Source organism: Paenibacillus baekrokdamisoli, assembly GCF_003945345.1.
GTDB classification, from domain to species: domain Bacteria; phylum Bacillota; class Bacilli; order Paenibacillales; family Paenibacillaceae; genus Paenibacillus_Z; species Paenibacillus_Z baekrokdamisoli.
Window position 1 is genome coordinate 3806317 of sequence record NZ_AP019308.1, and the last position, 115343, is coordinate 3921659.

At 46.6% G+C, this 115343-nt stretch carries 78 protein-coding genes (1 of these 78 running past the window's edge); 15 read left to right on the forward strand and 63 right to left on the reverse strand.

What is annotated here, in order from left to right; genetic code table 11:
- The 10 genes from EKN16_RS17030 to EKN16_RS17075 all read right to left on the reverse strand — a co-directional run.
- On the reverse strand, positions 1-910 hold the 5' portion of the coding sequence (locus tag EKN16_RS17030; protein WP_125659668.1) for an ABC transporter substrate-binding protein. 476 nt of this gene lie to the left of the window's left edge; 910 of the gene's 1386 nt are visible here — the first part of the coding sequence; the start codon lies at positions 908-910; its stop codon lies off the left edge, out of view.
- Between the two features lie 109 nt (positions 911-1019).
- Positions 1020-2564, reverse strand: coding sequence for a response regulator transcription factor (locus tag EKN16_RS17035; RefSeq protein ID WP_125659670.1), 1545 nt, complete (start codon positions 2562-2564; stop codon positions 1020-1022).
- Entirely contained in the window at positions 2561-4291 is a 1731-nt protein-coding gene (locus EKN16_RS17040; RefSeq protein WP_125659673.1) for a sensor histidine kinase, read from the reverse strand. The genes EKN16_RS17035 and EKN16_RS17040 overlap by 4 nt, the downstream gene beginning before the upstream one ends.
- 261 nt (positions 4292-4552) lie before the next feature.
- A complete protein-coding gene (locus EKN16_RS17045) occupies positions 4553-5701 on the reverse strand; it encodes a glycosyltransferase WbsX family protein (RefSeq protein ID WP_164522838.1) in 1149 nt (382 codons plus the stop codon).
- 85 nt (positions 5702-5786) lie between these two features.
- A complete protein-coding gene (locus EKN16_RS17050; protein ID WP_125659679.1) occupies positions 5787-6743 on the reverse strand; it encodes an AraC family transcriptional regulator in 957 nt (318 codons plus the stop codon).
- A gap of 520 nt (positions 6744-7263) precedes the next feature.
- Entirely contained in the window at positions 7264-12378 is a 5115-nt protein-coding gene (locus EKN16_RS17055) for an S-layer homology domain-containing protein (RefSeq protein ID WP_125659682.1), read from the reverse strand.
- Between the two features lie 287 nt (positions 12379-12665).
- Positions 12666-15149 carry a glycoside hydrolase family 38 N-terminal domain-containing protein gene (locus EKN16_RS17060; protein ID WP_197719093.1) on the reverse strand — a complete coding sequence of 828 codons (2484 nt, stop codon included), beginning with the start codon at positions 15147-15149 and terminating at the stop codon, positions 12666-12668.
- Positions 15150-15189: 40 nt separating this feature from the next.
- Entirely contained in the window at positions 15190-15975 is a 786-nt protein-coding gene (locus EKN16_RS17065) for a carbohydrate ABC transporter permease (RefSeq protein ID WP_232015816.1), read from the reverse strand.
- A 38-nt stretch (positions 15976-16013) separates the two neighbouring features.
- Positions 16014-16883, reverse strand: coding sequence for a carbohydrate ABC transporter permease (locus EKN16_RS17070; RefSeq protein WP_125659691.1), 870 nt, complete (start codon positions 16881-16883; stop codon positions 16014-16016).
- A gap of 98 nt (positions 16884-16981) precedes the next feature.
- On the reverse strand, positions 16982-18361 hold the full coding sequence (locus EKN16_RS17075; protein WP_164522839.1) for an ABC transporter substrate-binding protein: 1380 nt from the start codon (positions 18359-18361) through the stop codon (positions 16982-16984).
- A 156-nt stretch (positions 18362-18517) separates the two neighbouring features.
- On the opposite strand from EKN16_RS17075, the gene EKN16_RS17080 reads away from it, so the two are divergent.
- Positions 18518-20335, forward strand: coding sequence for a sensor histidine kinase (locus tag EKN16_RS17080; RefSeq protein WP_125659695.1), 1818 nt, complete (start codon positions 18518-18520; stop codon positions 20333-20335).
- Between the two features lie 42 nt (positions 20336-20377).
- Positions 20378-21937 (forward strand): response regulator, encoded by a 1560-nt coding sequence (locus EKN16_RS17085; protein ID WP_125659698.1) that lies wholly within the window; start codon positions 20378-20380, stop codon positions 21935-21937.
- 114 nt (positions 21938-22051) lie between these two features.
- Here the strand turns inward: EKN16_RS17085 and EKN16_RS17090 are convergent, their stop codons facing one another.
- Positions 22052-24964 carry a family 78 glycoside hydrolase catalytic domain gene (locus EKN16_RS17090; RefSeq protein WP_232015817.1) on the reverse strand — a complete coding sequence of 971 codons (2913 nt, stop codon included), beginning with the start codon at positions 24962-24964 and terminating at the stop codon, positions 22052-22054.
- Between the two features lie 134 nt (positions 24965-25098).
- On the opposite strand from EKN16_RS17090, the gene EKN16_RS17095 reads away from it, so the two are divergent.
- Positions 25099-26016, forward strand: a complete 918-nt coding sequence (locus EKN16_RS17095; protein ID WP_125659701.1) for an AraC family transcriptional regulator — start codon at positions 25099-25101, stop codon at positions 26014-26016.
- A 91-nt stretch (positions 26017-26107) separates the two neighbouring features.
- On the opposite strand, the gene EKN16_RS17100 is transcribed toward EKN16_RS17095, so the two are convergent.
- The 5 genes from EKN16_RS17100 to EKN16_RS17120 all read right to left on the reverse strand — a co-directional run bounded on the left by EKN16_RS17100 (position 26108) and on the right by EKN16_RS17120 (position 30960).
- A complete protein-coding gene (locus EKN16_RS17100; RefSeq protein ID WP_125659704.1) occupies positions 26108-27124 on the reverse strand; it encodes an ROK family protein in 1017 nt (338 codons plus the stop codon).
- Complete coding sequence (locus EKN16_RS17105) at positions 27121-27756, reverse strand: D-sedoheptulose-7-phosphate isomerase (protein WP_125659707.1); 636 nt, start codon at positions 27754-27756, stop codon at positions 27121-27123. The genes EKN16_RS17100 and EKN16_RS17105 overlap by 4 nt, the downstream gene beginning before the upstream one ends.
- A 28-nt stretch (positions 27757-27784) precedes the next feature.
- On the reverse strand, positions 27785-29185 hold the full coding sequence (locus EKN16_RS17110; protein ID WP_125659710.1) for a sialate O-acetylesterase: 1401 nt from the start codon (positions 29183-29185) through the stop codon (positions 27785-27787).
- 74 nt (positions 29186-29259) lie between these two features.
- Positions 29260-29970 (reverse strand): SGNH/GDSL hydrolase family protein, encoded by a 711-nt coding sequence (locus EKN16_RS17115; protein ID WP_125659713.1) that lies wholly within the window; start codon positions 29968-29970, stop codon positions 29260-29262.
- Positions 29971-30066: 96 nt separating this feature from the next.
- Positions 30067-30960, reverse strand: coding sequence for an AraC family transcriptional regulator (locus EKN16_RS17120; RefSeq protein ID WP_125659716.1), 894 nt, complete (start codon positions 30958-30960; stop codon positions 30067-30069).
- A gap of 215 nt (positions 30961-31175) precedes the next feature.
- On the opposite strand from EKN16_RS17120, the gene EKN16_RS17125 reads away from it, so the two are divergent.
- Together EKN16_RS17125 and EKN16_RS17130 are read left to right on the forward strand one after the other, a co-directional pair.
- Positions 31176-32156, forward strand: a complete 981-nt coding sequence (locus EKN16_RS17125) for a zinc-dependent alcohol dehydrogenase (RefSeq protein WP_125659719.1) — start codon at positions 31176-31178, stop codon at positions 32154-32156.
- Positions 32153-33142 (forward strand): zinc-binding dehydrogenase, encoded by a 990-nt coding sequence (locus EKN16_RS17130; RefSeq protein ID WP_125659721.1) that lies wholly within the window; start codon positions 32153-32155, stop codon positions 33140-33142. The genes EKN16_RS17125 and EKN16_RS17130 overlap by 4 nt, the downstream gene beginning before the upstream one ends.
- A 111-nt stretch (positions 33143-33253) precedes the next feature.
- On the opposite strand, the gene EKN16_RS33495 is transcribed toward EKN16_RS17130, so the two are convergent.
- Both EKN16_RS33495 and EKN16_RS17135 read right to left on the reverse strand, forming a co-directional pair.
- Positions 33254-33376, reverse strand: a complete 123-nt coding sequence (locus EKN16_RS33495; RefSeq protein ID WP_260182892.1) for a hypothetical protein — start codon at positions 33374-33376, stop codon at positions 33254-33256.
- Positions 33377-33401: 25 nt separating this feature from the next.
- The gene (locus EKN16_RS17135; RefSeq protein WP_125659724.1) at positions 33402-37127 is read right to left on the reverse strand and encodes an S-layer homology domain-containing protein; all 3726 of its coding nucleotides are present in this window, start codon (positions 37125-37127) and stop codon (positions 33402-33404) included.
- A gap of 311 nt (positions 37128-37438) precedes the next feature.
- On the opposite strand from EKN16_RS17135, the gene EKN16_RS32655 reads away from it, so the two are divergent.
- Entirely contained in the window at positions 37439-38791 is a 1353-nt protein-coding gene (locus tag EKN16_RS32655) for an SEC-C metal-binding domain-containing protein (protein WP_125659727.1), read from the forward strand.
- 221 nt (positions 38792-39012) lie between these two features.
- On the opposite strand, the gene EKN16_RS17145 is transcribed toward EKN16_RS32655, so the two are convergent.
- From EKN16_RS17145 to EKN16_RS17200, 12 genes are all read right to left on the reverse strand, one after another.
- The gene (locus tag EKN16_RS17145) at positions 39013-40149 is read right to left on the reverse strand and encodes a GntR family transcriptional regulator (RefSeq protein WP_125659730.1); all 1137 of its coding nucleotides are present in this window, start codon (positions 40147-40149) and stop codon (positions 39013-39015) included.
- A 63-nt stretch (positions 40150-40212) separates the two neighbouring features.
- Positions 40213-41418 (reverse strand): L-rhamnose isomerase, encoded by a 1206-nt coding sequence (gene rhaI / locus EKN16_RS17150; RefSeq protein WP_125659733.1) that lies wholly within the window; start codon positions 41416-41418, stop codon positions 40213-40215.
- A 12-nt stretch (positions 41419-41430) separates the two neighbouring features.
- On the reverse strand, positions 41431-42096 hold the full coding sequence (gene rpe, locus EKN16_RS17155) for a ribulose-phosphate 3-epimerase (RefSeq protein ID WP_125659736.1): 666 nt from the start codon (positions 42094-42096) through the stop codon (positions 41431-41433).
- A gap of 26 nt (positions 42097-42122) precedes the next feature.
- A complete protein-coding gene (locus tag EKN16_RS17160; RefSeq protein WP_197719094.1) occupies positions 42123-43163 on the reverse strand; it encodes a zinc-dependent dehydrogenase in 1041 nt (346 codons plus the stop codon).
- Positions 43160-44230, reverse strand: a complete 1071-nt coding sequence (locus EKN16_RS17165; RefSeq protein WP_125659739.1) for a galactitol-1-phosphate 5-dehydrogenase — start codon at positions 44228-44230, stop codon at positions 43160-43162. Before EKN16_RS17165 ends, EKN16_RS17160 begins: the two co-directional genes overlap by 4 nt.
- Positions 44231-44261: 31 nt before the next feature.
- Entirely contained in the window at positions 44262-45161 is a 900-nt protein-coding gene (locus EKN16_RS17170) for a sugar phosphate isomerase/epimerase family protein (protein WP_125659742.1), read from the reverse strand.
- Positions 45162-45414: 253 nt separating this feature from the next.
- Positions 45415-48327, reverse strand: coding sequence for a family 78 glycoside hydrolase catalytic domain (locus tag EKN16_RS17175; protein WP_232015818.1), 2913 nt, complete (start codon positions 48325-48327; stop codon positions 45415-45417).
- Positions 48328-48396: 69 nt separating this feature from the next.
- Complete coding sequence (locus tag EKN16_RS17180) at positions 48397-50553, reverse strand: beta-galactosidase (RefSeq protein ID WP_125659745.1); 2157 nt, start codon at positions 50551-50553, stop codon at positions 48397-48399.
- 114 nt (positions 50554-50667) lie between these two features.
- Complete coding sequence (locus EKN16_RS17185) at positions 50668-56784, reverse strand: S-layer homology domain-containing protein (RefSeq protein WP_232015820.1); 6117 nt, start codon at positions 56782-56784, stop codon at positions 50668-50670.
- 60 nt (positions 56785-56844) lie between these two features.
- The gene (locus EKN16_RS17190; protein ID WP_125659751.1) at positions 56845-57663 is read right to left on the reverse strand and encodes a carbohydrate ABC transporter permease; all 819 of its coding nucleotides are present in this window, start codon (positions 57661-57663) and stop codon (positions 56845-56847) included.
- Positions 57664-57667: 4 nt separating this feature from the next.
- On the reverse strand, positions 57668-58537 hold the full coding sequence (locus tag EKN16_RS17195) for a carbohydrate ABC transporter permease (protein WP_125659754.1): 870 nt from the start codon (positions 58535-58537) through the stop codon (positions 57668-57670).
- Positions 58538-58598: 61 nt separating this feature from the next.
- Entirely contained in the window at positions 58599-59966 is a 1368-nt protein-coding gene (locus EKN16_RS17200; protein WP_164522840.1) for an ABC transporter substrate-binding protein, read from the reverse strand.
- A 270-nt stretch (positions 59967-60236) separates the two neighbouring features.
- Here EKN16_RS17200 and EKN16_RS17205 point away from each other — a divergent pair, with 270 nt between their 5' ends.
- Both EKN16_RS17205 and EKN16_RS17210 read left to right on the forward strand, forming a co-directional pair.
- Complete coding sequence (locus EKN16_RS17205) at positions 60237-61928, forward strand: sensor histidine kinase (protein WP_164522841.1); 1692 nt, start codon at positions 60237-60239, stop codon at positions 61926-61928.
- A 14-nt stretch (positions 61929-61942) separates the two neighbouring features.
- Positions 61943-63487, forward strand: coding sequence for a response regulator (locus tag EKN16_RS17210; RefSeq protein WP_125659764.1), 1545 nt, complete (start codon positions 61943-61945; stop codon positions 63485-63487).
- A 430-nt stretch (positions 63488-63917) separates the two neighbouring features.
- Here EKN16_RS17210 and EKN16_RS17215 read toward each other — a convergent pair whose 3' ends face one another.
- From EKN16_RS17215 to EKN16_RS17310, 20 genes are all read right to left on the reverse strand, one after another.
- Positions 63918-64949: a mannonate dehydratase gene (locus EKN16_RS17215; RefSeq protein ID WP_125659766.1), complete on the reverse strand. Its 1032-nt coding sequence runs from the start codon at positions 64947-64949 to the stop codon at positions 63918-63920.
- 26 nt (positions 64950-64975) lie between these two features.
- A complete protein-coding gene (locus EKN16_RS33500) occupies positions 64976-66823 on the reverse strand; it encodes an alpha/beta hydrolase family protein (protein WP_164522842.1) in 1848 nt (615 codons plus the stop codon).
- Between the two features lies 1 nt (position 66824).
- Positions 66825-67103, reverse strand: a complete 279-nt coding sequence (locus EKN16_RS17225; protein WP_125659771.1) for a hypothetical protein — start codon at positions 67101-67103, stop codon at positions 66825-66827.
- Positions 67104-67124: 21 nt separating this feature from the next.
- Positions 67125-69158 carry a right-handed parallel beta-helix repeat-containing protein gene (locus EKN16_RS32305; RefSeq protein ID WP_164522843.1) on the reverse strand — a complete coding sequence of 678 codons (2034 nt, stop codon included), beginning with the start codon at positions 69156-69158 and terminating at the stop codon, positions 67125-67127.
- Between the two features lie 27 nt (positions 69159-69185).
- Positions 69186-70244: an aldose 1-epimerase family protein gene (locus EKN16_RS17235; protein WP_125659774.1), complete on the reverse strand. Its 1059-nt coding sequence runs from the start codon at positions 70242-70244 to the stop codon at positions 69186-69188.
- A gap of 25 nt (positions 70245-70269) precedes the next feature.
- On the reverse strand, positions 70270-72873 hold the full coding sequence (locus tag EKN16_RS17240; protein ID WP_125659777.1) for a hypothetical protein: 2604 nt from the start codon (positions 72871-72873) through the stop codon (positions 70270-70272).
- Between the two features lie 6 nt (positions 72874-72879).
- Positions 72880-74463 carry a hypothetical protein gene (locus tag EKN16_RS17245; protein WP_232015822.1) on the reverse strand — a complete coding sequence of 528 codons (1584 nt, stop codon included), beginning with the start codon at positions 74461-74463 and terminating at the stop codon, positions 72880-72882.
- A gap of 1 nt (position 74464) precedes the next feature.
- Complete coding sequence (locus EKN16_RS17250) at positions 74465-77659, reverse strand: hypothetical protein (RefSeq protein WP_164522844.1); 3195 nt, start codon at positions 77657-77659, stop codon at positions 74465-74467.
- Between the two features lie 15 nt (positions 77660-77674).
- A complete protein-coding gene (locus EKN16_RS17255; RefSeq protein ID WP_164522845.1) occupies positions 77675-78691 on the reverse strand; it encodes a mannonate dehydratase in 1017 nt (338 codons plus the stop codon).
- 44 nt (positions 78692-78735) lie between these two features.
- Positions 78736-79602 (reverse strand): NAD-dependent epimerase/dehydratase family protein, encoded by an 867-nt coding sequence (locus EKN16_RS17260; RefSeq protein ID WP_125659787.1) that lies wholly within the window; start codon positions 79600-79602, stop codon positions 78736-78738.
- Positions 79603-79668: 66 nt separating this feature from the next.
- Positions 79669-81051, reverse strand: a complete 1383-nt coding sequence (locus EKN16_RS17265) for an ABC transporter substrate-binding protein (RefSeq protein ID WP_125659791.1) — start codon at positions 81049-81051, stop codon at positions 79669-79671.
- Positions 81052-81176: 125 nt separating this feature from the next.
- Positions 81177-82157: a carbohydrate ABC transporter permease gene (locus EKN16_RS17270; protein WP_125659794.1), complete on the reverse strand. Its 981-nt coding sequence runs from the start codon at positions 82155-82157 to the stop codon at positions 81177-81179.
- On the reverse strand, positions 82154-83050 hold the full coding sequence (locus tag EKN16_RS17275) for a carbohydrate ABC transporter permease (protein WP_125659798.1): 897 nt from the start codon (positions 83048-83050) through the stop codon (positions 82154-82156). Before EKN16_RS17275 ends, EKN16_RS17270 begins: the two co-directional genes overlap by 4 nt.
- Positions 83043-85262: a DUF5696 domain-containing protein gene (locus tag EKN16_RS17280; protein ID WP_125659802.1), complete on the reverse strand. Its 2220-nt coding sequence runs from the start codon at positions 85260-85262 to the stop codon at positions 83043-83045. Before EKN16_RS17280 ends, EKN16_RS17275 begins: the two co-directional genes overlap by 8 nt.
- Positions 85255-87267: a YIP1 family protein gene (locus EKN16_RS17285; RefSeq protein ID WP_125659805.1), complete on the reverse strand. Its 2013-nt coding sequence runs from the start codon at positions 87265-87267 to the stop codon at positions 85255-85257. The genes EKN16_RS17280 and EKN16_RS17285 overlap by 8 nt, the downstream gene beginning before the upstream one ends.
- Before the next feature lie 42 nt (positions 87268-87309).
- Complete coding sequence (locus EKN16_RS17290) at positions 87310-88170, reverse strand: carbohydrate ABC transporter permease (RefSeq protein WP_232015823.1); 861 nt, start codon at positions 88168-88170, stop codon at positions 87310-87312.
- On the reverse strand, positions 88167-89099 hold the full coding sequence (locus EKN16_RS17295) for a carbohydrate ABC transporter permease (protein ID WP_125659808.1): 933 nt from the start codon (positions 89097-89099) through the stop codon (positions 88167-88169). Before EKN16_RS17295 ends, EKN16_RS17290 begins: the two co-directional genes overlap by 4 nt.
- Positions 89092-92061, reverse strand: a complete 2970-nt coding sequence (locus EKN16_RS17300) for an extracellular solute-binding protein (protein WP_125659811.1) — start codon at positions 92059-92061, stop codon at positions 89092-89094. Before EKN16_RS17300 ends, EKN16_RS17295 begins: the two co-directional genes overlap by 8 nt.
- Entirely contained in the window at positions 92058-93194 is a 1137-nt protein-coding gene (locus EKN16_RS17305) for an ABC transporter ATP-binding protein (protein WP_125659814.1), read from the reverse strand. Before EKN16_RS17305 ends, EKN16_RS17300 begins: the two co-directional genes overlap by 4 nt.
- A 25-nt stretch (positions 93195-93219) precedes the next feature.
- Entirely contained in the window at positions 93220-94647 is a 1428-nt protein-coding gene (locus tag EKN16_RS17310) for an ABC transporter substrate-binding protein (RefSeq protein WP_125659817.1), read from the reverse strand.
- A gap of 230 nt (positions 94648-94877) precedes the next feature.
- Here EKN16_RS17310 and EKN16_RS17315 point away from each other — a divergent pair, with 230 nt between their 5' ends.
- From EKN16_RS17315 to EKN16_RS17325, 3 genes are read left to right on the forward strand one after another with little or no spacing between them, the layout of a single operon-like run.
- Positions 94878-96632: a sensor histidine kinase gene (locus EKN16_RS17315; RefSeq protein WP_232016550.1), complete on the forward strand. Its 1755-nt coding sequence runs from the start codon at positions 94878-94880 to the stop codon at positions 96630-96632.
- A gap of 18 nt (positions 96633-96650) precedes the next feature.
- Positions 96651-97877: a response regulator transcription factor gene (locus EKN16_RS17320; protein WP_125659823.1), complete on the forward strand. Its 1227-nt coding sequence runs from the start codon at positions 96651-96653 to the stop codon at positions 97875-97877.
- 60 nt (positions 97878-97937) lie between these two features.
- Positions 97938-99626 carry an extracellular solute-binding protein gene (locus EKN16_RS17325; RefSeq protein ID WP_164522846.1) on the forward strand — a complete coding sequence of 563 codons (1689 nt, stop codon included), beginning with the start codon at positions 97938-97940 and terminating at the stop codon, positions 99624-99626.
- Positions 99627-99807: 181 nt separating this feature from the next.
- Here the strand turns inward: EKN16_RS17325 and EKN16_RS17330 are convergent, their stop codons facing one another.
- The 12 genes from EKN16_RS17330 to coxB form a co-directional block, all read right to left on the reverse strand.
- Positions 99808-101142, reverse strand: a complete 1335-nt coding sequence (locus EKN16_RS17330) for an ABC transporter permease (RefSeq protein ID WP_125659829.1) — start codon at positions 101140-101142, stop codon at positions 99808-99810.
- Positions 101135-102037 (reverse strand): ABC transporter ATP-binding protein, encoded by a 903-nt coding sequence (locus tag EKN16_RS17335; protein ID WP_125666375.1) that lies wholly within the window; start codon positions 102035-102037, stop codon positions 101135-101137. The genes EKN16_RS17330 and EKN16_RS17335 overlap by 8 nt, the downstream gene beginning before the upstream one ends.
- Positions 102038-102045: 8 nt before the next feature.
- Positions 102046-102948 carry an ABC transporter ATP-binding protein gene (locus tag EKN16_RS17340; RefSeq protein WP_232015824.1) on the reverse strand — a complete coding sequence of 301 codons (903 nt, stop codon included), beginning with the start codon at positions 102946-102948 and terminating at the stop codon, positions 102046-102048.
- A gap of 22 nt (positions 102949-102970) precedes the next feature.
- Positions 102971-103372 carry a GntR family transcriptional regulator gene (locus EKN16_RS17345; protein ID WP_125666378.1) on the reverse strand — a complete coding sequence of 134 codons (402 nt, stop codon included), beginning with the start codon at positions 103370-103372 and terminating at the stop codon, positions 102971-102973.
- A gap of 42 nt (positions 103373-103414) precedes the next feature.
- The gene (locus tag EKN16_RS17350) at positions 103415-104140 is read right to left on the reverse strand and encodes a hypothetical protein (RefSeq protein WP_125659831.1); all 726 of its coding nucleotides are present in this window, start codon (positions 104138-104140) and stop codon (positions 103415-103417) included.
- Between the two features lie 210 nt (positions 104141-104350).
- Complete coding sequence (locus EKN16_RS17355; RefSeq protein ID WP_125659834.1) at positions 104351-104653, reverse strand: hypothetical protein; 303 nt, start codon at positions 104651-104653, stop codon at positions 104351-104353.
- A 39-nt stretch (positions 104654-104692) separates the two neighbouring features.
- Positions 104693-105148 (reverse strand): DUF420 domain-containing protein, encoded by a 456-nt coding sequence (locus EKN16_RS17360; protein ID WP_375782075.1) that lies wholly within the window; start codon positions 105146-105148, stop codon positions 104693-104695.
- A gap of 48 nt (positions 105149-105196) precedes the next feature.
- A complete protein-coding gene (ctaG, locus tag EKN16_RS17365) occupies positions 105197-106120 on the reverse strand; it encodes a cytochrome c oxidase assembly factor CtaG (protein WP_125659840.1) in 924 nt (307 codons plus the stop codon).
- A gap of 85 nt (positions 106121-106205) precedes the next feature.
- Complete coding sequence (locus tag EKN16_RS17370) at positions 106206-106523, reverse strand: cytochrome C oxidase subunit IV family protein (RefSeq protein WP_125659843.1); 318 nt, start codon at positions 106521-106523, stop codon at positions 106206-106208.
- 3 nt (positions 106524-106526) lie between these two features.
- Positions 106527-107147 carry a cytochrome (ubi)quinol oxidase subunit III gene (locus EKN16_RS17375; protein WP_125659846.1) on the reverse strand — a complete coding sequence of 207 codons (621 nt, stop codon included), beginning with the start codon at positions 107145-107147 and terminating at the stop codon, positions 106527-106529.
- Positions 107144-108994, reverse strand: coding sequence for a cytochrome c oxidase subunit I (gene ctaD, locus EKN16_RS17380; protein WP_179955630.1), 1851 nt, complete (start codon positions 108992-108994; stop codon positions 107144-107146). Before ctaD ends, EKN16_RS17375 begins: the two co-directional genes overlap by 4 nt.
- A gap of 69 nt (positions 108995-109063) precedes the next feature.
- Positions 109064-110119 carry a cytochrome c oxidase subunit II gene (gene coxB, locus EKN16_RS17385; protein ID WP_125659852.1) on the reverse strand — a complete coding sequence of 352 codons (1056 nt, stop codon included), beginning with the start codon at positions 110117-110119 and terminating at the stop codon, positions 109064-109066.
- 351 nt (positions 110120-110470) lie between these two features.
- On the opposite strand from coxB, the gene EKN16_RS17390 reads away from it, so the two are divergent.
- On the forward strand, positions 110471-111217 hold the full coding sequence (locus EKN16_RS17390; RefSeq protein ID WP_125659855.1) for a hypothetical protein: 747 nt from the start codon (positions 110471-110473) through the stop codon (positions 111215-111217).
- 186 nt (positions 111218-111403) lie between these two features.
- Here the strand turns inward: EKN16_RS17390 and rbsK are convergent, their stop codons facing one another.
- Positions 111404-112330: a ribokinase gene (gene rbsK, locus EKN16_RS17395; RefSeq protein ID WP_125659856.1), complete on the reverse strand. Its 927-nt coding sequence runs from the start codon at positions 112328-112330 to the stop codon at positions 111404-111406.
- A gap of 215 nt (positions 112331-112545) precedes the next feature.
- On the opposite strand from rbsK, the gene EKN16_RS17400 reads away from it, so the two are divergent.
- The 3 genes from EKN16_RS17400 to EKN16_RS17410 are packed head-to-tail and all read left to right on the forward strand — an operon-like array spanning position 112546 to position 115133.
- Complete coding sequence (locus EKN16_RS17400; protein WP_125659859.1) at positions 112546-113322, forward strand: ABC transporter permease; 777 nt, start codon at positions 112546-112548, stop codon at positions 113320-113322.
- On the forward strand, positions 113319-114110 hold the full coding sequence (locus EKN16_RS17405; RefSeq protein WP_125659862.1) for an ABC transporter permease: 792 nt from the start codon (positions 113319-113321) through the stop codon (positions 114108-114110). Before EKN16_RS17400 ends, EKN16_RS17405 begins: the two co-directional genes overlap by 4 nt.
- 48 nt (positions 114111-114158) lie before the next feature.
- Positions 114159-115133, forward strand: coding sequence for an ABC transporter ATP-binding protein (locus EKN16_RS17410; RefSeq protein ID WP_125659865.1), 975 nt, complete (start codon positions 114159-114161; stop codon positions 115131-115133).
- Positions 115134-115343 lie beyond the last annotated feature (210 nt).

Here is a 115343-nt window from a genome sequence, read left to right on the forward strand (position 1 = left end):
ATGGACCTTGAACGATCATCGCTGCATCGCCGGAAGCGAACAGCTGCGCCGATTGAGGCCAATCGATGCTCAGCGCATTTTTGTTGAAATAGCCCTTGCTTTTCATAGCCTCCACGTTCTGATAGACCTTCTGGATGACCGCATCGTCGAATTTGACGGTCCCGTCATACAGCTTCTTACCGTAGTCCGCATCATTCGGGAATGAATACGATTGCAGCCAGGACATCAGAAACATATTAGCAGTCCACAAATCCTTGAATCCGAGCGCGATCGGTGTTTTGCCAGCCGTCTTGATTTTTTCGCAGGCGTCGAGAAATTCCTGCACCGTCTTGGGCACCTGAATGCCCAGCTTGTTGAACAGATCCTGGTTATACCAAATGCCGCCGCCTACGTTGCCAGAGCCCGGCGCTCCATAGAGCTTTCCTTCGTAGGACAAGGTGGGATCTTTCATCGCCGCGTCGGTCATCCTGGAAACCCATGGTTCATTCGACAGATCCATCAAGTTGCCTGCTTTGGCAAAATCGAGCGACTGATAGAAAGTTACATCCGGTGCCGTATCCGAGGCGAATTGCGCTTTCAGCTTATCGAAGTAAGTTGCCCCCAGCGTAATGTCCCATTGAATCGTGGCGTTCGGATACAGCTTCCTGTAGCCGTCCTCGACCGCTTTCTTGAACGCCACTTGATGCGCCCGTTCATCGATGAACCAGGCACCGGCACGAATTGTAAACTTACTCTCTTTGGAAACGCTTGCACTTTGTTCCGTTCCGGAATCCGTTGCATTGCCGCCCGTACTCACTCCAGACTCGGAGCTGCCCGAGCTCCCACCCGAATTTTTGGAATTGCTGCAGCCCGTAAACACGGTAGCTACGAACAGCATCAGAGCACAAAGGATCATCGCCCTCTTTTTCATACCTATACCTTCTCTCAACGAATGATAGCTTACATTCCAAAGTATAATTGCTTTACTCCAAAGCTTGGATGCTTGTATTCGTGTTTATCATCGCTCTATTTTACTTCTGTCAAAAACGCTGTATGGATTCATGAAGCTTGTATGCGCTTGGCGATACGCCGACGACTTTTTTAAAGAGCATGCTGAAATGGGCGTAGCTTTTGAACCCGACCGCAAAAGCAACCTCGTAAGCTCGCAGATCTTCGCTTAGCAGCTTAGCCTTCGCAGCCTCGATGCGTGTCAGCCAAAGCAGATCGGAGAAATTTTTGCCGGTTTCTTTTTTGATTACGCGGCTTAAGTAGGAATAATTAACCCTAAGCTGATTGGCGATGACCTGCAAAGTCAGTTCTCCTTCATAAGCTTGCTCGATCATCTGCCTCGTTTCGGCTACCAACCGCTTGGGCGAGTGCTCAACCAGTGCGCTAATCCGGGCGGCGCAGCTCTGTACGTGCTTCTCCACCTCGCGCATCATATCGGTCAGGATTACGCTGGACAGTACCTTCTCCCGGATGAGAATCTTCGTCTGCGAGTCGGATTCGATGCCGAAGTCCTCCATGACGTTCTCCGCGCGTTCTGCCAGACGAATGCAAAAATGCTGAATCTCCTGCTTGCCGGCTCCCACGGTCAGCATCGTTCGATAAGCCTCTAGAAGCGCATCGGAAATGCCGTCATGATCTCCTATCCGCAGCAAATCCGAGATCAGGTTGGTTGAAATGACAAGATGCCGCTCCTTCTCGTTCTGAATCGATTTGATCGCATCGTAGGCGATAACGGATTTCTTCCCAAGCAGCATCCGGTATTCCATACAAACTGCAATTTGTCGGATCGCCTCCGGCATACGGAGCAGCGACTGCTCCTGCTGGCTGATGCCGACGGACAGGCAAACCTCTTCCGCGACGCCACCCAGCTCCACCATATGGTTGGCAAGCTCAAGTGCCTCTTCCTGCAGCACTTCGTAAGCAAGCGTACCCGCACGCATCAGAATGTAGAGCCCGGAATTCGTACCTAGTGTCCAGTAAGGGATGGTGCATCGCTCCAGCGCCGGAATTACCGTGCCCAAAGTGAATCGTTCGCGGAACGGACTCCTCTCATCAGACATCCCCGCAATGGAATCCAGCTCCGCATATAACAGGATGAACGGTTCATCCGGCAGATTGCGGTCTCGGAGCCACCCGCGCTTCTCCTCATCGTGTTCCTCTGGCAAGCCAAACAAGGAGAAGAATGCCTCCTGATGCTTCCATTCCAATTGCTGCTGCTGTTGAACCTGCTGAACGGCGTATATCAAATCCGCAGCTACGAAAGGCTTCGTGATAAAGTCCACTGCACCCAAGCGGATCGCTTTCTTCGCATAGTCGAATTCATTGTACGCGGATAGAAAAATGATCGGTAGATCCGGCTGCTCCTTGCGGATCGTCTCGGCGAGCGTGATGCCGTCCATGACTGGCATACGGATGTCCGTGAGAAGGACATCCGGCCGCTCCCTCCGCGCAATTTCCAGCGCTTCCGCTCCGTTGGCAGCGACAGCCGCAACGCTGCAGTGAATAGCCGCCCATTCCGGCATACCAGCAATGTAATCGCGTATTTCCTGCTCATCGTCCACTATGAGTACTCTCATCTCAATTGCTCCTCCTGCCAGATTTGCATAGGTATCGTGACCTTGACTGTTACGTTTCCGTCATGGTATGTCAGCTTCAAGCCATAACCGCTGCCGAAATGATGCCGGATACGGTCTTTCACATTGTCCACCCCTGATCCGAGTCCGAGCCTGGCTCCTCCTCCCCGAAACGAAGGTCGATTAACCTCCGCATCAGCCGTCAGAGGCGAAGGGTTACGGATTTCGATGACCATATGATATTGTTCCTGCCTTACCTCGATATCGATTGCTCCCCCTTCGGAAAGGAGATCGATTCCGTGTATGATGCAGTTCTCGACCAGCGGCTGCAACAGCAATCTAGGAATAGCTGCGGAACGGAACATGGCAGGCAAGCGGATGGAGTACTGCAGCCTGGCTCCGAATCGGTATTGATGGATTTGCAAATACTTCTCCACAAAGCCCAGCTCCGTCTCGAGCGGAACGAAGATGTCACCCGGAGTTATGGAGTATCGGAAGATGCCCGACAGCTTCTGAACGACATCCGGGACGTGCCTCGCCTTCTCTGGCGTTTGCGAAATAATGCTTATATATTCCAGAATGTTGTACAGAAAATGTGGATTGATATACATCCGGATCGCTTTCAGCTCCGCTTCGCGCACCTTCAACTCGTTCTTATAGTTCGTCACGATCATTTCTTCTGTCCGAAGCACCAGCTGATTGTAGCCGAGGCAGAGTTTGGCAATTTCATCCCGCCCTTTAACCTTATCGTAGACCTGGTATTCCTCCAGCTCTGCTTTGCGCATCAGCCGGTAGAGCCGCTGGATCGGATTGGTGATACGCTTGAGAATCTCATAGGTCGCAATGAACACGGCTACCCAGGCTACCAGCGTAACGGCCAGGGCGAACAGAGCCTGCTTCTTCACAAGCGTGCTTGCCCCTACCTTAGCCAATCGGATATATTGAAAATCGGCCGACTGGGATTTCTGCTTTACGACGAGAGAGTCCTCCTTTTCGACTGAGCTAAGGAGATTTCCAATTTCCGACAGGTCTGTCGAAGACAGAATAATATTCTCTGAATTTGAAATATACAACGTCCGTTCCTCGTAAGAGGCGTACAATGAAGAGACCTTGACCGGATCGAGTGTCAGGATGAGCAGTCCGATCTCCGTATCTGTCCCCATCGCGGCGCCTTCAGCATACAGTTTCAAATCACAGGCCATTCTTTTGTAGTCGGTGAAGAACGCCCACTGCGGAACATTCTTGAATTCGAACGGAAGAAGACGGAAGGCGGAGATAAATTGTAAGCGTTCTCTTGCATCCGTTGCATAAATATGACCGGTCTTGCTTATCAGATAGATATTGTCGATAATGTCGCCGACATGATTGCGGGCTTGCTCCAGCTCTGACTGCATCAAATCGATTGCAGCGGACTCCAGGCGTTTGCGGTCCTCTTCCGGTGTTCCTGAATCCGTACGGGCGTCCCTTGCCAGCAGCGAACGGATTGACTCCTGCTGGCCTAGCTCGGACAGCCGCTTGCGAATCTCGAGCAGCCGAAGATCGATTCTGCCTGCGGTCTCGCTCAAGTCCTGCTGAACCGCCTCCGTCTCATTCTTCTCCAACAGGTGATCGAATCGGACGTAGAAGGTGGTGCTGACAATGACGAGAGGCAGGAGCGTCAGTATGGAATAGACGATCAGCATTTTGTACAGTAGACGGGAACGAATCGTCTGGATCAAGCGGGTTAACATACGAATATCCACCTCCCATAGCTTCCGGCCTTGCTTGCTTTCATTTCAGCCCAGCTCCCTTCTTAATCGGACTTTTGCAACGAACAAGAAGAAACAGCTAATGCCGTCCTTGGCGGCGAAGCAAGTTTCTTCCCTCTGAAATATAAGCAAAGTATGGAGAAAACTTATACTTTCTTATATTTTCAATAAGGGACCGTTTCCCGGATGTACAGCTCGTCCGGAAAACAGTCCTTATGCCTTTATTGATTCATGCTTAACGCTCTACTTTCCTGCCGCTCCCGGCCCGCCGAACACGTCGCGAATAGCTTCCAAATAACCCATTCCATTGACCGTATCCGGCTCCAGGTAACTGCCTTCCGTCCACTCGTTCCAGGAATTCACTGTGAACATCGGCGTCGGTAGGCTGCTGCGGTCCAGATAGTCTTTCACGGCCAGCAGCGCTTTCTTGAACTCCTCCGGCGTGTTGTCCACTAGAACGGGAGTGTAGGGGTAGCCGATATTGGCATGCGTATCCGACTGTACCGTCCGCGGCGTCGAATCCCATCCCATCGACACGTTCGGATAATACGGCAGGCTGTGCTCGCTTTGCAGCGTATCCCAATACTTGAACGACTTCTGCGCGTATTCCGGATAGGAGACCGTCGGATAGCCATCAAGCTCGATATGATGAATCCATACGTAGGAAGTAGCGGTATCAAACCCAAGCTCCTCCACCATCTTCTTCGGCTCCAGCAACTTGACCTCCGTCGGCAGAATTTGCAATCCCCATACGATAACATTGAGGTTCAGCTCGCCAAGGCCCGCCTGACGCACCCGGTCCCGGAAATCGTCCAAAGCGGCCCTCGTGCTCTTCACATCGCCCAATCCCGAAATCAAACTGCCCAAGTCATAGATTGAAAAATAGAGCTTGCCGTCGAGACGCCAGTAGGAAGGATGGCTGAAATACTTCTCGATCATATAATCCGTCGCTTTGACGAACGACTCCAGCGGTGTCGGACCCGGGGTCAGCAATGTAATATCGGTCGCTCTCTTGAGCGGAAAAATATTGACCCAATCGTGGTTTGCCCACATCAGGGAAAATTTCAGGCGGTCGTTGTTGGCAGCGTTCAGGAAGCCTTCCTCGAGTCCGCGCTGCAGGAACGGCTTCCCTTCATACCAATACCAATCGTAGATGAAGGCGGTAATTCCGTTATCGGCCGCGGCCGCAATTTGCTGTTCGGACACCCGCGGATCCGCTTCGTCCTGGTATCCCCACAGCGGAACCTTCGGCTGCTGATGGCCGGGAAAACGTGGAGTCGCAGCTTTGACCAGATTCCATTCTGTCCAGCCTTCGCCGTGCCACTCTTCATTACGGGGCTCAAGATGATAGTTAGGAAAATAATAGACAGCCACTTCATAAGGCTTACTCATAAATGACTCCTCCTTGGATGTTACAGTAGTGTGTCGCGAGTACAAATTCCATTGTCCGTCAGGTCTTAAGGTGCCCTCCCCTTCCTTAGTCTCCGCCATCGGAATTCGGCAGCGAGATTAGGTATTTTCTTGGTGGTAGCCCCTCGGCCTTCTTGAACACTTTGCTGAAATGATGTCGGTCCTGATAACCGACCATGCCGGAAATCTCATTAATTGTATATTTGCCTTCAACCATGAGCAGCTTTGCTCTGTCGATCCGCAGCATCGTCAAATATTCCAGGGGTGTTTTCCCCGTTGCCTGCTTGAACAAGGTTCGAAAATAATTCGGAGACAGAAACACGGATTGTGCAATATCATTAATTTCGATATCCTCATGCATATGGCCGTACATGTACTGGATCGCTTCGATCGCCTTCTCGCCTTGGGGATGGCTCTTTTTGACCCCTTCTTTGGTGGACATATCTTTGACCATCTGGTGCAGAATGCGCAGCATAATCGCCCTCATTATAAGATGGCCGCCGTAAGGCTTCGTCTGGAATACCGTCAGCAGCTCTCGATAAAGCGGCAAGTAAAATTGCGGCTCCGATGAATGGATGACATACGGGAAATCAATTTCCGCAAGCTCAATGACCGGCCTTTCCACCAGCTTTTCGTTAACCGGCACATGGTCAATATGGGAGTAGTCCACATCCGTATAGACGCCCGGGTCGAAATCCAGCGGCTCCCCCATGTAGGCAAGGTCGAAATGAACGGCGTAGTACTGAAATGTATTTCCGTCCGGGTCATAGCAGTGGTGCTTGACGTGCGGTCGCATGAAGTGCAGATCGCCCGGTCTAAGCAAGTACTCTACGCCTTCGATGTTGTACAAGCAGCCCCCTTTGGTCACATAAATGAGCTCATAATCGTAGATTACTCTGGGAGGCACGCGGTACCCTGGGCTTGGCCGTCCGTTGCTCTCCGCCTGCGAATTGTGCTCGTGTATATAGCGTACATAAGGCGCCAGGTTCATGAAATCGATTTTTTTGACCCGTTGTTCGTTCATGGATCGTACCTCCGGTAGGTGTCGCCGCTGGCGACTACAATTATCATAAACTTTTATTCACGGAAAATAGTTGGTCAAAACGGCGGTCTTGGGGGCTTTTTCACGCTTTCGGGTAGCAGGGATGGGTTATTCGTCTATAACGCAAAACAATCTCCTCCTCGATATGCGACTTTTTTGTACATCGTAGATGCGTGGATCGCTAATTATCTTGATTGCAGCAGAGATGTTCGCGCTTTCAATTGGATAATCTTTATTTTAATCTTCTAAAGGTAAAATTCAAATGCATTCCAACAAGATATTTTGAACGACAAAAAACCTTGATGACCAAGAATCTGGCCATCAAGGTTCTCTATTTTTTTATTCAAATGCGCGTTACCAATCATATGAAGCTGGAGATCTTAATTCATTGCTGATTGTCACTCCATTATATGCATGCACCGCGCGCAGCTTCAACGCGTGTCTTGGCAGTCAACCTACACCAAAGACGGTTATAAATGATTCATCGCAATGTATACTTTTTTCACTCATTCTTAGTTATATAATTAATCATACCAAGAATGAACGTTGCCGCTTCAGCTCTAGTAGCATTAGCCTGCGGATCGAATAGATTGTTCCCTGTTCCCTGAATGAGGGCCGCTTTCTTTAGTGCTGCCACAGAAGGCATCGCCCATACAGGTATGTTTTTGGAATCGATAAAGTCGACATTGTTGCTTGTATCCGTCTTCAGTCCGAGTGCTCTTGCGACTAGAACAGTCATCTCCGCACGCGTGATGGGAGCATTCGGAGCAAAAAGATCAGCACTAACACCGGAAACAATGCCAGCCTTTACAGCCGCTTGCACACTTCCTGCATACCAGGCATCCGAATTCACGTCCTTAAACATCTGCGCATCCTCAGATGCTTCAAGCTTTAAGGCGCAAACCAAGAGGGATACAAATTCCGCACGTGTCGTAACACCTGCAGGTTGGAACAATTTATCACTCACACCGTTCACAATATGCTTTGCCGACAGTACTTGCACAGTTCTTGAAGCCCAATGAGCAGCCGGCATATCGCTAAATGCCTTCTTATATTCTAATACTGCATATTTACTCAAGTGCTGAAGTTTGACAGTCAGTGTTTTCGCACTACTGTTCACCTTCCCACCTACAAACTCCCATTGCTTTGTCATTTCGTTATAGTAGTAAATACCGAGAAGCTCTTCATCAACACCATTGGCAGCATAAGGTAAAGTAATTTCTACGCCACCTTTTACCTGTTTAATCTCAACTGTGCTACCGTCTGCTTTTATTAGCTTCACGCTAACTTCATACACCTGGCCTGCAATTTTGAGGAGAGATGATGCTCCTTGAGTGGAAGCATTCGTACCCCCGGTCTCAATCACTTGCTTAATCTGCACTTCAATTTTAGTACCTGCTTCATTACTTACCTGTTTTCTCAACGCAGTTAGCAGCACCTGATCCATATTAACGATTACTGGGCCTGCCTGCACTTGGAAGGGAAGGTCACCAATTCGGGTTAAAAGTACAGATATGATGGATTGGCTGCTCTCCAACTTCACAACGGCTTTACCATTTTCCACAACTATCGCATTTTCATTAGCATTTCCGTTATTTCCGTTGTTTCCGTTATTTCCGTTGTTTCCGCCATTATTACCACCGCTGCCCGCTGTAGTAAAGTCTAATTCATCTAAATATTTAATTTTCCCTTTGGGTTCATTTCCGTTAAAGCTTTGAATCCAGTTAGGGTCCGTAATAATCCAAAGCTTGCCGTCTCTAATTCCCCAAGCCTTGCCATCCGTTGTATGGTAAAGCACCTGCGCTGTGCTCGTCGCATTTGGCTTAAGTACCTGTACAGTTGTTCCATTCTCCAGCACCGTGTATTCGTCCGTAAAATACTTATCAATCTCAGGAAGTGCCCCTAAGTTTTTGCGATAACCCATATATACGGTATTCCTTTTGCCATTCTTCAGGCTTCCTTGAGCCAGTAAGCCTGCACCATAGAGGGTTGTAGCAGGATCGTCTTCCAAGCTGACGACTAGAACATTCGTTGATATGTTAGGGTCAAAAGTAGGCAAAACCCATTTATTGTCTAGGGTTTGGAGCGTTGCTCCTCCGCGATAATCATTGCCTGGCAGCACGACACTGCGTCTATTTAACATCCACCATGTCTCGCCTGCAGGATATACGTAATAGACTTCAGGTCGATAGTTTTCAATTTGTGCTAGAGATTCAGGAGCTAGAATTCCATCCTTGTATTCTTTTAGCCAATCGAACTGCACCGGTTTAGCTGTATAATAACCATAGGCCTCTTGGCATGAAGTAAAAAAGTCACAATTAAATAGAAAATCATAGATGCCTTTGCTTCCTGCCTTCAAGAGCATATCAAAATGATTAAACATCGTTTGTTTATCCGGATAGCCCTTTACTCCTGATTGATATTTGCGATCCATATTTTCATCCAACTGCGTTTCAGTCGTTAGGAACCATAAGGTTTGTGCAGATTGTTCGATTTGTGAATAGGTATATCCCGATCTTTCTCTCACTAAGTATTCATTATCGCCATAGATCTCTCCCCCAACGCCAGCGAATCCACCCGTCTGCTCATGATTAACAAAATATTTTCTTGGTGTTCCAGAAAGCTTAAAAACAACCGGTACATTGACGACACTTGTAATCGCGTCTGATATTTCCATCAGATAATCGTTATAGGAATCCTCTCTGAAATTGACAAAATCATCCCATAAAACGCCATGATATGCATCCGCTACATAGGTTGATCCTGGATTCCCCTTATCAACCAAATACAATTTATTGTTCCAAGCAGTTGTACCTTCACCGCGAACAATGGGGATTAAGCGCGACGCTGATTCATAAGATTCAATTGGACTGCTCATTCTCCACGCCTGATTTAACACATCCAATGTGGAATATTTCTTTTTTAACCATTCAACAAATTGTGCACTGTAGATTGGTGAATCAAAAAGAAAACCTTCATCTCCGTTGTATATGCCTGATTCGTTAGTAACAGGATCAACAAACAGTCTGAAACCAGGACCTAACTTAACCTTGCTAAGCTTATCTAACATACTATCGATCATCGAATCTCCTGCATCCCAGATATTCCTTAACGTATTGCCAGAGTATTTAACCTTAGGTGTAAAATAAACCGTATAATGCGTACCATCCGCATTCGGAAGAATAACATTTGCATGAAGCTTAAGTGCAGCTGCACCCACCTTTTGGATATCTTCTTCACCGGATTGAATGACTTCTCCTGTAGCCGGATTCATGACAACATATAAAGCTGACATAGCATCCATATAACCCTGAATTTGAAAAGTCGGTACAGTTAAGGTGACCTCTCCGCTATCAACGATATTCTCTTTCTTTAATACACCTGCTCCTTCATAGGCTCTGGGCATATAAGCAGAAAGCGTCAACCCTTGAGCACCCTGTACCTGCAGACCATAAGTAAAGCCTTCCTTTTCTAAATAATCCAGCATTTTTTGCCATGCCCATGCCGGTACCTCCATTACAGCTGTATTGATATACATATCCATTGCTCCATGCGCCTTCATATACTGCAGTACTTCTACATCCTTCTCCCAATTCGCTTTATTGATCGCAGGATCCGTTTTCGAGTAAAAGAGCAAATAATCCGAAGTAAACATGCCTCCAATCGGTACGAATGGTTTACCATCCCAAATCATCGTATGCGACTGGTTAGCATACCAAAAATGAGATTGTCCCAGCTTGCCATCTGTGAAAGTACCATGGGTTAGTGGCTTGTAGTTCGTATCCGTAGCATTGACTGCCAGTTCAACTTGCTTAACTGTTTCCTGCTCTGCTTTCAATTTGTGAAGCCCAAATTTCACCGTATAGCTGCCAGCAGGCATATCTTTAGGAAGTTGAAATGAAAATTGCGCTTGAGCTTCAACACCAGCTTGGAGTGCAGAGATATTCAAAGCAGCAAGCTCGGCAGCATACCATAGCACCTCACCTTTATAGAAGCTTAAATATCCCGTCGTATTAAAATCCACCGCTTGATTCAATTTATAAGTAACATGCCCTTCAAACGATCTATTACTTGTCAGGGTTGGCTGCATCTGAAGGTCGGATATGGTTGCCCTTAGCACCGGCTTCGTAATGCTCCCCTCTTCTTGTTCGATATTCAGATTACCTACTTGATGAGAATGCTCGCCACTTGCAGCATTATCATAATGAACATCGACAATGCCGGTCCGGATTTCACTCCTTCCTTTTGGAGCATTAAAAGGAACATTTAACTGGATCGTTTCCGTATGCTCTTCACCAGCCGTCCATGATGTTTTATTAAATTCTCTAACAGCACGTGATACAACTTCCCCATCATGCACTAATTCAACGAAGAAGCTAAGACTTCCGTTAATTGGTGCAATTGCTTTATTCGTAACTGTAACACCTACTTGTTCTTCTTGATTCACAATCGTTTTATCCAACGTACCCGTTACGTATTCAAATTTCACTGCTCCCTTATTAAAGGGTTTACTTAAACCATTGGGCTGCCAGCCCCAGCCAACTGGTACGACTGCTATAGCATCGATGCCTTGATTATATAAACCATCGTTGGCCCCTTGCCGTGGGGTGTTGGTTAAGAATCCTAAGTTATGCTGCCCTTGATTCAATGATGTTCTGCTTAATTTATGCCAATAAAAGGGCATGCCCTCAGAGACCAAGACTGCGCCTTCCGTGATAACTGGCGGGGCTGAATAGGAGCCTTCATCCAGCTTCCAGCTCCAGGAGGACATCCAAATACTCATTCCCGTTGCTAACACCCATATATCATAGCTGCCTGTCTCAGGTATATCGACTTGATACTTCGCAGTTGCCGAGGTATCTGGCGTATTCGATTGCAGCAAGAGATATGAACCTCCGCTTGCCTGTGACTCAGCGGTATTGTGATAACCCCCTTGTACAGAAAGATAATTTTCACCTTCCGTCCATAAATACGCATCTGGATCTGGAACAACTGGTGGGATTGGTTTACTTAAACCATTCGGCTGCCAGCCCCAACCGACAGGTACGACGGCGATTGCATCAATGCCTTGATTATATAAACCATCGTTAGCCCCCTGCCGCGAGGTGTTGGTTAAGAATCCGAAGTTATGCTGCCCTTGATTCAACGCTGTGCTGCTTAATTTATGCCAATAAAAGGGCATGCCTTCTGAAGCGAAGATTGAACCTTCAGTGACAACAGGGGGAGCTGTATAGGAGCCATTATCCAGCTTCCAGCTCCATGCGGACATCCAAGGACTCACTCCCGTTGCTAACACCCATATATCATAGCTTCCTGTTTCGGGTATATCGACCTGATACTCCGCAGTTGCAGAAGTATCTGGCGTATTCGTTTGCAATTTGAGGTATTTCCCTCCGCTTGCCTGCGAATCATCAGACGAATAATAACCCCCTGAAACAGATGAATAACTTTCCCCTTCTGTCCATAAATAAGAGTCTGTCTCCAAAGAAACATTGCTTAAAGTATTTTCATTAGAAGCTGCTCCATTCGATATAGCGGGAAAACTTGATAAGAGTAGGAGTAAGACAATAGCCCAACTTATCCCCTTTTTTAATGTTCTAGCTCTTTTGCTGCTCATGATTTATAACCTCCTCCATATTATTAAAGCGCTTACACGAACAATAGTATGATTTCATTCATCTACCGTAAATGGCGTATTTGAAAGTAACAGGGGGAATATTTCAAATTCTGGCCGCTTGGCAGAACCTTTCAATTTCTCTATCAAAGAGCCGCTGCACAGATGGCATGTTCTTCCGATCGCTGTTGAGCCCAGATTTCTTGTTTTGTCCCCTGATAAGGGGGAAATCCGGTCTCAAAGGCGAACGCTAACGCTTCTCCAGAATCATCCTTGTTGCCGGAATTCTCCTATTCTTCTGACTCCATCAGGCTTACTTCTGACAGCATTTTATCCAGCACATGAAGTTTTAAAGTTTTAATTTCAAACTTGCCTAGCATAACTTCCTGCTTAATATTCAATGAAGGAACGTGAAGCTGGGTCGTTCTGCTCTGTCCCGTCGGTTCAAACAAGCGAATAATATAATCCTCGGACCGCTCCGCTTTCTTGAATGTCGTTATTAGAATGCTCGAATCACTAAGTGTCAGGGATGGCTCCGGTATTTGTCCGGTTCCAGGTGGAAAGAAGGACAGCGCAAATGGCTTCTCGTTAACCGTAAGCGCATCACGGTCCACAGTCGTTAACAGCTCCGAAGCTTTGCCCGCATTAAACCAGAAACGGTAAACTCTTTCCCCTTGATCGATTCGATTGGAATATCGATCCTGCGGCATAATTGTTCGATCATTAATCGGGTGACCGGAGTAGCCGGGAGAGCGGAGCAAGGAAAGACGCATTTCACCATTGGCATAATCGGAACCATATGTCCCGTCGTTCATTTCGATCAGAACAAAATCACTTCCTTGATCATGAACGGCTGTCCATTTTTGGGCGATAACCTCTTTACCATCTGAAGGCAGGCTATCCATGCCATACGCCACTTGTCCTTGATATGACGCTTGCCGATAAGGAGTCGGTACGGAAAGTTTCATCATTTTACTTTTCTCGTTCCAATGCACACGGAGCTGAACTTCAATGAGAGTGCCCCTCTTAGGCAATTTATAAGTTTGCACAACGAAAGAATCCCCATATTGGAATACAGCTTCTATTACCGTCCTAACCTCGCCATCTTCAATAACACGCACAGACTCAAGCATCTGATCCGTCACCCCTGAGAAACGAGTCCCTTCTCTTGCGGACATTAATTCAAAGGCTCCTGCCACTTGACGGAAGCTTTGCACGTTCATTCCCCAAGCATCATCATTATCTTCTATGACCAAGGGCATGAACGCCCCAGGCGTTAACGCATCTATTCCATGAACAAGGTAGCGATCTATTAATCCCGTTTTACAATTAACGATCACTTCCATATCTTCGTTTCGGAACGTTAAGCGGTCATTGTGGGGTTTAAGCTCAGGCCTCGGTTTGCTCGCTAAAACCTCCAGTCGAACATCAAAACGATTCATTTGACCCGGAGAGAGCACGGCCTCGAACACTGTTCTTTTACGCCAGTCCAAATTCAGGTTGCTCTGCTCCTTCTCAGCTTGCGAAGGAAGCCGAAGACCATCTTGATAGACAATGGGAAGAGAGAACTCATCGTTCCAGTTCTGATCGGATAATTGGAACTCACACTCCACAATGGTTGAGATAGGGTACGGGTGCGGATTATAGACCAGAATAGGGATCTCACCTTCATCCGCTTTACGTTGTCCCTTAGAAAGCGCAAAGAAGGTTCGTGCCTTCAATCGGGATATGATTTCGAGTCCATGATCAACTAAACGCAAGGATGCTTCCTCCACGGGTTGAATAGAAGAGCCCGGAAGCACATCATGGAATTCGGTTACCATGAGATCGCACAAAGCTTCATGAATGTCACGATATGGATAGCTCGTTATATTCAGCAGAGCAGCGTGTGAGGCCATCTTTTCCAGCATATAAATTTCATTTTCCAACAACCGATGCTTTTGTTTAATCCGAATTTGTGAGGTGTAGCATCCAACTGCCCAAGGATTAATATCCGTTTCATGACGAATAAGTTCTGTACCGCTTTCTATTAATTCCCGGAAATAGGCTTCTGGTGTGGAGTGAACAATTCGATTATCCGTGCTGATTGAAATCATCTCCTGAAGCTGAACCAGATCCAATCTGGATGGACCTCCGCCATGATTGCCAATTCCCCATAGGAGCGATCCGACCGGGTTCTGCTGTTTTTTCTCCAGCCATTCCTTTACTTTACGATCTGCCTGACCTTTCGGGGAATTGTACATTTCAAGTGCATGATGCCCGATAATCTCTGAACCATCATACCCAACCCAAATGAAGTCCTCTCCAGGCAGTTCGCAGTTAACAGGATCTGGACGACAAAATATATAGGAATCGAAGCCCGATTTCTTCATGATCTGCACAAGTCCCCGAGTATGCCCGAACGGATCGAAGTTAATCGCGGTTGTGGGCTGTGAATTGAATTTTTCTTTGAAATAGAGTCGACCCAGGAGCATCTGGCGAACGAATGACTCGCCGGAGGGCATATTACAGTCTGGCTGCAAGTACCACCCCCCCATGATATGCCATTTCCCTTCCCGAACGAGCTTCTGAATACGCACGAACAATTCAGGTTCATACTCCTCCACCCATTTGTACAGCGTGACCTCATTATGATTGAAAATAAATCCATCAAAGCTCTCACACAATTCCGCGGCAACTCGGAAGGTGGAAATGGCTTCAGCAGCCCCCTCCTCCCACTCCCATAGCCATACCGGATCCAGATGAGCATTACAAATCAAATGAAAGGTTTGCAATTTAAATCCTCCTATATTCCACGTATTCATTCTGTCCCATTCAGCTCTTAACTGCTCCAGCCGTTAAGCCTTCAACAATGTATCTTTGCAGGAAAAGATATAACAAAATAACTGGCGCAGATACGATAACTAAATCAGCAAATACTAGATTCCAATCCGATGAATGCTGACCAAAGAAAAAATAGACGGTCAAGCTTAAAGTGAATCTGCTTGCTGTGTTTAAGAAATAGAACGGAGTAGTGAAGTCGTTCCAGACCGTCATAAAAGCAATAATAAGAACACTTGCGCTCACTGGCTTCAGCAGCGGGAAAATAATTTTCCAGAACAGCCCGTAGGGCTTGACCCCGTCAATTATTGCGGCTTCATCCAATTCTCTTGGAATACTATGAAAAAAACCAATATATACGTAGGTTAGAAAAGCATAATTCCCAGCAATATAAAGTAAAATGACACCTAAATAAGTACGAACTAAATGTAAATCAAACATCAGCATATAAGTGGTAATAACGGAAGATGGCAGTATCAAGCCTGCGATAATAATCGATTGGATTAGCTTACTCACTCGATTATCTTTTCTCTGAATGAAATAAGCAGACAGTGAACAGAAGATAACGATAAAGAACACACTAATAACCGTTAGAATCGTTGTGTTCCATACGGCCTGTGGAATCTTGGCACTTACGAATACTTCTGAATAGTTATTCCATATCTCCCACACGGACGGTAAGGAGAGCCCCAGATCCGAAGCTTCCGACTGTGTTTTGAAAGAATTCACAACGACCAAATAGATTGGAACAGCAATAACACAGCTGATTAATAGCGACACAGATTCCCATAATAGTTTAGTCCAACCTCGCATTCCACTCACCCTTTGTTGTCTTTATTCAGATATTTATTTGTAAGCGATACAAGGACAAGAATGATCACGAACAATAATAAGCTAGCAGCAGTCGCTTCCCCATTCCTCCCTTGCGAGAAACTCCTATAAACCATGGTGTTAATAACATTAGAAGCATTTCCTGGACCGCCGCCTGTGAGTGCATAAACGATATCAAATACCTTTAATCCACCGATCAATGAAATAATAATGTTGGTGTTAACTACAGGGAGAATTAAAGGGAAAATGATATATCGCTTCTGCTCCCAGCTTGTCGCTCCATCTATCTTGGCCGCTTCCGTTAGTTCCTTAGGAATGGTCTGGAGCGCAGCTAGAAATAAAATAACGGTTAGTCCTGTCCACTTCCATATTTCCACAAAGGAAATGGAGTACATGACAATATGTCTATTCGTAAGCCATTGCTGCGTTAGAAAGCCAAGATGAAGCTCCTTCAATAACATGTTTATAAACCCGCTGCTCGGGTGGAATAAAGCCGTAAATGCCAGTGCTACGGCGATCGGACTTAATATAACAGGAAAAAAAAGAGCAGAGCGCAAGAAATTCGTGCTTCTGAGCTTAAGATTCACAAAGTTAGCTAACAGAAATCCAAGTCCGACTTTACCGATCGTAGTTACCAATGTAAAAATAAAGGTGTTCTTAAATGCGATTGAGTTGCCTGCATCCTCAAAAATGGATATGAAATTATCAAACCCTACAAGATGGGTATACTTAAAGGTCGCATCTAGATTCGTAAAGGCATAGAAAAAATTAGAAATCGCTGGCCACACGAAAAAGACTAAGAAAATGCAGAATCCCGGGGCTAGCATAGAATACCTGTAGTAATGACGCTTCAGCATACATTTACCCTCCAAAAAATAGAGAGAGTCTCTCTTCTTCAGAAACTCTCTCCATAATTGCTTATTCAATCAAACGGTCAAACAGTTGCTAGAAAGCCTTACTTGAAATTCGGATCATCCTTGGACTTGGCGTTCTTCACTACTTCTTTCTGTTCAGCCTCTTGGACTTGCTCCGGTGTTTTTACGCCTGCGACTAAGTCCTGTAGGAATGCTGGATAATCCCCATATTGGTACGCAGGAATACCATTGGTAGGATTAACACCGACTGGACCGGCTTTTCCTTCTTCGGCAAATTTCTGCGCATCAAGCTCAGCGGGTGTCAGAAGTGTATTCGTAACCCCTTTGATCGCTGGAATACCGCCCTCTGCCCCGAAATAAATATTCTGAGTCTCGATGGATTCAAAGTAGTTAACGAATTTCTGAGCCGCATCTTGCTTACTTCCTCCTTTAACGACATACAATGCGTTTGGAGGGTATACTCCGGCAATGTCCTTTCCTCCGCCATTAAAGGGAATAAGGAAGGCTCCGATATCTTTGGTCTGATCCGCGTATTTCGTGGAAATATCCGTCATTACCCAAGTTGCCATTGGGTACATAGCAGCATCCCCATTGGCCAGTGCCTTCTGTGCATTATCGTAAGTATCCGATAAAAAGTCCTTGTTTACATACTTCTTATCCACTACATCCTTAAGGAAAGTCATCCCTTGCCTTTGTGCATCAAAATTAGAAAAAGTAGCTTTATTCGTGTACAAATTATTAGTTAGTTCCTGGAGGCCAGCCTGTGCCGCACCGGATTGATGTGTTGGGATTTGCAGAGTCCAAGCATCTTTGGCGGACAAGTACACGGGAACTTTACCTGCTTTACTAATGGCATCCGAAACTTTCCAGAATTCATCCATTGTTGTCGGAATGGTCAAATTCAAGCTTTCAAAAACCTTTTTGTTGTACAGCATGACAGCCATATTAGAACCCCCGTAAGGAGCAGCGTAGAACGTTCCCGCCGTGTCGAAAGCACCTGTCCAAACCTTCTTATCAAAGTTTGCCATCCAAGGCTGATCGTCTTGAGGAATGAACTGTTCCTCCGGTTTCCCTAAGCCGTAGCCCTCATTAACAGCTGAATAGAAGAACAATAGATCCGGTTTGTCATTCGTAGCGAATCGGGTTTTGATTAAATTATCTCCATCCACACCCTCTGGAAGCTTTTCGATCTCCAGTGTGATTCCAACTTTTTCTGCCGCATCCTTCAATACAGCTTCCATGCCGCCCTTTAACCAGCTCGTATGCATAAGTGCTTTTAAAGTAACTTTTTCCGGCGGCGCAGATGGTGGTTCATTTTCTGTTGATCCCGCATCGCTGTTCACTGGTGGAGTGACCGTTGAATTACTGTTTTTGTTTGTACCTCCGCAAGCCGCAAGTAAAATCATTGTAAGAACCATTACTGTCGTGAACAAACTTCTCTTTGTAATATTGACCCTCATTTTCATTCCTCCAAAGTTTTAATGTAAATGCTTACAAATCAATGCTATGATTTTTGCTCCCAACCGTAAATGGTGAATTTGAAAGCAGAGGGGGAAATATTTCACACGAAGGAAGCTAATATTTTGAATGTGCTATACTGATTTCGGGGGTCTGCCATGAAATCATTCAAGAATTTACAAACTAGATTATTTATTACTTATTCCATTGTTTTAATCTTATTTGCCCTTCTTATCAGCACACCTATGTATGTTTATCTAAAGAATAACATTGAAACCAATATTAAAGAGAGTGTTGAAAAGATCGTAAGCGGTTACTCCGATACCATCGATGCTAGTTCAGCTATTTCTAACAATGTCAGTACCCAGCTTTATATCAATCGTGATAATTCAAGCTATACGGCTATTCAATATCTGGAATCTATCGCCTATTCCAAAAATACGAGCTCAATCGATATCCTACAGTCTGAAAAAGCGATTCAAAACTTCCTTTACTTGAATGCAGCTGTATATAAACCGATCCACAGAATTAATATATTTACGACTAAGGGAGATTTCTTCTCTAATCAAAAGGCTGATGCTGATATTACCCAAACGATCCATTCGAGTGATTGGCTGAAGGCCGTTGAAGAGGCGAGAGGTTCCATTAAGATGGGCTATACGAAGAAAGATAGATGGTTATCCAATGACTCCAATCCTATCTTTTCTTTTCTACGACAGATCAACTGGAATTCACATCCCGTTGGGTTTCTGGAAATTCAATTCAAAGCCTCAGATCTGTTGAATTTAGATGAATTAGAGACCAAACAAAAAGCTGAAATTATGATTCTGCAAGCAGGTGAAGTTCTTTATTCATCTTCTCCCGAAGCGCTGACACCCTCTTCTCAGAGGCTATCCGCCATCTTTAATAAAACGGGCAAATCGAACGTAGGAAGCGGATTTATTACCAATGATCAGGGAAAAGAAGATTTCTTCATGTATCGGACTTCCCAAGAAACAGGAGTAACTATCTTCTTAACGATACCAGAATCGCAATTATTTGCACCTTTACGTTTAGTCCGTAATGTCATCATGTTTAGTGTAATTATTCTAATTGCCATCTCAGTCTTTGTTTACTTTATACTCGCCAGAATTTTGACTCATCCTCTAAAAAAGCTGAAAAAAGCAATTGATTCGATTAATCTGGATGAAAAAAACGAAGCTTTTATTGAAAATAAATTCCATATGGGTGAAATCGAAATCATTAATCGTTCTTTTCTAGAATTGAACCAGCGGTTACAAGACAGCCTGGAGGAAACCGTTCAGTTCCGAACCTTGCAAATGCAAGCTAAATTTGATGTTCTGCAAGCCCATATTAATCCACATTTTTTATTTAATATGTTGGGTGTCATAACCGTCTTATCGGACAGAGGCCAAATGAAAGCCGTATCTGAAACAAGCAGAAAGCTTTCCCAGTTCTTACGATATTCGATATCCTCCGGGTCTTCGATGACGACTTTGAGAGAGGAAGTTGAATTTGCAAAACATTACTTAGATCTATTAAAATCTCGCTATCAACACCGACTTTATTATGAAATCGAAGTTTCAGAATGGCTCTTGGACATCCAAATTCCTAAGCTGTTTATTCAACCCTTGATTGAGAATGCCATTCAACACGGTTTCCCAGATATCGATAAACAATTAGGCATTCAAATTATCGGAAGTATAACAGGTAATCAATGGGAGATTTGCATTCGTGATAATGGTGTCGGCTTTAAACCGGAATCTTTGGCAGCCCTAAATACCAACATTCAGAATTATCTGGAACGCATGCAAAATAATGAGCCTAGTGAGGAACCTCTTGCATTAGGCGGGGTTGGCTTAATGAATACGATTGCCAGACTCCAACTCGTCTTCAAGGAACAATATCATTTTTCTTTCGGCAATAATGAAGACTCCGGAGCTTATGTATGTTTCAAAGGTTACTTAAAACGATAAAGACATCAACCCTATTCTTATCATACTAAGGAGGCGACTACCATGAGGATTATGATTGTTGATGACGAACCCTTCTACATTGATCACCTTAAAGAAGTCATAGAAAATAGCAGATTCAGTAAATCTGCGGAAGTCCACATTGCAGCAGAGTGTATTAGTGCCAGTCTGGCTATTAAAACGATACCAATCGTTCAACCTGATTTGATATTTACTGACATTAGAATGCAATTCATGAACGGCATCGAGCTTGCTGCAACGATTCAGGAAACGTGGCCGCATATCATCGTTGTTATTGTAAGCGGATACTCTTCCTTTGATTATGCTCGGGATGCACTTCGTGCCAATGTCGATGATTATCTTGTCAAACCTATTGATCCCGATGTCATCGAACAAGTATTGGATAAAGCAAGCGCAAGAATTAACAAGCAAGCTTATCTACGACAGCAGCATTATCTAAAGGGCCTGCTCGACAACGAACCTATGGGGATAGATTTCTTAACATCCTCCATGCCAAGCTTTAGCTTCCCCAGTTATATTATGATTTTTTTCAAAAAGAAAACGGCCCTATTGGAGAAGGAAAAGCCGCTTCCTCAGACGGAATACGAAATCCAAAATCAATTATCTCAACATCATTTATTACTTAAGAATGAAAAGGTCCGGCTCCTTCCAATAAAGGATCAAAAAAATGGCGTTATCATCCTTGGCTTATATGAATGCGACGATCAGAAGATTAAAGATATCGCATCTGAATGCCAACTGATCATCGGTTATGACGGATCGGCACCATCTATAGCAGCTAGTGGATCTTTCCATGAATTAACGCAAATTCATCCTATTGCCAATCAACTTCATGATGAATTGTATCATCAACTTGTTATTGGCCACACCAAACAGATTTATCTCTTTGAACAACTGCCTGCGCAAGAAAAATCCAACCTGCTGCTGGACAGTACAGACGAGAAAAAGGTTGTTATTGCGGTTGAGAAAAAAGATTGGAAGTTATTAAAAAAGTTGATCGACCATTGGTTTTACCAATGGGAGCAGCATTCATGCCCCAGTCTCTATGTACAAAGGAATATTAAAAAAATTCTTCAGTGGCTGGAAAAACACTTCCGTTCCTTGGACCCTCTTTTAAGTATCACTACGGAGAAAGAAATGGAGGAGATGATCGATTCCGCCCGCTCCTTCCGCGGAGCAGCCGAGACGTTCTGGAATTTATTATCCCATACCTTCCAATTTGAAGAACAGGAGTCAACCAGTAACAGAGGGATACGCTTAATTGAGCAAATCACAGACTATTTGACTGCAAATCTAAGCGAACCAATAGCTATGACCAATGTCATGGATAGATTTCAAATTTCAAGCACCCATTTAGGAACGCTATTTCGCAAGCATCTCGGAAAAACCTTTGTCGAATATCTAACCACTCTCCGTATTGATAAAGCGAAAGAGCTCATGCGCATTCATCCTGATATGGCTTTTAAAGAAATTTCCGAAATAACAGGATACTCGGATCGGCATTATTTCACTAAAGTATTTAAGCTTGTTACAGGCAAATCCCCTACAGATTTTAAAGAACAGCTTCTTCAGGAAGAAAATTAGGCAGCTAGCGATCTCCCTCCTGATTAGATGATATATGAGAGCAGAAAAAGGATAGGAGAGACTCCAAGGCTCGTGCAGCCTTGGAGTCTCTCCTATTTAAACTTGCAGCTATTCTTATAAGATTCCCAGCTTTGTTTCCATGATAGAGCCGGTATAACCTTCTGGCAACCGAATGCGAGCAATCATCCCTTCCGGATAGGATACGTTAAGCTGAATCGTCTTGCTGCTCTCATCAGCGGTCCACGAGACATCAATCCGCCCTCCTGCCGGGTGCGGAACACTACCCCTCGCCCATGTAAGTCCACTTGGTACAGGCGCAATCTCAACTTCAGTCCAGCCCGTCCTCAGACTCCTCACACCAAGCACCTCACGACCTAAGAAATAGGCCGGAGCAGATGACCATGCATGACAGTGACTGCGCGTTAGCATATCCGGATTAGCCCGATTCTCGAGGAAGTTCGGATATTGCTCCCAGCACGTAGTCGCGCCATGACGGATCATCGTGCCATAATGATGGCGAATATCGTCCAAGATGAGACGAACCTCACCCAGCTTGGCCAGTGCCTCATAATAGAAGAAGGACATGAATGGACTGCCAATTTGCACAAAATGTTCAGGAGGCTGAACGAGATAGGCGTCGATGATCTGCTTGCGCTCACCCTGAACGACACCCGTAAGTGAAGCGACAACCTGCGTCTGTATGCTGAGGCTGTCAGAGCGACGTCCATCCGTATGGATGCAGTCGATATAGGCCGACTTCTCTTCGCTCCAGAGGCATTCGTTGATTCTATGGGCGAGCCGGATAGCCGCTTCTTCAAACCTCGCAGCGCTCTCTTCCTCTTTCGCGATTCGTCCCATCTGTGCAGCAACTCGCAGCGTTTGAACCAAGAACATGTTCTGATGCGTGACGATACCATCGTTCGGCTGGTCGATCGGCGACCAGTCTAGCAGATTCCAGCCCTTTACATTAAACAATCCGCTCTCGTCAATCTTGAGCAAATAATGCTCCATCGTGAACCGAATATGGTCATACATTTCCACCGCGAACGCTTCATCCCCGGTCTGCTCGTAATATTCAGCACAAGCGATCGCCCAGAAGAACGTCCAGTTCGGGATCACACTGCTCCATCCGCTCGGCACTTGATTCACATATAGAGGCGATTGGTGTCTCGAGCCGGGAACAAGTCGTAAGCAGCGCTTCAGAATATCCTGTACCCCATACAAGTAATTGCTTACGAGCGCTTCGTTGCGGCTGTCACCGACCCAGAACGTTTGTTCATACGCTGGACAATCGACGAACGTATCTTCCATACACAGCTTTGTCGTATGACGGCTTATTTCCCAGATATCATTCAAAAGCGTGTCCGAGCATTCGAACCGTCCGACTTCGGCCATTGGATAGTTGCTTTGAATGAAGGTCACTCCGTATATTCGCACTGGTCTCGTTGCTCCGCGCACCGTCAGCGCCAAATAGCGGAAACCACGACGAATAGGTGTCTCATAAACCTGTCGACCTTCGTGGCACACGTAACGAAGCGTATGATCGAGGTCGAACGTATCCTGTCGATATTCTCCGGACATGTACTCGAAGCCATACCAATCGAGCACCGTTCCAGCTTCTGCCTCAACTTCAAAAGATAGATAACCGGAATATTCTTTACCTAGATCGAACAGCACTTCGGTATCATAGCCTTCAAACAGTGGCACAAGACCAGCCTCATTATTCGGAATGATTGCGTTCTGAAGCTGTGCCGGAACCGCAAACTTCACGTTCTCTTTACGCCAAACACTTAGCGCGAACACATCGACCTCAGACACGTACTTCGGATCGATTGGGCTTAACCAATCTACGAATCGCTCCAAGTCCTCTGGTCGCTTCAGCGCACCAAGTAATTTCATGTATACCGGATATTCCCAATTAAGCTCCCGAGCCGACTGATGGTCAATTGTGATGACAGCGTCGAATGGACCGATTCGGAAGAATGTAGATGCAGAATGATCCGCTAGCTGCTCTAAGGGGGAAGCGAATGACAATTCTCCACTTTCTTCTCCATATATACCAAACTGCAACTTGCCGACATGGAGGCTGCCGGACACATCGATGACGAGCAGGTTATCCCCTTCGTTCAGGTTAACGTCCACATACCGTTCGGGAGTCGTTCCATATATCCGGTCCTGGGAAATCTCTTCACCATTTAAGGACAGCGCACGAAAGCATCCTCCTGCTTGCAGAAAGCCTAATGTAGCTGAACACGCACAATTCGCGCGAATCGAAGTCACCACGAATCCAGTGCATAGAATGCCATTAGCATGCTCCTCACTGCCATCGTTCAGCGCATTGCGAACATCTAGCGCTGTCGTCACATGGAACGATCTCACCTTCGCCAATGATTCAACCCGCACGGGGTATACCGTCTCATCCGTCAGCATCGGGATGTCCCGAGGCTTTAATGTCGTCCACGGTGCCATACCGACCGAACCAAGGACAATCGCATTTGACCATCCCGCATCGTTGTAATCTAGTTCCTTCCATGATGAATCCCATGCTGAGGCATCAACATATTCAGAGAATGCTTGCTGAATCGACATTCGCGGTGCACGTGGATGCTGTCCGAGATGACGCGAGGTAAGCCAAGTCGCGTCGGTCGCGACGATGACATCCCCATCCGCATCATTAAGCTCAGCCAACAGACCACCCCGTCCCCGAAGGTAGTAGAACGTTGACAACCCGAAGTGTAGGACGAGCACGGCAATCGTATTTTCTTCGCCATACTTTAAGAGATGGCTGACTTCGTAAGTATCATAGGATTGCTCGAACGGCCACGAACGAACCGGACCTCGACCGAGCCTCGTACCATTTACGTACAGAACATAACGTGAATCAGCCGTAATTCGTAATGCTGCCCCTGAGCGAGCTTCGGCCGCAGCCGGAACGTCGAACGTTTTACGGAAGCATCTCCATTCATTACGAGGACTTTCCTCCCCTTCTCCCCAGATCCACTTAGCTTGCCAATTCACAGTCATCATTGTTCAGCTCCCCACCATTCCATTAGAATCACTTCTATTGTAAAATATATAAAAAGTTATTTTATGGGCTTATCAGGACATCATATAGGTATATAACGACATTATAAAAAGCAAATCGAGAAGGAGATAAGTGGATGCGCAAGCCAGAGCTGATGGTCGAGAAGGGGACCATTTTTTTCGAAAAAGGCTTCTCCATGTACGTCAATCGGGTGAGTGAGCGATTTGAGCTACCTGAACATATGCACGATTTCATTGAGATTTGTTATGTCTGGGAAGGAAATGGATTTCATTATATAGGAGATAAAATCATCCGTGTGACCAAGGGGGATTTGTTCTTCCTTTCCGTCGGAGTGTCTCATATTTTCCGGCCCACCTCGGCGAATCCGAAAGAGCCGCTTATTATTGGCAACTGTATTTTCGATGAAAACATATATCGATTTTTGGCGTCGGTGCTGCCCGAGGAGTACGGCATGTATCGGTTCCGTAATGTCGTCGCTGAACCCAATTGCTGGCTCCAAACTCGAGACCACTCTGGCGAAATCGGACTATTGTTCGAGTCCCTGCTCCGAGAGTTCAATGATAAACAGACGGGCTATGAGACCCTGTTATGTGGACTTCTGCTGCAATTACTGATCGGTATAGAAAGATCAATGAATAAGGAAGAACCTCATTTTAACGACAATGACCGAATGGAAGTCATTACGCGTTTCATTCAGGACCGATTGCACGAGAAGCTTACGCTGTCTGCTATCGCCCACCAGATTGGCATCGGGGTAAGACAGCTTCAACGAATCTTCTCCGAACTCACAGGCGTATCTTTCTCTGACTACCTAACGAACGAAAGGATCGATCGCAGCTGCCGCCTGCTGAGCGATCCTTCTAATCGATTCATGACAATTCTAGACATCGCTTCCAGCGTCGGCATTCATGATCCGAAACGCTTCTACAGCATGTTCAAGAGAAAAATGGGATTAACTCCAGCAGCCTATCGCACGGGACGAAAAGAAGATCGTCAAAATGAGAGCTTTACATCGGCATCTCGATCAAATTGACTTCCGAAACAGCTTACCTCTTGCCATTACCAGAGCCATACCGGATCCAAATGCGCGTTACCAAACATATGAAGCTTGAGATCTTTATTCATTATTGTTTGTCATCCCTTCTGATTGAATAGAGCTGAGATTGACTCATGTGCAGCGTTCTGGCAACAGACAGAGCTGCATAATCTCCGACTTCTTCCCCTAGAGCGGCAGGAACGATCTCGCAAACCGCCAAGGAATCCGGCAGCGCCTCTCGGTGAAGCTCTTCTTGCATATAAGGTTCAATAAGCTGTCTTTGTCTTCCATAGATACTGCCGATTATGACTTTCTGCGGATTAAGAATATCAATGAGTATAGCGACTCCGCGTCCTAGATTACGTCCGACATCTTGGAAGATGCGAAGTGCCAATGGATCGCCTCGTTCAGCAGCTTCCGCTACGTCTCTAGTCGAAATCTCATGGATGGAATCAGATGAATGACAGAAGGAAGGAAATGCTCCACCGCTATCGATTCGTTCTCTCACTACTGATTGAGTAGCCCGGGCAATCCCTCCGCCGCTGCAGAAGCCTTCGAATGATCCTGCCTTGTTATAGCCGATCGGTCCTTCATTCGCCAAACGAATATGTCCGACTTCGCCCGCATTGTCATTCGTTCCTGAATATAAACGGCCGTCCAAGATCAGCCCTGCTCCCATTCCGGTGCCGAAGGTAAGGAAGATCATATTGCGTGTTCCTTGACCCGCACCCCACTGCCATTCGGCGAGCGCGCATGCGTTGGCATCATTTTGCAAACCGATCGGTACATCAAAGTGATGTTTGATCGGACTAATGACATCGACTTTATCCCAATGGGGCAAGTTTGGGGGAGACAGAATAAGTCCACGCTGACTATCCAGAGGTCCGCCGCAGCTGATACCCACCGCTTGGAGTCGTTGCCTGTCTTCAGGGTATTTAAGAAATAAGAGTGTTAATTCATCAATCATTTGTTGGATGGTCTCTTCCGGTGTCGGCGCAGTCAGGAAGTACGCTTTATCAAGGATCTCTATTCGATTGTCCGACGAACGCCCGATCGTGACCGCGCATTTGGTTCCGCCAATATCTATTCCGGCATAGGTGATCATTCTCCGAAAAACACCTCCTCAAGCATGATGCACAACGTATGATAGATGGGAAGATGCCGCTCTTGAATATCCGGTGTTTGGTGATAGGGGACTGTAATTGTGACATCACATAGCGCCTTCATCTTACCTCCCGAGTTCCCTGTTAATCCAACGGTTTTCATTCCCTTTGCTTTAGCGATTTGAAGGGCACGAATGATGTTGCGAGAGTTTCCTGAGGTACTAAGGCTAAGAAAAACATCTCCTTCTTGGCCATAACCGTACACCTGCTGTGCGAAAACCATATCCGAATCAACGTCATTCGAGTAGGCAGTCATGAAAGCACTATGACTTACAAGCGAAATTGCGGGTAAAGCTCCTTGCAATCCATTACAAACCTCGTTAGCTTCTTCTGGAAAAAACTGCGCAAACTGATGCCGGAACGATTGGGGAACTGGACGTGTCAGCATAAAGCCTTTCATCAATTCCCCGACGATATGCTCGCTATCAGCTGCGCTGCCCCCGTTCCCGGCGACCAGTACTTTTCCATTATGCCGATAACAGGTTTCCAAGAGACTAAAGGACTGTTGGATTGCGGGAAGACATTCCTGCAATTCCGGATACTTGGTTTGAAGAACTTGAAGATGAGGATTCATGCATTTTCTTCCTTTCATCGATTAGCTATTACTCCGCTACCCTTACCTTCTGCTTATAAAAGGCAAGCATCGGCATATAAGTGCCCGTATCTAGCGGCAAATGACTGGAAGGATTCATTTCATAAGCGCCATGAACGAAAGTATCACCTTCGGGGGATCTAGACAAACGCAGTGTGATCTCGTTGCGACCTGTTATTTCCCACTGAGTAATCTCAATTTCTCCATTTGCATCTTCAACTGAAAACACTTGATCCTTCGGACCAATGGCAATAAGATAACCAGAAACGTTGGCAAACTGCAAACAAATGCTAGGAAGTATATCCTCATGCAGCCAAACAACAGAAGATAGATTTGGGGCATCTGCAGATACAAGTGCATTTGTATAAATATGAGCTAATGCAATCTTAGCCAATCTCTCACCAATGATCATATTTCCAGCAGGACTGTTATGTATTCCATCTGATAATGGACAATCCAAGGCTGGTACGGTGTAAACTTCAGGGATGATAAGAGCAGCTTGTCTCTGGGCTTCTCTCACTTTTCCCCATGATTGATTACTCTCTATGGAAGCTGGATCCGTAAATCGATTAAGCTGAACCGTTAATATAGGCAAATCCACAGCGTTCAGATCGTGGCGAATATGTTGAACCATCTTTTCAAATCGTACCAAGTAGCTCGAAGATTCCTCGGGATTGCAATCTGAACAGCCCTGATACCATAGAATGCCGCGGACTTTGCCCCCTGCCGATGCGATGATTTGCATCATATTCCGGTATAAATAACCATCCTCATCTGGATTCCAAGCCTTAAGAGGTGATCCGCCTAATGCAGTTTGCAGGAGTCCAATCGGGCTGCCTGTTTCCTGCTGAACCATCTTGCCAAAAGCTAGAAACGGAGAATGACCTGGATTAGCACCTTCTCTATTCTCATAATGAATAGAAGCTGTCGATTCGTTAAAAGGATGGGATGCCAAATCCCAGCTGCCATTATTACGCAGCAAATGAATGCCGAGCTGTGGCGGATCTTGAATGGGGCCTTTACCATACCCAGCTGCGTTACTCTGTCCGGCTATGACCCAGAGGTCACCAACTCCGATATGATGAATCATATCCCCACGGTCGGCCCATTCCAAAGCCGGATTGTTATCGATCTGCAGACAGGTTTCTAGTCGATACAGTCCCCCTGCTGGAATCCCATCCATTGTGATCTTCCAAGTCTGCCCCTCTTGCATCATACAAGGCTGCCAAGCTACAACTATTCTGCCATCCGCTTCATTCACGATTCGAGCAAAAACCTGAGCATGGCTTAATACTCTCTCCGTCATAACATCCCAAACACCTGATAATGCTAAGCTTCCAAAACCATTTTCTTGCTGTATAATCGCCCAAGGTTGTGGACCTTGCCCAATGATCACACCGATTTGCTTCATTGTAAATTTCCAGCTCCTTTTTGATAAAATCTAATTTGACCGTCGTCGTGTGACCGAGCACCGTGCATTGGTTACTACTCTAACAGCTTAGCTTCAAGCTCCTTAGACAACTGTTGATGAAAGGCAATATCCGGATGATTGATTCCATTGGACAAGCGTGTATGAATATCAATGCCTGCTTGATCCATCTGCTCCCAGATCGCATATACATCAAGTAAAGGTACAGCGTTATCAGCAGCGTAGTTACGAAGCGCATTGTTATATTTTAATAAGGTACCCTCTTCATATACGCGGATAAAATCAGGAACCAACGATTTATACATTTCCGGAACCTTAGGGTTATCTGTCTTTAACATCATAATTGTGGTTAAGAGAAGGACTTCCGCTTCCGTCTCCGTGCGTATTCGACTAATAAGGTCGCCAATAGCGGTTATATATTCTTCCAAGCCCGCTTCACCCTTATGACAATCGTTGAGTCCAAAGCAAACGGTTACTAAATCTGGCTTGTATAAGAGGACATCACGCTCCCAGCGGGTTCTAGATTGCTCTGCCGTATCCCCTCCGACACCTGAATTAATAACATTAAAATTAGCTGCAGGATAATGCTTTTCCACTCTACGACGAAGAAGCTCATGATAGACTTGTTCATGTTCCAGCTCATCAGGAGCTAGACAGCCCTGGGTAACACTATCCCCTATGGCAACATATAACACCGTTCTTGATCCTGGATTCTCGGACTTATCTTTCAATCGCTGATGAAGCCGTGGAAATTCATGTTTGCTCATAAATGGTATACTCCCTTAGGTTTCTAATACTAAAATAAGATTAGTCTACATCAATGGAGCGAGGAAGTATTTGCAGAATATTATCTATTCCAATGCTTATCTCTGCTTGCGCCAATTCGTTGGACTTAGACCTGTTTTTCGTTTGAACTCTCCGCTGAAATGATGGATATTAGGGTAGCCCGTTTCTTCTGCTACCTTTTGGATCGGCATTTCAGTAGTGGATAAGTAAGTTTTGGCCGCTTCCATGCGCAGCTCCAATAAATAATCAATCGGGGTAAATCCAGTTTCCTCCTTGAATCTTTTAATTAAATAGGTGGCTTGAAAATTGCTAATCTGCGTTAAATCTTTTAATGTAATTTTGCTTTTGTAGGTAGATTCCATGTAACGTGCTAACGCTTGGATCACATCTTTGCTTAAAGAATAGCCTGATGGGGGTGCATTGCTGTTACTTAGCTTACTATCTTTTCCGTACAGTTCTAGTGTCCCACTAACCATGAGCAGGATTTTCCTTACATTTAGTAACAGTAATTGCTCGCCATAGGGCTGATCGTGAATCTTCATGTCCAGCATGTTGCTGATTTCATTAAGACATCGTTCCATGAGGGGGGACAATGTGAAATAGGGGTCGAATCCAGATTGTAACCGATTCCATAGTAAAATATTTTGTAATTTAGAAAGATGAGGTTCTTCCTCAACTCCTGTCAATTCTATATACCAAAAAACAGCATTTTTTGAATGAATGATTAAATCATGAGGTGTATTGGGCGTTAAAATAAATAAAGAAGGTGGAGAAACCTCGTATTTTTCACCTAACCAAAGGAGTTGGAAAGAACCAGAAGCAAGAAAAAGTAATTCATAGGCAGGATGTATGCCTCCTGTTTTATATTCAGGTGCAGCAGAAACCGTAGCATCATGATAGGCGATACAATAAGATCTAAGCTTCATTTTATCCCACATCCCTTTTTCACCTATATATCCTACACCTAACATTAGTTAAAACCGAATCGCTTGTAAACCTTTTTTAAGTTAAATGTTTCTGAGTGAAATATTATACAAATAAAAACTTTATATACGTGGTGGATAAGCAGAATTTAAAGGTTGTTTATGCCCGTTTACATAAGATTTAATAAATACTTTAAAGGGTGGATTTCTTACAATGAAGGTGTAATGATAATCAAACTCTAGCTACAGAATGGAGCTTCAATATGAAAGCATTGCAAATTGTAGGAAAAGATCAGTATTCCATTATTGAGACTGCAGTCCCTGATGTGAAAGACTTTGAGATACTGGTGGAGATCCAAATTGTTTCTACATGCCCACGCTGGGATATCAATATGCTTGGGGGAGTGAATATGTTTGATTATTCCCTTACTCCCGAGTATCCATTGCAATATGGATTTCCCGGACACGAGATGGCAGGTGTGGTAAAAGCAATTGGAAGTGGGATCCGCAAATTCAAGGTTGGTGATCGTGTTGCAGCGCTTGAACATAATGGGGATGCTCCAGGTGCCTATGCGCAATATGTTTGCTTTAGAGAAGAGGATTTACTCAAGCTGCCTGATTCCATTGCTTATAAACAAGCGGTTTCATTCGAGCTGCTCAAATGTGTCATGATCGGAATGCTGCAGCTTGGGGATTTGAAGGGCAAATCCATACTGATATCAGGGCTTGGACCTGCAGGAATTCTGGCCGTCCAAATGGCTAAATTATGGGGCGCTTCACATGTAGTTGGTATCGATCTGAACCAAGAGCGTATTCAGTTTGTCAATGATCTTGGTCTTGTTGAAGCCAAGCTAGCCAGCGATTTAACCGATGAGAAATTCGATCTCGGTTACGACTGTGTAGGAGCTGCACCTTCCGTGCAAAATCTATTCAATTTCGTAGAGGAGCACATCGTTATCTTTGGCGTGTTAAGAGGGGAATTGAAATACGCCGACCATTTGTGGTTCAAAGGCTTTAAGCTGGAGTCTTATAAGTATCGAGGACTTGTTCAGAGAGATCATGATTTGTTGATTGATCTGGTAGCGAATAAGGGCTTGAACATGGAGTGCATCCAAACCTATCATGGTTCCTTTGTTAACTATCATGAAGCTGTGCAGCTGCTAAGAGAGCAAAAAGCGATTAAGGTTTATTTCTACCCCCAAGAGGACTTTGAGGAAACAGCTGTTTCCGGTGAATCCCTATGATAGGAAAAGCAGTCGTTTTTACTGAAAAGCTGAAGGTAGCCTATCAAGATGTCAGCATACCTACTCTACAGGATGATGAGATTATGATAGACATTGAGCATTCTTGGATTAGCAATGGAACGGAATCCTCTTTTCTCCGTGGTGAGAGAACAGATGGGGAAACACCGTTCAGAGATGGTGATCCGCTTCCATTTCCACAAGTAGCAGGGTATCAGAAGGTTGGCAGAATTACCTTAATGGGAAACAATGTGCAAGGCTTTGCAATTGGCGATCGAGTCTTTGCTACGATAAGTAAGGTTAATAATATGTTTTTTTCTACTGGAGGGCATGTCAGTCCTGCTGTCACCCATGAAAGCCAGGTGTGGAAGCTTCCAGCTGAAATTGATCCTATTGCTTATTCGGGTCTCGTATTAACCCAGGTAGGCTATAACTGCGGAATCTGTCCGCCCGTTAAAGCAGGCGATTATGCAATCGTCATTGGAGATGGAATGGTTGGGCAATGGGCGGCGCAAACCCTGCTGCATCGCGGAGCTCATGTCATTGTACTTGGTAGACATGATGACCGTTTGGCTTTGCTTCCAGAAGCTATTACGCGAGCAAATGTGAAAACATCCTCTATTCAAGAAGCGGTGCAGGCTGTAGCTGGTAAATTCTCCATCATTGTTGATACGGTGGGATCTTTAACAACGGTTACAGAGTTAATTTCATTAGCGCAATCCGGCTGTCATTTAGTTTCGGCTGGATTCCTCGGCGAGGATGGTCGGATTGACATCCAAATGCTGCGCACCAAAAATGTCACCTTGCATTGTCCATCCGGCTGGAATCAACAAGCTATGGATGAGACCTTGCAGGGGATCACAGAGGGCTGGCTTCAAACCACTTCACTAGTTACACATCGCTTTCCTGTCGAACATGCTAAGAAAGCATGGGATTTAATATTGGATCCCAAACAGACCAAGCTTGGCGTTATTTTAGATTGGATTTGATAAGGACCGACCAATCATTTAGATATTGCCCCAGATGACCCTCGATTTTTGTTCATTCGACATAAATAAGGGGTAAGCTCCGCTTACCCCAAACCCAAAACTTATAAATTCTTATCTGTACGCCTTGCTGCCCGATGCGAAGCCCTCTTTGAGCTTGAAGACAAGCGTAAACAGCACTTTATCGCCGGTAATCGGAGCGTCCCCTCCTGTCTCGTCAACCCATGCTGCCTTCACCCTCTTCCCTTCCGCTCATTAGAATCTAAATCAAATCGGACTTCTGCAGAAGCTTCTGAACCATTACTGCCACTTCCGCTCTTGTGATGAACGCCTCCGGAGCTAGCTCCTTCCAGTTTCGTCCCGTTACAAGCCCGTAATTCAAGCAGTCGGCAATCCCGTCCCTCGCCCAACTTGAAATCGCCCCCGCATCAGTGAAGGCGTCCAATGCTTGTCCCGCAACCGGGGAAGTTTTTTCTTTCAGCTCCGTAAGGGTCATCGCTCTTGCCATAAGGGACATCGCTTGTTCCCGCGTAATCTTATCGTTCGGACGGGCTGTACCGTCCGCGAAGCCTCTGATCAAGCGATATTTTGATGCCGTCCCGATCGCGCCGGCGTACCAGCTATTCGGATCGACGTCGCCGAACGGGGACTTCTCCAATTCGGGCTTCAGACCGAGACCGCGAATCAGAATCGCAGCGAACTCCGCGCGGGAAATTTCTTGATCGGGACGATACAGGCCGCTGCGGTCTCCGTTCACGACGAGTCGAGACCCCATGTCGTTGACGACTTGCTTGGACCAGTGCCGCTCGACGTCCTTAAACTCTATAGGGTTCCAAATCAAGGAAACCAGACCGTTTGTTCTGCTATTGACCTTCGCGTAAACCTTTCCGTCCAGACGGACGATCCTCGTCGGCAAATGCCGCAGCGTCCCGTCCGCTTCGTTCGCCGCCCCAGTCGTAATTCGCTCGGGATCAACGCCGTCCGGTATCGCGATCAGTCTTTCCACATAGGCGTCGAATTCGGCGATCTCGATCGTACGGCCGTTGTAAACGGCTCTTAGGGCAAATTCCAGCGGCGGTACGACGATTGAGGCATTCCCCTTCGTCGTTGTCTGAGCTTGGGCCGCAGCGACGACGATCTGAACCTGAATATCCCGCAAGTTCGCGGATTCGCCGAACCGGTCGACGATCGAACGAAGATCGATCCTCTCGGTCGGAATGCGGAAGGTGGCTTTATCCGTTTGCAAGAGCAATACCGCTTGGCGAGATGCCATCTTCTCGATCAACTCCGACTGGAGTTGTCCGATGACCACGTCGGATCCGCCCTTCGTCCGAATCGAGACTTCCGGGGACGGACCCTCGGTCGCGAGCTTGTTCTCCAGCTTCTTCCCGTCGACGATGATCGTCGCGACCGTCCGCCCGTTTTCTTTCGTCACCTTGGTCGTTCCCGCTTTCTCCTGCTTGCCGTTGACGTATACGACCGCGTCGTCCGATTCCGGCGATGACGGGACGCTTCCATTGCCTCCGCCACCGGACGGCTGATACGGCGTAACCCCATTGGATGCGGCCGAAGGGAAGCTGTTCCCTGCGCCGTTGGCGGCAACGACCGTAAACGTATAAGCCGTTCCGTTCGTCAAGCCAGTGGCTTTGATCGGGCTGCTCAAGCCGCTCGCCGTCGCGCCTCCAGGACTGGCAATTACGGTGTAGCCGGTAATGGCGTTGCCCCCGTCGTAGGTCGGCGCCGTGAAACTGACGGTCGCTTCTCCGTTGCCCGCCGTCGCCGTCACGTTCGTCGGTGCATCCGGCACCGTCATCGGCGTGACAGCATTCGACGCCGCGGAAGCGACGGAGTCTCCTTCTTTGTTGGTGGCAACGACCGTGAACGTATACTGCGTGCCGTTCGTCAAGCCCGAAACTTTGATCGGGCCACTCAAGCCGCTAGCCTTTACGCCTCCCGGACTCGAGGTCACAGTATATCCGATGATGGCGCGGCCTCCATTGTTCGCGGGCGCCGTGAAACTGACGGTCGCTTCCCCGTTGCCCGCCGTCGCCGTCACGTTCGTCGGCGCGTCCGGCCTGTCAAAAACCCACCTCTGGATGCGATGATTGTCGAAGTCGGCTACGTAGATGTCTCCCTTGCCGTCTACCGCCACGCCAGTCGGACTGCTGAACTCGCCCGGGCTGCTTCCGGATTGTCCGCCGATTTTCCCCCACTCTCTCCACGTTCCATTGGATACGTCCAACATCTGAATCCGATTATTGGACATATCCGCCACATATACATTCCCATTGACGTCTACCGTCACGTCGTAAGGTTCATAAAACTGTCCTAGCCCGCTTCCCATCCCATAGCCGATCACTTCCCACTCGTCCCCCGGTTGCCAGTTCGTTGGGTGATTCTGAAGAATGGAAAGGTTCAGCTTCTGGATTCGATGATTATCGGTATCGGCCACGTAAACATTCCCGTCGCCGTCTACCGCCACGCCCGACGGACTCTTAAACTTGCCTGGCGTTTTCCCTCTTCCGTAACCGATCGTCTCCCAACTGCCTTTGGAGACATCCAGCTTCTGGATACGATTGTTATTGATGTCTGCGACATATACATTGTCGTAACGGTCTATCGCTACGTCGTTCGGAAATTCAAATTGGCCGGGATTGCTTCCTCTTCCGCTGGCAATCACCGTCCACTCGCCATCCGTCCCTTGGGAGACGTCCAATTTCTGGATACGGTGATTATCCCGATCGGCGACGTAGACGTTGCCTTTAGAGTCGACGGCTGTGCCCGTCGGATTCAAGAACTCGCCCGTTCCGCTTCCGGACCCTCCGCCGATTTTCCCCCATCCGCGCCACTTACCTGTGAGCATGTCCAGCTTCTGAATGCGATGGTTATCGTATTCGGTCACATATAGATTGCCTTGGCTGTCCATCGCGACTCCAGTCGGAGAACTAAACTCTCCCAAACCTTGCCCCGCGATCGTAGCCTGATACCCCCACTCGCTCCAAGTTCCGTCAGCCGCGTCAAGTTTCTGAATTCGATGATTATCGGTATCGGTCACGTAGACGTTCCCTTTTCCATCGACCGCCACGCCGTACGGCTGATTGAATTCGCCCGGCCCGTTACCCGATCTGCCGTCGCTCTTCTTCCAATCGCTCCAAGCCTCGCTTGTCGCATCCCGCTTCTGGACGCGATTGTTTTGGGTATCGGCCACGTACAGATTTCCATCTCGATCGATTGCGATCGAGGACGGGGAGTTCAATTGTCCCGGAAGATTGCCTTTCCCGCCCGAAATCCAATCCCAATTGCCCGTTGCCCCTTCGGATACATCCAGCTTCATAATGCGATAATTGGCGGAATCGACCACGTAGACGTTGCCGTTGCCGTCAACTGCTACGGCTCTCGGGAAACTGAAGCCTGTGTAATATATCCAAGTATTCGATGCGGCCTCCAGCTTACGGATGAGGTTGTTATCAGTGTCTGCAACGTAGACGTTGTCGGCACTGTCTACGGCCACGCCTTTGGGATGGTTAAAACTCACCTGATTGCCGATCGTCTTCCACTCGCCTGGCAGTCCCGCCGAAACATCAAGCTTCTGAATACGATTGTTGTCCGTATCCGCCACGTAGACGTTCCCTTCACCGTCGACCGCCACAGCTCGCGGATGATCGAACTCTCCAAGGCCGCTTCCAGGCCCCCCGGCGTTCGTATTCAAGACGCTCCAAGCCCCGGTTGCCGCATCCCGCTTCTGGATGCGATTGTTGTCGGTATCCGCCACGTAAACATTCCCGGCGCCGTCGACCGCTACGCCGGATGGAGTAGCAAACGATCCGACGAAGTCGTTGCTTGCGATTCCCGGTTTGCCGTATTGCGTCCAATTCCTGGATTGTGCCGAAACCGACGAGACGTGGGGCAAGACCAGCAATAGGGTTATGAACCACAACAACGTTTTTTTAGAGTATCGTTCTACGTATTCCCACTTGTTTGAAATCATGCTACTTAAATCCCCCTTTTAATATCGTAACTCGCAGAAGTTCAACACTTTACGACAATGCCCGCCTCGAGCCTATCGTTCCGTCATGTACGACATAATTCGACTTGATTATACATAACCCCGCTTAACAATCACTGAACAAGTCTTGGGCTTTCGATGGCCTGCGCAAGATGTAAAAGTAAAAGAGGGCTCGAAAGCCCTCTAGCACATGTGATCCAAAGAAACAATCTCTGGCTTCTCCTTCTTCATTAGACAATGGACAAGCAATAGATGATAATAAATCTATACTTGAATCACGGAGGCGCAGCACAATGCAAAAACTAGGCAGAAATGACCCTTGTCATTGCGGCAGTGGCTTGAAATATAAAAAATGCTGTCTGGACAAGGACGAAGCAAACAAAGTCACTCGGTTAACTCCCCCTAATCCGAAAAAGCCTGCAGATATCATCGAAACCGAGATGACTTGGCCTAACGAGCTGCACAAGCTCATTGCCAAACATTTTTTCAATCAAACCTACGGCTTGTACGATAACGAGGAAATCGTCACCGTCATTCAGATGTGGAACGTCTTTGCCAATGAAATTGTTCCAGTCACGAAAAAAATCGGGGTATACCCAGCAGCGCTGGAGTATATTCTCTGCCAAATTTACGGATATGAAGTCACCCAAAGCACGCTAGCTGACAAATATGACGTATCGGTCGGCACGTTATCGCAGCGGGCTAATCAGATCTTCTCTTATCTGGATGAGCGACTACCTGAGTTGCCGGATTCTCCGCCAGGGCCGAACATTTCGGCTGCTTCCTCTCTCAACTCACAGATAAATATGGAGAAGGAGATGCAGCGTCTCCACGCATTGCTCGAAGAGCAAAATTTCAGCACCCTTGAGGAAGCTAACGCGTTCCTTCAACAAAATATTAATAAGAAGCCTGTCATACGTAAAAAACTTAGCGACTCCGAGCAAGCTGCGGAACTTCTTTATGCGGCATGGGACGATCCGACGGATCAAGAGGATGCGCTTCTCCATGATCCCAATAGCGTCGATGCGTACAACCTATTAGCCGAAAGTGCAGCTGCCTTTCCTAAAAAAATGGCCTTTTACTACAAGCAGGGAATGACGGTCGGAGAGAAGCATCTCGGCGAAGCGTTCTTCCAGGAAAACAAAGGACATTTCTGGGGCTATTTGCCCACGCGACCTTATATGAGAGCGAAGATGGGTTACGCTGAAGCTTGTGCCAAGTTGGGGAATATGCCGGAGGCCATGAAGCATTACCGCGAGCTGCTGGAGCTGAATCCGAACGATAATCAGGGCGTACGCGATCTGCTTCTGCCCGCCTATATCGAGACGTTGGAGTGGAAGAATGCGGCAGCGCTAATTCAACAATATAATAATGATGGCAGCGCAGCCTTTAACTACAGTCGAATCCTGGTCGAATACGGGATGAACGGACAATCCCCGAAGCTGGCTGCTTTAATCAAGAAAGCTACCGCACATAATCCTTATGTTCCCGCTTATCTGCTGGGCAAGAAACGGCTCCCTCGCGAAATGCCTGAATATATGGGGTATGGAGATGACCGGGAAGCCATCGTATATGCGCATTTGAACCGCAAACTATGGCTAATTCGTCCGGAGCTTATGCAGCTTCTTCCTGCGGTAAGGAAATAATTAGTTAAGGATGCCTTTCAAAATGGAAACCAGCTTCACTCCCGCTGATTACCGACAGCCGAAGTAGGACGGTAAGAAGTTAATAGAATGCCGAGGATTCTCAAAAAAGAAACGGCTATCGCCGTCCTTGAATGTTGATATATCTGGCTGATTCCATAAGCAATTGTATTTATAGCTATACAGACAATAAACCCGCCATATTTAATTGGCGGGTTTATTAACTACAATATCACTTGCCGAACACTTCCACGTTCAATTATCTGTGTAGGAAGCTTAACGCTTTCAATTCTGCTACCCTCTGAGGCCATCTTCTGAAGGAGTAAATCGAAAGCCTTTTTGCCTAATTCATCTGGAGACTTCATTACAGTAGTTAGCGAAACTCTGCCCACTCTGGAAATCATCAGGTCTGTAAATCCGACTACAGATAAGTCTTCCGGAATTTTACGACCTAATTCTTCGGCTATATTCATCACTTGAATGGCAACTAAGTCATTCGAACAGAATAGAGCCGTCATGTCTGGGTTCTGCTCAAAAAAACGAGCTAATCTGCTAGAATCCTTCTGTTCGTTATCCCAATCCGAGATGATGGCATTGATCATAAAGGGGATCTCGGCATCAAGCTGAGCTTGAATAAACCCATAATAGCGGTCTTCCCTGCTCATAATGCCTGAAATCGGCTCAGAAATAAAACCCACATTACGGTGTCCTTTGTCGATTAAATACTTGGTCATCTCGTAAGCACCCAGGAAATGATCATGGTAGATCGCCGTAATGTCCACTTCACGAAACACCCGGTCGATAATAACGACTGGAAAATCGTTCAGATGGAGCCGTAATACCTCTTGCCCACACATCCTCCGCTCACCCGGAAATAGCACAATGCCCCGTACCCTTCCCCCACTGCTAACCTCCCGTAGGATTTCGTCCTCTTGCTCAAGATCGTTACCCGTCACTCGGATGAGTACTTCCCAACCATGGAAAGCTCCTTCCTGTAGGAACGCAGTAACGACCAAGCCAATAAACTCATCCAGCATAGGAACAACAATGACGACCGCTTGCTGTGGCACCAGCGACATTCCTGACAGAGCTGCAGCTTTAAGCATAGTCTCAGTATTCTCTGCAAGGAAAGTCCCTCTCCGAGGCAAGCGATAAAGAATACCTTCCTTGGCGAGAAGCTCGAGAGCCTGTTTGCTTGTTCTTCGGCTTACGCCAAATAGATCGGCAAGCTCTCCCTCTGACGGAACCGGGTCATGGGGCTTCAGTTGTCTTTCAACAATTAAAGCCATTACCTTCTGACGCATTTGCTCATATAACGCGATAGGTCCTTTAATCAGCTGTTCCTTTATGTTTTTGTGCATATCCGCTCATCCTTCATCAGCAATGTATCACTGATACTAACATAATGCTTTTGGATCGACTAATCAACGCAATTGCAGCAATTTCTCCGCATATCCGCTTTCCAAATACGCCTTCATCGGATTGGGGGCAATCCCCATTTCCTCACGAACAGCATGTAGGAGCGGTGTCGGATCTTGTTCGAAAGCTTCTCTGACAACCGCTTCCGCAGCAAGAACGTCACCGCGATCTTGCGCTTCTGCTAGAAAATCCCAATTGACAAGCAATGCCTTGGCATATTGGTACTGAACATTGAGTACGGAACGGATCATGGCAGGAATCTTCGGCTCGATATTATGACTTTGGTCAATCATATAGGCGATATTTCGAGCATTTTCTTGAACAAGCGGATGAGCTTGATCCCTTTCTGCAGATAAGATCTGATGGAAGATTAGGAAGAGCTCGTAAGGGTTCATCGATCCAACGATAAGATCATCGTCCGCATATTTACGAGCATTGAAATGAAAGCCGCCAAGCCGCCTCTCGTCTAGTAAATAAGCGACGATATGCTCCACGTTCGTACCTTGGGCATGATGTCCGGTGTCAACCAGCACCTCTGCCTGAGGTCCTAGCTTATGAGCCAATTGATACGCCATTCCCCAGTCTGCCAGATCCGTATGATAGAAGGCCGGCTCAAAAAATTTGTATTCGATCAGCATCCGCATGTGAGGATCCATTGACCGGTACATCTCCGCGAGCGCTTCCTCCATGTACCCTTTTCTCCTTCTAAGATCAGCCTGCCCTGGATAATTCGTACCGTCTGCAAACCACAAGCTGATATCCCGGGACTTTACGGCCCTTGCGACGTCCACGCACTCAATCAGATGGGCAACGGCTTTGCTTCTTACTCTCGAATCATGGTTACATACACTGCCCAGCATGTAATCGTCATCCTGAAATAAATTCGGGTTAACGGCTCCAATAGTAATACCCAAAGACGCTGCCCTGTTACTTAATTGGCTATAGTCGTCGACTTTGTCCCACGGAATGTGAATGGCTACACTTGGGCACAGTCCCGTTACTTCATTTACCTTAGCTGCATCCTGTAATCTCTCATCCACTGTACGGGCTGCCCCAGGCTGCTTGAACGTTCTGAATCGCGTCCCTTGATCGCTATATCCCCATGAGGGCGTCTCGATTTGCAGCATTTTCAGCTTTTCTTTGATTCCATTCAGCGAGATGCCTCTGTCCTGCTGCCGTTTCTCAAACTCCTGATAAGCCCTATCCATCATATCGCCTTCACCTCACGTAATATACTCACGGAACTTCTCTGTCAATTCGTATAAATCCTGATCCTTCTTAAAAATACTTGAGGTGCCTGCCACGAATATATCCGCACCCGCCAAGCGCATCTTCTGCGCATTCTCACAGCTGACGTTGCCATCTACTTCAATCTCGATATGCGAATGTCCGACTTGCTCTAGGTATTGTTTTAATTTATGGATCTTCCCTAGAGTGGCAGGGACAAGCTTCTGACCAGCGAACCCCGGATTAACCGTCATAATCAATACGATATCGATGTCGTCGAGAATATCGTCTAACGTATAAATCGGTGTGGAAGGATTTAGAGCGACCGAAACCTTGGCCCCCGTGTCTCTAATCTGCTGAAGCGTTCGTTGCAGATGAATCGTGGCTTCCTGATGGACCGATACGATATCACCGGGACGAATCGCGAAGATCGGAAGAAAATCCTCTGGCCGGTTGATCATCAGGTGAATATCGAACGGAATGTCCGTCATCTCTCTGACACTATTTATAAAGTCTGGACCGAGGGTAAAATTAGGCACGAAGCTACCATCCATGATGTCCACGTGTAAATAATCAACACGTGCCCGCTCCAATGCTCTTATCGTTGTCTCCAAATTTCTGAAATCTGCGCACATGATAGATGGCGATATTCTGCCTCCCATTACTGCACCTCCTTATCTATTAAGGCTTACGGTTGCACGATAATCCGCATCCCGACATGATCTTCTGCCGCGCTTATCGCTTGGTTGATCTCATCAAGGGGATACCGATGAGAGATATAACGCTTCATATCAATAACGCCTGAGCCGATTAAATCAATGGCTTTCTGATGATGTGCAGGTAAGGAACCGTGCGCCCCGTGAACGAACAGCTCTTTGTAATGAATAATATTGGTATCTAGAGTAACCATCGATTTCCCCTTAGGTAGACCGCCGAAGAAGTTCACCCGTGCGCGATTTTTCGCCATATAGATCGCATCTACCTGTGCTTCCGGTGACGGGTTCGAAGTGATGACCACGTCTGCTCCCAGTCCGCCCGTTTCCTCCAATACCCGTTCGATGGCGTTCTCCTCAGATGAACAGATATAAGCATGTGCACCGAACTGCTTAGCCATCTCCAATCGGGGTCTGGAACGTTGCACGAGGATCACCTTTGTGGCACCCATCAGCTTCGCAACCTCTATAATCATGCAGCCGATAGGACCTGCACCGATAACAACGACTGAATCCCCCAGTTTAATGTTCGATAGCTCCAAGGCATTTAGAACGCAAGCGAGCGGTTCGGCCAGAGCGCCCTCCTCATAGGAGATATGATCCGGGATCTTGTGGATTGGACCGTAATTCACCATCGTCTTGTTCAACAGTACATATTCTGCGAAGCTGCCCGCGAATTGGTAGCCCATAGCGTAGTTGATCTGGCAATTGTTGCCGATTCCAGCCTCACAGAAGATACATTCCCCGCAGGGTACGTCCGCACCCAGAGAAATTCGATCTCCTATTTTGAATTTTGTTACATTTTGGCCTAGTTCAACAATTCGCCCCGCAGACTCATGCCCAAGCACTTGCGGAAGCGTCACCCTGTTATTCCCATGGCGGAATATCCGGATATCCGAACCGCAGATACCCACAGCCTCGACCTTCATCAGAATACTGTCCCCATCTACGGATGGTCTTTCCACTTCCTTTACGACCATTTGCTCTAATTGCTCTAAAACAGCTGCCTTCATCATTTATCCTTCTCCACCTTTATTGATTCGTTAGAATTGACATACATGACTTTGTTAAAGAAGCCTTGACGGTCACGCATCATAACCATTCCCTCATAGACCCCCTCGAGCGCAAGCTTGTGGCTAATGAGGGGCTTCAAATCCAGCTTGCCCGCTGCCATATAATCGACGGCTAGCTTCCACTCGTTCCTTGGAATGTCCGAGTAGGAGGAATTCCAAGTGCCGCTTAGCGTAAGCTGCTTACGGAGAATTTCCCAATAACCGTCCTGCGTCAGGCTCATACCCCCGGTTGGATTGCCCATCAACACTACCTTACCTAGGTTCCGGGTTGACTTCAGACAATTTTCCCATGAAACCGCGCTTCCGGCTCCTTCTACCGATACATCTACGCCTCGTCCCGTCAGCCGGTATACCCACTTCTGTATGTCGCTCTGTAAGGGATTGCATACATCGGGGAACCCCTGACCTACGGCAAAATCAAGCTTAGCCGGATCAATATCCGCGAGCAATACACGGGATGCCCCCCAGGCTCTGGCCCACAGTGCCAGCATTATGCCGATCGGACCGGCTCCGCTGATCAGAACCTGATCGCCGATGCCAATTCCAGCTTGCCGCAAAGCATGTACGGCTACCGCCGCAGGCTCAACCATGGCCAATTCCTCATAGGACAACATATCGGGCGCAGCGACCAGATTCCATATTGGGATGCAGATGAATTCGGCGAAAGCACCATCTCGTCGCGAACCCATGTAATCGTAGTCCTCGCACTGGGCGAATTCACCGATCTCGCAAGAAGCGCATTTGCGACAAGGCAGCAAAGGAAAGACTGCTGCTCTTCTTCCGATCCAGCCGGGATCAACGCCTTCTCCCGCTTGTACGACTAGCCCTGAGAATTCATGCCCGGGTATTGTCGGGAAACGGTAGGTTCCCTTGGTAAATACCCGCGGAATGTCGGATCCGCAGACCCCGCATGCTTTGATCTGCAGAAGCACTTCGCCCTCTTTAGGCGTGGGAGTCTCGACTTCCTCCACGCGCAAATCTCCGAGTCCGTGCAGTACGCAGCCCTTCATCCTTCCCCCTCCAATCTTATATCCGTGCTACTTAGTTCTTAATAAATTGGCGCCAGTAGTTTACCGACTCTATGTGATCTTGGATAATTCTGAATTCGGTCGACCACGCTTCCCGATGGGAAAGTTCGAAGATAATTTCCGCCTCGGTTGCACCCGATTGTTCAATGGCTTCGATCAATGGCTCACCATGAATGATGCCGAGCTTATTGTATTCTTCCGTGAATGGCCAATGCCGACTGTGGTCCTTCTCGGTTTGCTGGATATGGATGATTGGCGAGACGCTGCCAAGCTCCCTAACCCACCGGTACGGATCACGATCATTCGGATGGGGAGCGTGCCCCACGTCCAGACATACCTTGAAAGGAATTCCGGCACCATCGTTTAATCTCGCTAGTAGCTCCTTGGTATCCTCGACCGTATTCGCCATTTCCCGTGGAATAGACATCGGCTCGAAATTCAAATATTCCATACCCAGCTCCTTACAGTACCAGCTAAGATCCTGCCAATGCTTGATCCCTTCTTCGATGATATATTCCCTGCGCTGAACGTTGTCATAATCAGCAAAAGTGAGTATGCCGAAGTGACTACCTGTCGTTCTCGCTCCCATCTGAACAGAGATGTCTGCGAATCTCTTAAACCAATTCAGCCAAGCTTTGCGGGTATCTGCATCCGGATGCATGAAGTGATTAACACGCGTAAATGCACTCGTAAACGTACTTGTGATTGCAAGATTGTGCTTCTGTGTGCACACATTGATCCTCTCCACCTGGCGGTCCACAATGTCAGGAGGTAGAAATACGTTCAACAAATCGGCGACGAATTGAACGTATTTGATCCCTAAATCTTCAGCTACAATACGCGCCCACACTTCAGGCTCAACGTACTTGTTGATTGCAAAACCAAGATTGATTCCCAGCTTTAAATTTGCCATCCTGACACTCCTCTGAATCTATTCATCCTGATAGATTTTTATTGATACATTTAATACTATTATGTGTCACTGATACATTCAAGTGGGGTTTTCAAATAAAAATAATGATTATTGACTACGCCCGCTTCTCGATCAGCATATCCACCAAGCGCAGGAAATTTCGGAGAAGGCAAGCACAAGTACCAAAACGCCAAGAGAGACTCCAAGGTAAGTGCAGCCTTGGAGTCTCTCTTCATTAAAATCACAGCTAAGCTTATAAGATTCCCAACTTCATTTCCGTGATCGATCCAGTATAGCCTTCCGGCAACCGGATGCGAGCCATCATCCCTTCCGGATAGGACAATTTAAGCTGAATCGTCCGGTTACTCTCATCAGCGCTCCATGAAACATCAATCCGTCCTCCTGCTGGGTGCGGAACACTGCCCTTCGCCCATGTAAGTCCGCATGGAACAGGTGCAATTTCAACTTCGGTCCAACCCGTCGTCAAACTCCTCACGCCAAGCACCTCACGACCTAAGAAATAGGCTGGGGCAGACGACCACGCATGGCAGTGACTGCGCGTTAGCATATCCGGATTAGCCCGATTCTCGAGGAAGTTCGGATATTGCTCCCAGCACGTAGTCGCGCCATGACGGATCATCATGCCATAGTGATGGCGAATATCGTCCAAAATAAGACGAACCTCGCCCAGCTTGGCCAGTGCCTCATAATAGAAGAAGGACATAAATGGACTACCGATTTGCACAAAGTGTTCAGGAGGTTGAACGAGATAAGCATCGATAATCTGTTTGCGCTCTCCCTGAACGACTCCCGTAAGTGAGGCTACAACCTGCGAATGTATGCTAAGACTTTCGGAGCGACGACCATCCGCATGGATGCAATCGATATACGCCTTCTTTTCTTCATCCCACAGCTGCTCATTGATTGCACTTGCAAGTTCGTTGGCCGCAGCCTCAAATATCGCAGCGCCACCCTCATCCTTCGCAATCCTCCCCATCTGTGCAGCTACGCGCAACGTCTGTACCAAGAACATGTTCTGATGCGTGACAACGCCGTCATTGGGCTGGTCGATCGGCGACCAGTCTAGCATGTTCCAGCCTTCTACATTAAACAAGCCGCTTTCGTCAATCTTGAGCAAATAATGCTCCACAGTGTACCGAATAGCGTCATACATCTCCACCGCGAATGCTTCATCCCCGGTTTGCTCGTAATATTCAGCACAAGCAATCGCCCAGAAGAACGTCCAGTTCGGAATCACACTACTCCATCCGCTCGGCACTTGGTTCACATAGAGCGGCGATTGGTGCTTGGAGCCGGGAACCAATCGTAAGCAACGCTTCAGAATATCCTGCACCCCAAACAAATAATTGCTTACAAGCGCTTCGTTGCGACTATCGCCGACCCAGAACGTTTGTTCATATGCCGGGCAATCGACGAACGTATCTTCCATACACAGCTTTGTCGTATGTCGGCTTATTTCCCAGATGTCGTTCAGAAGTGCATCAGAGCATTCAAACCGCCCGATTTCGGCCATCGGATAGTTGCTTTGAATGAAGGTTACACCATAAATACGCACCGGTACCTTTGCCCCTCGCACCGTCAACGCCAAGTAACGGAATCCACGGCGAATCGGTGTCTCATATACTTGTCGACCTTCATGGCATACGTAACGAAGCGTATGATCTAGGTCGAACGTATCCTGTCGATATTGTCCAGACAGGTATTCGAATCCGTACCAATCAAGTACCGTCCCAGCTTCCGCCTCGACTTCGAATGATAGATACCCGGAATATTCCTTGCCCAGATCGAACAGCACCTCGGTATCGTAGCCTTCGAATAAGGGCACGATACCCGCCTCAGTATTCGGAATGATGGCGTTCTGAAGCTGTGCGGGAACCGCAAATTTCACGTTCTCTTTACGCCAGACACTTAGCGCGAACACGTCTACCTCGGACACGTACTTCGGATCGATTGGACTAAACCAATCTACGAATTGCTCCAAGTCCTCTGGTCGTTTAAGCGAACCGAGCAATTCAAGATAGATCGGGTGCTTCCAATTGAGCTCACGAACAGGCTGATGATCAATCGGAATGATAGCGTCGAATGGACCAATCCGGAAGAAGGTAGATGCAGATTGATCAGCTAGCAGCTCTACAGGAGCAACGAATGACAATTCCCCACTCTCTTCTCCATACACACCAAACTGCAACTTTCCGGCATGGAGGTTATCGGACACATCGATGACGAGCAGATTATCCCCTTCATTCAGGTTAACATCCATATAGCGTTCCGGAATCGCACCATATATCTGGTCCTGAGAGATCACTTCGCCATTAATGGATAGCGCGCGAAGGCATTCTCCTCCATGCACAAATCCAAGTGTTACTAAACCCGCACAATTTGCGCGAATCGAAGTCACCACGAACCCAGTAAATTCAATCCTATTCGCATGGTCCTCACTGCCATCGTTCAGCGCATTCCGAACATCAATCGCTGTTGTCGCATGGAACGATCTCACCTTCGCCAATGACTCAACCCGCACGGGGTACACCGTCTCGTCCGTCAGCATCGGGATATCCCTAGGCTTAAGTGTCGTCCAAGGCGCCATACCGACCGAACCAAGGGCGATCGCATTCGACCATCCCGTATTGTTATCTGCTAGCTCCATCCATGATGAATCCCATGCTGTGGCATCAACGTATTCGGAGAATGCTTGCTGAACCGACATCCGTGGTGCTCGTGGATGCTGTCCAAGATGACGCGAGGTCAGCCAAGTCGTGTCGGTCGCGACGACGACATCCCCATCCGCATCATTAAGCTCAACTAACAAACCTCCCCGTCCTCGGACATAGTAGAACGTCGACAACCCGAAGTGCATGACGAGCACAGCAATCGTATTTTCTTCGCCAACCTTTAGAAGATGACTAACTTCGTAAGTATCATAAGACTGCTCGAACGGCCATGAGCGAACAGGCCCCCGCCCAAGCCTCGTCCCATTCACGTACAGGACATAACGTGAATCAGCCGTAATTCGTAATTTAGCGCCTGAGCGAGACTCGGCTACAGCCGATACGTCGAATGTTTTACGGAAGCATCTCCATTCATTACGAGGACTTTCCACCCCTTCTCCCCAAATCCACTTGGCTTGCCAATTCATAGTCATCATTGTTCAAGTCCCCATCCATTTCGTTAGATTGTCTTCTTTTGTAAAAAACAGAAAGCGCTGCTGCTGGAATCAACGAATAAATGGCTGATGCAATTGAAACACTTGGATATCCCCTGCTTTTAGGGAGAATCGTATAGAATCGTTAACATCCCTCTCCACTAAGGTATTAGCTCCTTCTGGAAACCATGGCGTTACTCGGTCATAGGTGAAAGGCAAACTCACTGTAAACTCCGTATCCCTATTCGTCGTGTTATGAACAAATAGAAAGGCGCCATCTTGACCATCATGCTTCCATTCCAGAACATCTGCACGAGCCTGACCGCCATGAACCTTCACATAAGGCTCCAAACCAAGCTCTTCCTCAAGTATTTTTCGCATAAAATTAAGCGTATTCCTATCCTGTTCTTGCCAATAGGATGCGCCCAATAATGTGCCTACCCAGACCGCTTTCCCTTTCCCATAATCTGCAACAGTTACAGCAGCCGAGCTATCTTCACTGAATGTTGCGGCAACCCTTACATCCCTTAGTAACTCAATTTCCGTTTTGTAGTATGAACCTTGAGCAGGATCATTTCCCATCACACTGTTCAATGGAATTTTCTGCTTGGATTGAACCGTAACATTATGATAACTATGATCTAAGTTTTCTATAGAATGAATCCACGTTTCACGTATTCCAAATACTTCATCAAATCCATATCCAGGTACTTGATAGCTATGCGTGCCATCCTCCGCTTGCAAGGCTCCAAAGGAGCATTCGGATAGAAGAATTCCACCTTCGCTTACCCACTCACGAATCACATCCGTCATTTGTTTGTTTAAATAGAGAGGATAAGGCATCCAAAGACATTTATACTCGGCCAATACTTCTCTTGAAATATCATGGCCATGAAGAAATTCGACCTTATAATTCAAATCATGCAGAAGCTTGTGTGCTCCCTGTACGGAATCAGTATAGGTATCCAAATGTGCGTAAACGGAGAAATTTGCAATTTGGTTTTCCGAGCTGAACAATATTGTGATTCCATCAGACGGTCTGCTCGAACAGAGTAATGGCTTGCGATTCGCTTGAATCGTCTCGTTTAAGCTCGCCATTTCTCTCAACCACGGTGTCTCACTTCCATCCAGGTAGGTGCTTCCCCATGCTGGCGCCTCATGTCCGAGCACTTCCGGACGGTATTGCCAGAACAAAAAACCGTTAATTCCTCTAGCAAGTGGGATTAGTATATGTTTTTTCAGCTCTTGCCATGGAAGCTTTTGCGGTTTGAGTGCAGTATTTCCAGGCAATGCATGAATTTCCGAATTAATAATCGGCTTTCCCTTCGCCGCGGAGATCAATAGGTCTGCTGACCAGGCCGACGATCCCAAGCTATTACCGAATAAGTCACAAGGCTCCGCCAATTTGAAATCATCCGACCCTGCTGTAATGAGATTAAAAATCGGGGAGGGAACGGTGTGCACCATGACAGGGTGAACGGAATCGAATTGCTTGACTACCGCTACGCGACATTTCAAGTCATCTGTTAATGCATCTGACATAAATAAGCGCCAATCAACCATATCGTTAAATATAGCTTGTCCACGAGGGGGTTCAATTTCCTCCCAATCCTGATAGGTACGCTGCCATTTGTAATTAAGTGCTTCAAGTGTGCCATATTTATGCTCCAGCCATCCTCCGAAGGCTTGCAGAGAATGCTCGCAATAACAAACCTGATTATCAAATGATAGCTCACGTTTAATTCCTGCTGTCAGCTCAGGTTCGTTCCATAAGTCCCATACCCACAAAGCAGGATGATCTCTAAACGCCTTTACCGCTTCCGCTAAAAACTTGTCTTTCTCCAATTGTCCAGGCGCATGATGGTAACAAGGACCTGGGGCTCCACCAATTTGTCGGTAGCTTAATGCTCTCGGTTCAATAACCGTTCCATCCGCTGATATCATTTTGGAGTCTGGATATTTCTTATAAAACCACGCGGGAGCGACATCAAATAGGGTGTTGAGTACAACCTTTAATCCATTGCGTTCGGCTATATCCATTAGTTCTCGAATATCGTCAAATACAAAACAATTTTCGGTTGGATGGCTTGCCCGCCACTGTACCCAGAACTTTACACAATTAAATCCCATTTGGGATAGGTTCCGAAGATCCTCTTCCCATTGATCCCGATAAGGAGTAGGAGAACGATAATATTGAAAACCAAAGGGAATGAAATTTTCTCGCAACATGCTAACACCTCGTATTTATGATTATTACTCCGACAAATCGTTATAAAATTCACGATCAACTGGGTTGTAGTAGAGTGGCCTCACAGTATTCTTGAGGCCACCACCTCATCTGCCTTATTTCATATTATTAGTGATTGCTAGGATAAATGTTGCAGCTTCCGCCCTCGTTGCATGTGCCTGTGGTGCAAAACGATTGTTTGATCTGCCTTGCACAAGACCCGCAAGCTTAAGTGCCGCTACATATGAGGCTGCCCAGCTTGGTATTTCTTGCGCATCGGAGAACTGATCACCGCTATTCGTATCCCCCGTTAACTTGAGCACTCGCCCAATAAGGACCGCTATTTCCGCACGTGTAATCGGTTGATTCGGCTCGAAGCGATCTTCACTTACGCCTGTAACAATACCCGCAGCTACAGCAGCTTGAACACTTTTCGCATACCATGAATCTACCTTAACATCCTTAAAGCCTGTAGCAGGATCCTTAAGTTCAAGATCTAAGGCGCGAACCAGAAGCGTGGTAAATTCTGCACGAGTAGTCAAGGCTGCAGGTTTGAATAAGGTATCGGTTACTCCGGTTGTAAGATGCTTCGCTGCTAGCACCTGAAGTGTTCTAGCTGCCCAATGAGCTGCTGGAACATCCTCGAAAGTCTTCTTATACTCCAGCACTGCGTATTTACTAAGATGCTTCAGCTTGACCTTTATCGTATTCGTAACCTTATCTACCGTTCCGCCTACATACTCCCATTGTTTAGTAGACTCGTTGTAGTAATAAATGCCTAGAAGATCTTGATCAAGTCCGGACACAAAGGGCAAAGATAACTCCACGCCACCCGATACTTGTTCCGACGCATAAGTACTTCCGTCTAATTTTTTCAAGGTAATACTAATATCATAAACTTGGCCTGCGACAACTACCTGAGCTTTCCCCCCTAATGTTGGAGAATTTAAGATAGCCTTATCCGTTACAGGTAACAATTGAACCTCGAGAACAGCGCCTTCAGTTAACCCAGCCTGCTCCTTGAGCAACCTAATTACAGATGGATTAATCGTAATAATGGCTGATCCCGATTTCACCAGTAAAGAGCGATCACCTATTTGCTCCAATGGCACAGTGGCTATAGATTGATTGCTGCCAAGCTCTGCAATTAACTTATCCCCATCGATAACGAAACTATTTGCGTTGTTACCGTTGTTACCGTCGTTACCGTTGTTGCCGCCATTTCCATTACCGTTAGTCGCTGCAAAATCCAACTGGTCAATGTACTTGGCTGTTCCTTTCGGCTCTTTGCCTTCAAAGCTTTGTATCCAGTTTGTATCCCCAATAATCCATAGGTTTCCGTCCCTGAGGCCCCATACTTTGCCTGAGGCCGTTTGATAAACAATCTCGGAAGTAGGACTCGCCTGCGGATTAAGAACCTGAACGACCGTCCCGTCCTCCAACGTTGTAAACTTGTTCGTGAAATAGCTATCAATCTCCGGTAATGCACCTAAATTTCGGCGATAACCCATATACACGGTATCCCGCTGTCCATTCTTTAAGCTCCCTAATTCCAGTAATGCCTTTCCATAAACCGTAGTTGCTGGATCATCCTCGAGATTGACGATCAGTACATCGGTTTTTACCTTCGGATCGAATGTAGGCAGCACCCACTTGTCATTCTCAGTCGTGAGCGTCGCTCCACCCTGATAATCATTTCCTGGCAATACGACATTACGTCTATTGGGCCCCCACCACATTTCTCCTGCGGGATAGGCATAATAAACCTCTGGACGATAAGCAACTAGTTCATCTAACGAATCTGGAGCTAATAGATTAGTCCGATATTGTTCAAGCCATTCAAATTCAATAGGCTTGGCTGTATAGTACGCATAAGCTTGCTTACAAGCTTCATGATAGCTACAATTCAGCAAGAAATCATAAATGCCTTTCGAGCCACTCTTGATTAAATTATCAAAATGGTTGTTCATCGTTTGCTGATCAGGGTAGCCTTTTACACCCGAGTTGAACTTCTGTTCCATGTTCTCATCTAACTGTGTCTCGGTTGTAATCAGCCACATGGTTTGTGCGGATTGCTCGGCTGCCGAGTAAGGATATCCTGCCCGCTCCCTTACCAAATACTCTGTATTTCCATACACTTCTCCACCTATGCCTTGAAACCCACCAGATTGTTTATGATTGATAAAATACTTTCTAAGGCTTGAAACGTATTTATAAATAACGGGTATGGAAACAATTTCATTAATAGCGTCGGCAACCTTCATCTGATAATCGTTAAAGGAATCGTCACGGAAATCCGCATAATCATCCCAAAGTCGGCCATGATAGGCATCCGACTTATAAGTAACATCGGGAGATTCTGAATCGACTAGATAAAGCTGATTTTTCCAAGCTTCTTCCCTTTCCCCCCTCACAATAGGAACAAGACGGGCTGCTGCTTCGTAAGAAGGAAGCGGTGTCAGCATCTTCCAAGCCTCATTCAAATCATCAATTGTGGAGTAACGATTGTGAAGCCATGCCGTAAATTGAGCACGATACACAGGCGAATCTATCAACATGCTCTCGTTCTCGGCATACACACCCGATTCGTTATTGACCGGGTCTACGAAAAGTCGGAAGTTGGGTCCGAGCTTTAACTTACTAACATTGCTCTTGATTTTATCAATAAAGAGATCTCCCTTATCCCAAATATTGACCAGTACGTGACTGTTATATTTCACCTGTGGTGTGAAGTAGAGGGTATAACCGCCCTCGTTTTGAACCGGCAGTGTGACATCCGCCTTAAATTCAAGCATACTGCCACTTTGCTTCTCCACCGTCCCTTTGCCCGAGGCGACCACTTCACCTGTCTTAGGGTTAATGACTGTAAACAAATTAGATATAGCCGTTATGCTAAAGCTCGAAGCTGGCGATACGGCATTCTGAACGTTGGCGGATGGAACGGTGAGAGAGACTTCACCACTTTGGGTAATATTCTCTACTTTCAACCAACCTGATAAATAGGCTCCTGTAACGTTCCCTGATTCGGCTTCAATCCAGGCATAGTTACTGATTGGATGATTGGGTTTAGCGATTCCGCTCGGTGTCCACGCCCAAGCTTCAGGTACAACCGCGATTGCGTCGAGCCCTTGGGAATATAAACCGTCAATGACACTCTGTCTCGGTGTATTAGTCAAGAAACCCAGTGAATGTGTTCCGCTTGCTAGCTCCACAGAATCGAGCTTATGCCATCCGAACGGTAAACTCTCAATGGTACTATATACCGGGTCGCCTGATGCATCTCCGGATGATTGATAGGACCCGCTGTCAAGCTTCCACTGGTAAGAGGATACATAGGATTTATCATTCGGCGTGCCTAGCACCCAAATCTCATATTTCCCCGTAGCAGGTAGATTAAACGAATAATCTGCTGTACCTTTAGAGCCAGGAATTTTAGTGTACATTTTCAAGATTTGTCCACCACTGGCTGCTTTAAGTGGCGTAGCCCCATCACTGGTCCTAGGCATATACGCAGTCTGAACCGTCTCCTCCTCATCCCCATGGTTGATCGCATTAAATTGAATACCATAAGTAAATCCTTCTTCATCTAAATAATCGAGTAGCCACTGCCATGCCCATGCAGGTATTCCAGCTCCATGTACGACGGCATTGATATACAAATCCTTTAATCCATGTGCCTTCATATATTGTAAAACCTGCTTATCATCTTCCCAATGCGCTTTGTTGGCAGCAGCATCCGTTGTGGAGAAATAAATCAAATAGTCTGAGGTAAACAAACCCCCGATTGGAATAAACGGTACCCCATCCCATATCATCGTATGGTTTTGATCTGCATACCAAAAGTGGGTTTCCCCTAGCTTCTTGTCAATGAAGCTACCATTCGTGAGCGGTTTGTAGCCATCGCTCGAGGCTGTGGCGGAAACAACCGTCAAGATCGTTCTCGATGGTAACGTTTGCAACTTATGAAGTCCAAATTTGACAACATAGCTCGCGGCGGGCATGTCTTTAGGAAGCTGGAAATCGAACACGACTTCCTTATTTTCACCAACGGGCAAGCTAGATGTACTCACCGAAGCAAGCTCCGACACCCCCCACAACACATCATCTTTCCAGAAGCTTAGATAGGCTGTCGTATCGAAATCTACAGCTTGCAGCAATTTGAATGAAGCTGTTCCCTGCAACGTCACCTCATCGCTCATTTGTTGCGGTACAATCAATTCTTTTATTTCTGCCTTAAGCTCCGGCGCATCGCCTTGAGACGTACCCATGGTGAATGACTGGACGAGTACGGAATCGTTTCCTTCCGGCGCATTCGTGTAAGGAATATCGACGATTCCAGTCCTTACCTCGTAAGAGCCATCGGGTGCATTAAATGGAATCTTCAAATGCATCGTCTGAACGTTTTCTTCTCCGTTCTTCCAGCTCTTCTTAATTGAACTGACAACGTCACGTGATACAACTTCTTCGTTAAGCACCAGATCGGCAAAGAAGTAAAGCTCGCCATTAAAATCTGCTTCCACCTTATTCGTAGTGGTGACGGTCAATATATCCTCTCTGTGCACATTTGTCTTATCTAGTTCACCGCCAATATAACTAAATTTCACTTCTTGCCCATTGAACGGTTTATTGAGGCCTTTCGGAGACCATCCCCACGAATCCGGAACGATAACCCAAGCATCTATAGCTTGTGAATACAAGCCATCTTGAGAGGCTTGCCTTGGCGTATCCGTTAAGAACCCCAGCGAATGCTGTCCCTGACTTAATTCAGATACATCAAGCTTTTGCCATGCCATAGGCAATCCTTCCGGTGTGACATACACCGTATTGGCTGAAGAGGAGTCGACGAATTTATAGCTCGATGAATCCAGCTTCCACTTAAACGGGGAAAGCCATGGGTTGTCTCCAGGAGAAGCCAATACCCAGATGGAATAGCTTCCGGCTTCAGGAATATCAAACTCATAATCCGCTGTACCCTTAGCCCCCGGTGTCATTGTATACATTTCGAGAATTTGTTTGTCGCTTGCCTTAGAGTTATATTTCGAACGATACTCTCCAGTAATAGAAGCAGCTTCGCCTTCCATCCAGACATATTTAGGAGGAATTATTGGTTTTGGTGTTGGATGTTCCAATCCATTGGGTGTCCATTCCCATGCCTTTGGCACAGCCACCACTGCATCAATTCCTTGCGAATATAAACCGTCCGGCGTGGCCTGTCTCGGGGTATCCGTTAAAAATCCCAAGTCGTGCTGACCCTGCTCCAAATCGATTGAGCTTAGCTTAATCCAATAGAAGGGCATGCCTTCTGGTGTACCAAACACGCTTTCTCCGAAGGCTTCGCCAACAGCGCTGTAAGCACCTGTATCTAGCTTCCACTTGTAACCCGACAACCACACGTTATCGCCAGGCGTACCCAATACCCAAACATCATATTTAGCCGTTGCTGGAATATCCAATTGATAATCCGCTGTAGCGACCGTATTCGCTTCAGAAGTATATAATTTCAAATAACTAGCTCCGCTGGAGGCGCCTTCACCTGCGACTTGATATCCTCCATTGAAGGCTTGTGCGTCTTCTCCTTCTACCCACAGGGAATCAACTTCAGGAAGAACCGAATCCTTAGGCTGTTCCAATCCATTGGGCATCCATTTCCATGCATTTGGCACGACCACCACTGCATCAATTCCTTGCGAGTATAACCCGTCCGAGTTAGCCTGTCTTGAGGCATTCGTTAGAAAACCCAAATCGTGCTGCCCCTGCTCCAATTCGGTTGAGCTTAGCTTAATCCAATAGAATGGCATGCCATCCGGTGTAGTAAATACGCTTTCTCCATAAAATGAGCCAGCAGCGCTGTAAGCACCTGTATCTAGCTTCCACTTGTAACCCGACAGCCATATGTTATCTCCTGGCGTACCCAATACCCAAATATCATATTTAGCCGTTGCTGGAATATCCAATTGATAACCCGCTGTAGCGACCGTATTCGCTTCAGAGGTATATAATTTCAAATAATTGGCTCCGCTAGAAGCCGCCTCTCCGACAACTTGGTAGCCTCCGTCGAAGGCTTGTGCATTCTCTCCTTCTACCCATAAGTATTCTGATGTTGATTGTACTGTTGGCGAATCGATATCCGTATTATCTGCGGCTGCGGCTTTAACAACATAAGATGGCAACGATGCCACCAATAAGGCAACGACGAGTAGGCCCGCTAAATACTTATTTTTTAACCTTTTCATAGCGTACATCATCATCTGAGAAAACTCCTCCCAATATCTATTAATGAATAGCTATTCCTATTAACCCTTAACAGCACCCGCAGTAAGACCCGAAACTATATATTTTTGCATAAATAAATACAGCAAAATAACCGGTAAAGAGACCATTACAATATCAGCAAACACCAAATTCCAATCACTCGAATGTTGACCAAAGAAGAAATAAATCGTCATGCTTAACGTATATCGACTTGCCGTATTAAGAAAATAAAACGGAGTTTGGAAATCGTTCCAAATGTTCATTGAAGCAAGGATGATAACGGATGCATTCACAGGCATTAGTAGTGGAAAAAGAATTTTAAAGAACAATTTAAACCTTCCGATTCCATCGATAATAGCCGCTTCGTCCAGTTCTTTGGGCACACCACGAAGGAATGAAATATACAAGTAGGTCATGAACGGGAAATTGCTGGCTACATAAAGTAGAATAACCCCCGTGAAAGTTCGAATGAGATGCAGCGATTGCATTAAATAGTAGGTCGTAATAATAGAGCCAGGTAGAATCATTCCTGCAATCAGAATATGCTGCAAGATACGCGTAAAACGGCTATCTCTGCGTTCAATGACAAAAGCAGCAGCCGTACAAACCGTAATAATAAGTACAACAGATACCACTGTTATGATAAGAGTAATCAAGAACGCTTGTGGGATACGTGCAATTCTAAAAACTTCCGTATAATTATTAAACCCTGACCAATCTTTAGGCAGTGTCAATTTTAGATCTGCTGCATCAACTTGATTCTTAAGAGAATTCACAACAACCATGAATAGTGGTACTGCTATGATTCCACTTAGAACCAAGGAAATCAACTCAAGTAATCCTTTTTGCCATCTTCTCATTAGCTCACCCTTCTACCTTCCGGTTCAGCGCCTTATTGACCAATAACACAATCACCAGGACGAACAGGAACAACATAACGTTTGCTGCTGTAGCTTCCCCATTTCTGCCTGCAGCAAAATTCTTAAACACAATGGTGTTAATCACCTGAGACGAGTTACCCGGTCCTCCACCAGTCAAGGCATATACGATGTCAAATACCTTTAAGCCGCCGATTACACTGAGAATAACGTTTGTATTGACGATTGGCATTATCAATGGGAGCGTAATATATCTGAACATTTGCCAGGAGTTAACCCCCTCAACCATCGCCGACTCCTTCAATTCCTGAGGAATCGTCTGTAATGCCGCTAGGAACAGGATCATCGTTAAACCGGTCCACTTCCAAATCTCCACAAAACATACGGCAAAGATAACAATATGCGGGTCAGTCAGCCATGAACGAGTCAGCATATCCAAATGAAGGGTTTCCAGCAACACATTTAAGAGCCCTCTACTAGGATGTAAAAGTGCACTGAATACGAGTGATACTGCCAAGGTGCTTAGAATAACCGGGAAAAAGAGCATTGACCGCAAGAAGAGCGTTGTCTTTAACTTGGTGTTGGCCAGCATCGCAAGCAGTAAGCCTAGAGCAACCTTAAAAAATGTCGTAATAAATGCGAATATAAATGTATTCTTGAAAGCAATAGCCTGATCTTCTTCCTGAAATAAGGATTTGAAATTATCAAATCCAACAAACCGTGTATATTTGAAGCTCTCGTTCATATTCGTAAAGGCATAATGAAACCCAGTCAGATTTGGATAAATGAAAAACATACCAAAAATCAATAATCCAGGCAGCAACATCCAGTAGCTATAATACATTTTTTTAATCATACGGCACCCCTATATAAAAGGAAGGGAGTGAGTAATGAACTCCCCCCTTTCTCTAATGTCTTTACTTGAAGTTCGGATCGTCCTTGGCTTTTGCCGCCTTTTCATAATCCTTCTGCTGGGCTTCTAGCACTTGTTCAGGTGTTTTCCCACCGGTAATGATATCCTGCAAATAGGCTGGGAAAGCCGCATTAATATCGTATTTCATAACATACCCATCGCCGCTTGCTTTACCTGAATCCAAAAGTGCTTTGGCTTCAAGCTCCGCCGGTGTTAATGAGGTTACCGTTACTCCCTTAATTGCTGGAATACCGCCATCTTTGCCGAAGAAAATATTTTGCGCTTCTAGAGATTCGAAGAAGTTTACAAATCTCTGTGCAGCTTCTTCATTTTTACCTTTGACCACAAAGACGGCATTCGGTGCAAAAATATAGCTTTTGTCGGCATCAGCGCCTTGGTACGGCATAATGAACGCGCCAATGTCTGCAGTCTGATCCGGGAATTTCTTGGCAATGTCAGTCATAACCCAAGTCGCCATAATGTACATGCCTGCTTCGCCTGTTGCCAAAGCCTTCTGTGCATTATCGTAAGTATCAGACAGCACATCTTTGTTCGTCAGGCCTTTAGAAGTAACATCTTTAAGGAACTGCAGCCCTGTCTTACGTGCTGTCCAATCTGTAAATTTCGCCTGATTAACATCGATCTTAGCGAGAACCTCAGCCGTTGAAGGTGTGGCTTGTGCATGCTGTACGGGCAATTGCAATGTCCATGCATCCTTACCGGAAAGATATACCGGAATTTTCCCGCCTTTCTTGAGTGCCTCGCTCACGCTCCAGAATTCATCCATAGTCGTGGGCACTTTAAGCCCTAAGCTTTCAAATACCTTTTTGTTATAGAGAACTACGCTTGTATTAGAACCGCCATAGGGAGCTCCATAATATAAACCGTCTTCAAGAGCGGTCATAATACCCTTCCACGAGCTCTTGTCAAAGTTGGTTATCCACGGCTGATCCTCTTGGCTAACAAATGTATCGGACATTTTACCGAAGCCTTGTGTATCCCCAAGCCCTGCGTAATAGAACAGTAGATCTGGCTTATCGCCAGTAGCAAAGCGAGCTTTAACTAGGTTAACTCCATCCATACCCTCTGGAATTTTCTCAAGCTCCAATTCAATTCCTGTTTTCTTAGCTGCTGCGATTATGACTTCATCCATACCGTTTTTAAACCAGCTCGCATGTCCAATCCCTTTGATTTTAATCTTTTCCAAAGGTGCACTTGCGTTTGCTTCAGGTGCAGAAGGACTATCACTTTGCGCACTATCTGCAGGGCTACTAGAAGATTCCTTATTCCCACTACCACATGCTGTAACAACCACCATCAACAAAGCCAATATTGCTGCAACAAAAACGCTTCCAAAATGTTTTTTTCTCAAACTGTTCCCCTCGTTTCGCATCGTTATTGTATGAGACGTTCTCAGTGTAAGGTCTGTAACATTAGAACTAAATAGACATTCTTATTCATCGCAGGTGGATAATCTTATCAACATCTCGATATCGTCTGTGTGAACTTCATAGTTAACGGTGACTCCATTTCAATTCATATAGGTTCATGTTACAGTTAAAAAAATGATCGACTTCGAAGATAATGGGTGATGACTATGTTCTCCTTCAGTAGCCTGCGTGCAAAACTATTCCTGACCTATATGTTAATTATCCTAGTCTGTACTGTCGGCGTCTCCATATCAACCTATATCTATATCAAGGAAAATATTGAAAAAAGCACATTCTCTAACCTTGAGCAGTCGGTTCAAGGGGTATCCGATATGCTGGATTCTTATCAGAATGAATTTGATAATATAAGCACTCAACTCTATCTGAATTATGATGCTCTCGGCAATACTATTATCTACTATCTTAACGTTCTTAATAAGTCTACCGATTCCGTTGAAAGACTGAAAGCAACCCAGTCGCTTGATAAATTTATTCTGATAAACAGCTCTATCTATCAGAATCTATACCGGATTACTCTTTATGCCAATAGCGGCATTATTTTCTCAAACAAGCCCATCGATAACAACATCTATAAATCGGAAGCATCCAAGTCGTGGATCCCCTCAATCGATCCACTTCGCGGCAACACATTTTATCGATATTCCGCTACAGACGAATGGACGAATGAAAAGCAGCCTGCTGTCTTCTCTTTCACTCGTAAAATTGACCCTAACGACCAGCAATCCGGATATATTGAAGTACAGATTAAAGCTGCCGATCTACTTACACCCGTCTCTTCACTCCCTTGGGAAGGAAGCGATCTGCGTTTGTTGGATGATAGGGGCAATGCTTTCTACACAATGAAGACTAACAAGGATATAGAGGTTTCAAGTGATAACTATTATATCTTTACCAAAACAACGAACAAGAAATATATCGTTGCCGAGTTAGCCGTCTCCAAGCGAATGGTACTGTCCCCCATACGTATTCTGCGGAACATCATCATCATATCGTTTAGCGTGTTTCTCGTATTTTCAGCGTTTTTCTTCTTTTTTCTAGCCAAAATATTGACGAATCCTTTAAGGAAGTTGAAAAGCAGCATCGATCGGATCGACTTGGTAGATAAGCATTTGGACATTGAGAATAAATATAATATGAACGAGGTCGATCAGATTAACCGAGCGTTCCGGATCATGAATGATCGTCTGCAATACTCCTTGCAACAAATTATTCAGTTTCGCACATTACAGCTTCAATCCCATTTCGATACGCTGCAATCACAAATAAACCCCCACTTTCTCTTTAATATGCTAGGCGTAATCCAAGCTTTGTCCGATAAAGGGGATACGAAAAAGATTAATAGAATCATCGCTAATCTAGCGGATTTCTTAAGGTATTCCACCGCTACCAGTTCACCTGTTACTTCATTAAATCAAGAAGTAGAGCTCACAATGAAATATTTGGAACTTATGAAAGCTCGCTACTTGTACCGCTTAGAGTATAGTTTTGACATTGATCAACAAATGAACGATTTGATCGTACCTAAGCTAACCATACAGCCATTAGTGGAAAACTGCCTCCAACATGGCTTTAACGACGCACACCCCCTTCATATTCGTATTATCGGAAAGGTAATAGGGGATCAGTGGGAGTTGACTGTGCAGGATAATGGACTCGGATTTACCGGGAGCGTCTTGCCCTCGATTCGTGATAAGGTTGATTCCTATATCCAACAGCTCGACTACATTTCTCAAGGTGAACGATTAGGATTCGGGGGGATGGGATTGTGCAGCACACTTGCGAGGATGCAGTTGACATTTAAAAACCAACTCCATTATTCGGTAGGTAACAATGTCGATAAGGGTGCTTACATCATGATGTCCGGAAATATTAAATTTCTTTAGGAGGCACAACCGATATGAAGATCATGCTTGTAGACGATGAACCTATTTTTCTAGAGCAATTAAAAGAACTGATTACACGGATAGCCTCCGAAGAAAGATCGACTTCATTCGAAATTATTGCGGAGTGTTATAGTGGACAGATGGCGCTTGATCGAATTCCCCTCTCAATTCCTGATGTCATTGTTACGGATATTAAGATGTCGTCGATGGATGGTATCGAATTAGCACATAAAGTCCAACAGCGTTGGCCTAGTACGGCAGTCATCATTATTAGCGGCTTCTCCACCTTTGATTATGCCAGAGATGCATTACGAGCTAACGTCGAGGAGTACTTATTAAAGCCCATCGAAGCCGATGCCGTAAGAAGCGTTCTGCTACGGATTCAAGAAAGGCTATCAAACAAAACCTATTCTAAGGGCAAAGAAATTCTACAATTGCTTATTGAAACGAACCGTATCTCCTCGCTGCCTGAGCTTATTCAAGAGCGATTATTTCCTTATGCGCATTATAGATTGCTGATCATTCCAGATCATGACTTCTCGATCGATAATGATATGCTGCTTCCCCAATCTCTCAAAGTAGAGGAAACTTATTATAGCAAATCCAAAAGCTATCTCGACGAACAGGAAGAACTATGGGTACTGCGGACGAATAGCAGGAAAGAGCTTGTGGTTGTGTTCGCTTTCCAGACTGATCCGGCTGTTAAACTAAATAACCTCCTTCAGCTTTCCCAGAATCATTTTATGAACAAAGGACGTTGTCCTTCAATTGCTTATAGCGATAGTGTGAACCATCTGACAGACATAAATATGGTTTACAGAAAACTGACTGACGAGCTTTATAAGAATCTCGTCATTGGTCAACCCAAGTTCATATCCCTGTCTAATCGTATTGAGTCTCATCATGATATTTCCCTTCTAAAGGCAGATGAGATGGAGCAGCTTTCCCTCTACCTAAACAAAAGCGACTGGAAACAAATTAAGAAATTAATTAATCATCTCTTTCGGAACTGGGGCAACAAACATACTCCCCTATTATATTTGGAAAAAAACTTAAAGAGCATCGTTCGATTACTGGAGCAACAATTACCTCCCATTGATATTGTGACAAGCAAAACCCTAGAAATTCGAATAGAGGAACTATGCTTTGTCTCGTCATCGTTCTCGGAAACGGCAGAGTCCTTCTGGGATTTGATCATTCACGTATTTCAACCTCAAGTTAATGAATCAGATTCAGGCGCTCTACTCTTCCATCAGATTGAAAACTACGTATCCGCTCATCTGAAGGAAGCACTAACTTTGGGGGATTTAATAGAGCGATTCCATATTTCTAGCTCCTACTTATGCAATTTGTTTCGTAACAATAGCGGAAAGTCGTTCGTGGAGTATATTACGGCTTTGCGTGTGGAGAAGGCAAAATCGCTCATGCTTAACTACCCCTCCATGCTTCTGAAGGATATTGCTGAAATTGTAGGCTATCAGGATCATCATTATTTCAGTCGTGTATTTAAAACAGTCGTTGGAACCACTCCTAAAGAATACAAAAATATCTCTAACTAATATCCGATCAGATTTGAACAAAAAGAACCCCCTTGATATACCAAGAAATCTGATACATCAAGGGGGTTCGCTATTTCAATTGAACGTCCCGGATTTTCCTCTTATTATGGACCATCAGGCAAGACACAGGAAGATACAATCCATTTCCCGTCCAGATCACTACAATAGCAAAGTGAGCCACTCTATTTCCAGTTCTGTCCGCACTATTTATGCTTAGTTTTGTGTCCCCACACAAAAACGAGCAGAAACGACTAACCTATTGTGGGTAACGGTTATAGATGAGACAAAACGATCGCCAAAACGGGGGATCGTTTTGTTATAAGTGAGACTTAGTTGATTTCTAATTGAGACTTGTTGTTAATATTTCAATTATTGATGAGATTTGTTACTGAAGGTAATGATTTCGTGTTCTCATCGTTTTATGAACCTATCATTTACTGTCCAATAAATTTACCATATTGATCAGACCTTCCATATATCCGATAGCATGCGCACGCGAACGATGCTGCCACGGTGAGTCATTCACCAAATGTGGCACGTGGTCCGTAGACATAAATCCGGTGAAACCGCTTCTTTTGAGCAGCAGCATAATTTCAGCAGGATTATAGTTGCCTTCCCCAAGATAACATTCCTTGAATTTGGGAACAGTACCTTGCACATCTCTAAAATGAACATACAAAATTTTACCGAGTGGACCGAAAAATTCAATCATCTGCTTCACGCTGTTCGCACCGCCAGGCATTTCGGAGCAGCAGCCCAAGCATAGATCCAACCCCCAGGCTTCGCTATCAGCCATCTCCATAGCCCGTTTAAAGTTTTCGAACTTGTAGAACAAACGTGAGATGCCTCCGATTTCCGGGACAGGCGGATCGTCCGGATGAAGGGCCAGCTTGACGCCCGCTTCTTCAGCCACTGGAATAATCGCACGAATGAAATATTCATAGTTGTCCCACATTTCATCTTCCGAAATCGGACGTAACGGTCCTTCATCCATTAGACGTTGAACCGTGATCTCCGGGTCGGCTACCGCCGTTGCGGCATCTCCCTGAGGTGAATAAAGCTTCAGCAGCTCAGCATCAAAAGCCGTTACGATTGAACCTGCTCGACCAATCTCATTAGGTGTACGCCATACAGAATTCGGCATGAAATGGTAGCCTAAAATCGGTATGCCTGCCTTCCCCATATTTCTAATCGTCGTTTTGTAATATTCGATTTGCTCATCTCGTCCGTCCATGCCCAGCATCGGCTTAAGATACCAGTCAAATGGTGTATTTTCCAATGCTTCCAGCTTCATTCCATACTTTTCACATTCGAGACGTAATGCCAGCAAGTCCTCGTATTCCCAATGCGTCGTTCCCGGTATATTCGGTACATTCAACTGTACACTCGTAATCCCTAGTTGCCTGCCAAATGTCATCGTTTCTTCTGTAATCTCTCTAAATTGGCCGATCGCAATACGCATTTTCGCACCTCCAATGTGGAATATAATCAATCATTCGACTGAAAAGCTACCCATTCGAAATTCGCAAACAATGGGATTTCATCCGACCAGCCTTCCTCCGGCTTGCGAAGCTCCAAATAGTTGACGTCTGCCCATCCCGTCAGAGCTTCGCCGCTCTCCTCATGCCGGAAAGATTCCGGTGCGAGGGAAAAGATTTGCCATTCTCCTTTGCCGTCAATAGAAACAGGGCACATATAACTGCGAGTATGCGACGGAAAATGACGCTGCTGTACAATTACCGTAAAATCGGCGGCTTGTCGGCTCAGTAACCGAAAGCGAAGCATCTCGCCTTTCCTTCCCTTGTAGGCTGGATCTCCCAATCGATACGTAAGGGGAGAAAGCATTTTGTCCGGACGGAACCCTTGCACGCCATCTTCGCTCACGGCTGCCGTTATCGGACTGTAGCGGTTGGGAAACGGATCCGCATCCGGACTGTTCGTCACCCATCCATCCAAACCATCCCGTCCGTCATAAATGAGATCGGATCGGCGTTCCGAAGGCCCAACGAAATCATCCACGCCCAAATCAGCATCCGTATCCTCATTCGCATTCGCAGCATCGGCACCAGCATCGGCACCAGCATCGGCATCAGCATCGGCATCACCAAGCGTCTCTGTCACCAAGCAGCTAGATAAACAAATGCCGGATTCATAGAACACGTTGGCATAGACGTAGACAATTCCGCTGTAACCCGCCACGCCAAGAAGGGGCGCCCTCCACTCCGAGCTGTTGGCAGTGGGGACAAGCGGCCGCCAATGGCGGGATACCGCATGCGGATTGCCAAGCGAGCAATACGCCTCAACCCGGGATACGGGTTGCGCTGAGCCGGGATCTGGACGGATAACGAGTTCAAAATTACCCGCTTCATCGCTCCGTATGAAAACATCCGGCGTCCCGGGCCAGGCTTCTCCCTCTTTCAGCCACGTATCCATCCATCTGGCGACATTATCCGCTTGCTCCCAATGGATATAGTGGTTAAAGCCCGGTGTGAAAGACGCTCGTCGCGGCGTCTGTTCCGGCAAAGTGGACAGGATATCAAACGCCCGGTCCATTTTGCCGTAGAAATCGTTGGTGGCGCTCAAGAACAGCATGGGACTGCGAATAGATGGCGCATAAGCTTCCGGCTCCATGCCGTACCGCCAAATGCGAACGTCGTCATCGGTATAATCTGGCTGCACGCCTGTCGCAAACCAAAACTCCTCTTTGAACGTATGCCAGCCCAGTCCATAGATCACGCAGCTCGCGCGAATGCGCGCATCAGTCGCGGCTAAAGTCCACAACAACGTTCCTCCCATGGACACACCGAAAGCGCCGAGCTTACCCGGGTCAACCTCCGGCTGCACTTCCAGCAAGGTCAGCGCCCGCCGACATGCTTCAACCCATTCATACCAGGACGAAGCCCGCACATTCGGGACGGTTGCCATCCCCCTTTCGCCGGCGTCCAGTTCGTTGGCATGCTTGAGCTCGTCGCCCCATAGCGTATAAAGCTGGCCATCCGTCCTCCTGCCGCCCCAGTTAAACGATAGAGCCGCATAACCGCGTTCATTCCAATAACGCAATATATCGAGGTTGACCGTTTGCCCTCCACCATGAACATGCAGGATGCCGGGCAACAGCTCACCTTCTTCCGGAGCGCTGTAAACCGCGTAAATCCGGGTTTTCCCCGCACCGGTTGTTTTCTCCGAACCGGTTGTTTTCCCCGTAAAATACATTTCCTTGAAGCAATTCCCATCTTCCGTCCACTGCTTCAATACTTCGACTTCCAACGGTTCCCGGCTCGGGTTATAGTCCTTCCATACTTGCTCCGGCGACAACCTCTCCCCATACTGCGGCATTTCAAACGCCTCCCCAGATATCGCCATCGTTCGTCAGTTCGAGCCGGTCGATGTACATAACCGAATCGTTCTTTTCCTTCAAAATGTATATACCTACATAGTTGAATACCGGCATTTCGCCGCTGTAAGACCGAAGGCCAGTGAAAGTTCTGACTTCTTCGCCTTCAGGAGCAATCATTACGGAATATTCCCCATTGAAATCGCCGCCGAGATCGTCCATTACTTTCTGGCCGATATGGTGAATATGGTGCCCACTCCCTCGGGGTGCAGGCCCATCCATTTGGAATCCTCCCAGTTTTCATTATTGAACAATTACGATGCCTTGCGCACCGCCGGTCGTATCGAAAGAAACACCGGTGTGGATGACGTTGTCATGATAGCTTTTAATTCCTGTCATTTGAATGCCGCCGGCAACAAATTGACTGATGCCGACATTGACTTTGGCCGAGCTATTTTTCACCAAAATACCCGTCTTGTTATCATTGGTCGTCGCTTTCAACCCATTATGCAAGAAGGAAGAAGCTGTTATAAGAATTTTCCCGCCTTCGACAACCAGTCCGCTGCCCGTGTTGTTGGCGACATAAACCGCATTCAATTGGGCATCCGATACGCCTTCGCCCAAATGAATACCCGCCACATTCGGGTGCATCAAGTTCGGAACCGTCGCACTGACGCCGCCGATTTCAATGAACGTGTTGCTAATGTTGTGCATACCGCCACCCTCGATCATGATTTCCGGTTTGCCGCCGACTTCGCCGTCTTGACCGAAGAACGAATTGCTCAGTCGCAATCCATATACGACCTTGGTATTGGAATATTTACGTAATCTAATGCCGCCTTCCTTATTGCCGAACGTGAGGATGCCATCCCAATTGCCGATCGACAGTTGTCCGCCGGTCGGCCGCAAATCCATCGCATAGCCACCATTCATGGAGAACAATATGTCCGAAAGATAATACTGGGTTGGACCTTCGATCTCACCGTTGGTCATGATCATCCCCGTATTGGCATTTTGCGCAATGATGAGATTGTTGAGCCGTGTGTAAGCCGTTACTTGCAAATGCATGCCGTTATACTGATTTTCGATGATCAAATTTTCAATCAGGCCCATATCATTGGATGCAGCCGTGCGAATGCCGTTGTCTTTTTCTTTCGTCCCCACCGATTCACGCGTCAAATTTAAACCACTGATCTTGTAATGGGACGCCCAACCGCCGATTTGAATGTTGGCGCCGCTCTTGCCGCTTTGATATTTCAGAATCGTAGATCCCGCGCCTTGACCGACAATGGAGGCACCTTTACCTGCCAGTGTAATCGGAGCAGATTGCAAATAGGTTCCCGATGACAATGTAAGCGAGATCGGACCTTCAATCGTAATCGGCTTATCGATAACACCAGGCTTCACGCAAAAATCAGCTGGTTTGCCTGCATTGTAGGCCAGCACATCAACCAGCGTTTCACCTAACGTTCTGCCCTTTTTCGGCGCAATCAACGTACAGGCAGACTGCTGCGAAGTCGCTTCTCGAACGCGCTTCTCCAACTTCTTCGCTTGACCGTGGCCGTTGCCATTGCCGTTGCCATTGCCATTGCCGCCATCATCGCCGCCTCCGTCATCTCCACCACCTCCGTCATCTCCACCGCCTCCGTCATCTCCACCAGCGTTCGGATCTGCAATTTCAATTGACAGATCATCGAAATAACTCGAGAAAGGCCCGGAAATCGATGGATCGGAACCGTATGCGACCAATATTTTATTAATCGTCTTGCCTGCCAACAAGGACAGGTCAGCCTCCACACTCACCCACTGGTTCAGCGCTTCATTACGCACTGTCGGATGCATTGCCACCCCATTTTTATCATATACGCCCAAGTCTCTCATGCTTGTGCCGTCCGAAAAGACCAAATCCACGCTCATTTTTTGACTTGCGTTGTATTGGTGATGATAAACCCAATATTTCAATACCGTATTCTCAACAACGTCGATGGACAAATTGTCATAAACACTAAAGTAGATGTAACCGAAATCGCTCTGACTAACGTCCTGGCCTTGCAACTGCAAATATCCGTCACCGGAATGGGCAGCAACACCTTCAGTTCCGCTTGCCGCGCGCGTTAGCGTCGGTTCACCCGTTCGATCGTAACCGACAACGTTGGCGCCAGGAATTTGCACTGTATTGGATAAACCATAGTCACTGTTTGTATCCCAGTTTGCGGAAAACAAAACGGCAGCGGCTCCTTCAGCCCTTGCTTCCGGATTTGACGGGTATATGACAGTTGCAGCAACGAAAAAGAATGTCAGCACAATGGAAAACCATAATTTAAGCTTCTTATTCATTTTCTTCGCTCTCCCTCGTGACAATCGTTATGAAAGCATAACTTCCAATTCTACCCGATACTGAACCGACTCGCCCGGCGCCAAATGGCACAGCGTCCCCTTTTCACGCGCGACGCTTCTTCCCATAACACCGCAGTTGCCCGGCTCAATAGATAAAACATGCTCCCCTGCCATAGGGGCGACCCATTGGGTCAAACAAGGCAGCGTATCCGCAGACCAGCGCAGATGCATCTCAACAGGCAAGTGCCGACCTGACGGTCCAGGCAGCGGGAATGAAGGGTTCAAAATTATCGCTTCTGCCATACCGTCTTCACCAATCGCTTGCCGATTCAATTGATGTTCATAGACTGCACCGTCATCTCCTGAATCCGGCAAAGGCCATCTTTTATAGCCTGTTGCTTCACCACCACCGATCTTGGATAATTCAGCCGTATGCGGAAACAGCAATGACGTCTGTTCATCAAGCAGCGGAAACCCAAAATTGAAATGATAGAGCATCATATGTTCCGCAGTTTGAAAGCCGAAATTCGTTACAGTATCCGTTAGAACGATACGATTCTCGCCTGCGTTCATCCGAATTTCACGAGTCAAACGCAGATGACGGCCAAAGATGGACGATTCCTCCATAACACCTGCGACACGCATTGTATAATCATCCTGTTCCCAGTTCCCTTCTGCGACGACTTGTTTGGCCGGGATATGATGGATGCGACCATGCAACCCATGTACTTCGCCTTGTTCTACAGCAGGTTCCCCTACATGAGCGAGACCGCAAGTCATTAGCAGGCCGCCGGAAGCGGTCCGCAGCCATTCCGCTCCATTCGGCACATAATAAGCAGGGTGTACGTCCCCGTTCACGCATGACCAACTAATCGGGACGCCGTGAAAAGTAGCCCCAGTCAAATCCAACGCCTTGCTGGGGCAAATTTCGACGTTCAAGCCGGCACCGCTTTGCATGCGGATCCATTCCACTTCCGTTTCGAATCCTTCTGTTCCCTTGTACCGGCGCAAACCGAAAATGGCGTCCGTTCGACCGATTCTCGCCTCCAGTTGCCGCCTTGTCCAGAATCGGTCAAACAATTGCAAGACCACTCGCCTCCGATCTCAAAAGTCAAAAGTACATTTCAACGTCTACAGTACTTGCAACTGAATCCACAAGCACCGCTTCCGTCTCAGCCAAGTAAGTGCCGCCTGTAACACGTGAAGGCTTGCGGCCGAGCGGATGAGGCAGACGAACTTCAACAGCGCCTGGCAATCTGTTCTCATGGAACGTAATCCGGGCGCGAATGACCCCATGCTGCAAATCCGATTCGGTTTTCAGTGAGAAAGGTCCAAAATAGCTTGCCGCCCGATCCAACTGGATCGACTCGCCATCGTTCATCCAACGTCGCGGTATACCCGGCAGCAATTTGAGCGTATTCCTCTCCTCCATGTAGAGCATCCAGCGCGTCTCCATCAAAAACCAGCCTTCTTCATGGGTTTTATGCGGACTCGTCTGCGCGAAAAGGTGCTCGCCGAACGTATACGTTTCCCGGTCCGCCAGAGCGGAGAAACAAGTATAGTACCCTTTCAGGAATGCATTCACTTCAGACCGCTTCAAATGCACCCAAGGATGGCGGCTGTAGTACGGCTGACTAAAGGCAACGTTATCCATTAGCATCAACTCCGCATGGAAATCCAGAATGTACTGTGCAGCCGGCTCATTCGGATCAATAACCTCGGTAAATACCAAATATAACGGTCCGAGCAAGGAATCGCGGCACAGATACGTACCATGGGTGTACCATTCGCCCTGATCGGCGAAGAGCGCCACCGGACCAATCGCCTCGGCCCATGGCGGTGCCGTCGGACACCATGTGCCGTCACCGAGCGGAACGACCGGACTAAGCGCCAGCCGTTCGAAGAAGCACTGCCGAATATCCGCCTTGAACGCTTCAGCCTCCTCCGCCAAATAAGCCGCATAGGCAGCATCGATCTCGGCGAACACCTCTGCGATCCGCTTCAAGCCGACATAAGCGTAGCCGTTAAGCATGAACGAGCGGAACGGATCCTCGGGGTCGGCGGTTTTGCCATCAAGCATTCCGTATCCGATGCTCCGCAGCTCCTCTTTTTTGTTTCGTTCGCGCCACTCGAGAATATACTGACAAGCCTTCACAATCTTTGGCTTGACCTCCGCAATCCATGCTTCATTGCGGGTATAGCGATAATGCTCGCCGATCGTCCATAACACGCAGCCTGTCTCGAGCATATATTCCTGAAAATTTTGTATAAATCCGTTATCATGCTGCTTATCCAGGAAGAACATAATCGATCTTCTGGCGGTATCATGCCAGCCCATGGAATCCATAAACTGGATAATCGGCGCGCTTTCCGAACCGATCGGCGCATAAACTCCGATCGTCGGCGCCAACGTTCCCGCAGGCTCAAGCCCATAAGTGCTAATGTCCAAATGCAGCAAGCCCGCTCTAACCATTTCATCCAGTCGTTTTTCCGGCAATCGGTAGCTCGATGCTTGATCAAGCTTATCAAGCCAATAGGCCCGGCATTGCGCATGCTTCTCCGCAAAATCGATGGCGGCCAATGCTTGGGCACGCTCCCTGGAAATCGGCCGATGCGGGATCTTCATATCGAGTACAAGCTTTTCCCCGGGCTGGATTAAGATCGCCATTTCCTGATCCTGCAGCGGTTCACCGTTAATCGTAACGATGCCGTAAACCCGTCCGGATCCGTAAACGCCAAAGCCCGTCTCCGAATCGAATTGATACGTGAGATGGTTGACTTCATTGGTCGGACAGGAACGTCCATTGGGCAATGGCGCAAATAACCAGCAATAGCGCGGCACATCTGCTGTATTAATCGCTTCTACCCGATAGTAGATGACCGTCTCTTCCTCCTGATCCATCTCAATCGGCAGCAGTCGGTCATATTCCTCCTTCTGAGAAGGTGTAAACATTTGACCGGACGTATGTCCGTCCGCTACCAGATAATGAGTGCCGCGCACATGTTCCTTCGTCAAATCACTGCGTTCGAGCGTAACGAATGTGGTCGTATTGTACACAATATCGCCATCATCCACCACGCCGTGCAAGATCGGCAGCACACCATCCTCCAGCCTGCGGCGTTGGATTTTCTTCGGTGCTACGCCCCGGCCGATTCGGAAACTGTAGCGAACAGGTGCATTGTCCGTCTCGGGAATCGTTGTTAATGGCAAGTGGAAGCGCGGCTCGACATAGTCAAACAGGACACTGTTCAATGACTCGTGAAAATCCACAGTAAATATACGGAAATCGCGCGACAGCCCCAGCCACGTCTGAAAATGCAAATCCTTCGTATGGGGTGAAACTCCCTCGTAGCTGGTTTCTGGCTCCAGCTTAACCTTTTCCAACGTTTTCAGTTTGCGCAGGGACAGGATGCTGTCTTCAATCTCACGATAAGTGCGAGTATCCTCGCCGTCGGTCACGATGACCCCGTATTCGGGCAAGTAAACCGGATACTTCGCGTGAATGTCGCGCACAAAGAACGAGAATGAATAGTTTGGCGCTTTTACCGTAACGATCGCGCTGCCGCTGCCGGGCTTGAACGAGCCTTCTATAGTCGCCTCAAGGCGGGATGCAGCCTTTGTTTCCTGCTGAATTAAGCTGCCATATTTCATTTGCAGTTCAGTACCGGCCATACTTTCCAAGCTTAAAACAACGATCTTTTTTACTTGTGTCACCTTGACTCACTCCTTATAGGTCTCATCGGCAACTGTACAATGCCGAAGCTCATCTGAAGCAAATGGTTCTCCCAAGGCGGATGAAATAAATAGACCCTTCGCATCATGCATGGGCAAATCCTCATAAGATCCTTGCAACTCTCCGAGACCGTTTGCGCTATTCATGGAGATAATTCGGGGCGAAAAACCACTTGACTCATTTGCCCAAGGACCGATAAAGAGATTCAATTGATTGCCGCGAATCGTGTATTGGTCTACTCCATCTACCGCAATGCCGGCAGCTGCCAGAGCATAAAGCCCTTCTGGTGTATAATTGTTGATCATGCGGCCGCCAGTTGCCGTCGCCCCTTCCTGCCCGGTCCAAGCCAATGGTGCAAAGGACAACACGATGTGCTGGTGAGCCTTCATGGAGGTCCAAACGGCATTATCTTCAAAGGAATTGCCGACGAAGTTCATGACAAGTCCCTTGCCGAACCAGGCATCGATATCGTAGCCCGCATAGGCGGAGTTGCCCAGATTGACGACCGTGTTCCGGCGGACAATTGTCGTCTGCGGATAAGCATTGTCTTCAGACACATAACGAAATACGATGATGCCCACATCGGTAGCGTCCGCCACCTCGTTGTCTTCAATGATGCTGTCCGTACTCGCATGTGTGATGCCGTCAGCCCAAGCGCCTTTGACGTCCGGATAATGACTAGTTGCGTAGCATGTCAGCAGATTACGGGCAATATAAGCCCCTTTATGATAATCTGCTCCAACCAGATGTGTTGACGCTGTTGCATCGTTGATCCGATTATCAGTCAGATGAACACCGTCTCCGGCCGTCTCTACATTCACGCCTCTTAGCAAGCCATTCGGATCCGTATAGTAGGCCGACCGATTACCGTCCAACCAGACATGGGACAGCGTACCGCTCTTCTGCACCCTGACGAGCGGCGTGGGGATATTTGCCACGCGCAGCAATCTGGCTTTTTGGATGTAATGCGCGGGCTGGTCCTTCGTCCGCAAAGTTTTGCCAGCAGGAACTTCGATGGTTTGGTCGACAAGCACCAATGCGCCTCGTGGCAGCTCGATGACAAGTTCCGGTCCATCCAGCAGTGCCTGCACGTCCGACGCCTTAAGAATGGTCTCCGCCGGGGACAATGACGAATTGTTGTTTCCCCAGTAATACGGGCCCTTGATGATATCCGGCAACAACGCCGCGAACTCTTTCCCTGCTGTAAAGCTTTCGGCAATAGCAGCCGCCGTCTCCTTGAGCAGCCGTTCTTTGAATTGCTGCACCTCGCTCGCAATCGGGTCACGGTTTAACACTGCCCGGTACACGGCAAGCGCCGATTCCGCGGCAGTCAATCCGTACGCCGCGAAATCCATTTGGCTGAACAGCCGAAAAGCCAACTCCCCTAACACCGAGACCGAACAGCCCTTTTGTTCAATAACGGAAATATACGATTTGTATTCCTCCGGGCTCGGCAATCGGCCAAGCCCTTCAGTAAACAATTTGCCTACAAATTGCGGACCGCCGTAGCGGGGATCATTCAGCCTAACTGTCAGAGACTGATTCACATAGAACACCCTTTCCTGATTCACCTTATGGATACACATCATGAATATGCGCGTGCTTGACCGTTACAGAAGTGAACGGTTCACCTATGCCGGAAGAGATGAATCCGCCTTGCCCTGGCCTATGCATGGGATCGTCCACGTAAGGCCCTTGAATGCTGCCGCTGGAATTATTCTCGTTTACCGAGATCAACCGCGTATTAAAGCCGGTATTGTTCCAGGGTCCAACATACATATTCAAACGGTTGCCGCGAATGTTGAAGTTTCGCACGCCATCTACGGCAATTCCGGCTGCAGTCAGCACATACAAGCCATCGGGCGTATAATTGTTTGTCATGGAGCCGCCAATAGCGGTATCGCCCATCGCGCTAGTCCACGCAAGCGGTGCGAAGGATAGCGTAATATGATGATGCGCCTTCATCGATGTCCATATCGCATTATTGTCGATTGATGTCCCGCTAAATAGCTGCGGGGCGCCCTGACTGTGCCAGGAATCGATATCCAGCGCGGCATATGCCGAGTTGCCGAAGTTAACGACGGTATTATTGCGCACTATCGTTGTTTGCGGCACATCATGATTCAACGATACAAAACGGAAAACGATGATGCCTACATCCGTCGCATCCACAACTTGATTGTCTTCGATGATACTGTCCGTACTGGCGTGTGTAATCCCGTCCGACCAGCCGCCATTTACGCCCACATAGTGACTGGATGCATAGGCAGTGATGAGATTGTGGGCGATATAAGCGTTTTTCATCAGATCTGCGCCGAATAGATTCGTCCCGGCAGTCGCATCGTTGAGCCGGTTCGAAATCACGTTGACGTTATGGCCCATCGTCACAATGTTGTGGCCGTACTTCAGCCCCCCCGGGTCTGACAAAAATGCGGTGCGATTACCGTCCACCCACATATGAGACAGCGTGCCTCCGCCTTGAATCGTGACGAGCGGTGTATTCACATTGGCGGCACGGAGCACTCTTGCTTTTTGGACGTAGTGGGTCGGTGTCCCTGCCGTACGCAGCGTCTTGCCTGCAGGAACGTTGATTGTTTGATCCGCAAGCACGAGCGTACCGCGCGGCAATTCAATGACCGTATCCGGTCCGTCCAGCAGCGCCTGAACCTGTGCGGCTGTCATAATGACACCGCCTGTTGAAAGCTGTGCGTTGTTCGCGCCCCAATAATACGGACCCTTAATAATGTCCGGCAGTAGTGCGGCAAATTCAGCGGTGCCTGTCAGCGCAGCTGCAATATCGCCCGCTGTCTCGCTAACGAGCCGGCTGCTGTAATCGCTCACTTCCGCCAGTGACGGATCGCGATTCAATACCGCGCGATAGATCGCTTGGGCTTGTTCGGACGTCGTTAGGCCGCTGCCTGTAAACCGTACATCCTCGAAGAAATCATGAATGATGCTTTCGAAGGTGGCAACTGATGCGCCATGCTGCTCAACAAAGCCAATCGCTGCTTTATATTCGGCCGGCTCCGGCAAGCGGCCCAACCCTTCCGTAAACAGCTTTCCGACAAGCTGCGGGCCGCCGTAGGTCGGATCTGTCTGCGCTATCGTCATTTCTTCGCCCGTATATGCGGCAGTGCCGCCCGCGCCGGGGTTCGTTCCTCCGCCTTGAGAGGTCATCCGGATATCATCGACTTTCAGTCTGATCTCATCGGTAGAGAAGCCATAAACTCTAAATCGGGTAATGGCGCGCAGATCAGGATTGCCGTGAATTTGGGCTTGATTGACGCGAAGCGTCAGCTCCTGCCAGCCGTTAATGAGCTGCAAATCCGACAGCCGCCATTCGATTTCGTCCACATCCGTTGCATGATTGGAGGACAGTTCAATGGAGCCAACCCTATTTGCACTGAGCCGGGAAACATCCGATATATATAGCCACATTTTCAATCGGCCATTTTGCAAGGTTGCCCCAGTATCGATAGGATCGAAAATGGATTGCAAATTCGCTGCTCCCGTGTAGCCTGGAATCGTAATGCCCGGGTCGCTGGTCCCCGCGTACGAGGCCCCGCCTTCTTTTTTATCTGCGGTATCCAAAGCGCCGCCGGTCCAGCCGTAAGCTTGATTGGCATCTTGAATCGATATGGCACCGGATGATCCTTCGTAAATTCGAATATCATCGACCTTCATCGTTGCCGTTGTCGTATTAAAGCAATAAATCCGAATGCGCGAAATCGCGCTCAAATCCGGATTGCCGTAAGCATTGGCATCCGACAGCTTCAATGTCAGCTCCTGCCAGCCGCTTTGCAGATGCATACTGGACAGCAACCATTCATATTCATCTACATCCGGGTTCGCATTGGACGATAATTCAATGGTCCCAATGAAGCCTGCGAACTTCGATACATCATCAAGGTACAGCCACAGCTTCAAGTAGCCTTTTTCAACAGTAACGCCCGTATCAACAGGAGAGAAATTATACTGCATCAGCGTAATCCCCGGATATCCCGGTAAGGAAAAAATCGGATCCGTTACCGTAGATAGCGAAGCGGCGCCTTCCTTCTTGTTCGCCGTATCGAGCGTAGCGCCAATCCAGCCCGCAGTCGAATCACCATTATGCAGCGACAGCACCTTCGGCAGCTTGTTTTGCATACGGATGTCATCGATTTTGAGCACAAACTGACTTGTCGCATACACTTGAATGCCAAAGCGTTTAATGGCGGACAAATCCGGATTGCCCAGCACATCCGCATCGGATACATTCAGCTTCAGCTGCTGCCAGCCTTCCACGAAGCTCAGATCAGCCGTATTCCAACGATAGGCATCCTTACCTATTTGATTGGCGGACGAAATTTCAATTTCCCCATGGCCGGAGCCCAATAAAGCGGCATTCGAAATATAAATCCAGAAAATCAGCTGGCCGTTTGCTACAGAAAGCTTTGTATCGACCGCTGTAAATTTGCCATTCATTTCTACATTGCCGTCATAGCTCGGTACCTTCGGCCCTCGCTTATACACACCCTTTAAAGAGGCAGTGCCTTCCTTCTTATCCGTCGTGTCCACCTGTGCCCCCGACCAACCAGCTGAGGAATCTGCGGCATGCAACAGTTTCTGTGTCGCCGCAGCTTCCGCACGCAGCGGCAGTCCTGCCATAACAGTTGTGCATACCAATACAAACGCTAAAATCATTAATCCCATTTTCTTCATTGGTTCGTTAATCGATAACAAAGTCATCTCTCCCCAATTCATGTGGTAGAAACTGCATTCAATCATGACCATTCAGTCTACTTAACCAAGTGCCGCGATCATCCCTTGCAAATAGCCCGATTGATGCGCATGCGAGCGATGGCCAAAGCTGTCATCATAGTCCACCCATGGCACATGATCATCGATTAAAAACGAGGTGAAGCCGACCTGCTTTAATTTACGCAGAACATCAACAGGGTCAAGATTGCCGTCTCCCAAAAAGCATTCGTTAAACTTGGTGCTGTCGCCTTGAACATCGCGGAAATGCCCGTACACGAACTTTCCAAGCGGGCCGAATATATCAATCATTTCATAAACGTTTTTCGCGCCGCCTGCCATGGACGAAGTGGATCCGACGCAGAAATTGATGCCCCAGGCTGGGCTGTCGGCGATTTCCATCGCTTGACGGAATGCATTCACGCTAATGAACAATCGACCGCGTCCTCCGAGCATCGGAACTGGCGGATCGTCCGGATGCAGCGCAAGCTTGACACCAGCTTCCTCTGCTACAGGCGCCACAGCGCGAATAAAATAGGCATAATTGTCCCACATCTTTTCAGTGGAAATCGGTTCTTTCGCAAGCGAGAAAAAGGTTTCAGCAAAAGACGGATCACGAGTTTTAACAAGATCTCCCGTCCAATCCAAACGATCGGCCGAGACCAAATCCATATCGAAGCCCATTCCGCGAGCACCGCCTCTTAACGGCACGGTATACGAGGTCCGCCAAGTTCCATCCGGCATAAAGTGATGACCCAAAATCGGAATGCCCGCTTTCCCCAAATTTTGAATCGTCTTCTGGTAATTGCGAATTTCTTCGTCTCTGCCATCCAGACCCAGCATAATCTTGAGCATCCAATGAAGCGGGACATTTTCAATGCCTTCAAGCACCAGTTCATGCTCTTCGCAGCACTGACGCAGCTTAAGCAAATCTTCGTATTCCCAATAGCCGATATCCGGCAGCGTCAACGTATTCAGCAGCACGCTATTGATGCCCAGTTGTTTACAAAATTTGATCTTCTCATCGTCCAATACTGCAAATTGCCCTAGCGCAACTCTCATTTGCGGAGCCATCATTCACGACCTTCCATCCCAAAAGATTTATTTTATTCGCTATGACCCAGTACTTCACGCCAGCAGTATTTCGGTTGCCATCCGAGCAGCTTTTTGGCTAGCTCGTTGCTGTAAAATGCCTCAAAACCGTTGTACGCCGCACGAATATCCGTTACCTCGGGAAAATAGGTTTGAAGCAAATCCCGCGTCGTTCTTATTTGGAACGTATCATCGGCAGCAATATTCAAAGAAACCGCACCTAATCCATCCTTCTCGATCGCCAATAGACAAGCAGCTACCGCGTCACGTACGTCTACATAGCTCCAAAACACCCGTTTGAACACTTCCGGTGTATCCAGTAAATGATAAAACTCGCGATACCCTGCATCCGTCAAAATAGATGAAAGCCGCATCGTGACGACCTGCATGCCGGTTCGACGATGAAAGGCTTCGCCAACCAGTTCATTAGCGGCCTTGGAAATCCCGTAACAATCCTCCGGAATGAGCGGGTGCGTCTCATCAATGGGAACGAAATAAGGGGATAGCGGTTTTCGTGCCCAAGGGAAACCATAAGCCGATTCACTGGAAGCCTGTACGACCTTGCGGATATTGTGGAACGCTGCCGCTTCGAACACATAATAATTGGTAGTCGTGTTTTCTATAAATACATGCGGCCCATAGTTATTCGGATCAGGAATGGCAGCCATATGAATGACGGCTTCACATCCTGAAAAGGCATCTTCAACGGCTGCATAATCCTTCAGATCGATTACACGTGCGTCTACTCCTTGCTCGCCAGCATACTTGCCGCCGCCGTCATGGCGATCCAATACGATCACCTCAAAGCCGCGCGCAAGCAATTCCCGTGTAATCCCCGTACCCATCGTGCCTTGCCCGCCCGTTACTGCCACTTTCGGCATAGTGTTCACTTCCCTCGAATAGGGAGCCTCAATGAATGGCGTTCATTGAGGCTCTTTATCATTCAGTTACCTCCAACCTAGCTCTTTGCGGACTTTCACGGTTTGCGCATTCCACTGATCGACGAGCGGAATGACACTTTCAGGCTCCAGGTCGCCCAATACAATTTGTATCGTTTGAGCGAGCGGCATCGTGCTCGAAGCCGGAATCTTTTGCAGCATGGACAAGCAGCATTTGAACTGATTCGTCGCCTTCACAGCTTCAATGTTTTTGCCTTTCCACATCGGCGTTTCATCATAGTAAGCAAATACTTCATCATCGATGATCGAAGCACTGGCGCCTTGGTCGATTTTCCACTTTTGCGCTGTTTTCGTGAACTGCCAGCTAATCCACTTGTACGCCTCTTCCTTGTGCTTAGACGCCTTAGCCAGACCGAATGCGCCAACCATACCGTACGTAACTTGTTTTGCTTTTCCTTTAGGCAATGGCAATACGTCCCATTCGAACGACGCATTCTTATTCAGATTCGATAGCGACCAATCACCGATAAATTCAAACAACGATTTTCCGGCCATGAAATCGGCATTCGCATCAAGTCCAAGCTCAGCCGCTTTGGCGGTGCTCGCTAGCGATCCGTCTTTCGTAACGAATTCTTTCATCCAACGAATATCTTCAAGTACGCCGGGGGTGTTCATTACAGACTGCGTAAGATCCGCGTTCATGAAATCCAGATTCGCAGCATTGCCGTTAGCTGTGGACACTGCTCTGAGGAAATGCAGCGGGAACAAATAACTATGTGCTAAGCCGAATTCACCGGCGGCCGGATCTGTCGCTTTTTTCGCCATTTCACGGAAGTCATCCAACGTCCAATCGTTCGGCGGCATTTCCAGTCCGTGCTTGCTCATCAGATCTTTGTTGATCGCGAGCCATGTAGGTACATACACGAATGGCGATGCATAGCGGACATCGTTTATATCGAACTGTTCGATGAATCCAGGATTGAACTTCGTATTCTGAATAATCGGATCTTTAGCCATATACGGCTTCAAATCGTCCAGCAAGTCTTCCTTGATGAAAGTCGATAAATCGTCAATCCACAAAATGTCGACTGGTGTGCCGGCCGCTTCTTGCGCGACAACGGTTTCAATAATCGTCGGCGTCGTTATGAATACCGGCTCAACCGTAATCCATGGGAATTCTTTATGGAATAGATCGAATAGTCCTTTATAGCCTTCGTTCCAGGTCAACATCCGAATGGTTACTGGCTCTTTGTTTTCTTCCGGAGGTGCCTCCGAAGATGTTGCCGAAGGTTCGACCGGACTGCTGGTCGGTGTGTTTGATGGTGCACTGCTGGCCGAATCGCCATTGTTTCCCTTGCTGCACCCGCTAATTACGAGAACTAGCACAACTGATATCGCAAGCAACCTTGAGAACCAACCTCTTCTTTTCATACGAACTCACCCTTCTGTTATAATTTTTCAATTCAAACAAATATTTACTGCAAACTCAATCTAATACACAAGTTTATTTTCTGTCAATAAAAATATTTTCTATTTAGAAATAAAAAGTTTAGCTGTTATTCGATAATTCCCGACCTTTCAATCCCGCGTACAAACCAGCGCTGCGCAATCATGTAGATAAGTAACGGAGGTATGATAATGAGAAAAGCACCGGCCATCTTAATCCCTTCCGTCATCGGATCTACCTTCGTGACCGTGGCAAAGCGCAGCGGCAAACCCGCCAAATTCTCTTCCATTCGGTTGAGACTGATGGCTAATGTCGGATAGCTTTTCGGTAAAAACATCGCGGCCTCGTAGTGCATATTCCAATACCAAATGAATGAAAACAGGAAGACGACAAGGCAAGCCGATCGCGCTAACGGCAGCATAATTCGGAAGAACATCCGAAATACAGAAGCCCCATCGAGCATGGCCGCTTCCTCCAGCGATGCCGGTTGGGCCTTGAAAAATTGCCGGAAAATAAAGATAAATAATGCGCTCTTCATCCCCTGCCCAAAAATAGCTGGAACAATGAAAACGAGCGGTGAATCAAGCCAGCCAAACTTGTTGTACACGATGTAAAGCGGCAGAACGATAATTTGCGGCGGCACGATAAAAGTCAGCATGACTAATAAGGTAATCAATCCGCGTCCGGGGAATGGAAATTTGGCCAATCCATAACCGGTTATTGCACACATGAATACCTGGATAATTGAACATGACAATGCAATGACTAGCGTATTTGTAAAGGCAACCGGGTACATGAGACCGTCCCATGCGGTTCGAAAATTATCCAAATGCATCGTACGCGGGATCCATTTAACGGTTGGATCGATCAGATCGCTCACGGATTTAAACATCGTAGAGAAGATATAGAACAATGGCTGCAAATAGAGATAGGAAACAACTGACAGCAGAAACAAGATGGCGATTTTCGCAATCCACCCGTCATTCAGATGTCTGCCAATAATATGCAATTTCAACTTTTGACCCTTACGGCTGCGGGTGAACTTGACCATCGTATTCATGGATGATCGAACCGCTTTTTCCGCTTTCATCGTTTTCCCTCCCGCAAATTAACGATGCGTCTGAATACGAGCATCGTTAATCCTAATAAAAGCAAAATGAAGACGAAGTAAATCCATGCCAGGGCATTCGAATAGCCATAGCCTGTTTCCACCGCGAACATATTTGTTCGAATGTGGCGTATGACCGGATTTAGTGGAAACGTGAACAATTCCACGATCGTATAAATCGTGCAAAGACTAATAAAAGGAACCATGTTCGGCAAAGTAATTTTCCAGAAACTGTCCCATGGCGAAGCACCGTCGATCCATACCGCTTCATAGACCGAGCGGGAAATCGACTGCAATCCTGCCAAAAAAATAATAATTTGCACGCCGGAATACCAAAGGATAATGATTGTTCGACTTAATACACTTAGGACGGGGTCGGCAAATTGCGGGCCGATATATTGTTGGACAAGGTTCTCAAGATTGTATTGCTTCATAAACGGCAGTTCCCCTGCGCCTTGGGAGAACAACTCCGTTAACACTTGACCTGTAGCAAAAATGACAGGCAGAAAAAAAATACCTCGGTACAGAAATCGCAGCGGGAATTCCTGATTTAAGAACAATGAAATCAGCAGCGCAAAAATAACGATAATCGGAATAATGAGCAGCATTTCCTGCATGTACAAAATGAGTTCTACCGGGAAAACGTTATCTTTAACAAATGCGTAGTGATAGTTGGCCCACCCTTTCCATGTCATCCTGAATTGACCGCCGCCAACCCGAACATCATGAAAGCTCATATAGAGCGAGGCCGCGATCGGATAGGCCATGAAGGACAGAAATCCCAGCAGCCATGGCAGCACGAAAAGATAGCCGACACCGTAGCGTTTCCATCGATACATCAGCAGTTCTTTTCTTTTCCGCCTGGGACTACTCATGACCTTCACCTCCTACGAGATCAACTTTGAAGCTGCCGCGATTGTAGTCGACGATGACGCTCGTTCCGTCTTCATACGTAGTCCTGTATATACCAGGCGCAATGGAAGCATGACCTATGATCCGCTGGTTATAGACGCGTGCCAACTGTTGAAATGCCTCATATTCTGCTGCAACTTTATCTTTCCAATTATCATAAAGACTTGTGAACACGTAGGAATGCGGAGTACCACGCAAATTTTTGGATGTCTCGTACGTCAGCATAAATGCAGGCAATGCCCCATATTCAATCCCCCGTAGAAATTCGTCCACCGGCAAATCGCGCAAATTACCGGGCGAAGCCGTATAAGGAATATAGCCATGCAGCACGATCGGATAAAAGGGTACCGTCTCATCCACAATAAAATTGCCTATACTCCACAGTTGCATATCTGTTATGTGGCTGATGGCGGGCAACGCATAATCATTCCCGGCTGAAATGCTGACATCGCCGAACTTATCTTTCATATAAGCCAGCAATTGCTGCTGATAATAGGCGACTTCTTGTCGATATTGCGGATGTTTCGGATCGAAATCACGGAACACGAAGTTGCCTACTTCATTAAGATGTACGCCGTCAGCCCCAAGATCCACGAACTCCTTCATGCTGCGATAGGCTTCTTTCATGGTTTGCAGCGGTTTCATAATAAAATAATCGAATTTGCTAAAATAAACCGTTTCTTCTATTCCGATAACGCCGTTGCCTCTTGGACTCATGGAAGACCGGTCATCCACCCACACATAATCGTCCGCAAACACGACCTTGTGACCCATTTCATGCATATCGGCGATAAACTTTTTGGCACCGGCTGCACCTCCGATCCCCTTTTCAATAGGAAAGCGATCCGTTGTATCGTAAGAGCCATCCTGCTGCCATCCCTCCAACATGATTCGCTGGTTTTTAACGCCTCGTTCCGTGAGTTCACTAGCAATCCTTTCGGCTTGTTCGAACGTTGTGACAGGCGTATAAATATTCTGGTTAAACGCCCTTTTGGAATCTCCCATAACAAGCGTCAGATAAAGCGGAACATGCTTTACTGCTTGCAGGCGCTCGCCCAGCATGTGATTGTCCAATAATACATTCCGATAGGCTTCTCCCATGTGGACATAGTCGGCGCTTCCATTGCTCAGCATCCGATATTCAATCGACCAGTCTACATCGGCACGATTGCTGTAGATCGCTTTCACAGGCGGTGCGATGCGACTCACTTTACGCAAATACTCCTCACGATAAGTCAACTGAGGATACACGCTGTACAAATTCGACTGCACGCCCGGCGCGTAAGCGCGAATTCGCGTTTCGAATTTGCCGTCGTCAACAATCGTCAGGAACCCGCTCTCACCTTGCTTAACCCCATAAATCGGATAATGTACCGTTTCGCCGTTTAATTGATTGAGTCGATTCGTTTCTTCTTCCCCGTAAATCGTGCCTGCATAGCCTTGACCGATCATATCGCGATTGGACAAGAAGCGAATTAATCCGCCCGGTCCGTCGGGCACAAGAAAATACCCGTCCTTTCCTGCCGGGGCTGCGCCAAAATACGGCAGCACACTCAATGCTAATATCTGATAACTTCCTTCCTCCATGACGCCGGCTGAAGGTACTGACAATTTCAGACCATTGTCGGTCAACTCGTAAATGATCGCAAAGCGGATCTTTTCTTTCGGAAATGTATACGTGACCTGCAGCTGATTGCCGACCACGACGATTTCCTTGGCCAGATTCGCCGACTTTACATTTGCCAGCTCCCGTCGATTATTTTTGTTGTCTGCATTCTGGTAGTATTCAATAATAAATGGCGATTGCAAGTTCGAGAGCAGCAGCCCCTTGACGGTTTCCTCCTGCAATTGTTCTTCATGCGGATTGCTGTACCAAATACGGTCATTACGCTTATCGACAAGCGCAATTTGCGTAGATTCCGGATGTAGGCGCAAAGCGTAATTTTCCTGATCCAGCACGGTATAGAAGCCGTAAACATCTGTTTGTCCAGTTGGTGTCCAGGCAGGGGCGTCGATCATGCCCATTTTTTCAAATACAGGAGTTTCAATGTTCATCACTTGCAGTATCGATGCTTGAGGTGTCAGCCTAATCCAAACCGTGATCCCCAGTACGACTCCAAGCGCTGCTGCCAAGATCCACAACTCGTTGCGGCGTCGTGCACGGAGTCTAAGCATTAAACATGACCTCCTTATATAATTGGAAAACAAAATCGTAAAGGTTGTAGGTCATTCCGGAAATCACGATGACGAAAAACCAAATGATACATATCGTAAACGTCGTAATCACTGTGTTCTTTAATGTCTCTAAAAATTCAAAATTATGAATCACTTGAGTCATCACGAAGAAATGCGCCACCGTCCATAACAACATCACTTTAGAAACTACATTCACGATTATCATTTCTTCCAGTACTACGATGTTCGATAGCGGAATGATAATTACGGAAATCAACAAGTAAGGCGATAGTCCAAACGTACTCGCTTGCAATACTTCCCGCAAACGCCCCTCTCCGCCTTTGACGCTGCAAACGAGGTAGTTCGCAATAATCCAGGTCAACCATGGAACAAAAATGAACAGCAGCTCGAAACCCAAATTGAGTGTACTGCGGTCGACCGGGTGAAAAATAAAGCCGCTTTTATAAACATTTGCTGCTCTGACCAAAATCGTCAGCAATAGAATGGAAAGGATAAAAACGAATGATATCTTTTTGCCCTTTAATTGGTAGTAGCCTTCATAAGGGTGGAAGAAACAATACCAGAACGTTTTCCATTCCCCCCCGTAACGCCTTACCGCATCAGGCCAAGCAATGTTGCGCCAAAGTAATATTGTTTTTTTGCGCAATAGGCGGTACAGGATCCACGTAAACAGAATTATCGCTATGGCCGGAATCATTCCCGCTTTAATCCGATCGATTCGCGTATTCCAGAATGCCTCTGAATAACCATTGACGTCATAAGCGCTTTGGAACAAGCGCTGCGCTTCTTCATAATTACCTTTAAGCAGCGCGATCCGGCCCAACCCCTGGCTGCTAATATCAAACATCTCGTTTTGCTGCAATACCTTATTCCAGTAGCTTTCACTTTCGGCATATCTGCCTTTATAGTACAAGTCGCTTGCGGTCAATATATCTGTCGCAAAAGCGGTTCGTTTGAACAATTGCACCACTTTCAGTCCGCTATCTGCGACTGCTAACTCAAACTGCGAATTGATCGCAATGTTAGTTGGATAAATGAATTGACCTCTCACTTGCGCGAACTGCTGTTTAGTGCCAAAGACAAACAAGGCATTGCCTTTCGGATCATAAACCGTCACTTCTCCATTCGCTTGTTCGAGACCGTATAAAAAGCCATTTGCATCCGCCGCAACATCAACAATGTTCCAGGAATTAATTAATACGATATTTTTCAGCGCATCCGCTCCTCCGGCGTTCAATTTCCGGATGTTTCCGGCCATCTCGATCCCCGGGCTTACACTAAGCAAATATCCTTCCTGATCCATCGCGATGTTGGCGATCGGACGCGGTTTGTTCGCAACTTCTTTCTCCAATTGCTCTTTCGTCAGCACTAATCGCTTTACCCAACTTAGAAAAGAAGGAGATGACTTATTCGCACCGAAAAATCCAAGAAACTGACCATCGGGATTGATACGAACTAACCCTTGATCTGAAGCACGAACCGTTACGTACATTACGCCGCGCCGGTCCACCACAAGATTGGTCGGCACAAATTGAAAGGCATCTCCAAGCATCGTGGCATCCGGTTTCCCGAATGCGCGTAGAAACCGACCTTCCGCACTAAAAACAGCAATTCGTCGATTCCCTGTGTCTGCTACATAAATATCCCCGTTGGAGTGAACGAATCCCCCTTCGGGAGCGTTTAATCGCCCTTCTCCATCCTCATCGCCAATCTCGCGCACCAACGTTCTCTTGCTGTCAAATACGAGGACTTTACTTAACGATTTGTCAAAGACGAATACTTGATCATTCTGGCCGATGTGGACATGCACCGGTTCTTTAAACGGATAGTCAAGCACGCCGTCCGGTACATAGAGTGGTTGAATACGGTAATATTCACCTGTGCCATCTACATAATAAGTTCGATACGGCACGGCGCCGGTTACTGTCGGCAATAGGATCATAAATGCGATTAAGCAAATCAAGACTCTCAGCGTTCTAATCATGCTACTCCCCACTTGTTTAGCTAATTTGGACGATGCGCATGCCTACTTGAGACCGGAGTGCACCATCGTTTCGTTCACTTTCCCTTGGAAAAGCAAGAACATGATAAAAGTAGGCAGGAACATGAGCAAACCTGCCGCCGCAGCAATATTCTGGCCTGCCACGGCATTGGCATTGCCGCTGATTAGCGTTGTGACGTAATAAGACAGTGTTTTTTTCGTCTCATCATGAATGAACAATGTAGAGCCTTCGATGTCGACCCAAGCATATTGAAAAGTAATAATCGCCACTGTCGCAATTGCCGGCATCGCGAGCGGAATTACAACCTGATAAAATATGCCGAATTCGCTTGCGCCATCCAATTTGGCTGCTTCAATCAATTCATTAGGCACTTGGCCGATAAATTGAATGAGCAGAAAAACCGCCACCGGCGAAGCCAAAGAAGGTAAAATATGTGCAAAGTAGGTGTCCACAATGCCCAAATATCCGACAATCAAGTATCGGGGAATCGATACGGTTTCGGGCGCAAACATAAGGGCGATCATTATTAACGACATCAAAAACGCTTTGAACGGGAAACGCTGTTTGGAAAACGCGTAGGCGGCCATTGAACTGACCAATATAACGCTCAAAACGTTGACCACCGTCACGAATACGCTATTGAACAAATAACGGGTGAACGGTACGAGATCCACCGTCTTGGCTTGGAAAAGCTCCATAAAATTTTGCGTCGTCGGCTGACGGACAAGGAACGTCGGCGGGAACAGGAACATTTCGTGCAGCGGCTTGAACGCGTGATTAAAAATAAACACAAGCGGCAATGCCATAAATAGAGCGAGACCAGACAGCATGACATATATCGTGAAGTTGAATGGAGTAACGCTGCGCAATCGAATAATGCTCACTCTTCTCCCTCCTTCGTCTTCAGAATCCGGTAGAAAAACCGCATTAACAAATAGGACATGACTAGCAACACAACCGAAATCGCCGAAGCATAGCCCAATTCATAACGTTGGAATGCAAAATCGTCAACGTGGTTAATAATTAAGTGTCCGGAATATCTTGGCGTAATGGGCAGTCCGGTCAACTGTACCGAAATTTGCCCCGCCTTAAGCGTTGTAACGATCGTCATCACCGCGCTGAACAGCATTTGCGGCTTCATCGACGGGATTGTAATGAAGTAAACTTCCTGAAGACGATTCGTAATGCCGTCAATGCGCCCCGCTTCATACAGCTCCGGATTTACGGTAGCAAGACCGCCTAACATCGATAGAAACCCAATATTGAAACTGATCCATAACGAAACGATAATCATAATGTTCAATAAATAGCGCGGATCTTGAAGCCAGACGACAGGGAGATCCAGAAAACCAAATTTCAGCAGCAAATAATTTAAGTACCCGACCCTGTCGCCGCTAAACGCTGCTGCCCATACGACTGTCAAGGCCGTACCTCCCGCAAGCGAAGGCGCGTAGAAAGCAAGTGTATAGAAATCCCGCATTTTTTTGGGCAATTGATAGATAAGCCAGGCGAATATAAAAGAGAGCACATACCCGCCTGGACCAACGAACAAGGCAAACTTCAGCGTGTTCGGCAGCGCATACTTCAAGAACACCAAGTCTTGCGTAATCAGTGCGATATAGTTGCTAAGACCGCTAAACTTTGGCGTCTCGAATGCGTTGTAAGAGGTGAAGCTAAGCAATATTGCCATCACAACCGGAATAATGATGAAGATGATGAAACAGATCATGAACGGAGCTAGAAAAAGATAAGATATACGGCTTCGCCAACAATCAAAGGCCAGCTGCCGAAATCCGCGTATTACGCTAGTCATGCTCCGACCTCCTATACAAATCGTACGGTTTATCCATTTGAGGAATATTCAGATTGCGATCGGAATCATAACCAAATTCGGATTGCTTCCTGCGCATTTCCCGTTCAATCGACACCGCCGCCCGATCCAGCGCTTCTTTCTCCGCCATCCCGTCAAGCAGCACATGATTCCAGGCAAAATCCATTTCACGTGACAAGAAGTAGTAGCCCGGTACAACGGGTACATTTTTTACCCAACGGGCCTGTTCAGCGATTGCTTTCAAGTCGTCCGATGGCCAAGGGGATTGCAGAAGCGCCTCCATGTTCGCGGAATTCCAACGATATTCCAGCCCGAAGTAAGATTCAATATCTTGCCCATAACGCAGCTGCGTTTCAGTTGACGACCACCACTTCATAAATTGCCACGCTTCTTCTTTTTTACTGCTTTTCTCCATCATGAGCATACTGGTCGTTGCCTGCGGAGACCAACGCGCAACCGTTCCGTCACTCTGTTTCATGCCAGGAAGCGGAGCGATTTTCCAATGACCCGCAATGTCAGGCGCGGCTACGGATAGCAGAACGTACGTATTGAAGTCCGCAATGCCTGCCGGAATATCTCCATAGCGGAAATGATTGAAGAACGAAGGAACTTCAAGCGGTAAATAATACTTCTCAAACAAGTCCATCCATTGCTTGAATGGTTTAATGGCTTCTTCTTTGCGCAGCGTCGTATTCATCCCGTCTGCCGAGTAAAAATCCAGCCCTCGCTGATAAAAGAAAGGCGTAAAATCTTTGGGTGGATAATAAAAGGTCATAAAGTTTTCCTGCAGCGTCGGTAAAATGTCATAGAGATCATCCCATGTGTCCGGGGGCTTAAGTTTCAATTGTTCAAACAGATCTGTCCGGTAGAAAAAAACAGGGAAATTTTCCACTTCCGGCAGGCCGTATATACCGTTGTCTAACGTGTATGAACGCATGACACCGGGATGGAACCGCGTAACGACCTTTTCAAAATCCGGAAATTGCCGCAAATTGGCAGTCGCACCGCGCATCGCAAATTCGACAGGTGTATCCATCGCGATGCCGAGCGCCACATCCGGTTGTTCGCCTGCCGCATTGCCAAGCACGAGCACATTCGGATTAGGAATTAAATTCAAATTCACTTTAATGCCCGTATTCGGCGTAAAATCTTGATCAATTAAATCTTGCAACAAATCAACATAATCGCGTCCCCGATTCATCCATACGTCGATTGTTTTTTCCTTATCTTCCGATTTCGAGTTGTACGCGAGGTAAAACGATCGGAAAAAGTCACCTATCGAATAACTGAATTTTTCGAATTTTCTGGATATTCTTAAGCCAGTTTTTGTTTCAGGAGTTCTAACTACGATATAATCGAGCAGGAGCGGTTGCTGATCGACTGAAGTCAACCATGTCCCGATTTTCGACTGGATCGCAGTCAATTCCGTTAATCGATTCGGAATTTTATCCACGTCATGTAAAAATTCGCGAAGTGTAATAATCGATTGTTCGATCGCTGCAGTGAGGTCGGTTTCCGAACCATTAAGCCCATTCATATAGCGAACTATATTTTCCATCTCAACGACAGAAGAGGTAACTTGCTGTTCGATATTGGGAATATTACGTTTAAGATCCCATGTCCGATTTACGTCGGAATTGGCCGCTTGAAATTGACTATAATCACCAATGACGGTTCGGATCTGCCGATCGAACTCCCTTAAATGATCAAGTGTTACATACAAAGCCTGAAGTGCAGGTCTCACTGGAGAGGAGTCTGCTGTCATGCGAAGCGTGTGACTGCCTCGTTCCAAGTAAAACAAATACGGATTGCCGCCCCTATCTTTTAGCGTTTCCAAACTGAAAGAACGACTATAAGCGAAAGGGTAGCTTAGCATTTCTTCAAAAGGTACTCGATCATCGATCGTAATCGTACGATATACAGTTGTTCGCCCCTGATAGCTCTGGCGGTACTTAACATCGATTGCATACCAGCCATCCTCCGGTACCTTAACCCCCCATTCCACCCAATGACCCGGAAACTTCCAGCGGTCAGCACCTAGCGTATTGTATACCAGCCGCCCTTTAGGATCAGGTGAAATATTTGCCTCACTTACAGAATATTTTTGAATCCCAATATTGGACTTCTGGGTAAATTGTTCTGCTTCAATTAATGAATACCATTCCAATTCGTTTTTTTGCTCTGTGTGTGTAGTTACATAGGATGCGTAGGCAGGTATAGAATCCGGTGATTTAATGATTAGACTGCCGATCGCAACAGGCTCGCGAACACCGGTCATCCGAATGAGATGACGACCTTTCATCAAATGATAGCGCATCGGTCTTGAATCGGTTTCAAAGTTGCTAACGGTTTTCACATACCAGCCTTCAACTTCGACTTGCTTGGAGCGAATCTCATTTCCGATTGCATTTTTGGCATAAGGATATTGCGCATCCTTCCAAATTCGATCCAATTCGATTCTTGCTGATTCTTGAAACGGGGTAACTCCATCGACGAGCAATCCTCTCATAATGGAAGATGAAGTACCCTTAAGCGGTGAATACTGAATTTGAATTTCATACAGGCCTTCTTGTTTAATGTCCGCTTCCCATTCAATCCAACCTTCCGCATTCTTCCATTGCAGCACTTCCTTGCCGAGTACATCATGATGTACTTTTTCAATGCTACCCTCATTGGATCTTTGACTTAGGTTGTTTGCATTCAGCTCGATCCGGACGTTTGTAGTATTAGGCACACCTTGGCTGTCATATTGTTGAAGCTTCTGGTTATAGGTGGGAATAGCGGATTGATCGGCATCCGGCAAGTTCAAAATTGCAACGTCTGCAGGCTCATAGTGCTTCTGTTCGAACCAAAATGAACGAATGGCATAGAACAGTACAATCGCCGTACAAATGAGTAGAAATATAACAAGTCGCATCGGCAACCGTATTGCCTTTCTGTTCATAAGTGATTGACCCCTTTAGAATAAAGGATTGACTGCTTTGTCTCGCCGGAGAACAAATGAGCTTTGTCCAATCTAAGATGAATACGAACTTGATCGCCAATCTGGACGTCCGTATGAGATTCCGCGCGCAACGTCAACTTGTCATGACTGACATCTGCTGTTAAATACGTATCCGAGCCCATTAACTCCTTCATTTCAATCTTGGCCTCAATGACCCATTCCGCCTCTGTCACCCTGCATTCGTTTTCCAACTGGATATGCTCCGAGCGCATGCCAAGCACGACATCGTTTTTTTTGAATTCACTTGCTTCCAGCATTGATGTAAAAGCACTTGGAAGCGGCAGCCTCCATCGTTTTGTTTCAAAATAAAATCGATTTTGTTCACGGGTTAAGCGCCCTTGAACGAAGTTCATTTGCGGTGTACCTATGAAGCTTGCTACAAACATATTCGAAGGGTAATCATATAGTTGCTGGGGAGAATCCACTTGCTGAATTTCACCCGATTTCATGACGACAATACGGGTCCCCATTGTCATCGCTTCAACTTGATCATGTGTAACATAGACGGTTGTCGTTTGCAGGTTGGCATGCATACGAATCAGTTCCGCTCTAGTCTGCGCTCTGAGCTTGGCATCCAGATTTGACAGCGGTTCATCCATTAGAAATACTTTCGGATCCCGCACCATTGCCCTGCCCAAAGCGACACGCTGTTTTTGCCCCCCTGATAATTGATTGGGACGCCGTTCAAGCAAGTGGTCAATTTCTAATGCCCGGGCCACCCGGTTTACCTTCAACTCAATCTCGTGCTTATCAACTTTACGGAGCCGTAATCCTAAAGCGATATTTTCATAGATCGACAAGTTGGGATATAGGGCATAATTTTGAAATACCATCGCAATATCGCGATTTTTAGGAGATACATAGTTTATAAACTTATCGTCTATGTATATTTCTCCATCCGTAATTTCTTCAAGTCCAGCCAACATGCGCAGCGTAGTCGATTTGCCACAGCCTGAAGGTCCGACAAGAACTAGGAACTCTCCGTCGCCGACCTCCAAATGAAAATTTTTTACAGAAGGATTTTCTTCCCCTTTATAAGCCTTGTACACATGGCGAAATGACACTGTCCCCATTCATTTGCCTCCTTTATCTAAATTTTTAAGGTTTATTCGCATATTTATTGGTCATCAAGTTGTCGAATACTGCATTCGCCTTGGCTGCCGTTGATTTGCCGAGCATAACCTTCTGCAATTCCTCGTAATAACTGTTCCATTCCTGATTCCACACATTTATCACGATCCTTAGATTTTGTGACCACCAAGTGTCTTCCAAACTTATCGCTTCAAGCATTGATCTGCTCGTCGGATTAAGTAAGGATGTATCATCGAGCTTTATCGCCGGAATACTGACAGCAGCATTCGCATAGAGAAGCTGTCCTTCTTGCGAAGTCAGATATTTCACAAATTGAATGGCTTCCTTCTTGTACGGACCAGCTTCAGTTACTGCTGCCGATGTTAAGGGAATAAGCGGTGCTTTCGCATCCGGGTTAACCGAACCTTCATAAGCCGGCACTCTGAAGCTGATAATATCCGCCGGATTCATCCCCATTGTGAGTAACGATGCATAAGTAAACGTACCTCCAATTGAATAAACGGCTTGCCCATTCGCGAATAATTGATCGCTCGGATCAATGTCCAGCATCGTCACCCCCGGAACGAGCAGCTCATTATTGCTCATCGTCTCTAGGAAATCTCCGATATGACTGTGCTTCGGGTCTATCATATTCTCTTTGCCGGTCATTAGCGCGGCATAGGATTCCGGGCCATTCTTCATATAATCGATGAAATCGGCAAACCAGTTTTGATAAAGGCTTGCATACCTGCCGCCGAACGTTAACGCCGGAACGCCTGTTGCGGACTTGGCTTTCTTCATATCTTCAATCCACGCTTCGATCGAAACAGGCGCCGTCTGTGGAATTCCAGCCTTCTTTAGCAATTTCGCATTAGCATAGATGATATAGTTCGAACCAATATCGATTGGTAAATTATACACTTCTCCGACTTTTCTATCCTTGTACCACGCACCCATGTTCACATTCGATTGCCATGCATCAACATGCGCTTGAGAGATCGTTACCTCGTTCAATCCGGTAGCCAAGAAGCTGTTCTTCCACGCCGGGTCGGCTTCGAGCTCGCCCTGTAAATTCGCTGCTATGCCACTTAAGGCCGCTACGCCTGCGCTTGCTGTTGACCAGTACAAGTAAATATCGGGCATCGTGCCCTCAGCTGCTGCAGCAAGCAAATATTGCACATAAGTTTGATCGGGAGTAATCGCTTGAGTCTCAACCGTTATCCCCGTATCTGCTTTGAATTTTTGCGCCACAGCTTTAAGCCCTGGATCGAAACCGACCTTCCAGTGCCACAAGGTTAATTTCACATCGCTTTTCGGAACCGACTCCGCGCCGGCAGGACTGGTTCCAGCAGATCTTCCGGATGCATTGTTACCATTACCACCGCAAGCGATAACCACTACTAGAACGAATGCAAGTGATAAGAGCCGATAAGCTTTTCTCTTGATACTAGTCATTTGAACCACCCCTATGGAAGCGTTTGCAATCGTCTTTAATTAACATTATAGCAGTCCATCCAATTGACAGAAACGATAGAATACAACGATTATTTTTGTTTTCTCACGATATTAAACCGATTCATACGCATGAGAATATTTTCCTGATATACTAAATTCAAACCTTAACTGTAATAGTTGTAATAGATGCTTAAGGGCCTTAATGAAGGAGGTTTGCATACTAGGTGAGCATGAACAGCATGAAGAACTGGTTTCGAAGCGTTAAGCTGCGTTACAAAATGCTGATCTTGTTCAGCATCCTGATCGCTGTATTCGTTCTCAATATCAGCTATTTCTCCTTCAAGAAAACAGAGAGCTATTTGGATGAACTATCCAATAATGCCTACAAAGAAATGCTCGTACAGGCCAATGTAACCGCAGAGCTTCAGATTAAAAATTACGAACGCATCATTAATACCCTCTATATTAGCGATGAATTTCAGAAATTATTAACTAGCTCCTATCAAACGGCATTCGATAAATATATCGCCAATAACCGCATTAAGGACTTTGTTGAATCCATCCTCAATACGTATGAGAACATGCCGGACATCAACATCTACCTCTTCAACCAGAATACTTTCTCTGGAATCGTATATCCGGTATCAGACATTACCGATCTCTTCTGGAAAGATGAAGTATTGAAATATAGCGCAGCAGGCGTGCATTGGGTTCAGCGCAGACTCGAACTGCCCAATGGCTCCTATTACAAGTTGGTTGCTGCCAAAGCGCTCAGGAACTCTGCCAACAACTCGGTTTACGGCATCCTCTCGCTCGAAATTGATCCTACCTTTATTTACAATCAGATCAGCAATCTTGAATTATTTAAGGAAGGTAATGTGTTCGTTCTGGACCTGAACGGGACCATCATTTATAGCCTGAATAACTATTTGGCCGAGAAGCCCGGACAGCCCTTCCGATTCTCCCGTAAATTGAATGGGCAATCGGGCTCTTTCATCGAGAATATAGACGGGACCAACTATTTCGTCGTGTACGATAAGATGCTCCACAGGAACTCCACGCTCGTCGGAATTACGCCGATCCAGGGTGCATTGCAAATATCCAATGAAGTCAGAGATTATAACATACGTATGGCCATCCTGCTTATTCTGTTAGGTATAGCCATTATTTATTTCCTGTCGCGTTTATTCACCAGGAGAATCAGCTTATTAACTTCTGAGATGCTGAAGGTCAGCAGGGGAACGCCTGGCATCCAGCTCGATATGGAGAGCAATGACGAGATTGGCAAGATGAATCGTGTCTTCCATATGATGCTGAGCAAACTGAACAAGAACATGGAAGAAATGAGCGAACTGAAGACCCGGGAGTTTGAGCTCCAATTGAAGGCATTGCAGGCCCAAATAAACCCCCATTTCCTGTACAACACCTTATCTACAATTAACTGGATGGCGATGAGTCTGAACGCCGACGATATTTCGCTGGCGATCAATGCGTTGGCCAAATATTATCGCACGGGTCTTAACAACGGCAAAGAAATCGTTACTGTCAATGAAGAGCTTGAGCACATCAAATCCTACATCTACATTCAGAAAATCCGGGTGAAGGACAATATCGATTTTCGTTTTTCAATCGATCCGGAAGCACTGCCCTACCTCCTCCCGAAGATGGTGCTTCAGCCGATCGTAGAAAACGCCATTCAACACGGCATAGAGAAGCAGCGCAAAAGAGGCATTATTACGATCGACATCAAGAAATCCGACAAATATATTTATTTCGAAGTTAGCGATGATGGCACAGGGATGCCCGAATCAGAGGCTGCTTCGTTGCTAACGTCAATTCATGACAAAGGAAGCTATGGACTCTATCATATTGATAGCAAGATCAAGCTCTATTTTGGTTCTACATATGGATTGTCTATAAGCAGTGCCGAGAACCTCGGAACCAAAGTAACGATTACGATCCCTACCACAAGACAAATCCAATAGCAGAAAAAGGGTGGAACTATGCTGAAGATTGTAATTGCCGAAGATGCTGCCTTTGAAAGAGAAGGATTAGTCCGGAGCATTCCATGGAACGACTTGGGTATCGTCGTCGTTGGTGCTGCAGAAGATGGCAAGCAAGCTTGGGAGCTGATAGTAGAACATAATCCGGATATCGTTCTGACTGATATCAAGATGCCGATCGTTGACGGAATCGAGTTATCCAAAGCAGTGAACCGCGATTATCCATTAACCAAGCTTGTGTTTATTTCCGGGCATGAAGATTTTAATTTTGCGCTGGAAGCGATTAAATCCAAAGTATTGGCCTATATTCTGAAGCCCTATACCTTTCGCGAAATAACGGATACGATTCGCCAGGTTGCCCTAATATGCATGGATGAGAAGGGCCGCGACGAGCAAATCCGGATCATTCAATCCAAGCTGGATGAAACACGACCTTTTTTCGAAGAAAAGCTATTGCAGGATATCATCAACGAACGGATCCAGGACGAGCTTACCTTGAACGAAAGACTACAATACTACGGACTCTACTTCGATAAGTCCTGTTTTGCCGTCATCCTTCTTGATTTCGAGGCCACTTCGGTAACGGATCATGCCTTATCCGATAACTTGTATATCATTCGCAATCGCCCGGGGGAACTCATACTTCTCATCAATGAAGATCAAGCTCATCTCAACAGACGCGAAGATCTGGAGGCGATCGCGGTTGAACTGAAAGATCGGGTGAACGCCCGGCTTCAATCCGATGTGGCCATTTGTGTCAGTCGACCTTTCTCCCATTTATTGAATCTGGCATACGGCTGTAAAGAAGTATTGGAAGCCAAGAAACGACTTCCTATGGTCGGACGTATCCATCCCGTATTTTATGAGGACGTGACCGGAGCCGATGATGTATTCGGACGATTAGACAGAATTGTTGCGGACGTCAAACGCTTTATCCGGTTAAGGTACATGGACAACATTACTCTGAACGATATCGCCAGTGAAGTGTTCATGTCGCCCAATTATTTGAATTCCCTATTCAAGAAAGCAACTGGCAAAAACATTAACAAATATTTAATTGATTTTCGCATAACAACGGCTATGGAATTGCTATTGAAGCCTGACGCAACCGTCAACAGGGTCGCCGAGAAAGTCGGCTATCGTAATCTTGCTCATTTTAGCACCTTGTTCAAGAAACAATGCGGCATGACCCCGATGGAATATCGAGACTACAGATCAAACCAATAAGATGAAATCTGAATGATCTGTTTAATTGACATAGACAAGCAGGAAGAGGAGCGCTGGCGAATGATCAGAAATAGCCTATGGCCTCTGAAGAGAGCCGTTCTTGCATTGTTATTGGGATTACTGTTGCTTTCAGCATGTCAATCCGATTCTTCTATTGATCCGGCAACTTCACCTGATCCTGACGGGACGGCAGCATCGCTGGAAGCAAAAAATGACGAAATGGTTATTTCCGCCTATCAGGGAACGATTTACACAGGCCCCAAGAATGGGCCGAGTACGGAATATGCGAAATACATCAAAAGTCGGTTTAACATAAACGTTGATAGATTCGTGTGGTCATCTGGTGAGAACATCAAGAAGAAAATCAGCCTGTTTGCCGCATCAGGTGAAATGCCGGATATTATCCAATTCGGAGTAGGTCCCGGCATGCTGCCCGATTTGCAAATCCCGCACGAAATGGCTGATAACGGAATGCTGCTCAATATTGAGCCCTATCTCAACAATAGCCCGAATCTCATGAAATACTTGACCCCGACCATTATAGATTCTTACCGCAATCCGAGTAATGGCAAACTCTATGTGCTGCCAAACTTCGCTGTCAACGAGCAGTTGATTGATGAGCTTACAATTGAGGTTAATAACGTTTTTATCGTTCGTGCAGATTGGCTTGAGAAGCTGCATTTGGAAGTTCCAACAACACCGGAAGATTTTTACGAGATGCTGATCGCTTTCAAGAAAATGCCTGATTGGAATGGACAGCAGGTCATTCCTTACATGCCCTTCTGGAGGGGGGCAGAAATCCGTTCCCATATTGGTGCGATGTTTGGCATCTGGAAGTACAGAACTGCGGTTGATGAGGAAGCGCAACGGATGGTCGATTATCATGAAACAAAGGAATATCTCAGCTACTTGAAATATGCAGCGAGGCTTTACAGGGAAGGACTTATTTATCCGGAAGCTTATAAGACGGACTGGGAAGATGCGTTTTACAACTATATCCCCACCCCTAGGGTAGGCCTTTCCAATCTAAGGCCCGGGGAGATTACATCCATGAATACAATGCTGCAGAAGCTCGATCCTAAGGCAAAATACGTTCCGATGCCATTGCCTAAAGCCCCTGGCGTTGGAAATAGCGAAATGGAGCGGATCAATAGGTTAGGCAGTTCTGCTATTATAATCAGTAAAAAAGTAAGCGATCCTGAGCGATTGTTCCACTACCTGGATTGGATGGCCAGTGATGAAGGCTGGGCAACGGTAACCTTCGGTCCGCCTTCCAAAGAAAATGGCAGCTGGTATATCGACGAGATGGGGCAGCTAATCGACAATCCCGAGCTCGCCGCGATGAAGAAAGCTGAAAACCCGGCATGGGAAAGCGATGTGCTGGGTGCCTGGCAGTATGGTTTGTCCGGCGTCTTGAAATACACGCGGAATTTAATTCTAGATCAATCCGGCGAGCCCGATCCTATTCGTCTACTCGCCAATAAAATGTATTCCAGCGATGTATATATGGACATATCTTACGATATTCTTCAGAATCTTGCCCCTGGTCCAGAGAGAGCGGAGAAAGGAGCAGGGCTAGATAAGCTATTTGAAGAAGGAGAAGCCAGAATCGTCATGACCAGCACTAGCGATGCCGATGTAACTGTCATGTATGAGAAGATGATGAAGCAAGCTGTTGAGGCAGGATTTCTGGCCATTCTGAAAGAGGATTATGGTCGATACCAAACCGTGGAAAAAATGCTTGAATGATGAGCGTGAGACGATCACTTTTTACATGAACAAAGCAAAAAACCTTGAAAGACCAAGCAATCTGGCCATCAAGGTTTTGATCTTTGTCTCAAAAATGTTACGTTATTTGTCTCATTTTACGTCGTAATCAGTCTCAATTATAGACGTTATCCACATGCCCACACCTATTCATTCATTTCCACTAAATCTTATAAGCCTTCATCGCCTTACGAAGCTCCTTAAAGGAAGGCTTCTTACCATACATCAGTACGCCAGTACGATAAATTTTAGCGGACAGCCAGCCTGCACCGGCAATGGTCACTAGCAGAATAGCGATAGACAGCCATACCTGCCAAAGCGGCGGGTCAGATAAACCAAGTCTTACGACCATTGCATAAGGAGAGAAGAACGGAATGAACGATGACACTTTAATCAGCATCGAATTCGGGTTCGACAATCCACCAAACATACAAATATAGAAGCCTGCAAGAGATAGCATCGTAATAGGAAGCACCGCTTGCCCAAGATCCTCGGTACGGCTTACAATAGAGCCGACTGCCGCGAACATGGTAGAGAACAGAAAATATCCAGTCAAGAAGAACAATATTGCATAACAGAGCAGTACAGGATCGATATTACTCAGCTTGATGTTAAACTTGCTAAGCGTACTGACATTGTGTGGGAGTGTCATATTGATAACGATCACCAAGACGTATACAGCCATCTGCGTGAGAACAACCAGGAACATCCCTGTTATTTTTCCAAACATGGCTTTGAGTGGTGACACGCTAGTAATGAGAATTTCCATAACCCGTGAGCTCTTCTCAGCCGTTATCTCGCTCGCAATCATCTGCCCGCTAATCATGATCGCCATGAACAGCATGAAGAGTATCACGTACACCAGCGCCATATCCATGCCTTGCTCGGCTTCCGTCTTGCCTTTACCGATGGAGCCTGCACCTTCATTAGTTGAAATTTGGACCGTATCCAGAGTCACCGGAGCAAGCAGCAGCTCCTTTTGCTCTTTGGTCAACCCTGCTCCTTCGAGAACGCCCTGCATCTTAACGGATTGAAGCGCAGTCTGCAGAGATTGCGATGTGCTAACATCCATAAGCGCTTCTGACTTATAGACGACTTGCGGGAAGCCACCAGTGTCATTAGCTGCAAATTCGATATACCCTTTAATAACTCCATCCGCGATCGCTTTCTTCAAAGCCTGCTCGTTCCCATCTGCAGTACCTGAATCTGCTATAGGAACCAGCTTGATCTCCGGTTTATCCTGTGCCTTATAATATTGATCCAGCAAACCTACGATACGGGATTGAGTGAAGAGCTGCGATTTCACCTTATCTGCCTGACTGTTCGAATACCCAATTGACGTTGCTTTACCCTCACCGCTGAACTGAGAAATGATATAAGGCAGATTAATCCCAATTGTTAGTATAATGGCAATAATAATGGTTGTAATGAGAAAAGCCTTACCTCTAAACTTGTTCTTGACCGTGAACCCGACAACTGTAGCAAATCCATTATTCATGGTTCTCACCTACCGTCTTTATAAAGATTTCGTTTAACGTTGGTTCCAATATCTCGAAGCGACTTACATTCGTTTGCGCCATTGCCAGCTCTAGGATCGGCCGACCTGCTTCCTCACGATCAATCATTAGCTCATACCCATATTCATGACGATTCACTTTACTTACTCCACCAACCGATTCCAAACCGACTACATCACTATCGGTAGCTAGAATCACACGTTCACGCGGGAACTTTTTCTTGATCGCCTTCAGATTGCCTTCCAATACCGCATTGGATTTGTGCAAAATCGTAATGTTCCGGCACAGCTCTTCTACATGCTCCATCCGGTGGGTGGAGAAAAGAATGCTTGAGCCCGCATCGCGAAGCTCCTTTACCGTAGACTTTAATAGCTCCACATTGACTGGATCTAGTCCACTGAAAGCCTCATCCATAATAACGATCTTCGGATTATGAATGACTGATGCAATGAATTGGATCTTCTGCTGATTCCCTTTCGAGAGCTCTTCGACTCTCTTCCCGTAATACTCCGGAACGCTGAACCGATCCAGCCAACGTTTCAGGTTACTATCAGCATCCTTGCGCGACATGCCGCGCAGCTGCGCCAGATAAAGAATTTGATCGCTGACCTTAATCTTCGGATACAATCCGCGTTCCTCTGGCAGATAGCCTAAGCTTTTAAGCTGATCCGAACTGTAAGACTTACCGTTATAACGAATGCTTCCTCCATCTGGATAAATCAGTCCCAGCACCATCCGCATGGTCGTCGTTTTACCCGCACCGTTAGCTCCCAATAAGCCGTAAATTTCCCCTTCAGCCACTTCAAAGCTAATACCGTTCACGGCTGTTTTATCTCCATACTGTTTAACAACTTGATCTACTTGCAAAGGTTTAATACTCATCCTTAAGCTCCTCTCGTTTGTTCCATTAGTACTTGCAAAATTTCATCAAGCTCCAGCTTTTGCTGGCCAATGACAGGGATATCCATAGAAGCAAGCCAACTCTGCGCTTTCTGCGCTTCACTTGTCACTACTTTATGAGTTGTACCGCCAGATACCTTAGCACTGCAGTACCCTGGCATTTGAGCTAAGTTTACTCTCTCGCTGGAGTTCCCTGTATCGACATACAATACATGCCACGATTCCAACAGTGAATCCTTCTCATATACCCCAATCACTTTACCTTGGATGACAAAAGCAATATAATCCGCTAATCGTTTCACTTCATCCACGATATGAGAAGCCATAACAACCGTACGGTCACCACGCTCCATATAGCGGTGAATGACATCGATCATCGTCTTCCATGCTATGGGATCAAGTCCAGATGACGGCTCATCGAGCAGCAGCAGTTCTGGATTATGCGCCATGGCAAGTGCGATATCGAATTTACGCCGCATCCCCTTCGACATCTTACCAAGCTTGAGGTTCGTCTCAACGTCAAAGCGACGAAGGAGCTCCTGATAGCGGTTAACATCCCAATCCGGATACCACTGCCTTTCAAAATCCGCCTTCTGATTCGCACGCAGATTTTCTTCAATATCAATCGATTTCTCTGATACATAGCCGATTCTTTGCTTCAGCAATCGGTCATCACCCGATCCAACCTTCTTGCCAAGCACCTCGATCTCTCCTCGATCCGGCTTAGCCAGATCGAGGATTAACCGAAACAGCGAACTCTTCCCAGAACCATTAGGCCCTACAATTGCCGTTACATATCCGGCTGGAATAACCAAATCAATCGGGCCCAGCTGAAAATGGGCTCTCTTTTGCACTAATCCCTGCAGTCTAACAGCAACTTGATCCAAGTTATCACCTCCCCCAGCTGACTTAATTATTGCTGCCCATTTCACGTTTACGCTGCAAAATCTCTTGGAGCATCTCCACCATCTCATCATCTGAACACTGTACCCGTAATCCAGCTTCGACTGCATGCTCTAATGCTTCAATGACGGCACTTCGGCGATGCTTATCCCTCATGTCATTGCCCACCATGGCAATGAAAGTACCTGTACCTTGCTTCGTACGCAGCAATCCTTCGTTCTCCAAATCCTGATAGACCCGCCGGATCGTAATTACACTGCATTTTAACAGCTGCGCTAGCTCTCGAATCGATGGGAGCAGCGTTCCTTCCTCCATTTGGCCGCTTACGATGATTGCACGAAGCTGTACCTCGATCTGATGGTATAACGGCTCTGCGCTTTGTTCATTAATCTGTATAGGAAGCCACACCATACCACCTTCTTCTTCGAGATGATCCAACTCTGCTATCCATTAATTCAGTAGATTTCGTGTCTCAAGCTTCCTACGAATAGTTAGGCTCGCTATGGCAACTACTATAAACGCGATAAGAAGGGAGCAGACCGGCCATAGCACCTCGCCATTATGAGCAACTTCCATGCTCCGAACAACGATCTCACTATGAGTACGCCAAAAGACTAACGAAATAGCAAGGTATACACCCGCATAACCCAAGCAAATGAAGAAATACGTTTTACCATCAACCAATATTTCGAAGATCACATAAGTTGAGCCAACCGCAAGGGCGTAGCCAATCCAGAACAGTACGAAGATGATATATTGGCCAGGAGTCATGAGATTGCGAATCTCAGCTACAAATAGATACTGAATGGTGAAGAAAAACGTAGCAACGATCAGGAGCACTGTTAATAACTGGAGCATTCTTGCCATCACGATCGATGTAATGCCAATAGGCATTGTTCGCCAGTAGGCAATCCTTCGAGTGTATATGTTGTTATTCCAGCTCTTCAAAGTAGAACGGTGCATAAAAAAGCACATCGCGGGCAGCATTGTCATATAGAATAGGTCGCCTACCCAACCATAATCATGTATCGACTCTTTGCTGCTCAGTAATTCGGTAAAGATTGGCATCGTCACGACAGAGAAGTAAGTAGAAAATGCGATTGTTACCAGCAATCCAACCCAAGACCGACGCATCTCATATTGAAACAAAATCCGTGCTCCCTGCCAGCTTGTCATTCATTTGCACCTCCACACCTCATACTGTATATATCAATATACACAGTATAATCACAGTTAGCCTCCTTGTCAACATCTGGAATATTAATTTTATATAAAGAAAAAACTGTACCCTCGCTTATTCGTTGCGAGGGTACAGCTCATTATTTACTTGATTATTTACTTACCTAATCAGATTGCTATCGGCAATACTCCAGCCAACTTTACTCTTTACTCTTTACTCTCTTGGCTCTCTTCTTGTTTCTCTTGACTCTCTAGGGCATCATCTACGGCATCAATGAACTGATCAAACAGTTCATCATCTTCCTCGATCGCCTTTTCGACAGCGAAGATTTCTTCTTCCGTTCCTGACTCTTTGGCAAAGCTGAGACTATAATCCCATACTTTTCCTTTCTTGGTCAAAAGGATTACCTCATATGGCTGCGAATGGCCTTCCACTTCAAAGATGACCTGCCCCTTATAGCTCTCATCCGGTTCTTGATTCATCGATTTGTGCAAAATCGTTATATTCATGCTAGTCCTCCACGTACAGTCTAGGTTCCAAAAATACCGTTATCCGAATAATACGTCCAATACCGGCTTCGTATGTCCACCTGGATACATAAGATAGAGCAATACATAAACAGTTACACCCGTTACAGCAGTGAAGAGCCAGACAACTGAGGTTACACGTCCCCATTTGCGGTGTTTAGCAAATTTACTTTTGAATGCGAGTGTTAATGTTGTGATACCAAACACACCACCCACAGTCGCCAAGACGATATGGAAGAATAAGAAGCCTAGATAATACGGCTTCAACTCATCCGAGCCACCCCAGTCCGTATTCCCAACGAAGATCGTCCGAGAGACATAGATAATGAAGAACAACAGCGCCGATGTTGCTCCAGCTAGCATAACCTTCTTATGAGCTTCAAGCTTTCTCTTTATCGCTAAACTCCAACCAATAGCTACTAATATCGCACTAAGAGCTATGAAGGAAGTACTGATTGCAGGCAAAATATCGTACATTGACAAGGGATATCCCATCCATTCCTACCTATAATCGAATTATTAATCTTAACTAATGGCTCTTGCTCCTGCTCCTGCTCCTGCCCCCGTATCCGGCAGCTCATCATCCGAATCTGCATGTTCTCTTTTATACCAATTAAAAAAGACATAAGCGAGAATCGCACCATACATAACTTCCTGTACAAGCTTCATTACAATACCGCCTAGCTGCTGATCCTCTACAGGCTCCATTAAATTGAAGAAGGATGGCCCGCTAAATTTTGACAATACTATGGCAGGATCACCGGATATACAATAACCCATAGCTTTCACCCATACATCTGGATCATTGTAAGTCGCATACATCGAAGTACTAGAGAAAATAATAAGCGCGCATGCTGGTGTTAGCAGCATACCGTTCGCGAAAATATAAGCCATCTTCCTTAGATCATTGAGACGATTCCACTCTGGCACTGGACAAGCAATCTGCCACCACATCATGAAAGAAGTGACAAGAAGCACCAAATAGTAGAGGCGATGAACGAGAAAGTGCGTCATTACATAGTCATGAACTGCTGGAACATGATAGATCGAGAATAACATATTGAACAGAACAAGTGCCAATATCGGATGCATCATCCATGACAGCTTCGACCAAAACGCTCCACTGAACATAACGCGCCATAAAAATGCAGGTATACCAAGTATAATCAATGGAGGTACGATCAAATAAGATATGGACATGTCAGTCATATGAAATGTAAACATAAGATGACCAAGCATCTCAAGTGGCCCACCTTGTGCCAAATAATAAAGCAGCATACCTGCTACGAACATAACCTTCTGCATTCCTGTTGCAGGCAATGCCTGCGGCACATGTTTTTCTCTCCACGGTCCAGCCAAATAGAAATAAAGGATAACAATCGCTGACATAAAGAAGAAAAACCATGGGCTCCATAGATCTTCAAAGCTGAAATACTGTAGTCCCAGCATTATGGTACCCCTTTCCAACCAGACTCTAAGCTATAACAAAAGAGGGGGCCAGTTAGACCACCCTCTCTTCAATTTACAACTCGTTTTACCACCAAGCCCAATATTCGGCCATGATGACCATCGTGAATACGATGACTATTCCAAATATAATACCAACCGTTGGGAAAATATGACCCCGGTCTTTCATATGCATCCAGAACGACATTTGAATGAAAACCTGCAAGAACGCCATTACAATCAGAACGATGTAGATGAAGGATTGATTCACTTCCCCTGCGGAAACCGCGGCGAAAGCAATTACCGTCAACAGAATCGAAAAGATAAAAGCGACGATGTGCTTGCGTGGTCCTTCATGTTTGTGACGCTTAGCATGCTCTTCGGTAGCTGAATGTTCATTGGACATTCGTTAGCCCACCTTTCCCATCAAGTACACGACAGTGAAGATGAATACCCACACGACGTCGATAAAGTGCCAATACATACCAGCAACATATATCTTTGGAGCTGTTACAACATTCAGACCTTTTTTCATAACTTGTGCGATTAGCATCGAGATCCAGATAACCCCGAACAGTACGTGAGCACCATGGAATCCAACAAGCGTATAGAACGAAGTACTAAATGCGCTTGTGGTGAATTTATGGCCTTCATGTACGTAAGTATTGAACTCAAAAATCTCAAGGCCAAGGAATCCAAAACCGAAAAGAACGGTAACAATCAGCCAGCCAATCATGGCCTTCACTTTGTTTGTATGCATGGCTTGAATCGCGAACACGCTAGTCAAACTTGAAGTCAACAAGATAAAAGTAGCCAATGCAACCGTAGGAAGCTCAAACAATTCTTGTGATGTCGGATTCCCGTCACCAACTTGATGGCGAAGAGCTAGGAACGCAGAGAACAGCGTTCCGAACAATACCGTTTCACCACCAAGGAATAACCAGAAGCCGAGCACTTTATTACGGCCTTCGAGAGTTGCCTTCTCCGGCTCATGCGGCAATTGGCCGTCTACGTGTGAATGTGTGCTCATGCTTTAACCCCCTTGTCATGCAGTTCATCCGGCTCGATATGGAAACCATGATCGTCAAATACCGAACGAAGGAACATACAAGCAAACGTAATAAGCAATCCAAAGCCTGCAAAAATGTGATTATTGAAAACAAATGCTACAAAGCTATTGTCATACTTGCCATCGGCATACATTAAACCAAATCCGGCAATGAATAATCCAACTGACATCAAGAACGGTAGGATCGATGGTGATGGCATATGGATGGAACCAAGCGGCTCAGCTGGTGTCATTCCACTTTTACCTTCCATCTTCTCTTTCCATAATGCATCATAACCACGAACGAGTGGTGTTTGAGCAAAGTTATATTCCGGTGCAGGAGATGGAATTGACCATTCCAGTGTACGGCCATCTTCCCATGGATCATTACCTGCATCGCGAGGCTTCATTGACGTTACAACAACGTTAATGAGGAATGCGATTGTACCGATACCCATTAGGAATGCACCGATGGTACTAATCAAATTCAGATTATTAAAGCCTAGGCCATCCAAGTACGTCCAAACGCGTCGCGGCATACCCATCAAACCAAGGAAATGCTGTACGAAGAACGTGAGATGGAAACCAAGGAAGAATGTCCAGAAACAGATCTTTCCGATCGTCTCATTAAGAACACGTCCGAACATCTTCGGCCACCAGTAGTATAAACCAGAGAACAATCCAAGTATCAGACCACCAACGATAACGTAGTGAAAGTGAGCCACTACGAAATAGGAATCGTGATATTGGAAGTCAGCAGGCGCTGCTGCTAGCATTACCCCAGTTACCCCACCCATAACGAATGTCGGTACAAAGCCTACTGCGAATAAGTTAGCAGTTGTGAACTTAATGGAACCGCCCCACATCGTGAAGAGCCAGTTAAAGATCTTAATACCTGTTGGTACGGCAATCAGCATCGTCGCAATGGAGAACAATGCATTCGCAACAGGACCAAGTCCTGTAGTGAACATGTGATGCGCCCAAACCATGAAGCCCAGGAATCCGATCAGCACGGTAGCGAACACCATCGAGCTGTAACCGAAGAGGCGTTTACGTGAGAAGGTACTTATTACCTCGGAAATAATCCCGAAAGCCGGTAAGATCAGGATATATACTTCAGGATGTCCGAAAATCCAGAAGATATGCTCCCACAGAACCGCGTTACCCCCATTTGAAACTTCAAAGAAATTACCACCGAACAATCGGTCGAACATCAACGCTACCAGACCTACTGTAAGAGCCGGGAAGGCGAAGAGGATCAAAGCAGAAGTGATAAATGCCGCCCAAGTAAACATCGGCATACGCATGAAGCTCATACCTGGCGCACGCATATTAATAATCGTTGCCAAGAAGTTAATACCACCGATCAGTGTCCCGATACCGGCAATTTGAAGACCGATAACATAAAAGTCAACACCATGACCAGAGCTGTAAGTAGTTGTTGCAAGTGGAGCATATGATGTCCAGCCTGCATCTGGCGCACCGCCAGCGAACCAGCTGACATTCAGTAGGACGCCTCCGGCAAAGAATGTCCAGAAACCAAGTGCATTAACGAAAGGGAAAGCAACGTCCCGTGCACCTATCTGCAGTGGTATAATTGCGTTCATCAATGCAAAGATCATCGGCATCGCTGCCAAGAATATCATCGTCGTACCGTGCATCGTCAACAATTCATTGAATGTATGCGCAGCTACGAAATCATTAAGCGGTTTCCACAATTGAATTCGAATCAGAATCGCTTCCAATCCACCAACTAGGAAGAAGAATCCGCCCGCAATCAAATACAGAATGCCGATTTTTTTATGGTCAACGGTCGTGAGCCAATCCATCAAGCCACTATACCGTTTAACCGGATGTGCATGAGCCAAAGTAGGTACCTCCTTCATTCCGTGAGTAAGTTATTTCGTTGTTTCGTAATCAAGCTTCAGTCCTGCCAAGTACTTCGCAATGGCATCGATTTGTTGATCTGTCAGTTCAACCTTAGGCATCAATGTACCTGGCTTAACTGCCTGAGGATCTTTAATCCATTTCGCTAAGTTGTGCTCAACAGAGCCTTCATTTGCATATTTAGGATCATTCGTATTAACCAAGATGCCGGCTACAGCTTCACGACCACCGATACCAGTCAGGTTAGGGAATAGCTGACCACCATTTGCACCAATTGCATGGCAAGACAAGCATTGATTGTTAAGAACGTCTGCAACGTCTTTGTCTGCAGGAAGTGCAACAGGCGCTTTCATTGCCGCTACCCAGCGGTCGAAGGACTTACGATCAACTACTTTAACTTTGAAATCCATCAAGGAATGAGAAGGTCCGCAAAGCTCCGCACACTTCCCTAGATATACGCCAGTCTTCGGCGCTTTGAAATACATGATATTCACGTTACCGCCCGGGTTCGTATCGACCTTACCCGCAAGCGATGGAATCCAGAAGGAATGAAGTACGTCAGCCGTCTTCGCTTCGACAGAAATGACAGCGTCATCCGGAATCAGAAGCTCTTGGGCTGTCTTCACACCAAGATTCGGGTAATTAAATTCCCACCAATATTGATGAGCGGTTACTTGTACTTGTATCGCTTTAGGATCTTTTGTGTAATCTTGTGCAAGTCCGAATACAGTCTTAACTGTAGGCACACCAAGGATCACAAGAAGGATAATAGGGATTACTGTCCAAATAATCTCCAGCTTGTGGTTACCTTCAACTTGTACAGGAATTGTCTTGTCGCCTGGACGACGACGAAAGCGAATAATTACGTATACTGCGATTGCAAACACGACTAGAACGACCAAAACCATAACTATGATCGTTAGTTTCATTAGTCCAAATTGTTCTTCAGCAACCGGTCCTTGCGGTCTAAGCGTCGACAGGTCAGCTCGTCCGCATGCTGACAGCAGTAACACCATTCCGGCAAGAAGCGGCATTAGCCGTTTTAGAACGTGCCACCGATTCATCATCAATCAACCCCACTTTTTACGTTTTCGCAGCAGCCATGGATGGCGCAAAAAGCGGCTGTGCTGCGTGATTTCAAAGATGTTTAGACAACTTCCGCAATCTAATCACTTTATTAAATATAAAGTTGAAGGTGCTTTTTGTCAATCTTCAAGGGAGAGTTCACAAATTGTTCTCAAACCCGTAAAACCATTGATTTTATCGGTTTTTTCGCTTGCCAAGCCATGACCCCAAGCAACCATGTCTATCCTACATTGTGTGCAAAAGCCATGGTTCTTTATGTATGAAGATCACGTGCATATTTCATCCTTGCTCGTTCATGCTATAGATAGCATAAAGGAAGGAGTTCACCCCTCATGAAAAATCGCGCGACTTATCGCACCTTACTCGTGTTTCTATCAGCCGCTGCCATCATGGCCGTGAGCCTTACAGGCTGCAACTACGAACGCAAAGTACAGGATAGCACCTTCGATTATGGGAGCAAGCAGAAAGGCGACCCGAAGATGATCGGCAGTCGCATGTATGGGACAACCAGCAACGTTCCCGGCCAACATGATAATCATTGGCTGGAATACAGCTCACTGCTTTCAACTGATGTTTCCAATATCAATGGTGTTGCCGCTGCCATCGTCATGCTGACCGATAAGAATGCCTATGTTTCGATATCTACAGACTGGACGGCAGCAGGAACCCGGAAGAGTGGCGGGCGAGGCACACGGGAACAGGACAATTCAGGCTCAACTGAGGGAGTTTACAATGTCGATAATGGCAGTCCCTATTGGAATAACCAACGAATCGTTGGACCATATAATTCACAACTCACGATTAATGATCACAATCAGATTTCCAGTGAGCTCAAGCAAACCATAGCGGTTCATATTCGCCGCCTTGCTCCTACTGTGCAGGAAGTCCATATTTCCGCTAATAAGGAGTTCGCGAACCATATCATACAGTACGCGCAAGAAGCATGGGCTGGACGTTCACTTACACCATGGCTTAACTCCTTCAACACTCTGGTAAAACATCAATTTGTCGGCGGAAATGCCGTGCCTGAGTTAATAAATGTGCAGAAACAGCGTGCTAAGAATGAAAGAAACCAATAGAGATATAAGCAAGGTACGGAGAAAACTTATACTTTCTTTTATCTTCAAAAGACAGGGATGCACAAGTGCATTACTGTCTTTTGTTGATTCAAAAAAAGCAGCAAAATGGGTAAATTATACTCCTCAAAAAAATCGCTTCTATTAATATAGCTTTTCTCTACACTAATAGATTTCGTTCTGATAGAGCTATTGCATCGCTTTGAGCACATCCTGCTCCGTTGGCATACCGGCTTGTGCACCGAATTTTGTCACAGAAAGTGATGATGCAGCAACAGCAAATTGAATCGATTCTGCAAAGCTTCGACCAGCGGCTATGCTGCAGCATAAGGCCGCATTCAAGCAGTCGCCTGCACCAGTGGTATCTGTTACTTTCACCTTAAGAGACGGTACTGTTATTAGCTGCCTCTCTTCGTCTAGATAGGAGCATCCAGCCGAACCTCGCGTGACTAGGACTCGATTGCCATGCTTTTGTTCCCAATTCATTAGATGCGACCGCATTTCAGCTTCAGATACATTCACCGCATGCCCCGAAAGCGCCGCGAATTCCGTCTCGTTCGGTGTTAACACATCGACTAATTGCAATAACTCCTTAGGTAGCGGCTCAGCTAATGCTGGCGCAGGGTTAAGAACAGTCATTGCCCCAGCAGCCTTCGCTAGCTTCAAGGCTTGCATAACAGCATCAAGCGGAATTTCCAATTGCAGCAGGACAACAGCGGCATGACCAAACTCTTCTTTATTAGCGTTTACCCGCTCTTCTGTCATCTGTCCATTGGCCCCAGGTACAATAACGATACAGTTATCTTGCTTCGTATGCAGAATAGTCGCCGTACCTGTAGCTACCCCATCCAGCTTATCGATCCGGTTCGTCTGAAGCCCATACCCTTGAAGCTGTTCAATAATTTGTCCCCCAAACAGATCATTACCAACTGCCCCAATCATGATGGTATTTGCACCTAATCTAGCGCAGCCGACTGCTTGATTAGCTCCTTTACCACCAGGAATATAATGAATTTCGGTGCCTTGAATGGTCTCACCAATAAGCGGCATTCGATCCGTTGAAACCACTAAATCCATATTCAAGCTACCTACAACCACTACAGCAGATTGCTTCATTTGCTATTCCCCATTTTCTTTTTCAAATGTCGTTTATATACATCTCTAGCATAATAACATAGGGATGCCTTACACGAAAGATAGCAGAACTAGATTCCTACGCCTGTTTTCACAAATAATGGTTGCATTTCTTCCTCTATTTAGGATATGATGATCTCTCGCTCTACTCTACCCATTTCACCCTGCACCGCCGTTAACTATAATGGAGGTGACTCATGCTTTTCCTCGTATTAGCTCGTAAAACGTATGAACGGAATTTGCAGTATCGTGGCGCACATATGGTGCACAACATCGCAAGTGCTATCTTTGGCTTTATCTACATCTCGATTTGGATGGGCATTGGGGAAAGCCGAACACTCGGCGCCTACGGTTTAAGCGGTATGGTCAGCTATGTCGCATTTAATCAGGTTAGCCTATGGGTTGCCGCTTTCTTGAACAACGGCCTTGGGTTACAGCAGTCCGTTCGAACCGGACAAATTGCGATCGAGCTTGTCCGTCCTGTTCACCTGTTCTACCAGCTTATGTGCAAGGAATGGGGGCAAATTGCTTACCAATTCGTGTACAAGTTTATCCCGATTTACACGCTGTATCTCTTCGTTCTGCCGCTTCACGTCCCTTCATCTGTGATCATTTTCTTATGGACCGCTGTCGCTTTGGCGCTTGCCGCCTACATTTCGATTTGTATCAACTTCCTGATTGGTGCCGCTGCGCTATGGACAACCGAATCGAACTGGCTGTACTGGGTTAATTATGCCTTCAGTATGCTGCTTTCTGGCTTTCTCATCCCGATCGAATGGCTGCCGGGATGGCTCCGATTTCTCAGTCATGCTTCTTTCTACCCTTTTCTTCACTATGTTCCCACACGCATCTATCTTGGTATGAATAACGCATGGTCATTAATCGGCTCCATCGGCTGGGGAATCGGTTTAACCGTGATTTGTTTGTTTCTGGCTAGTCGCATGCGGCGAAAAGTGGAGGTGCAAGGCGGATGAAATGGCTGCGGATGTACCGTTTACTCGTTGTGGCAAGCCTGCGAAGTCGAATGCAGTACAAATTCAATTTTTGGTTTTCTTCGGTGATGGCAGCCCTTATTAATGTTGTGGAATTCGCGATGTTAGCCGTTATTCTACTCCGCTTCGGTCATATTAAAGGCTGGAGTCTTGCTGAAGCCGGTTACTTGTACGCCGTGCTTACTTTATCTAAAGCGATCTATCGCACCTTTGCCTCGGATGTTCATCATTTGGAGAAATACTTAGTAAACGGCGAACTGGATCATTTGCTGCTTCGCCCCATTCCCGTCCTGCTTGGACTGATGTCGCAAAATGTTTCTTTTCGCATCGGTGAAGTTATTCAAGGCCTTACTGTTCTTATCATCTGCATGAGTACGTTGTTCCATGAAGGGCAGCTGTCGTGGCTGACCGTTCCACTTACGATTGTAGTCATCTTATCCGGCTCGCTGCTGCTGTTCGGAATTGGTCTGCTCACCGCAACTGCTGGATTCTGGTTGACTAGGATTGAGGAGCTCCAGAATATTACGGAAGACGCTGCTCGAACTGCCGCTCAGTACCCTCTCTCCATCTATCCTAAATGGATGCAAGGACTTCTGCTCGGTGTTATTCCTGTTGCGTTCGCTAACTATGTGCCGTCTCTGTATATTTTGCGAGGCGAGGGCGGGATAGGCTTAGTAGCAGCAGCCATTGCTGTGGCTTTCCTCGTATTTGGAGTTAGTCTTATCCTGTGGCGACACGGCTTGACGCGTTATCAGAGTACTGGAAGCTAACTTTAGGAAGAGACTAAGACGAGACTAAAGGGGCGTGTAAAAACAACGATGATTGCTGTAAGTCATTTATCCAAGCAATTCAAGACACCAGTAACCAAGGAAGGCAGATTCAAGGGTATTCGCACCTTACTATCACGGGATTATCGAATAAAGGAAGCCGTAAGCGACATCAGCTTTTCGATTGAGCCTGGTGAGTTTGTCGGTTATATCGGGCCTAATGGAGCAGGCAAATCAACAACCATCAAGATGCTCTCTGGTATTCTGCATCCCTCATCAGGAGAGGTGCAAATTGCCGGTATGAATCCGCATCGGGAGCGCCGCCAAGTCGCTCGAAGGCTCGGCGTTCTCTTCGGACAACGTACGCAGCTCTGGTGGGACTTGCCGGTATGTGACTCCTTTGATATTCTGGCTGCGATGTATGGCCTATCTTCAGAAGCAAAAGCAAACCAGCTTAATCAACTAGTGGATCTGCTTGATTTGAGCCCTTTTATGGATACACCTGTGCGCAAGCTGTCTCTCGGTCAGCGCATGCGAGCAGATATTGTGGCTGCCCTGCTGCATAATCCGGATATTTTGTTCCTAGATGAGCCTACGATTGGTCTAGATTTGATTGCCAAACGAAACATTCGCGAATTTCTCCGCTCCATTAATCTCGAGCTGGGTAAAACGATTCTGCTCACTACTCATGATATGGATGATATTGAGCAGCTCTGTGGGCGAGTTATCGTGATCAATGATGGTCGGCTAGGTTTTGACGGTACAATTGACGGATTACGCAGACGGATTGGACTTCCAACCCTTATTCGGGTCACCTATAGAAATGCTATCATGCTGCATGATCTCCAAACTGAGGACTCGTCTCTTAAGATAATTAGTCATGAGGATCGAAGTCTAACCGTTGCGTGTAATCGCGAGCAGCTTACTGCCATGGATGCCTTGAAACGACTTGAACAGCTTGGAGAAATTGAGGATGTCCACATGGATGAACCTGATTTCGAGGACGTTGTGCATCGCGTCTACTAAAGAACGGACTGAATAATCGCTTATTAATCGGGGCATCCTTTACTCATCCCTAGGTGAGAAGGGCTGCCTTTTTTATTTTCTTCTTGACATTTATCTTTAAATCATATATCTTTAATTTAAGATAAATGAAATTAAGAAAAGAACTGAGGTGAATTACCTTGTCGGAGCAGCGGAAGAACGCCCTAATGATTATTTTGCACGCCGTCCATT

Coding starts and splice junctions, on each gene's coding strand:
- EKN16_RS17305 (WP_125659814.1), bottom strand. CDS start 93,194: ATGGGGACAGTGTCATTTCGCCATGTGTACAAGGCTTATAAAGGGGAA.
- EKN16_RS17370 (WP_125659843.1), bottom strand. CDS start 106,523: ATGTCCAATGAACATTCAGCTACCGAAGAGCATGCTAAGCGTCACAAA.
- EKN16_RS17360 (WP_375782075.1), bottom strand. CDS start 105,148: ATGTACGATATTTTGCCTGCAATCAGTACTTCCTTCATAGCTCTTAGT.
- EKN16_RS17115 (WP_125659713.1), bottom strand. CDS start 29,970: ATGAGCAAACATGAATTTCCACGGCTTCATCAGCGATTGAAAGATAAG.
- EKN16_RS17400 (WP_125659859.1), top strand. CDS start 112,546: ATGCTTTTCCTCGTATTAGCTCGTAAAACGTATGAACGGAATTTGCAG.
- EKN16_RS17135 (WP_125659724.1), bottom strand. CDS start 37,127: ATGATTTCAAACAAGTGGGAATACGTAGAACGATACTCTAAAAAAACG.
- EKN16_RS17265 (WP_125659791.1), bottom strand. CDS start 81,051: ATGAAAAGAAGAGGTTGGTTCTCAAGGTTGCTTGCGATATCAGTTGTG.
- EKN16_RS17120 (WP_125659716.1), bottom strand. CDS start 30,960: ATGTTAGGTGTAGGATATATAGGTGAAAAAGGGATGTGGGATAAAATG.
- rhaI (WP_125659733.1), bottom strand. CDS start 41,418: ATGATGGATAGGGCTTATCAGGAGTTTGAGAAACGGCAGCAGGACAGA.
- EKN16_RS17275 (WP_125659798.1), bottom strand. CDS start 83,050: ATGAGTAGTCCCAGGCGGAAAAGAAAAGAACTGCTGATGTATCGATGG.
- EKN16_RS17270 (WP_125659794.1), bottom strand. CDS start 82,157: ATGAAAGCGGAAAAAGCGGTTCGATCATCCATGAATACGATGGTCAAG.
- EKN16_RS17260 (WP_125659787.1), bottom strand. CDS start 79,602: ATGCCGAAAGTGGCAGTAACGGGCGGGCAAGGCACGATGGGTACGGGG.
- coxB (WP_125659852.1), bottom strand. CDS start 110,119: ATGATGAATCGGTGGCACGTTCTAAAACGGCTAATGCCGCTTCTTGCC.
- EKN16_RS32655 (WP_125659727.1), top strand. CDS start 37,439: ATGCAAAAACTAGGCAGAAATGACCCTTGTCATTGCGGCAGTGGCTTG.
- rbsK (WP_125659856.1), bottom strand. CDS start 112,330: ATGAAGCAATCTGCTGTAGTGGTTGTAGGTAGCTTGAATATGGATTTA.
- EKN16_RS17410 (WP_125659865.1), top strand. CDS start 114,159: ATGATTGCTGTAAGTCATTTATCCAAGCAATTCAAGACACCAGTAACC.
- EKN16_RS17355 (WP_125659834.1), bottom strand. CDS start 104,653: ATGAATATAACGATTTTGCACAAATCGATGAATCAAGAACCGGATGAG.
- EKN16_RS17255 (WP_164522845.1), bottom strand. CDS start 78,691: ATGAGAGTTGCGCTAGGGCAATTTGCAGTATTGGACGATGAGAAGATC.
- EKN16_RS17175 (WP_232015818.1), bottom strand. CDS start 48,327: ATGATGACTATGAATTGGCAAGCCAAGTGGATTTGGGGAGAAGGGGTG.
- EKN16_RS17035 (WP_125659670.1), bottom strand. CDS start 2,564: ATGAGAGTACTCATAGTGGACGATGAGCAGGAAATACGCGATTACATT.
- EKN16_RS17190 (WP_125659751.1), bottom strand. CDS start 57,663: ATGAGAAGATGGCAAAAAGGATTACTTGAGTTGATTTCCTTGGTTCTA.
- EKN16_RS17375 (WP_125659846.1), bottom strand. CDS start 107,147: ATGAGCACACATTCACACGTAGACGGCCAATTGCCGCATGAGCCGGAG.
- EKN16_RS17075 (WP_164522839.1), bottom strand. CDS start 18,361: ATGAGGGTCAATATTACAAAGAGAAGTTTGTTCACGACAGTAATGGTT.
- EKN16_RS17145 (WP_125659730.1), bottom strand. CDS start 40,149: ATGCACAAAAACATAAAGGAACAGCTGATTAAAGGACCTATCGCGTTA.
- EKN16_RS17050 (WP_125659679.1), bottom strand. CDS start 6,743: ATGAACGAACAACGGGTCAAAAAAATCGATTTCATGAACCTGGCGCCT.
- EKN16_RS17205 (WP_164522841.1), top strand. CDS start 60,237: ATGTTAATTATCCTAGTCTGTACTGTCGGCGTCTCCATATCAACCTAT.
- EKN16_RS17210 (WP_125659764.1), top strand. CDS start 61,943: ATGAAGATCATGCTTGTAGACGATGAACCTATTTTTCTAGAGCAATTA.
- EKN16_RS17320 (WP_125659823.1), top strand. CDS start 96,651: ATGCTGAAGATTGTAATTGCCGAAGATGCTGCCTTTGAAAGAGAAGGA.
- EKN16_RS17045 (WP_164522838.1), bottom strand. CDS start 5,701: ATGAGTAAGCCTTATGAAGTGGCTGTCTATTATTTTCCTAACTATCAT.
- EKN16_RS17250 (WP_164522844.1), bottom strand. CDS start 77,659: ATGATTGAATGCAGTTTCTACCACATGAATTGGGGAGAGATGACTTTG.
- EKN16_RS17100 (WP_125659704.1), bottom strand. CDS start 27,124: ATGATCACCTATGCCGGAATAGATATTGGCGGAACCAAATGCGCGGTC.
- EKN16_RS17105 (WP_125659707.1), bottom strand. CDS start 27,756: ATGAATCCTCATCTTCAAGTTCTTCAAACCAAGTATCCGGAATTGCAG.
- EKN16_RS17285 (WP_125659805.1), bottom strand. CDS start 87,267: ATGATTAGAACGCTGAGAGTCTTGATTTGCTTAATCGCATTTATGATC.
- EKN16_RS17300 (WP_125659811.1), bottom strand. CDS start 92,061: ATGAACAGAAAGGCAATACGGTTGCCGATGCGACTTGTTATATTTCTA.
- EKN16_RS17110 (WP_125659710.1), bottom strand. CDS start 29,185: ATGAAGCAAATCGGTGTGATCATTGGGCAAGGTCCACAACCTTGGGCG.
- EKN16_RS17165 (WP_125659739.1), bottom strand. CDS start 44,230: ATGAAGGGCTGCGTACTGCACGGACTCGGAGATTTGCGCGTGGAGGAA.
- EKN16_RS17170 (WP_125659742.1), bottom strand. CDS start 45,161: ATGGCAAATTTAAAGCTGGGAATCAATCTTGGTTTTGCAATCAACAAG.
- EKN16_RS17215 (WP_125659766.1), bottom strand. CDS start 64,949: ATGCGTATTGCGATCGGCCAATTTAGAGAGATTACAGAAGAAACGATG.
- EKN16_RS17040 (WP_125659673.1), bottom strand. CDS start 4,291: ATGTTAACCCGCTTGATCCAGACGATTCGTTCCCGTCTACTGTACAAA.
- EKN16_RS17195 (WP_125659754.1), bottom strand. CDS start 58,537: ATGATTAAAAAAATGTATTATAGCTACTGGATGTTGCTGCCTGGATTA.
- EKN16_RS17405 (WP_125659862.1), top strand. CDS start 113,319: ATGAAATGGCTGCGGATGTACCGTTTACTCGTTGTGGCAAGCCTGCGA.
- EKN16_RS32305 (WP_164522843.1), bottom strand. CDS start 69,158: ATGAATAAGAAGCTTAAATTATGGTTTTCCATTGTGCTGACATTCTTT.
- EKN16_RS17330 (WP_125659829.1), bottom strand. CDS start 101,142: ATGAATAATGGATTTGCTACAGTTGTCGGGTTCACGGTCAAGAACAAG.
- EKN16_RS17295 (WP_125659808.1), bottom strand. CDS start 89,099: ATGACTAGCGTAATACGCGGATTTCGGCAGCTGGCCTTTGATTGTTGG.
- EKN16_RS17070 (WP_125659691.1), bottom strand. CDS start 16,883: ATGCTGAAGCGTCATTACTACAGGTATTCTATGCTAGCCCCGGGATTC.
- EKN16_RS17180 (WP_125659745.1), bottom strand. CDS start 50,553: ATGTTGCGAGAAAATTTCATTCCCTTTGGTTTTCAATATTATCGTTCT.
- EKN16_RS17185 (WP_232015820.1), bottom strand. CDS start 56,784: ATGAAAAGGTTAAAAAATAAGTATTTAGCGGGCCTACTCGTCGTTGCC.
- ctaG (WP_125659840.1), bottom strand. CDS start 106,120: ATGCTGGGACTACAGTATTTCAGCTTTGAAGATCTATGGAGCCCATGG.
- EKN16_RS17160 (WP_197719094.1), bottom strand. CDS start 43,163: ATGATGAAGGCAGCTGTTTTAGAGCAATTAGAGCAAATGGTCGTAAAG.
- EKN16_RS17280 (WP_125659802.1), bottom strand. CDS start 85,262: ATGCTTAGACTCCGTGCACGACGCCGCAACGAGTTGTGGATCTTGGCA.
- EKN16_RS17080 (WP_125659695.1), top strand. CDS start 18,518: ATGAAATCATTCAAGAATTTACAAACTAGATTATTTATTACTTATTCC.
- EKN16_RS17325 (WP_164522846.1), top strand. CDS start 97,938: ATGATCAGAAATAGCCTATGGCCTCTGAAGAGAGCCGTTCTTGCATTG.
- EKN16_RS17350 (WP_125659831.1), bottom strand. CDS start 104,140: ATGACAAGCTGGCAGGGAGCACGGATTTTGTTTCAATATGAGATGCGT.
- EKN16_RS17225 (WP_125659771.1), bottom strand. CDS start 67,103: ATGGATGGGCCTGCACCCCGAGGGAGTGGGCACCATATTCACCATATC.
- EKN16_RS17095 (WP_125659701.1), top strand. CDS start 25,099: ATGCGCAAGCCAGAGCTGATGGTCGAGAAGGGGACCATTTTTTTCGAA.
- EKN16_RS17315 (WP_232016550.1), top strand. CDS start 94,878: ATGAACAGCATGAAGAACTGGTTTCGAAGCGTTAAGCTGCGTTACAAA.
- EKN16_RS17085 (WP_125659698.1), top strand. CDS start 20,378: ATGAGGATTATGATTGTTGATGACGAACCCTTCTACATTGATCACCTT.
- EKN16_RS17130 (WP_125659721.1), top strand. CDS start 32,153: ATGATAGGAAAAGCAGTCGTTTTTACTGAAAAGCTGAAGGTAGCCTAT.
- EKN16_RS17310 (WP_125659817.1), bottom strand. CDS start 94,647: ATGACTAGTATCAAGAGAAAAGCTTATCGGCTCTTATCACTTGCATTC.
- rpe (WP_125659736.1), bottom strand. CDS start 42,096: ATGGGAGGCAGAATATCGCCATCTATCATGTGCGCAGATTTCAGAAAT.
- EKN16_RS33500 (WP_164522842.1), bottom strand. CDS start 66,823: ATGCCGCAGTATGGGGAGAGGTTGTCGCCGGAGCAAGTATGGAAGGAC.
- EKN16_RS17390 (WP_125659855.1), top strand. CDS start 110,471: ATGAAAAATCGCGCGACTTATCGCACCTTACTCGTGTTTCTATCAGCC.
- EKN16_RS17090 (WP_232015817.1), bottom strand. CDS start 24,964: ATGATGACTGTGAATTGGCAAGCTAAGTGGATCTGGGGAGAAGGGGAG.
- ctaD (WP_179955630.1), bottom strand. CDS start 108,994: ATGGATTGGCTCACGACCGTTGACCATAAAAAAATCGGCATTCTGTAT.
- EKN16_RS17125 (WP_125659719.1), top strand. CDS start 31,176: ATGAAAGCATTGCAAATTGTAGGAAAAGATCAGTATTCCATTATTGAG.
- EKN16_RS17055 (WP_125659682.1), bottom strand. CDS start 12,378: ATGAGCAGCAAAAGAGCTAGAACATTAAAAAAGGGGATAAGTTGGGCT.